This window comes from Burkholderia guangdongensis, assembly GCF_013403875.1.
Classification (GTDB): domain Bacteria; phylum Pseudomonadota; class Gammaproteobacteria; order Burkholderiales; family Burkholderiaceae; genus Burkholderia; species Burkholderia guangdongensis.
Map to the genome: position 1 here is coordinate 1 of NZ_JACBNX010000015.1, position 113,190 is coordinate 113,190.

Annotated in this window: 105 protein-coding genes, 1 tRNA gene, 1 pseudogene and 1 riboswitch (1 of these 108 only partly in view); of the genes and pseudogenes, 51 read left to right on the forward strand and 56 right to left on the reverse strand. The window is 67.4% G+C overall.

The annotated features are described in order from the left end of the window. Positions 1 to 110: 110 nt before the first annotated feature. From HZI36_RS15115 to HZI36_RS27535, 3 genes and pseudogenes are all read right to left on the reverse strand, one after another. The gene (locus tag HZI36_RS15115) at positions 111 to 293 is read right to left on the reverse strand and encodes a BrnA antitoxin family protein (RefSeq protein ID WP_246327093.1); all 183 of its coding nucleotides are present in this window, start codon (positions 291 to 293) and stop codon (positions 111 to 113) included. Beyond that, positions 271 to 471 (reverse strand): BrnT family toxin, encoded by a 201-nt coding sequence (locus HZI36_RS15120; protein ID WP_343050199.1) that lies wholly within the window; start codon positions 469 to 471, stop codon positions 271 to 273. The genes HZI36_RS15115 and HZI36_RS15120 overlap by 23 nt, the downstream gene beginning before the upstream one ends. A gap of 81 nt (positions 472 to 552) precedes the next feature. Continuing rightward, positions 553 to 663 (reverse strand): annotated as a pseudogene (locus HZI36_RS27535) (sugar ABC transporter permease); the annotation flags it as partial. Between the two features lie 121 nt (positions 664 to 784). Here HZI36_RS27535 and HZI36_RS15130 point away from each other — a divergent pair. Genes HZI36_RS15130 through HZI36_RS15145 form a run of 4 tightly spaced genes read left to right on the forward strand, consistent with a single transcriptional unit; the run spans position 785 to position 3,884 of the window. Further along, positions 785 to 1,246: a Fur family transcriptional regulator gene (locus tag HZI36_RS15130; RefSeq protein ID WP_179403461.1), complete on the forward strand. Its 462-nt coding sequence runs from the start codon at positions 785 to 787 to the stop codon at positions 1,244 to 1,246. A gap of 52 nt (positions 1,247 to 1,298) precedes the next feature. Beyond that, positions 1,299 to 2,207, forward strand: coding sequence for a metal ABC transporter solute-binding protein (locus HZI36_RS15135; RefSeq protein ID WP_179403462.1), 909 nt, complete (start codon positions 1,299 to 1,301; stop codon positions 2,205 to 2,207). After that, positions 2,207 to 3,103: an ABC transporter ATP-binding protein gene (locus tag HZI36_RS15140; protein ID WP_179403463.1), complete on the forward strand. Its 897-nt coding sequence runs from the start codon at positions 2,207 to 2,209 to the stop codon at positions 3,101 to 3,103. The genes HZI36_RS15135 and HZI36_RS15140 overlap by 1 nt, the downstream gene beginning before the upstream one ends. Next, a complete protein-coding gene (locus HZI36_RS15145; protein ID WP_179403464.1) occupies positions 3,096 to 3,884 on the forward strand; it encodes a metal ABC transporter permease in 789 nt (262 codons plus the stop codon). The genes HZI36_RS15140 and HZI36_RS15145 overlap by 8 nt, the downstream gene beginning before the upstream one ends. 95 nt (positions 3,885 to 3,979) lie before the next feature. Here the strand turns inward: HZI36_RS15145 and fghA are convergent, their stop codons facing one another. Further along, complete coding sequence (fghA, locus tag HZI36_RS15150) at positions 3,980 to 4,828, reverse strand: S-formylglutathione hydrolase (RefSeq protein WP_179403465.1); 849 nt, start codon at positions 4,826 to 4,828, stop codon at positions 3,980 to 3,982. A gap of 10 nt (positions 4,829 to 4,838) precedes the next feature. Continuing rightward, positions 4,839 to 5,945, reverse strand: coding sequence for an S-(hydroxymethyl)glutathione dehydrogenase/class III alcohol dehydrogenase (locus HZI36_RS15155; RefSeq protein ID WP_179403466.1), 1,107 nt, complete (start codon positions 5,943 to 5,945; stop codon positions 4,839 to 4,841). Positions 5,946 to 6,539: 594 nt separating this feature from the next. Here HZI36_RS15155 and HZI36_RS15160 point away from each other — a divergent pair. Next, positions 6,540 to 7,898, forward strand: coding sequence for a solute carrier family 23 protein (locus HZI36_RS15160; RefSeq protein WP_179403467.1), 1,359 nt, complete (start codon positions 6,540 to 6,542; stop codon positions 7,896 to 7,898). Positions 7,899 to 8,013: 115 nt separating this feature from the next. Here the strand turns inward: HZI36_RS15160 and HZI36_RS15165 are convergent, their stop codons facing one another. From HZI36_RS15165 to HZI36_RS15175, 3 genes are read right to left on the reverse strand one after another with little or no spacing between them, the layout of a single operon-like run. Then, positions 8,014 to 9,534 (reverse strand): efflux transporter outer membrane subunit, encoded by a 1,521-nt coding sequence (locus tag HZI36_RS15165; protein WP_179403468.1) that lies wholly within the window; start codon positions 9,532 to 9,534, stop codon positions 8,014 to 8,016. Next, positions 9,534 to 12,728 (reverse strand): efflux RND transporter permease subunit, encoded by a 3,195-nt coding sequence (locus HZI36_RS15170; RefSeq protein WP_179403469.1) that lies wholly within the window; start codon positions 12,726 to 12,728, stop codon positions 9,534 to 9,536. The genes HZI36_RS15165 and HZI36_RS15170 overlap by 1 nt, the downstream gene beginning before the upstream one ends. Before the next feature lie 15 nt (positions 12,729 to 12,743). Further along, on the reverse strand, positions 12,744 to 14,015 hold the full coding sequence (locus HZI36_RS15175; protein ID WP_179403470.1) for an efflux RND transporter periplasmic adaptor subunit: 1,272 nt from the start codon (positions 14,013 to 14,015) through the stop codon (positions 12,744 to 12,746). A gap of 399 nt (positions 14,016 to 14,414) precedes the next feature. On the opposite strand from HZI36_RS15175, the gene HZI36_RS15180 reads away from it, so the two are divergent. After that, positions 14,415 to 15,056: a TetR family transcriptional regulator gene (locus tag HZI36_RS15180; protein WP_179403471.1), complete on the forward strand. Its 642-nt coding sequence runs from the start codon at positions 14,415 to 14,417 to the stop codon at positions 15,054 to 15,056. 9 nt (positions 15,057 to 15,065) lie between these two features. Here the strand turns inward: HZI36_RS15180 and HZI36_RS15185 are convergent, their stop codons facing one another. The 6 genes from HZI36_RS15185 to HZI36_RS15210 form a co-directional block, all read right to left on the reverse strand. Further along, positions 15,066 to 15,782 (reverse strand): SRPBCC family protein, encoded by a 717-nt coding sequence (locus HZI36_RS15185; protein WP_179403472.1) that lies wholly within the window; start codon positions 15,780 to 15,782, stop codon positions 15,066 to 15,068. A 72-nt stretch (positions 15,783 to 15,854) separates the two neighbouring features. Further along, positions 15,855 to 16,214, reverse strand: a complete 360-nt coding sequence (locus HZI36_RS15190; RefSeq protein ID WP_179403473.1) for a DUF427 domain-containing protein — start codon at positions 16,212 to 16,214, stop codon at positions 15,855 to 15,857. A gap of 192 nt (positions 16,215 to 16,406) precedes the next feature. After that, positions 16,407 to 16,844, reverse strand: a complete 438-nt coding sequence (locus HZI36_RS15195; RefSeq protein ID WP_179403474.1) for a carboxypeptidase-like regulatory domain-containing protein — start codon at positions 16,842 to 16,844, stop codon at positions 16,407 to 16,409. A 69-nt stretch (positions 16,845 to 16,913) separates the two neighbouring features. Further along, positions 16,914 to 18,389 carry a DegQ family serine endoprotease gene (locus HZI36_RS15200; RefSeq protein ID WP_179403475.1) on the reverse strand — a complete coding sequence of 492 codons (1,476 nt, stop codon included), beginning with the start codon at positions 18,387 to 18,389 and terminating at the stop codon, positions 16,914 to 16,916. A gap of 100 nt (positions 18,390 to 18,489) precedes the next feature. Continuing rightward, complete coding sequence (locus HZI36_RS15205) at positions 18,490 to 19,815, reverse strand: ATP-binding protein (protein ID WP_179403476.1); 1,326 nt, start codon at positions 19,813 to 19,815, stop codon at positions 18,490 to 18,492. Between the two features lie 3 nt (positions 19,816 to 19,818). After that, positions 19,819 to 20,481 (reverse strand): response regulator, encoded by a 663-nt coding sequence (locus tag HZI36_RS15210; protein WP_179403583.1) that lies wholly within the window; start codon positions 20,479 to 20,481, stop codon positions 19,819 to 19,821. 189 nt (positions 20,482 to 20,670) lie between these two features. On the opposite strand from HZI36_RS15210, the gene dacB reads away from it, so the two are divergent. The 3 genes from dacB to HZI36_RS15225 all read left to right on the forward strand — a co-directional run bounded on the left by dacB (position 20,671) and on the right by HZI36_RS15225 (position 24,582). Next, on the forward strand, positions 20,671 to 22,278 hold the full coding sequence (dacB, locus tag HZI36_RS15215) for a D-alanyl-D-alanine carboxypeptidase/D-alanyl-D-alanine endopeptidase (RefSeq protein ID WP_179403477.1): 1,608 nt from the start codon (positions 20,671 to 20,673) through the stop codon (positions 22,276 to 22,278). A gap of 129 nt (positions 22,279 to 22,407) precedes the next feature. Then, positions 22,408 to 23,352 (forward strand): sterol desaturase family protein, encoded by a 945-nt coding sequence (locus HZI36_RS15220; RefSeq protein ID WP_179403478.1) that lies wholly within the window; start codon positions 22,408 to 22,410, stop codon positions 23,350 to 23,352. A gap of 93 nt (positions 23,353 to 23,445) precedes the next feature. After that, on the forward strand, positions 23,446 to 24,582 hold the full coding sequence (locus HZI36_RS15225) for an SGNH/GDSL hydrolase family protein (RefSeq protein WP_179403479.1): 1,137 nt from the start codon (positions 23,446 to 23,448) through the stop codon (positions 24,580 to 24,582). An 8-nt stretch (positions 24,583 to 24,590) separates the two neighbouring features. On the opposite strand, the gene HZI36_RS15230 is transcribed toward HZI36_RS15225, so the two are convergent. The 7 genes from HZI36_RS15230 to HZI36_RS15260 all read right to left on the reverse strand — a co-directional run bounded on the left by HZI36_RS15230 (position 24,591) and on the right by HZI36_RS15260 (position 32,870). Continuing rightward, complete coding sequence (locus tag HZI36_RS15230; protein ID WP_179403480.1) at positions 24,591 to 25,619, reverse strand: L-threonylcarbamoyladenylate synthase; 1,029 nt, start codon at positions 25,617 to 25,619, stop codon at positions 24,591 to 24,593. A gap of 11 nt (positions 25,620 to 25,630) precedes the next feature. Then, positions 25,631 to 26,827 (reverse strand): 5-(carboxyamino)imidazole ribonucleotide synthase, encoded by a 1,197-nt coding sequence (locus HZI36_RS15235; protein ID WP_179403481.1) that lies wholly within the window; start codon positions 26,825 to 26,827, stop codon positions 25,631 to 25,633. Between the two features lie 166 nt (positions 26,828 to 26,993). Beyond that, a complete protein-coding gene (purE, locus tag HZI36_RS15240) occupies positions 26,994 to 27,512 on the reverse strand; it encodes a 5-(carboxyamino)imidazole ribonucleotide mutase (RefSeq protein WP_179403482.1) in 519 nt (172 codons plus the stop codon). A gap of 25 nt (positions 27,513 to 27,537) precedes the next feature. Further along, positions 27,538 to 28,428 carry a phosphoribosylaminoimidazolesuccinocarboxamide synthase gene (locus HZI36_RS15245; protein WP_179403483.1) on the reverse strand — a complete coding sequence of 297 codons (891 nt, stop codon included), beginning with the start codon at positions 28,426 to 28,428 and terminating at the stop codon, positions 27,538 to 27,540. A 183-nt stretch (positions 28,429 to 28,611) separates the two neighbouring features. After that, positions 28,612 to 29,676: a class II fructose-bisphosphate aldolase gene (gene fba / locus HZI36_RS15250; RefSeq protein ID WP_179403484.1), complete on the reverse strand. Its 1,065-nt coding sequence runs from the start codon at positions 29,674 to 29,676 to the stop codon at positions 28,612 to 28,614. Positions 29,677 to 29,952: 276 nt separating this feature from the next. Beyond that, a complete protein-coding gene (gene pyk / locus HZI36_RS15255; RefSeq protein ID WP_179403485.1) occupies positions 29,953 to 31,389 on the reverse strand; it encodes a pyruvate kinase in 1,437 nt (478 codons plus the stop codon). A 284-nt stretch (positions 31,390 to 31,673) separates the two neighbouring features. Beyond that, complete coding sequence (locus tag HZI36_RS15260) at positions 31,674 to 32,870, reverse strand: phosphoglycerate kinase (RefSeq protein WP_179403486.1); 1,197 nt, start codon at positions 32,868 to 32,870, stop codon at positions 31,674 to 31,676. Between the two features lie 371 nt (positions 32,871 to 33,241). On the opposite strand from HZI36_RS15260, the gene HZI36_RS15265 reads away from it, so the two are divergent. From HZI36_RS15265 to HZI36_RS15290, 6 genes are all read left to right on the forward strand, one after another. Then, entirely contained in the window at positions 33,242 to 34,165 is a 924-nt protein-coding gene (locus HZI36_RS15265; protein WP_179403487.1) for a branched-chain amino acid transaminase, read from the forward strand. A 47-nt stretch (positions 34,166 to 34,212) separates the two neighbouring features. Continuing rightward, complete coding sequence (locus HZI36_RS15270; RefSeq protein ID WP_179403488.1) at positions 34,213 to 34,407, forward strand: zinc-finger domain-containing protein; 195 nt, start codon at positions 34,213 to 34,215, stop codon at positions 34,405 to 34,407. 118 nt (positions 34,408 to 34,525) lie between these two features. Further along, the gene (gene waaF / locus HZI36_RS15275; RefSeq protein ID WP_179403489.1) at positions 34,526 to 35,566 is read left to right on the forward strand and encodes a lipopolysaccharide heptosyltransferase II; all 1,041 of its coding nucleotides are present in this window, start codon (positions 34,526 to 34,528) and stop codon (positions 35,564 to 35,566) included. 109 nt (positions 35,567 to 35,675) lie between these two features. After that, positions 35,676 to 36,122: a nuclear transport factor 2 family protein gene (locus tag HZI36_RS15280; RefSeq protein WP_179403490.1), complete on the forward strand. Its 447-nt coding sequence runs from the start codon at positions 35,676 to 35,678 to the stop codon at positions 36,120 to 36,122. A gap of 18 nt (positions 36,123 to 36,140) precedes the next feature. Beyond that, a complete protein-coding gene (locus HZI36_RS15285) occupies positions 36,141 to 37,172 on the forward strand; it encodes a hydrolase (RefSeq protein ID WP_179403491.1) in 1,032 nt (343 codons plus the stop codon). Further along, complete coding sequence (locus HZI36_RS15290; RefSeq protein ID WP_179403492.1) at positions 37,165 to 37,755, forward strand: DUF2946 family protein; 591 nt, start codon at positions 37,165 to 37,167, stop codon at positions 37,753 to 37,755. The genes HZI36_RS15285 and HZI36_RS15290 overlap by 8 nt, the downstream gene beginning before the upstream one ends. An 11-nt stretch (positions 37,756 to 37,766) precedes the next feature. On the opposite strand, the gene HZI36_RS15295 is transcribed toward HZI36_RS15290, so the two are convergent. Further along, positions 37,767 to 39,521: a M48 family metalloprotease gene (locus tag HZI36_RS15295; protein ID WP_179403493.1), complete on the reverse strand. Its 1,755-nt coding sequence runs from the start codon at positions 39,519 to 39,521 to the stop codon at positions 37,767 to 37,769. Between the two features lie 218 nt (positions 39,522 to 39,739). On the opposite strand from HZI36_RS15295, the gene moaC reads away from it, so the two are divergent. Continuing rightward, complete coding sequence (gene moaC, locus HZI36_RS15300) at positions 39,740 to 40,234, forward strand: cyclic pyranopterin monophosphate synthase MoaC (RefSeq protein WP_179403494.1); 495 nt, start codon at positions 39,740 to 39,742, stop codon at positions 40,232 to 40,234. Between the two features lie 157 nt (positions 40,235 to 40,391). Here moaC and HZI36_RS15305 read toward each other — a convergent pair whose 3' ends face one another. The 9 genes from HZI36_RS15305 to recA all read right to left on the reverse strand — a co-directional run bounded on the left by HZI36_RS15305 (position 40,392) and on the right by recA (position 49,703). Continuing rightward, positions 40,392 to 40,754: a lysozyme inhibitor LprI family protein gene (locus tag HZI36_RS15305; RefSeq protein WP_179403495.1), complete on the reverse strand. Its 363-nt coding sequence runs from the start codon at positions 40,752 to 40,754 to the stop codon at positions 40,392 to 40,394. Positions 40,755 to 41,243: 489 nt separating this feature from the next. Then, complete coding sequence (locus HZI36_RS15310; RefSeq protein ID WP_179403496.1) at positions 41,244 to 43,031, reverse strand: PglL family O-oligosaccharyltransferase; 1,788 nt, start codon at positions 43,029 to 43,031, stop codon at positions 41,244 to 41,246. 76 nt (positions 43,032 to 43,107) lie between these two features. Continuing rightward, complete coding sequence (locus tag HZI36_RS15315; RefSeq protein ID WP_179403497.1) at positions 43,108 to 43,758, reverse strand: pilin; 651 nt, start codon at positions 43,756 to 43,758, stop codon at positions 43,108 to 43,110. 99 nt (positions 43,759 to 43,857) lie between these two features. After that, entirely contained in the window at positions 43,858 to 44,568 is a 711-nt protein-coding gene (locus HZI36_RS15320) for a TerC family protein (protein WP_179403498.1), read from the reverse strand. 142 nt (positions 44,569 to 44,710) lie between these two features. After that, entirely contained in the window at positions 44,711 to 45,592 is an 882-nt protein-coding gene (sucD, locus tag HZI36_RS15325) for a succinate--CoA ligase subunit alpha (RefSeq protein WP_038713009.1), read from the reverse strand. Positions 45,593 to 45,652: 60 nt separating this feature from the next. Then, the gene (sucC, locus tag HZI36_RS15330; RefSeq protein ID WP_343050213.1) at positions 45,653 to 46,834 is read right to left on the reverse strand and encodes an ADP-forming succinate--CoA ligase subunit beta; all 1,182 of its coding nucleotides are present in this window, start codon (positions 46,832 to 46,834) and stop codon (positions 45,653 to 45,655) included. A 75-nt stretch (positions 46,835 to 46,909) separates the two neighbouring features. After that, entirely contained in the window at positions 46,910 to 47,509 is a 600-nt protein-coding gene (locus HZI36_RS15335) for a DUF2889 domain-containing protein (protein WP_179403584.1), read from the reverse strand. A 218-nt stretch (positions 47,510 to 47,727) separates the two neighbouring features. Next, positions 47,728 to 48,627, reverse strand: a complete 900-nt coding sequence (gene recX / locus HZI36_RS15340; protein WP_179403500.1) for a recombination regulator RecX — start codon at positions 48,625 to 48,627, stop codon at positions 47,728 to 47,730. Further along, positions 48,627 to 49,703: a recombinase RecA gene (recA, locus tag HZI36_RS15345; protein WP_179403501.1), complete on the reverse strand. Its 1,077-nt coding sequence runs from the start codon at positions 49,701 to 49,703 to the stop codon at positions 48,627 to 48,629. Before recA ends, recX begins: the two co-directional genes overlap by 1 nt. 202 nt (positions 49,704 to 49,905) lie before the next feature. Between recA and HZI36_RS15350 the strand changes: the two genes are divergently transcribed. The 6 genes from HZI36_RS15350 (at position 49,906) to HZI36_RS15375 (ending at position 56,474) form a co-directional block, all read left to right on the forward strand. Beyond that, positions 49,906 to 50,625 carry a response regulator transcription factor gene (locus HZI36_RS15350; RefSeq protein WP_179403502.1) on the forward strand — a complete coding sequence of 240 codons (720 nt, stop codon included), beginning with the start codon at positions 49,906 to 49,908 and terminating at the stop codon, positions 50,623 to 50,625. A 12-nt stretch (positions 50,626 to 50,637) separates the two neighbouring features. Then, positions 50,638 to 52,185, forward strand: coding sequence for a sensor histidine kinase (locus HZI36_RS15355; protein ID WP_179403503.1), 1,548 nt, complete (start codon positions 50,638 to 50,640; stop codon positions 52,183 to 52,185). Between the two features lie 178 nt (positions 52,186 to 52,363). After that, a complete protein-coding gene (locus tag HZI36_RS15360; protein WP_179403504.1) occupies positions 52,364 to 54,022 on the forward strand; it encodes an MFS transporter in 1,659 nt (552 codons plus the stop codon). A gap of 105 nt (positions 54,023 to 54,127) precedes the next feature. Next, positions 54,128 to 54,204, forward strand: a tRNA-Met gene (locus tag HZI36_RS15365). 93 nt (positions 54,205 to 54,297) lie between these two features. Next, a complete protein-coding gene (locus HZI36_RS15370) occupies positions 54,298 to 55,698 on the forward strand; it encodes a DUF6538 domain-containing protein (RefSeq protein ID WP_179403505.1) in 1,401 nt (466 codons plus the stop codon). 44 nt (positions 55,699 to 55,742) lie between these two features. Beyond that, positions 55,743 to 56,474: a hypothetical protein gene (locus tag HZI36_RS15375; protein WP_179403506.1), complete on the forward strand. Its 732-nt coding sequence runs from the start codon at positions 55,743 to 55,745 to the stop codon at positions 56,472 to 56,474. 71 nt (positions 56,475 to 56,545) lie between these two features. On the opposite strand, the gene HZI36_RS15380 is transcribed toward HZI36_RS15375, so the two are convergent. Next, positions 56,546 to 57,178, reverse strand: coding sequence for a recombinase family protein (locus tag HZI36_RS15380; protein WP_179403507.1), 633 nt, complete (start codon positions 57,176 to 57,178; stop codon positions 56,546 to 56,548). A 223-nt stretch (positions 57,179 to 57,401) separates the two neighbouring features. Here HZI36_RS15380 and HZI36_RS15385 point away from each other — a divergent pair, with 223 nt between their 5' ends. The 4 genes from HZI36_RS15385 (at position 57,402) to HZI36_RS27025 (ending at position 59,980) form a co-directional block, all read left to right on the forward strand. Further along, positions 57,402 to 57,833 (forward strand): hypothetical protein, encoded by a 432-nt coding sequence (locus HZI36_RS15385; protein WP_179403508.1) that lies wholly within the window; start codon positions 57,402 to 57,404, stop codon positions 57,831 to 57,833. Then, positions 57,830 to 58,168 (forward strand): hypothetical protein, encoded by a 339-nt coding sequence (locus HZI36_RS15390; RefSeq protein ID WP_179403509.1) that lies wholly within the window; start codon positions 57,830 to 57,832, stop codon positions 58,166 to 58,168. The genes HZI36_RS15385 and HZI36_RS15390 overlap by 4 nt, the downstream gene beginning before the upstream one ends. Before the next feature lie 3 nt (positions 58,169 to 58,171). After that, on the forward strand, positions 58,172 to 59,236 hold the full coding sequence (locus HZI36_RS15395) for a hypothetical protein (RefSeq protein WP_179403510.1): 1,065 nt from the start codon (positions 58,172 to 58,174) through the stop codon (positions 59,234 to 59,236). Between the two features lie 381 nt (positions 59,237 to 59,617). Then, positions 59,618 to 59,980 (forward strand): hypothetical protein, encoded by a 363-nt coding sequence (locus HZI36_RS27025; RefSeq protein WP_246327094.1) that lies wholly within the window; start codon positions 59,618 to 59,620, stop codon positions 59,978 to 59,980. A gap of 521 nt (positions 59,981 to 60,501) precedes the next feature. Here HZI36_RS27025 and HZI36_RS15405 read toward each other — a convergent pair. The 3 genes from HZI36_RS15405 to HZI36_RS27030 all read right to left on the reverse strand — a co-directional run bounded on the left by HZI36_RS15405 (position 60,502) and on the right by HZI36_RS27030 (position 62,058). Beyond that, a complete protein-coding gene (locus tag HZI36_RS15405; protein WP_179403511.1) occupies positions 60,502 to 60,954 on the reverse strand; it encodes a hypothetical protein in 453 nt (150 codons plus the stop codon). Positions 60,955 to 61,384: 430 nt separating this feature from the next. Beyond that, positions 61,385 to 61,807 carry a type II toxin-antitoxin system VapC family toxin gene (locus tag HZI36_RS15410; RefSeq protein ID WP_179403512.1) on the reverse strand — a complete coding sequence of 141 codons (423 nt, stop codon included), beginning with the start codon at positions 61,805 to 61,807 and terminating at the stop codon, positions 61,385 to 61,387. Then, positions 61,804 to 62,058 carry a FitA-like ribbon-helix-helix domain-containing protein gene (locus HZI36_RS27030; RefSeq protein WP_246327095.1) on the reverse strand — a complete coding sequence of 85 codons (255 nt, stop codon included), beginning with the start codon at positions 62,056 to 62,058 and terminating at the stop codon, positions 61,804 to 61,806. Before HZI36_RS27030 ends, HZI36_RS15410 begins: the two co-directional genes overlap by 4 nt. Before the next feature lie 355 nt (positions 62,059 to 62,413). Between HZI36_RS27030 and HZI36_RS15415 the strand changes: the two genes are divergently transcribed. Next, the gene (locus HZI36_RS15415; protein WP_179403513.1) at positions 62,414 to 63,421 is read left to right on the forward strand and encodes an XAC2610-related protein; all 1,008 of its coding nucleotides are present in this window, start codon (positions 62,414 to 62,416) and stop codon (positions 63,419 to 63,421) included. A 29-nt stretch (positions 63,422 to 63,450) separates the two neighbouring features. On the opposite strand, the gene HZI36_RS15420 is transcribed toward HZI36_RS15415, so the two are convergent. The 5 genes from HZI36_RS15420 to HZI36_RS15440 all read right to left on the reverse strand — a co-directional run bounded on the left by HZI36_RS15420 (position 63,451) and on the right by HZI36_RS15440 (position 69,256). Then, complete coding sequence (locus HZI36_RS15420; protein WP_179403514.1) at positions 63,451 to 65,028, reverse strand: mannosyltransferase family protein; 1,578 nt, start codon at positions 65,026 to 65,028, stop codon at positions 63,451 to 63,453. A gap of 17 nt (positions 65,029 to 65,045) precedes the next feature. Next, entirely contained in the window at positions 65,046 to 65,435 is a 390-nt protein-coding gene (locus tag HZI36_RS15425) for a GtrA family protein (RefSeq protein ID WP_179403515.1), read from the reverse strand. A 35-nt stretch (positions 65,436 to 65,470) separates the two neighbouring features. Next, positions 65,471 to 66,532 carry a glycosyltransferase family 2 protein gene (locus HZI36_RS15430; protein WP_179403516.1) on the reverse strand — a complete coding sequence of 354 codons (1,062 nt, stop codon included), beginning with the start codon at positions 66,530 to 66,532 and terminating at the stop codon, positions 65,471 to 65,473. Between the two features lie 175 nt (positions 66,533 to 66,707). Further along, a complete protein-coding gene (locus tag HZI36_RS15435) occupies positions 66,708 to 68,147 on the reverse strand; it encodes an amidase family protein (RefSeq protein ID WP_179403517.1) in 1,440 nt (479 codons plus the stop codon). Positions 68,148 to 68,221: 74 nt separating this feature from the next. After that, positions 68,222 to 69,256 (reverse strand): AraC family transcriptional regulator, encoded by a 1,035-nt coding sequence (locus HZI36_RS15440; protein ID WP_218883959.1) that lies wholly within the window; start codon positions 69,254 to 69,256, stop codon positions 68,222 to 68,224. Positions 69,257 to 69,674: 418 nt separating this feature from the next. Between HZI36_RS15440 and HZI36_RS15445 the strand changes: the two genes are divergently transcribed. Continuing rightward, entirely contained in the window at positions 69,675 to 70,499 is an 825-nt protein-coding gene (locus HZI36_RS15445) for an alpha/beta fold hydrolase (protein WP_246327096.1), read from the forward strand. Positions 70,500 to 70,626: 127 nt separating this feature from the next. Here the strand turns inward: HZI36_RS15445 and HZI36_RS15450 are convergent, their stop codons facing one another. The 4 genes from HZI36_RS15450 to HZI36_RS15465 all read right to left on the reverse strand — a co-directional run bounded on the left by HZI36_RS15450 (position 70,627) and on the right by HZI36_RS15465 (position 74,455). Continuing rightward, complete coding sequence (locus tag HZI36_RS15450) at positions 70,627 to 71,220, reverse strand: GNAT family N-acetyltransferase (RefSeq protein ID WP_179403518.1); 594 nt, start codon at positions 71,218 to 71,220, stop codon at positions 70,627 to 70,629. Further along, a complete protein-coding gene (locus tag HZI36_RS15455; RefSeq protein ID WP_179403519.1) occupies positions 71,217 to 72,326 on the reverse strand; it encodes a PHA/PHB synthase family protein in 1,110 nt (369 codons plus the stop codon). The genes HZI36_RS15450 and HZI36_RS15455 overlap by 4 nt, the downstream gene beginning before the upstream one ends. A 3-nt stretch (positions 72,327 to 72,329) precedes the next feature. After that, the gene (locus HZI36_RS15460) at positions 72,330 to 72,791 is read right to left on the reverse strand and encodes a hypothetical protein (RefSeq protein ID WP_179403520.1); all 462 of its coding nucleotides are present in this window, start codon (positions 72,789 to 72,791) and stop codon (positions 72,330 to 72,332) included. Between the two features lie 338 nt (positions 72,792 to 73,129). Further along, the gene (locus HZI36_RS15465; RefSeq protein ID WP_179403521.1) at positions 73,130 to 74,455 is read right to left on the reverse strand and encodes a dicarboxylate/amino acid:cation symporter; all 1,326 of its coding nucleotides are present in this window, start codon (positions 74,453 to 74,455) and stop codon (positions 73,130 to 73,132) included. A 360-nt stretch (positions 74,456 to 74,815) separates the two neighbouring features. Here HZI36_RS15465 and HZI36_RS15470 point away from each other — a divergent pair, with 360 nt between their 5' ends. Then, entirely contained in the window at positions 74,816 to 77,914 is a 3,099-nt protein-coding gene (locus HZI36_RS15470; RefSeq protein ID WP_179403522.1) for a transglycosylase domain-containing protein, read from the forward strand. Between the two features lie 26 nt (positions 77,915 to 77,940). Here HZI36_RS15470 and HZI36_RS15475 read toward each other — a convergent pair whose 3' ends face one another. Further along, positions 77,941 to 78,867, reverse strand: a complete 927-nt coding sequence (locus HZI36_RS15475) for a CopD family protein (protein ID WP_179403523.1) — start codon at positions 78,865 to 78,867, stop codon at positions 77,941 to 77,943. A 120-nt stretch (positions 78,868 to 78,987) separates the two neighbouring features. On the opposite strand from HZI36_RS15475, the gene HZI36_RS15480 reads away from it, so the two are divergent. The 4 genes from HZI36_RS15480 (at position 78,988) to HZI36_RS15495 (ending at position 83,004) form a co-directional block, all read left to right on the forward strand. After that, complete coding sequence (locus HZI36_RS15480) at positions 78,988 to 79,230, forward strand: hypothetical protein (protein ID WP_179403524.1); 243 nt, start codon at positions 78,988 to 78,990, stop codon at positions 79,228 to 79,230. Between the two features lie 93 nt (positions 79,231 to 79,323). Next, positions 79,324 to 80,082 carry a c-type cytochrome gene (locus HZI36_RS15485; protein ID WP_179403588.1) on the forward strand — a complete coding sequence of 253 codons (759 nt, stop codon included), beginning with the start codon at positions 79,324 to 79,326 and terminating at the stop codon, positions 80,080 to 80,082. Between the two features lie 19 nt (positions 80,083 to 80,101). Continuing rightward, the gene (locus HZI36_RS15490) at positions 80,102 to 81,400 is read left to right on the forward strand and encodes a c-type cytochrome (protein ID WP_179403525.1); all 1,299 of its coding nucleotides are present in this window, start codon (positions 80,102 to 80,104) and stop codon (positions 81,398 to 81,400) included. A 116-nt stretch (positions 81,401 to 81,516) separates the two neighbouring features. Continuing rightward, the gene (locus tag HZI36_RS15495) at positions 81,517 to 83,004 is read left to right on the forward strand and encodes a DEAD/DEAH box helicase (RefSeq protein WP_179403526.1); all 1,488 of its coding nucleotides are present in this window, start codon (positions 81,517 to 81,519) and stop codon (positions 83,002 to 83,004) included. Here the strand turns inward: HZI36_RS15495 and HZI36_RS15500 are convergent. From HZI36_RS15500 to HZI36_RS15510, 3 genes are all read right to left on the reverse strand, one after another. Further along, a complete protein-coding gene (locus HZI36_RS15500; protein ID WP_179403527.1) occupies positions 83,001 to 83,519 on the reverse strand; it encodes a hypothetical protein in 519 nt (172 codons plus the stop codon). The two genes, HZI36_RS15495 and HZI36_RS15500, sit on opposite strands and share 4 nt — an antisense overlap. A 36-nt stretch (positions 83,520 to 83,555) precedes the next feature. Beyond that, positions 83,556 to 84,383, reverse strand: a complete 828-nt coding sequence (locus tag HZI36_RS15505; RefSeq protein ID WP_179403528.1) for a ferritin-like domain-containing protein — start codon at positions 84,381 to 84,383, stop codon at positions 83,556 to 83,558. A 265-nt stretch (positions 84,384 to 84,648) separates the two neighbouring features. Beyond that, a complete protein-coding gene (locus HZI36_RS15510; RefSeq protein ID WP_179403529.1) occupies positions 84,649 to 86,289 on the reverse strand; it encodes a gamma-glutamyltransferase family protein in 1,641 nt (546 codons plus the stop codon). Between the two features lie 205 nt (positions 86,290 to 86,494). Here HZI36_RS15510 and HZI36_RS15515 point away from each other — a divergent pair, with 205 nt between their 5' ends. After that, on the forward strand, positions 86,495 to 87,274 hold the full coding sequence (locus tag HZI36_RS15515) for a DeoR/GlpR family DNA-binding transcription regulator (protein WP_179403530.1): 780 nt from the start codon (positions 86,495 to 86,497) through the stop codon (positions 87,272 to 87,274). A gap of 300 nt (positions 87,275 to 87,574) precedes the next feature. Continuing rightward, a complete protein-coding gene (locus tag HZI36_RS15520; RefSeq protein WP_179403531.1) occupies positions 87,575 to 87,772 on the forward strand; it encodes a hypothetical protein in 198 nt (65 codons plus the stop codon). 188 nt (positions 87,773 to 87,960) lie between these two features. Here HZI36_RS15520 and HZI36_RS15525 read toward each other — a convergent pair whose 3' ends face one another. Next, positions 87,961 to 88,323: a hypothetical protein gene (locus HZI36_RS15525; RefSeq protein ID WP_179403532.1), complete on the reverse strand. Its 363-nt coding sequence runs from the start codon at positions 88,321 to 88,323 to the stop codon at positions 87,961 to 87,963. Between the two features lie 141 nt (positions 88,324 to 88,464). Here HZI36_RS15525 and glpD point away from each other — a divergent pair, with 141 nt between their 5' ends. The 3 genes from glpD (at position 88,465) to HZI36_RS15540 (ending at position 92,400) form a co-directional block, all read left to right on the forward strand. Beyond that, on the forward strand, positions 88,465 to 90,042 hold the full coding sequence (gene glpD, locus HZI36_RS15530; RefSeq protein WP_179403533.1) for a glycerol-3-phosphate dehydrogenase: 1,578 nt from the start codon (positions 88,465 to 88,467) through the stop codon (positions 90,040 to 90,042). 100 nt (positions 90,043 to 90,142) lie between these two features. Next, positions 90,143 to 91,648, forward strand: coding sequence for a glycerol kinase GlpK (gene glpK / locus HZI36_RS15535; RefSeq protein WP_179403534.1), 1,506 nt, complete (start codon positions 90,143 to 90,145; stop codon positions 91,646 to 91,648). A 65-nt stretch (positions 91,649 to 91,713) separates the two neighbouring features. Continuing rightward, positions 91,714 to 92,400: an HAD family hydrolase gene (locus tag HZI36_RS15540; RefSeq protein ID WP_179403535.1), complete on the forward strand. Its 687-nt coding sequence runs from the start codon at positions 91,714 to 91,716 to the stop codon at positions 92,398 to 92,400. A 45-nt stretch (positions 92,401 to 92,445) separates the two neighbouring features. On the opposite strand, the gene ribB is transcribed toward HZI36_RS15540, so the two are convergent. Continuing rightward, positions 92,446 to 93,177 carry a 3,4-dihydroxy-2-butanone-4-phosphate synthase gene (gene ribB, locus HZI36_RS15545; protein WP_179403536.1) on the reverse strand — a complete coding sequence of 244 codons (732 nt, stop codon included), beginning with the start codon at positions 93,175 to 93,177 and terminating at the stop codon, positions 92,446 to 92,448. A gap of 116 nt (positions 93,178 to 93,293) precedes the next feature. Then, positions 93,294 to 93,443, reverse strand: a riboswitch (FMN riboswitch). Positions 93,444 to 93,654: 211 nt separating this feature from the next. On the opposite strand from ribB, the gene miaB reads away from it, so the two are divergent. The 13 genes from miaB to HZI36_RS15610 all read left to right on the forward strand — a co-directional run bounded on the left by miaB (position 93,655) and on the right by HZI36_RS15610 (position 107,206). Continuing rightward, a complete protein-coding gene (miaB, locus tag HZI36_RS15550; RefSeq protein ID WP_179403537.1) occupies positions 93,655 to 95,040 on the forward strand; it encodes a tRNA (N6-isopentenyl adenosine(37)-C2)-methylthiotransferase MiaB in 1,386 nt (461 codons plus the stop codon). Positions 95,041 to 95,070: 30 nt separating this feature from the next. Beyond that, the gene (locus HZI36_RS15555) at positions 95,071 to 96,114 is read left to right on the forward strand and encodes a PhoH family protein (RefSeq protein ID WP_179403538.1); all 1,044 of its coding nucleotides are present in this window, start codon (positions 95,071 to 95,073) and stop codon (positions 96,112 to 96,114) included. Between the two features lie 171 nt (positions 96,115 to 96,285). Beyond that, on the forward strand, positions 96,286 to 97,074 hold the full coding sequence (gene ybeY / locus HZI36_RS15560) for an rRNA maturation RNase YbeY (RefSeq protein ID WP_179403539.1): 789 nt from the start codon (positions 96,286 to 96,288) through the stop codon (positions 97,072 to 97,074). A gap of 19 nt (positions 97,075 to 97,093) precedes the next feature. Further along, positions 97,094 to 97,726, forward strand: coding sequence for a gamma-glutamylcyclotransferase (locus HZI36_RS15565; protein WP_179403540.1), 633 nt, complete (start codon positions 97,094 to 97,096; stop codon positions 97,724 to 97,726). A gap of 348 nt (positions 97,727 to 98,074) precedes the next feature. Further along, positions 98,075 to 98,962 (forward strand): CorC family transporter, encoded by an 888-nt coding sequence (locus tag HZI36_RS15570; protein ID WP_179403541.1) that lies wholly within the window; start codon positions 98,075 to 98,077, stop codon positions 98,960 to 98,962. Between the two features lie 44 nt (positions 98,963 to 99,006). Continuing rightward, a complete protein-coding gene (gene lnt, locus HZI36_RS15575) occupies positions 99,007 to 100,716 on the forward strand; it encodes an apolipoprotein N-acyltransferase (protein ID WP_179403542.1) in 1,710 nt (569 codons plus the stop codon). Positions 100,717 to 100,946: 230 nt separating this feature from the next. Beyond that, the gene (locus HZI36_RS15580) at positions 100,947 to 101,252 is read left to right on the forward strand and encodes a hypothetical protein (protein ID WP_179403543.1); all 306 of its coding nucleotides are present in this window, start codon (positions 100,947 to 100,949) and stop codon (positions 101,250 to 101,252) included. Positions 101,253 to 101,305: 53 nt separating this feature from the next. Further along, complete coding sequence (locus tag HZI36_RS15585) at positions 101,306 to 101,584, forward strand: hypothetical protein (protein ID WP_179403544.1); 279 nt, start codon at positions 101,306 to 101,308, stop codon at positions 101,582 to 101,584. A gap of 195 nt (positions 101,585 to 101,779) precedes the next feature. Further along, complete coding sequence (glyQ, locus tag HZI36_RS15590; RefSeq protein ID WP_179403545.1) at positions 101,780 to 102,784, forward strand: glycine--tRNA ligase subunit alpha; 1,005 nt, start codon at positions 101,780 to 101,782, stop codon at positions 102,782 to 102,784. Positions 102,785 to 102,802: 18 nt separating this feature from the next. Further along, on the forward strand, positions 102,803 to 104,902 hold the full coding sequence (gene glyS, locus HZI36_RS15595) for a glycine--tRNA ligase subunit beta (protein ID WP_179403546.1): 2,100 nt from the start codon (positions 102,803 to 102,805) through the stop codon (positions 104,900 to 104,902). Positions 104,903 to 104,917: 15 nt separating this feature from the next. Continuing rightward, positions 104,918 to 105,481: a D-glycero-beta-D-manno-heptose 1,7-bisphosphate 7-phosphatase gene (gene gmhB / locus HZI36_RS15600; RefSeq protein ID WP_179403547.1), complete on the forward strand. Its 564-nt coding sequence runs from the start codon at positions 104,918 to 104,920 to the stop codon at positions 105,479 to 105,481. A gap of 43 nt (positions 105,482 to 105,524) precedes the next feature. After that, entirely contained in the window at positions 105,525 to 106,292 is a 768-nt protein-coding gene (locus HZI36_RS15605) for a lysophospholipid acyltransferase family protein (RefSeq protein ID WP_179403548.1), read from the forward strand. 71 nt (positions 106,293 to 106,363) lie between these two features. Further along, entirely contained in the window at positions 106,364 to 107,206 is an 843-nt protein-coding gene (locus HZI36_RS15610) for a M48 family metallopeptidase (protein WP_179403549.1), read from the forward strand. 13 nt (positions 107,207 to 107,219) lie between these two features. Here HZI36_RS15610 and gloA read toward each other — a convergent pair whose 3' ends face one another. The 6 genes from gloA to HZI36_RS15640 all read right to left on the reverse strand — a co-directional run. Further along, the gene (gene gloA / locus HZI36_RS15615) at positions 107,220 to 107,609 is read right to left on the reverse strand and encodes a lactoylglutathione lyase (protein WP_179403550.1); all 390 of its coding nucleotides are present in this window, start codon (positions 107,607 to 107,609) and stop codon (positions 107,220 to 107,222) included. Positions 107,610 to 107,706: 97 nt separating this feature from the next. Further along, on the reverse strand, positions 107,707 to 108,396 hold the full coding sequence (locus HZI36_RS15620) for a hypothetical protein (protein ID WP_179403551.1): 690 nt from the start codon (positions 108,394 to 108,396) through the stop codon (positions 107,707 to 107,709). Between the two features lie 200 nt (positions 108,397 to 108,596). Next, a complete protein-coding gene (rsmA, locus tag HZI36_RS15625) occupies positions 108,597 to 109,424 on the reverse strand; it encodes a 16S rRNA (adenine(1518)-N(6)/adenine(1519)-N(6))-dimethyltransferase RsmA (RefSeq protein WP_179403552.1) in 828 nt (275 codons plus the stop codon). A 34-nt stretch (positions 109,425 to 109,458) separates the two neighbouring features. Beyond that, complete coding sequence (gene pdxA / locus HZI36_RS15630; RefSeq protein WP_179403553.1) at positions 109,459 to 110,457, reverse strand: 4-hydroxythreonine-4-phosphate dehydrogenase PdxA; 999 nt, start codon at positions 110,455 to 110,457, stop codon at positions 109,459 to 109,461. A gap of 11 nt (positions 110,458 to 110,468) precedes the next feature. Beyond that, positions 110,469 to 111,836 (reverse strand): peptidylprolyl isomerase, encoded by a 1,368-nt coding sequence (locus HZI36_RS15635; RefSeq protein WP_179403554.1) that lies wholly within the window; start codon positions 111,834 to 111,836, stop codon positions 110,469 to 110,471. Between the two features lie 78 nt (positions 111,837 to 111,914). Beyond that, positions 111,915 to 113,190 carry the 3' portion of an LPS-assembly protein LptD gene (locus tag HZI36_RS15640; RefSeq protein WP_179403555.1) on the reverse strand. The gene runs 1,091 nt beyond the window's last position, so only the last 1,276 of its 2,367 coding nucleotides appear in the window; the start codon falls outside the window, past its right edge; it ends in the stop codon at positions 111,915 to 111,917.

Genomic DNA, 113,190 nt, shown 5'->3' on the forward strand with positions numbered 1-113,190 from the left:
AGTTGCTTGATCAGCTCCGGGTCAAGGTTCAAGCCCTTGCCCGGTTCAATCGTCACTTCTTCCTTGCGTTTGCGTGGCATAAAGTGGCTCCTTGGCCATCAGTTTATGCCTCACACACAAGGTTCCGGATAGGCTCCGGCATCCAGTCGCATCGTCACCGCCTGCTTCGGCGGCACGTGCAGCTCGGCACGCGCGAAGAACTCGTCATCGAGTTCCGGGATGTCGCTCGTGTCGATCTGCTCATCCTTGAGCTTGGCCAGCCGCTTCCAGTCAGTTTTTGATGCTTTGCTCATAACGCCTCGCTTCGTACTTCGTCGCCTTGCGAGCCGAGACAATCCGAATCACCGGCCCGTCACGCTCGACGTAAACCACCACCGCCATCATCGCCTTCATCCAGCCTAGCGCCGTCCAACGTTCTTCGCCGTAATCCTCCCGTCCGAATGCGTGGCGACACACTGACGCCCATTTCACTTCTCGCCTCCCCGCCTACTGCAGCAACCGCTCCGTGCTTCGGCAAATGGCCACGCTAGCGGGTTCAATCCCGCAAATCCATCAGACTCGGCTGATTTTTCTCGTCAAAAATCGGAACGCCGACGCGAGCCCGACGTCGAACTGCTGCAGGCCGCGCGCGTAGATCAGGTACGACAGATTCGTCGGCGATGTGGGACAAGGTTCCGTGGCCGCGCGTGCGGCGCACGCGGGAGGGGCGGGACGCGAAGAGAACGTGCGCGACGGGACGATACGTTATATCATCTCCTCACGATCCGTTTCATCGCACCATGCCATGAATGCCCCCCTGTCAATCGCCGAGCGCCTCGCGCGCGCCGACGCATTCGCCGCCGAGCACGGTCTCGCGTGGACGCCGCTGCGCCGCCAGGTCTACGAACACGTGCTCGCGGCCCAGAAGCCGATCGGCGCGTACGACCTGCTCGCCGCGCTCGAGCCGCAACGCGGCCGCGTGCCGCCGACGACCGTCTACCGCGCGCTCGACTTCCTCGTCGAGCACGGCCTGATCCACCGGATCGAATCGAAGAACGCGTTCTTCGCGTGCTGCGAGATCGGCCAGCCGCACGAAGGCCAGTTCCTGATCTGCGAATCGTGCGGCGACACGGTCGAGATCCCCGGCGCGGACCTCGCGAAGAAGTTGTCCGAGAGCGAGCCCGCGCACGGCTTCGAGGTGCATCACCAGGTCGTCGAGCTGAGCGGCATCTGCGGGCACTGCAAGACTCATCCGGGGCGCGGCTGATCCCGGCCGCGCCCTTTCTCGCTTCCCTCATCACAACGACACGAGGAGATTCATGTCCATCGCCCTGTCGCGCACGCCGCTGCGCGCCGTTTCGCGTCCGTTCCGCTGGCTCGTGGCCGGCCTCGCCGCGCTGTCGGTCGCGGGCCATGCGTTCGCCGCGCCGGTGAACGTCGTCGCCGCGGAAAACTTCTACGGCGACGTCGCCACGCAGATCGGCGGCAGCCACGTCGCGGTGACGAGCATCCTCAGCAATCCGGACGAGGATCCGCACCTGTTCGAAGCGAGCCCGAAGACCGCGCGCGCGCTGCAGCAGGCGCAGGTCGTGATCTACAACGGCGCCGATTACGATCCGTGGATGGCGAAGCTGCTGTCCGTGTCGAAGCAGCCGAGTCGCGTGACGATCGTCGTCGCCGATCTGATCGGCAAGAAGGCCGGCGACAACCCGCATCTGTGGTACGACCCGGCGACGATGCCCGCCGCCGCGCGCGCGATCGCGGCCGAGCTCGGCCGCGCCGATCCCGCGCACAAGGCCGAATACGACGCGAACCTCGACAAGTTCGTCGCGTCGCTGAAGCCGATCGCCGACAAGGTCGCCGCGCTGCGCGCGAAATACAAGGGCGTGCCGGTGACCGCGACCGAGCCGGTATTCGGCTATGCCGCCGCCGCGGTCGGGCTCGACATGCGCAACCAGCGCTTCCAGCTCGCGACGATGAACAACACCGAGCCGACCCCGTCGGACGTCGCCGCGTTCGAGAACGATCTGCGCAAGAAACAGGTGCGCGTGCTGATCTACAACGGCCAGACCGAAGATCCGACGACGAAGCGGATGCGCAAGATCGCGCACGATTCGGGCGTGCCGACGGTCAGCGTCACCGAGACCGAGCCGCGCGGCAAGACCTTCCAGCAATGGCAGCTCGGTCAGTTCGACGCGCTCGGCCGCGCACTCGCCACCACCAAATAATGAACCGTTCACCGCATGCGCTCGAGCTCGAGCGCGTCACGCTCGAGCTCGCCGGACGCACGATCCTGCGCGACGTGAGCTTCTCGATCGAGCCCGGCGAGTTCGTCGGCGTGCTCGGCCCGAACGGCGCCGGCAAGACGACGCTGATGCGCGCGATCCTCGGCCTCGTGCCGACGGCCGGCGGCTCGCTGCGGGTCGGCGGCACGCCGGTCGCGCGCGGTAACGCGTCGATCGGCTACATGCCGCAGATCCGCAGCGCGCTGTCGGGCCGGCGCGTACGCGGCTACGACTTCGTCGCGATGGCGGCCGACGGGCATCGCTGGGGGCTGCCGCACGCGAGCGCCGCGACGCGGCACGAAGTCGACCGCGTGCTCGAGCTCGTCGGCGCCGCGCAGCTCGCGCGCCGGCCGCTGTCCGAGCTGTCGGGCGGCGAGCGCCAGCGCCTGCTGCTCGCGCAGTGCCTGCTCGGCGGCCCGAAGCTGCTGCTGCTCGACGAGCCGCTGATCAGCCTCGATCCGAACCACCAGCGCGGCGTCGTCGAGCTCGTGCGCCGCGTGCAGCGCGAGCTCGGCATCACCGTGCTGTTCTCCGCGCACGAGCTGAATCCGCTGTTGAACGCGCTCGATCGCGTGCTGTATCTCGGCAACGGCGTCGCGGCGCTCGGCACCGTCGACGAGGTGATCACGAAGCCGGTGCTGTCGCGGCTGTACGGCTCGCCGATCGACGTGATGCGCGTGAACGGCCGGATTTTCGTGATGTCGGGCGACGTCGAGGTCGAGAAGCACGACCACGAGCACGAAGACGAGGACGGCAACGGCCATTCGCACGGCGGCGGCCATCATCACGGCCACGGCCACGCGCATCCTCACGACAGCGGACACTCACACGATGTTTGAATACGACTTCATGATCAACGCGTTCGCGGCCGCGGGGATCGTCGCGGTGCTCGCGGGCATCGTCGGCTACTTCCTCGTGCTGCGCGGGCAGACGTTCGCGGGCCACGCGCTGTCGCACGTCGGCTTCACCGGCGCGACGGGCGCGGTGCTGCTCGGCATCCCGCCGATCTGGGGCATGGTCGGCTTCACGCTCGCGGCCGGCGTCGGGATGGGCGCGCTCGGCGAGCGGCTCGCGGGGCGCGACGTCGCGATCGGCGTGGTGCTGTCCGGCGCGCTCGGCTTCGGCCTGTTGTTCCTGCACTTCTTCACGTCGTTCGCGACGCAAGTGACGGCGCTGTTGTTCGGCAACGTGCTCGCGGTCAGCCAGTCGACGCTCGGCACGCTCGCCGGCATCGCCGTCGTGAGCCTCGCCGCGCTCGCGGCGATCGCGCGGCCGCTGCTGTTCGCGTCGCTGCAGCCGGAGCTCGCGGAAGCGAAGGGGGTGTCGCTGCGCGCGGTGTCGACGCTGTTCCTCGCCGTCTGCGCGCTAACGGTCGCCGCGTGCACGCAGATCGTCGGCGTGCTGCTCGTGTTCACGCTGCTCGTCGGGCCCGCGGCGGCCGCGCAGAATCTCGCGACGCGGCTGTCGAACGGCGTGTGGCTCGCGGCGATCTTCGCACTCGGCGAGGCATGGCTCGGCATCACGCTGTCGTACTACACGGACTGGCCGACGAGCTTCTGGATCACGACGCTGTCGGCGGCGGTGTATGCGGTGAGTTTGTTGGGGAAGTTGAGAAGTTGAAGGCGACGGATGTCGCGTGACGCATGCGCCCCCAAAGAACAACACCCCGCTCGAATCGAGCGGGGTGTTTGCGTTTCATCGCTGGTCGCTTTCGTCTACCGCCCCAGCACCCGCGCATGATGCGCGAGATGATCCTCGACGAAGCTCTGGATGAAGTAGTACCCGTGGTCGTAGCGCGGATGCCGCCGCAGCGTCAGCGGCTGCCCCGCCGCCAGGCACGCGGCCTCGAACACGTCCGGGTTCAGCTGGTTCGCGAGGAACTGATCCGCGAGCCCCTGATCGATCAGGATCCCGTCCGCGAACTTCCGCGCATCCGCGCGCGCGACGAGCTCGCTCGCGTCGTACCGCTTCCACGCTTCGCGATCCGCGCCGAGATAGCCGGAGAACGCCTTCTCGCCCCACGGGCAGCGCATCGGCGCGGCGATCGGCGCGAACGCCGACACCGACCGGTACACGTCCGGATTGCGCAGCGCGAGCACGAGCGCGCCGTGCCCGCCCATCGAATGCCCGAAGATCCCGAGCCGCGCGCCGTCGATCGGCAACTCGGCCAGCACCGTCTCGCGCAATTCGTCGACGACGTACGAATACATCCGGTAATGCGCGGACCACGGCGCCTCGGTCGCGTCGACGTAGAAGCCCGCGCCGACGCCGAAATCCCACGCGCTGGCATCATCGGGCACGCCGTCGCCGCGCGGGCTCGTGTCCGGCGCGACCAGCGCGAGGCCGTGCCGCGCCGCATACTGCTGCGCGCCGGCCTTCATCGCGAACGTCTCCTCGGTGCAGGTCAGCCCCGCGAGATAGAACAGCGCCGGCACGCGGCCGTGCGCGGCCTGCGGCGGCAAGTACACCGAGAACTTCATCGGCAGGCCGATCGTCGCCGAGTCATGACGATAGAAGCGCTGCTCGCCGGCGTGGCACGCGTGCGACGAAACGAGTTCGAGCATCGCCGCGCCCTCAGTAGAGCACGACCGAACGGATCGACTCGCCCTTCTTCATCAGGTCGAAGCCGTCGTTGATCCGCTCGAGCGGCAGCGTGTGCGTGATCAGGTCGTCGATGTTGAGCTTGCCTTCCATGTACCAGTCAACGATCTTCGGCACGTCGGTGCGCCCGCGCGCGCCGCCGAACGCGGAGCCCTTCCATTCGCGGCCCGTCACCAGTTGGAACGGCCGCGTGCTGATCTCCTCGCCCGCCGCCGCGACGCCGATGATGAACGACTGGCCCCAGCCCTTGTGCGTGCATTCGAGCGCCTGGCGCATCGTCGTCACGTTGCCGATGCATTCGAACGAGTAGTCGGCGCCGCCGTCGGTCAGCTGCACGATGTGATCGACGACGTTCGGCACCTCCTTCGGATTCACGAAGTGCGTCATCCCGAACTTCTTCGCGAGCTCGACGCGCGCCGGGTTGATGTCGACGCCGATGATCTTGTCCGCGCCGACCATCTTCGCGCCCTGGATCACGTTCAGGCCGATCCCGCCGAGCCCGAACACGACGACGTTCGCGCCCGCCTCGACCTTCGCCGAGTACACGACCGCGCCGACGCCCGTCGTCACGCCGCAGCCGATGTAGCAGACCTTGTCGAACGGCGCGTCCTCGCGGATCTTCGCGACCGCGATCTCCGGCACGACGATGTAGTTCGAGAACGTCGACGTCCCCATGTAGTGGAAGATCGGCTTGCCGTCGAGCGAGAAGCGCGACGTCGCGTCCGGCATCAGGCCCTTGCCCTGCGTCGCGCGAATCTTCTGGCACAGGTTCGTCTTGCGCGACAGGCAGAACTTGCACTCGCGGCATTCGGGCGTGTAGAGCGGAATCACGTGGTCGCCTTTGCGCACGGTGCCGACGCCCGGCCCGACGTCGACGACGACGCCCGCGCCCTCGTGTCCGAGAATCGCCGGGAAGATCCCTTCGGGGTCCGCACCCGACAGCGTGTAGTAGTCGGTGTGGCAGATGCCCGTCGCCTTCACCTCGATCAGCACTTCGCCCGCGCGCGGCCCGTCGAGATCGACTTCCTCGATCGTCAGCGGCGCGCCGGCCTTCCATGCAATTGCGGCTTTCGTCTTCATCGTGTGTGACTCCTGTCTGTCGTGTCGATCCGGGCGAGCGCTTGAGCGCTTGCCCGACTTCATGCAAAGCGGGACGTGGCCGCGCGCCGCGCGCATCGAACGCGCGCCGCGCGGGGCAATGAAATCGTGCTCGCCATGATCGCCGTTTCACGCGCGCGCCGCGTGCGCAAAACAGCCTACGGCTTGCCGGAATACGTCATCGATGACGCTTCTCGACAAGCGCCCGAGTGTAAACGGACGCCGCAGAGCGTGCATCGGCCAGCACGCGCGAGAGCGTCGATCGGCATGCGTACAAAGGGGTTTCGCGGGTTAACCCGCTCCCGTTTTCGGACAACCCGAATCGCCATTATTCGAATCCTCCCATACACACCATAAAGCAACCGATATCCGATAACCGGCCGACCGGCATTTTGCACGGGTATAAATCAGGAAACCACACCGCCAGGCAGGCCCCGCCATGTAATCTCCGGAAACCGACGCCACCCCCGCATATCGAACCTGCAAAGCACGGAATAGAACCACGTACTCTTGTTGCGCGAAGACATTCCGCATACCTTGCTGCTATCCCGAATACAAGATGATGGAGTGAGACAGATGCAAACGAACACGGTCCATCCGTGCGATGAAGTGCTGCCGGCAGGCAAGCTCGTCACGCTCGGCCTGCAGCACGTTCTCGTCATGTACGCCGGCGCGGTCGCCGTCCCGCTGATCATCGGCGGGGCCCTGAAACTGCCGAAAGATCAAATCGCGTTCCTGATCAGCGCCGATCTTTTCTCGTGCGGCATCGCCACCCTGATTCAGACGCTCGGCATCTGGATCTTCGGCATCCGGCTGCCCGTGATCATGGGTTGCACGTTCGCGGCGGTCGGCCCGATGATCGCGATCGGCACCGATCCGAACCTCGGCCTGCTCGACATCTACGGCTCGACGATCGCCGCCGGCATCATCGGCACCTTGCTCGCGCCGCTGGTCGGCCGATTGCTTCGATTCTTCCCGCCCGTCGTCGTCGGCACCGTGATCGCGGTGATCGGCCTGTCGCTGATGGAGGTCGGGATCAACTGGGCCGCGGGCGGCGTCGGCAATCCCGAGTACGGCAGCCCGATCTTCCTCGGCCTGTCCCTGTTCGTGCTGATGCTGATCCTGCTGATCAACAAGTTCGGCAAGGGCTTCGTCTCGAACATCTCGGTGCTGCTCGGCATCGTGGTCGGCTTCATCATCGCGCTGGCGATCGGCCGCGTGAACATGGCGGGTGTCGCCGCCGCGCCGTGGGTCGGCCTGATCCTGCCGTTCCACTTCGGGATGCCGCACTTCGACCCGCTCGCGATCACGACGATGGTCATCGTGATGTTCGTCACGTTCATCGAATCGACCGGGATGTTCCTCGCGATCGGCGACCTCGTCGACCGTCCGGTCGACCGCGAAACGCTGGTGCGCGGCCTGCGCGTCGATGGTCTCGCGACCGTGATCGGCGGCATCTTCAATACGTTCCCGCACACGTCGTTCTCGCAGAACGTCGGCCTGATCGGCATTACCGGCGTGAAGAGCCGCTTCGTCTGCACGACGTCGGGCGTGATCCTCGTGATCCTCGGGCTGTTCCCGAAGATGGCGCAGGTCGTCGCGTCGGTGCCGCCGTTCGTGCTCGGCGGCGCGGGCATCGTGATGTTCGGGATGGTCGCGGCGAGCGGGATCAAGGTGCTGACGAAGGTCGACTTCGTGAAGAACCACCACAACCTGTTCATCGTCGCGGTCAGCATCGGCATGGGCCTCGTGCCGGTCGTGTCGCCGCACTTCTTCTCGAAGATGCCCGGCGCGCTCGCCCCGATCCTGCACAGCGGGATCCTGCTCGCGGCCGTGTCGGCCGTGATCCTGAACATCGTGTTCAACGGCGCGAAGGCCGTGAACACGGACGCCGACGCGCATTCCGCCAGCGAGTTCTCCGCCGACCTGCACTGACGAAAAGCGCGCGCACCGTGACCGGTTGCGCGCGACACATGAAAAAAACGCCACGAAGCGCTGCGCTTCGTGGCGTTTTTGTTTGCGGATTTTGTTTGCGGATTGGCCGCCCGGCTCAGCCCGCGCTCGCGCCCGACGCCGGCGCGGCCGCCTTGTCGTAGTCGACCGGTTGATCCGCCGGACGCGGCGTCTCGCCGGCCCGCTCGATCCAGCCGCCGCCGAGCGCGCGGTACAGGTCGACGAGGTTCGTCCAGCGCGCGAGACGCGCGTTGATCAGCGACTGCTGCGCCGCATACAGATCGGTCTGCGCGGTCAGCACCGACAGATAGCTGTCGACGCCGTTCTTGTAGCGCAGGTCCGACAGTTCGAAGCGACGCTGCTGCGCGTGCTCGTTGCGTTCGAGCGCGGCGATCTGCTGATCGTACGTGCCGCGCGCGGCGAGCCCGTCCGACACGTCGCGGAACGCGCTCTGGATCGCCTTCTCGTAGTCCGCGATCTCGATGCGCTTCTGCACGTGCGCGAGATCGAGGTTCGCCATGTTCGCGCCGCCCTCGAAGATCGGCGCCGCGATCTGCGGCGCGAACGACCACGCGGCCGAGCCGGCCTTGAACAGCCCGCCGAGCGTCGGGCTCGCGGTGCCGAACGCGGCCGTCAGCGAGATGCGCGGGAAGAACGCCGCGCGCGCCGCGCCGATGTTCGCGTTCGCGGCCAGCAGTTGCTCCTCCGCCTGCATCACGTCCGGGCGCCGCGTCAGCAGATCCGACGGCAGCCCCGCCGGCACGTCGGTCAGCAGATTCTGCGCATCGAGCGGCAGCCCGGCGGGCAGATCGTCCGGCAGCGGCTCGCCAACCAGCAGCACCAGCGCGTTCACCGCCTGCGCGCGCAGACGCGCCTGCGCCTGCTGGTTCGCCTGCGCGGTCTCGACGACCGTCTGCGCCTGCCGCAGATCGAGCTCCGAGCTCGTGCCGTTGCTGAACGTCAGCTTCGTCAGATCGTACGACGCCTGCGCGGTCTTCAGCGTGTCGTCGGTCACCTTCAGCAGATCGTCGTACGCGAGCACCGTCAGGTACTGGTCCGCGACCTGCGACACAAGCGAGATCTCCGCGGCCTTGCGCGCCTGCGCGGTCGCCAGATACTCTGCGAGCGCCTGGTCCTTCAGGCTCTGCACCCGGCCGAACAGGTCGATCTCCCACGACGCCTGCAGCCCGACGTTGTACGTCGTCGAGATGTTCAGGCCCCGCGCGTAGCCCGGCAGCAGCGAGTTCGGCGTGCGCGTGCGGCTCTCGGAGCCGACCGCCTGAATCGTCGGCAGCAGCTGCGCGCGCGTGATCTGGTACTGCGCGCGCGCGGCCTCGACGTTCAGCACCGACACCCGCAGATCGCGGTTGTTCTTCAGCGCGATCTCGATCAACCGCTGCAGCCGCGGATCGACGAAGAACTCGCGCCAGCCGATGTCGACGGCCGCCTGCCCGTTCGCGCTGCGCGCGCCGGCTGCGCCCGGCTGCGTCGCGTAGACGCCGCCCGACGGGAACGTCTGCGCGACCGGCGCCGCCGGCCGCTCGTAGTGCGGCGCGAGCGTGCAGCCGGTGGCGAGAAGCGCGACCGCCATCGCGGTCAAAGCGTGTTTATGCATCATCACTGGTCCTTCTTGTCGTCGTCGCCGTGCTGCTCCGACTGGTGGAAGTGCGCCTGCGCGAGACGCAGCGCATCGTCGACGTCTTCCTTCTCTCCGCTGAAGATCGAGCGCACCTTCACGAAGAACATCGGGATCATGAAGATCGCGAGGAACGTCGCGGTCAGCATCCCGCCGATCACGCCGGTGCCGATCGCATGCTGGCTCGCCGAGCCCGCGCCGTTGCTGATCGCGAGCGGCAACACGCCGAGAATGAACGCGAGCGACGTCATCAGGATCGGCCGCAGCCGCAGCCGCGCCGCCTCGAGCGCGGCCTCGATCGGGCCCATCTTCTCACTCTGCTGCAGATCGCGCGCGAACTCGACGATCAGAATCGCGTTCTTCGCGGAGAGGCCCACCGTCGTCAGCAGGCCGACCTGGAAGAACACGTCGTTCTCGAGCCCGCGCAGCGTCGCCGCTAGCAGCGCGCCGATCACGCCGAGCGGCACGACCATGATCACCGAGAACGGGATCGACCAGCTCTCATACAGCGCCGCGAGACACAGGAACACGACGAGGATCGAGATCGCGTACAGGATCGGCGCCTGCGAGCCCGACTGGATTTCCTGGAACGACAGGCCCGTCCACGAATAGCCGATGCCCTGCGGCAGTTTCGCCGCGATCTTTTCCATCGCCGTCATCGCCTGGCCGGTACTCTTGCCCGGCGCGGCCTGGCCCTGGATCTCCATCGACGAGACGCCGTTGTAGCGCTCGAGCTTCGGCGATCCGTACGTCCAGTGGCCGGTCGCGAACGCGCTGAACGGCACCATCCCGCCCGAACCGTTGCGCACGTACCAGATGTTCAGATCCTCCGGCGTCATCCGGAACGGCGCGTCCGACTGCACGTACACCTTCTTGATCCGGCCGTCGATATCGAGGAAGTTGTCGACGTACTGCGACGCCCACGCGATCGAGAACGTCTGGTCGATCGCCGCCGGCGTCACGCCGAGCGCGTTCGCCTTCTCGCGATCGATGTCGACCTTGTACTGCGGCGTGTCGTTGAGCCCGTTCGGACGCACGCCCTGCAGCGTCGGATCCTTCGCGGCCATCATCAGCAGCTGGTTGCGCGCGGCCATCAGCGCGTCGTGGCCAAGGCCGGCGCTGTCCGTCAGCTCGAAGTCGAAACCGGCGGCGGTGCCGAGTTCCGGAATCGACGGCGGGTTGAACGGGATCACGAGCGCATCCTTGTACCGCCCGTAGCGCGCGAACATCCGGCCGATCAGCGCCTGCACCTTCTCGTTCGCGTGCTGACGCTGCGCATAGTCCTTCAGCTTCACGAACACGAGGCCCGAGTTCTGGCCACGGCCCGCGAAGCTGAAGCCGTTCACCGTGAACGCGGATTCGACGATGTTCTTCTCGTCGGTCAGCAGGTAGTGCGAGATGTTCTCGAGCGTGCGCTCGGTCGTTTCCTGCGTCGAGCCGGACGGCGTCTGCACGATCACGAACATCAGGCCCTGGTCCTCATCCGGCAGGAACGACTTCGGCAGCCGCACGAACAGCAGGCCGACCGCGACGATCACGGCCAGATAGATGATGAGCCAGCGGCCCGAGCGCTTGATCACGTGGTGCACGCCGACGTGATACTTCTCGCGGCTCGCGTTGAACGTACGGTTGAACCAGCCGAAGAAGCCGGTCTTCGCCTCGTGATGACCCTGCGGGATCGGCTTCAGGATCGTCGCGCACAGTGCGGGCGTCAGAATCAACGCGACCATCACCGACAGCACCATCGCCGACACGATCGTCAGCGAGAACTGCCGGTAGATCGCGCCGACCGAACCGCCGGAGAACGCGACCGGCACGAACACCGCCGACAGCACGAGCGCGACGCCGACGAGCGCGCCGGTGATCTGGCCCATCGCCTTGCGGGTCGCGTCTCTTGGCGACAGTCCCTCCTCGGCCATCACGCGCTCGACGTTCTCGACGACGACGATCGCATCGTCGACCAATAGACCGATCGCGAGCACGAGGCCGAACATCGACAGCACGTTGATCGAGAAGCCGACGAGCGACATGATCGCGAACGTGCCGAGCAGCACGACCGGCACCGCGATCGTCGGGATGATCGTCGCCCGCAGGTTCTGCAGGAACAGATACATCACGAGGAACACGAGCACGACCCCCTCGAGCAGCGTCTTGACCACTTCCTCGATCGACAGCCGCACGAACGGCGTCGTGTCGTACGGATACTTGACGACGAGGCCGTGCGGGAAGTACTTCGACAGCTCGTCGATCTTCGCGCGCACCGCCTTCGCGGTCGCGAGCGCGTTCGCGTTCGTCGCGAGCTGGATGCCGAGCGCGGCGGTCGGCTGACCGTTGTACTTCGTGTCGAAGCTGTAGTTCTCGCCGCCGAGCTCGATCTTCGCGACGTCCTTCAGGCGCACCTGCGAGCCGTCCGGATTGACCTTCAGCAGCACGTCGCCGAACTGTTCCGGCGTTTGCAGCAGCGTCGCCTCGGTGATCGTCGCCTGCAGCACCGTGCCGGGCACGGCCGGCGTGCCGCCGAGCTGGCCGCCCGCGACCTGCACGTTCTGCGCGGCGATCGCGTTCGTCACGTCGGTCGGCGTGAGGCCGTAGTTCGTGAGGCGGTTCGGGTCGAGCCAGATCCGCATCGCGTACTGCGAGCCGAACAGCGTGACGGTGCCGACGCCGTTGATCCGGCTGATCGGATCCTGCACGTGCGACGCGACGTAGTTCGCGAGGTCGTACTTGTTCATGCTGCCGTCTTCGGAGTTGAAGGCAAGCACGAGCAGGAAGCTGCTGGACGATTTCGTCACGCGCAAGCCGAGCTGCTGGACGACCTGCGGCAGAATCGGCGTCGCGAGCGCGAGCTTGTTCTGCACCTGGACCTGCGCGATGTCGGCGTTCGTGCCCGGCGCGAACGTGATCGTGATCGTCGCGTTACCCGAGTCGTCACTCGTCGAGGACATGTACAGCATCCCGTCGAGGCCGCTCATCTGCTGCTCGACCACCTGCGTGACGGTGTTTTCCACTGTCTTCGCGGAGGCGCCCGGATAGTTCGCGGTGATCTGGATCGAAGGCGGCGCGATCGTCGGATACTGCGAGATCGGCAGCGTGAAGATCGCCGCGACCCCGGACAGCATCAGGATGATCGCGATCACCCACGCGAAGATCGGGCGATCGATAAAAAACTTAGCCATGTAGCCGGCTCCCGGTTATTGCGCGGACGAAGCCGCGGCGGACGATGCCGCGGCGGCGCCGGACGCGGGCGCTGACGTGGACCCTGACGCGGCGACGGCCGGCGCGGTGCCCGACGCGGCAGCGGCACCGGAAGCGGCGCCCGGCGCCGGCGGGAGCTGCGCCGGCGACGCATGGACAGGCGTGCCCGGCCGGGCCTTGTCGATACCCTGCACGATCACGCGGTCGCCCGCCTGCAGGCCGCTGTCGACGATCCAGTCCTGGCCCCGCATCCCGGTCGTGACGAGCGGGCGCGGCTCGACCTTGCCCTTCGCATTGACGATCATCGCGATCGCCTGCCCCTTCTGGTCGTGCGTGACGCCGATCTGCGGGATGAGGAACGCGTGGTCGTTCATCCCCTCCTCGATGCGCGCGCGCACGAACATGCCGGGCAGCAGCGTGCCGTTCGGGTTCGGGAACTGCGCGCGGATCGTCACGGAGCCGGTCGACTGGTCGACGGTCACGTCGGAGAACTGCAGCTTGCCGGGTTCCGGATACGGCTTGCCGTCCTCGAGAATCAGCGTGACCTTCGCCGCGCCGGGGCCGCTCGTCGTCAGCTTGCCGCTCTGGATCGCCTGACGGAGCTTGAGGCCGTCGAGGCTCGACTGCGTGAGGTCGACATAGACCTTGTCGAGCTGCTGGACCGTCGACATCAGCGTGGCCTGGCTCGCCTGCACGTACGCGCCCGGCGTGACCTGCGAGATGCCGACGCGGCCGGAGATCGGCGAGCTCACGTCGGTGTAGCCGAGGTTGATCTGCGCGGTGTCGACCGCGGCCTTGCCCGACGCGACGTCGGCGGCCGCCTGGCCTTGCGCGGCGACCGCGTTGTCATAGTCCTGCTTGCTGATCGCGTTCGCGGCGACGAGCACCTTGTAGCGCGCGACGAGCGCGTTCTGCGTCGCGAGATTCGCCTGCGCCTTCGCGAGCGCGGCCTTCGCGCTGTTCAGCTGCGCGACGTACGGCGCGGGATCGATCTTGTACAGGCGCTGGCCGGCCTTCACGTCGGCGCCTTCGGTGAACTCGCGGCGCAGCACGATGCCGTCGACGCGCGCGCGCACCTGCGCGACCAGATAGGCGCTCGTGCGGCCCGGCAGTTCAGTGTAGACCGGCACGGAAGTCGGCTCGGCGGTGATGACGCCGACTTCCGGCGTTTGCGACGGCGGCGCCGTTTCTTTTTTCCCGCACGCGGCCAGGAAAACGGCGGCCGTCGCGACAGTGATTAAGCGGTATGGAACCCGTTCGACGCGCATGGAGCGACCTCTTGTTAACCATTGGAATGAGTGCGGCGCTCGGCCCGAGCGCTGCACGGATGCGCCTCGCGGCGCTGATCGAACACCAGAATTGCCGGACTGCCGGGTACAGCTATGAGCACTCGACCGCTGTGCTGACGAGATGCCACCCAAAGGGGCAGATTGTTACTAGGGCGGGAATCAGCAGAGTGGGATATTAACTGATTGCAACTAGAGTCATTCGATCGTAGGGTGGCATTGTACATACATTCATGAATGTATGTATGATTCGCCATCGCAACGTTCCGTCCCGCCGATCTTACGAATGGTTGCCCAACGCAAGCATGTCGGTTGGGGGACGACGGCGACAGGTATCCGCCCCTATCATCCGGTTACACCGATCGATCACCCGAGCCCGCCATGGTCAGACGCACGAAAGAGGAAGCGCTCGCGACACGCGACCGCATCCTCGACGCCGCAGAGCACGTCTTCTTCGAGAAGGGCGTGTCGCACACGTCACTCGCGGACATCGCCCAGCACGCGGGCGTCACGCGCGGCGCGATCTACTGGCATTTCACGAACAAGGCGGATCTGTTCGACGCGATGTTCGGCCGCGTGATGCTGCCGATCGACGCGCTGAAGAACGACCCGGCGGGCGCCGCCTGCCCGGACCCGCTCGGCAAGGTGCGCAAGATCCTGACCTGGTGCCTGCTCGGCGTCGCGCGCGATCCGCAACTGCGCCGCGTGTTCGAGATCCTGTTCATGAAGTGCGAGTACGTCGCCGACCTCGAGCCGCTGCTGCAGCGCAATCGCGCGGGGATGAGCGACGCGCTGAGCAAGATCGAGGTCGACCTGAAGGCTGCCGTCGCGCGCGGGCAACTGCCCGCGCGGCTCGACACGCGGCGCGCGACGCTGATGCTGCATACGCTCGCCAGCGGCTTCGTGCGCGACCTGCTGATGCTGCCCGACGAGATCGACGCGGAGCGGCATGCGGAAAAGCTCGTCGACGGCTGCTTCGACATGCTGCGGCTGAGCCCGGCGATGCTTCGGGACGAGGACTGACGGGGACGCTCAGCCGCCGTTGAACCAGCGCGCCGCGTAGAGCAGCGCGGCGACGAACACGATGATCGCGGCCCACGCCCAGATCGGCACCGGGTTCGATGTACGGTGATGCAGCAAGCTCGCCGCGCGCCCGGTCAGCGCGCCGGCGAGATCGTGCGCGGGCGCGGCACCGCGCCGCATCGCGCCGGCGAGCGCCGCCGGCCGCAGAAACACGTGATGGCGTCGCACACCCGCGCTGCGCGCGCGGTTCGGCGCAAGGCCGTGCTTCGCCTGCACGACCGCGCAGAACTCGCTGAAGAAGTCGTCCGCCCATTCGCCGAGCGCATTCTCGATCTGGCGCGCGGGCAGCTCGGCGAGCGGGCCCGTCGCGGTCGCCCAGACCGAATACTCGATGCGGGTCGCGTCGGCGGCCGCGCCGTCGGGCACGAGCGCGAGCCGGATCTGGCCGCGCAGCGCGCCGAGCCCGTCCGCGCGCGCCTTGAAGTTCAGCGCCCGGACCGTCCGGCCGGACGCTTCGTGTTCCTGGCCCGCGACGTGCGCGCGCACGTCGTAGCGCGCGCGCAGCGGGCCGAGCGGCACGGTCAGCGTCAGCGCATACTCGCCGCGCGACAGCGCCGCGAACGATTCGCAATGATCGAAGCTCGCGCGCAGCAGCGCGAGATCGTCCAGCGCGTCCCGGACGATCGACGGCGCCAGCGGCACGTGCAACGCGTCGTTCAGTTCCATGTTGCCTCCCCGATGAATCGAGCCGCGCCAGGCCGGGCCACGTGAGGTCGGGCTGCGTCAGGCCGGACCGCGTCAGGACGTCTCGGCGATCCGGTCGACCCGCGCGGCATCGAACGCCACATAGCGCGCGAGCGCGCCGGCCGCCTCCGTCGGTTCCTCATAGCTCCAGGCGGCGTTTTCGATCACGCCGTCTTCTGTCTGCAAGTCGAAATAGGTCGCCCGCCCCTTGAGCGTGCAGACGGTCGTATGCGTGGACGGCAGGAGCCGCCGCATGTTCACGTCCGCGCGGGGCAGGTAGTGGACGTCCGGCAAGCCCGCTTCGCGCACCGTCAGCGCGCCGAGCGTATCGGCGTATGTGATCCCCTGGTGGATCACGCGCACGCGATGCCGGTTCGGCACGATTTCGAGGCGAGAACGGACGGCGTCGGACATCGTCACCCCCATTTGTTCGCGCGGCCCGACCCGCCGGCCCGATCGCGCACCCAAAAACAAAGCCACAGCACGTGGGCCGTGGCTTTCATTATCGACGAAACTCGCGCGGAATGCCCACTGCGGCGCACTGCGGCGCAACGTGGCGCAGCCCGGCCGGCCGCACGCGGGCGGTCAGCCCGGCGCCTGTTGGCGCTACTGCGCGGTCCAGGTGAACGCCGCCTTCACGCCGCCCTTCGCGGGCACCGTGACCGTGCGCGCGTCCTCCTTGCCCTGATACGACGCATGCACCGTGTAGTGCCCCGCCGGCAGCTTCACGAGCATGTACGGTCCGCGCGCGTCGGTCTTCAGCACGTCGGTGCCGTTCGTATCGGTGATGTGCACGTGAACGTCCGCGAGAAACTCGCCGCCCGCGCCGGTGAAGCGCAGCGCCAGCGGCCACGCGGACTCGCTGCGCTGGAACGCGGTGGATTCGTCCTGCCCGACGCCGCCGGACGTGAAGCTGACGGCACCCTGCTGATGCACGGGGGGCAGGCCGTTCGACTGCGCATATGCGCCGCCCGCGACACCCACGATGCCGATGGCCAGCGCCGCCGCGATTGCGAATCGTGAAACGATGCGTTGCTGTTGCATGGCTCTCTCCTTGAATCGGAAGGGACAGCCGGACGCCGCGGCGCCCGGCACGTCACTCCGGCCGCCGGATCAGCTCAGGTCGACCGGAACGAAGATCTGCGCGTTGTCGCGCTGGATCAGCAGCGCGAGGCTGTTGCCCGCGCCCTTCACCGCGCTGAGCAATTGATCGGGGCTCGTCACCGGGCGGCCGTTCACCGCGAGGATCACGTCGCCGGGCTGGATGCCCGCGTTCGCCGCCGGGCCGCTCACCTGCTGGACGATCAGCCCGTGCGACAGCGACGTCGCGCTGCGCTCCTGCGGCGTCAGCGCCCGCACCGCGACGCCGAGGCGCCCCTGCTCGACCGGCGAGCCGTCGTTCGACGCCACCTTCGCGTCGGACAACGCGCCGAGCGTCACCGCGACCGTCTTCTTCGACTTGTCGCGCCAGATCTGCAGTTCGGCCTTCGAGCCCGGCTTCAGCCCGGCGATCTGCGACGGCAGCGACGTCGAATCGACCACCGGCGTGCCGTTCACCGACAGGATCACGTCGCCCGGCTGCAGCCCCGCCTTCGCGGCCGGGCCGCTCGGATCGACCGAGCTGACGAGCGCGCCGTCGGGCTTCGGCAGGCCGAACGAGCTCGCGAGCGTCTGGTTGAGCCCCTGCACCGCGACGCCGAGGCGGCCGCGGCTCACGTGGCCGGTCTTCACGAGTTCATCCTTGACCTTGATCGCCTCGTTGATCGGAATCGCGAACGACAGGCCCTGGAAGCCGCCCGTCTGCGAGTAGATCATCGAGTTGATGCCGATCACCTCGCCGTTCAGGTTGAACAGCGGGCCGCCCGAGTTGCCCGGGTTGACCGGCACGTCGGTCTGGATGAACGGCGTGTAGTTCTCGTCGGGCAGCGAGCGCGACTTCGCGCTGATGATGCCGGACGTCACCGTGTTGTCGAAGCCGTACGGCGAGCCGATCGCGACGACCCACTGGCCGACCTTGCTCTGGCTCGGATCGCCGATCTTCACGGTCGGCAGGCCGGATGCGCTGATCTTCAGCACCGCGACGTCGGACTGCTTGTCGGCGCCGACGACCTTCGCCTTGTACTCGCGCTTGTCGGTCAGCTTCACGGTGACGACGTTCGCGCCGTCGATCACGTGCGCATTGGTCAGGATATACCCGTCCGTGCTGATGATGAACCCGGAGCCGAGGCTCGCGCTCGGCTGGTCGTCCGGCTGCCCGTCGCCGCCCATCCCCGGCATCTGGCCGTAGAAGTGCTTGAAGAACTGGTAGAACGGATCGCTCGGATCGACCGGCAGCTGCTGCATGCCGCGCTGCGCGGCCTGCTTCACGACGTGCTTCGCGCTGATGTTGACGACGGCCGGGCCGTACGTCTCGACGAGCCCCGAGAAATCCGGGATGCCCGTCTTCGCCGCCGCCTCGGCCGGCATCAGCGCGGCCGCCGCGGCCGGCGTGATCGGCTGCACGTGGCGCGTGCCCGCGACGTAGCCGGCGGACAGCGCGGCCGCCACCGCGACCGCTACGACACCACGCGAAAGGAATCGGGTATTCATCGCTTGACCTCCTCTTTGTTACCCCGGAGCGTAAAGGCGCTGACTTAAAGCACGCTTAACCGACCTTAAACGGGGCTTAAACGCGGACTTAAACGCGGACTTAAACGGGGGCGCGCACGTCGGCATCGCGGAACACGACGCTGACGAGCAGCCCGCCCGCCTTCGCCTCGCCGAGCGACACGCTCGCGCCCTGCTGCGTCGCGACGCGCTTCACGATCGCGAGCCCGAGCCCGCTGCCGGACACGTCGGTGCGCGCGCGCGCCGAACTGTCGCGATAGAAGCGGTCGAACACGTGCTCGCGCTCGCCGGGGGCAATCCCCGGCCCGCTGTCGCCGATCTGCACGCACGCGCGGCCGGCCGCGTCGCGTACCAGCGACACGTCGATCCGGCCGCCGTCCGGCGTGTACTTGACCGCGTTGTCGAGCAGATTGCCGAACATCACGCGCAGCGCGGCGACGTCGGCGACGACGGCCGCCGATTCGCTCTCCTCGAAGCCGAGATCGATGTCGCGCCGCTGCGCGAGCGGCGCGTGCGCGGCCACGCATTCGGCGACGAGCGCCTGCAGGTCGACGGGCTCGCGCACCGTGTGGCCGTCCGGCTCCGCGCGCGCGAGCGCGAGCAGTTGCTCGGCGAGGCGCGTCGCGCGCGTGACGCCGCTCTGCAGGTCGACGAGCGCTTCGCGGCGCGCGTCGTCGTCCTTCGCGCGCGCGACGAGCTGCGCCTGGATCTGCACGGCCGCGAGCGGCGTGCGCAGCTCGTGCGCGGCATCGGCGACGAACGCCTTCTGCGTGTCCAGCGCCGACGACAGGCGCGCGAGCAGCCCGTTCAGCGCGCGCACGAGCGGCTGCACCTCGAGCGGCAGCCGCGCGTCGGGCAGCGGGTCGAGCGCGTCCGGGCGGCGCGCCTCGACCGCGCGCGTCACGCGGCCGAGCGGCGCGAGCCCGCGCCCGACGATCATCCAGACCGCCGCGCCGAGGAACGGCAGCAGCACGATCAGCGGCCACAGCGTGCGCAGCGCGACGTTCGCCGCGAGCCGGTTGCGCACCGACAGCGGCTGCGCGAGCTGCACGACGTTGTCGCCGACGATCGCGCCGTACACGCGCCAGTCGCCGCGATCGGTGTGCTCGGTCGAGAAGCCGAGTTCCGCGCGCGGCGCGATCGGCGCGCGCGGATGCGAGAAGTACATCAGCATCCCGTTGCGGTTCCAGATCTGGATCACGATCCCCTCGTCGCCGTTCGTGCGCGAGCTGAACACCTGCGAGAACGGCTCGGACGGCAGCGCGGCGGCGATTTCCTGGAGCTGGTAGTCGAACAGCTCGTTCGCCTCGGCGAGCGCCTGCCGGTAGATCAGCCAGCCGGCCGCGCCGACGCCGGACACGACGATCGCGAGCAGCCAGATCAGCAGTTGATGACGGATCGACCTCACGCGTCAGCTTTCCTTCACGACCATGTAGCCGAGGCCGCGCACGTTGCGGATCAGGTCGGCGCCGAGCTTCTTGCGCAGCGCGTGGATGTAGACCTCGACGGTGTTGCTGCCGATCTCCTCGCCCCAGCCGTACATCTTCTCCTCGAGCTGGCTCTTCGACAGCACCGCGCCGGGGCGCGCGAGCAGCGCCTCGAGCAGCGCGAACTCGCGCGCGGACAGCGCGACCGGCGCGCCGTCGAGCGTCACCTGGTGCGACGCCGGATCGAGCGTCAGCGCGCCGTGGCGGATCAGCGATTCGCTGCGGCCCGCCTGGCGGCGGATCAGCGCGCGCATCCGCGCACCGAGCTCGTCGAGATCGAACGGCTTCACGAGATAATCGTCGGCGCCCGCGTCGAGCCCCTTCACGCGATCGGCCACCGCGTCGCGCGCGGTCACGATCAGCACCGGCAGCACGAGCCCGCGCGCGCGCAGCGTGCGCAGCACGTCGATCCCGTCGCGCTTCGGCAGCCCGAGATCGAGCAGCAGCAGGTCGTACGCGTCGCCGCCGAGCGCGGTGAGCGCCGCGTCGCCGTCCTGCACCCAGTCGACCGCGAAGCCGTCCGTGCGTAGCGCCTTGCGCACGCCCTCGGCGATCATCCGGTCGTCTTCGACAAGCAATATCCGCATCGTGATCGACGTGAAGTCGAGCGAGTCCAACATGCGGCCATTGTAGCGCCGCCTCCCGCGACGACGCCGGGCGCCGCGCCCGAATTCATCGGTTTTTTGCGCGCTTGTCTCTACAATGTGCGCTTTCGCGCCGCGTGCGCCGCCCGCGCGACCGTTATTCACGACTGCCCACGTTTGCCGATTTAGTCCATGCCGATCCTCTGTCCCGCCGCCCGCCCGACGCCTCGCGCCCGTATGCACGGCGCCCGCCTCTGCGCGCGCGCGGCCGCCATCGCCGCCATCGTCACCGCCTGCGCCGCGCTCGCGTTCGCGCCGCCCGCGCTCGCCGCCAAGAAGAAGCACCAGCGCCTGCACCCGCACACGGCCGCCGCGGCCGTCGCCGTCTCGCGCGCGCCGCTGCCCGCGTCCGTGCTCGTCGCGCTCGCGCGCGCGAAGGTGCCGGCGTCGGACATCAGCGTGGTCGTCGAGCGCGTCGGCGATCCGACGCCGCTCGTCGCGTGGAACGCGGACCGCCCGATGCTGCCCGCGTCGACGATGAAGCTCGTCACGACGTTCGCCGGCCTGTCGATCCTCGGCCCCGACTACCGCTGGCGCACGAGCGCGTATGCGGACGGCACCGTCGACCCGGACGGCACGCTGCACGGCAGTCTGTACATCAAGGGCACCGGCGATCCGAAGCTCGTGCCCGAGGAGCTGATCGACCTCGTCGACAAGATCCGCAAGGCCGGCATCCGCAAGATCGACGGTGGCCTCGTGCTCGACAAGAGCTATTTCGCCGCGTCGACGCGCGACTTGCCGCCGTTCGACGACGACGCGTCCGCGCCGTACAACGTCGGCCCCGATCCGCTGCTCTACGCGTTCAAGGCGCTGACGTTCACGGTGACGCCGAACGACAACGGCACGGTCGCCGTCGACGTGCTGCCGCCGCTCGACAAGCTGTCGATCAGCAACCAGCTCGTCGAGAGCGGCGGCTCGTGCGGCGCGGCGGCCAGCGCCGCGCACCCCGCGCTGACGACGGGCGCCGACGGGATCGTCACCGCGTCGTTCGCCGGCGACTATCCGCTGCGCTGCGGGCCGTCCACGACGAACATCGCGATCCTCGACCACTCGACGTTCTTCGCGCGCGGCTTCCTCGCGCTGTGGAAACAGCAGGGCGGCACGTTCGACGGGCAGATCACTGAGGGCAAGGTGCCGACGGCCGCGCGCCTCGTCGCCGTGCATCACGGGCCGGTGCTCGGCAGCATCGTCTACGACATCAACAAGTTCAGCAACAACGTGATGGCGCGCAACCTGTTCCTGACGATCGGCGCAGCCGGCACAGGCGCGGCCGGCACAGGCGCGGCCAGTGCCGGTGCGGTCGCCGGCAAGCCGCCCGCGACGACCGAGCAGTCGAGCCGCGTGATCCACGCGTTCCTGCAGAAGAGCGGGATTCCGATGCCCGATCTCGCGCTCGACAACGGCTCGGGCCTGTCGCGCGAAGAGCACGTGAGCGCGCGCTCGCTCGCGGCGCTGCTGCAGGCCGCGAACGCGAGCCCGGTCGGGCAGTCGTTCATCGATTCGCTGCCGATCGCCGGCATCGACGGCACGATGAGGAACCGGCTGACGAACGCCGACGTGCTCGGCAACGCGCACATCAAGACCGGCACGCTGCGCGACGTGCGCGCGATCGCCGGCTACGTCGCCGCCGCGGACGGCACGAGCTACGTCGTCGTCAGCTTCATCAACGACGAGCACGCGGAAGGCGCGCGCGCCGCGCACGACAGCCTGCTCGAGTGGGTCTACGCGAACGCGCACTGACCGCCGAGGGAACCCTCTACGCTCCCCTCTCGCCTATCGCATAACGATTGCGTAGGCTTGTCGCCTGACCCGACGCGCCCCGGCCTGGCGCCGCGCCGCGTCGCCAGGAGAAAAAGAGGAGACACGCTGATGCGGTTCGACGTCGAATGGCTGCTGCTCGCGCTCGCGCCGGTATTCCTGCTGTGCATTGGCTGGGAAGCCTGGCACGTCGCGCGCACGCGCCCGGACGAGCGGCTGTACGCATGGCGCGACACGCTGTGCAACGCCGCGCTCGCGCTGATGCACCAGGGCGCCGACAAGCTCGCGTGGCTCGCCGTGATCCCCGTCTACGCCTACTGCTACGCGCATTGGCGCGTGTTCACGTGGCCGGCCGGATGGCTGTCGTTCGTCGTGCTGTTCATCGGGCAGGACCTGCTCTACTACGTGTTCCATCGCTGCAGCCATCGCGTACGCTGGCTGTGGGCCGCGCACGTCGTCCACCACTCGTCCGAGCGGCTGAACCTGTCGACCGCGTTTCGCCAGAGCCTGATGTACCCGGTCGCCGGCATGTGGGCGTTCTGGCTGCCGCTCGCATTGCTCGGCTTTCCGCCGCAGCAGATCGTCGGCATCGTGCTGATCAATCTCGCGTTCCAGTTCTTCGTGCACACGCAGACGATCGGCAAGCTCGGCTGGCTCGAATACGTGCTGAACACGCCGTCGATCCATCGCGCGCATCACGCGCGCAATCCGCGCTACATCGACCGCAACTACGCGGGCGTGCTCGTGATCTGGGATCGGCTGTTCGGCAGCTACGTCGAGGAGTCGCCCGACGACCCGCCGCAATACGGCATCGTCGAGCCGCTGAACTCGAACAATCCGCTCGTCGCGACCTTCCACGAATGGGGCGCGATGGCGGCGGCCGCGTGGCGCGTCGAAGGCTGGCGCAACAAGCTGCGCGCGATTTTCGGGCCGCCCGAATGGGCGAGCGCCTATCATGCGCAGATCGATGCGCAAATCGATGCGCGGATCGCGAGCGGCGATGCCGCCGGGCGCGCGGCGGCACCGCTCGCCGCCGCCGCGCGCGGCAAGCGCTGACTTTCCGACGCGCCGCGCCGCCGCGTGCCCGTGCGGGCATCCGGCACGCGTGGCGCCACAATCAAGGCCAACTATCTACGAGGAGACCCAACGATGGCACGACAAACCGCCCCGACCCACCCGACCCACCCGACCCTTCGCCGCACCGCGCGGACCGCGATCGCGGCCGCCGCGTTCGCGCTGCTCGCCGCATGCGGCGGCGGCGGCGACAGCAACACCGCGAGCAGCACGCCGTCCGCCGGCGTGAACATGCAGGTGGTGTCGTTCGGCGACAGCCTGTCGGACGCCGGCACCTATTCGCCGCAGATCCTGATCGGCTTCGGCGGCGGGCGCTTCACGACGAACCCGGGGCAGGTCTGGACGCAGGACGTCTCCGCCTACTACGGCAACCCGCTGACGCCCGCGAACGAAGGCGGCTTCGGCGTGCCGCTGAAGGCGACGGGCGGCCTCGGCTACGCGCAGGGCGGCTCGCGCGTCACGCAGCAGCCGGGCATCGGCCACGCGGCCGCCGGCACCCCGAACTCGGACTACTCGCAGGCGACGACGACGCCGATCGCCACGCAGGTCCAGCAGTACCTGTCGCAGCACGGCAGCTTCAACGCGAACCAGATCGTGCTGATCAACGGCGGCGCGAACGACATCTTCTATCAGGCCGAGGCCGCGCAGGCCGCGGGCAACACGCTGCCCGCGCAGGCTGCCGCCGCGGCCGGCATCCAGCTCGCCGCGCAGCAGCTCGCGGGGATCGTCCAGCAGATCGTCGCGTCGGGCGCGACGCATGTGTTCGTCTCGAACGTGCCCGACATCGGCGGCACGCCGTTCGCTGTGTCCGGCGGCACGCAGACGACGTTCACGCAACTGACGCTGCTGTTCAACGGCACGCTCGCCGCGGCGCTGCAGGCGCTGAACGTCGACACGACGAAGTACACGCTGATCGACGCGTTCAAGTGGCAGGACGGCATCACGGCCGCGTATCAGGCGAACGGCTTCACAGTGTCGAACACCGGCACCGCGTGCAACCTGCAGGCGATGGTCGCGGCCGCCACCCAGTTCGGCGAGCCGGTGCCGTCGGCGTTCGGGTCGTCGCTGTTCTGCTCGCCGCAGACCTACACGACGCCGAACGCGGATCAGACCTACATGTTCGCCGACACCGTGCATCCGACCACGCACCTGCATGCGCTGTTCGCGCAGTACGTCGAGCAGCAGATCGCGGCGACCGGCGTCGGCAAGTAAGCGGCGCGCTATCCCTGCGCGTCGAACGCGGCGGCCGCGCGGCCGAGCCGGTCGTTGACCGCGATCCACTCGACGGTGTCCGGCAGCTTCTCGACGAGAATCCGCGCGACCTGCGCGCGATCGAGCGCGCGCAGCATGCCGTACAGCTCGCGCGCATAGGCCTGCGGATCCTCGGGCGCCGCGATGAAATGCACGTCGCCCGCCTGCGCCCAGCGGCCCGCGCGCGACGCGCGCGCGACGAGCGCGACCCGCTCGCCCGCCGCGTGCGCCGCCGCGAGCAGCGGCTCGAGCGCGTCGAACGGCAGCAGCGCGAGCGGCGTGCGCGGCGCGTAGTGCGCCTTCAGCGTGCCCGATGCACGCGGCGCGGTCGCGTCGCTGCCGTCCGGCAGGCGCGGCGCGCGGCCGAGCACGTCGGCAATCTGCCGAGGCGTGACGTGCCCGGGGCGCAGCAATGCCGGAAAGCCGCGCGACAGATCGAGAATCGTCGACTCGATCCCGACCTCGGACGCCCCGCCGTCGAGCACGTGCACCGCGTCGCCGAACTCGTCGCGCACATGCTGCGCGGTCGTCGGGCTCACGTGGCCGAAGCGGTTCGCGGACGGCGCCGCGACGCCGCCATACCCGCCGCGCCGCGCGCTGAACGCCGCCAGCAGCGCCTGCGCGACCGGATGCGACGGGCAGCGCAGCCCGACCGAGTCCTGCCCGCCGCTGACCGCGTCCGGAATCCGCGCGGCGCGCTTCAGGATCAGCGTCAGCGGGCCGGGCCAGAACGCGGCGATCAGCTTCAGCGCATCGTCCGGCAGCGTGTCGACCCAGTAGCCGGGGTCGCCCCCCGGCGGCAGATGCACGATCACCGGATGGTTCGCGGGACGGCCCTTCGCCGCGTAGATCCGCGCGACCGCGTCCGGATTCGCCGCGTCGCCGCCGAGCCCGTAGACCGTCTCGGTCGGAAACGCGACGAGCTCGCCCGCATCGAGCAGCCCGGCGGCTTCGTCGATCTGCTCGGACGTCACGGGCTTCGGAAGTTCGATCGGCATCGGCGCGCGCCTCAGTCGAGCGGCACGCGCAGCAGGCGCGCGCACGCGGTGGCCGCGTCGACCGCTTCGTCGAGCGTCGCGGCGGTGAAGTTCACGTGGCCCATCTTGCGGCCGACGCGCGCCTCTTCCTTGCCGTACAGATGCAGGCGCGCGGCCGGCATCGCGGCGACCTCGTCCCACGGCGGCGTGACGGCGTCGCCGCTTGCGCCGTCGGGGAACCAGACGTCGCCGAGAATGTTCAGCATCGCGGCCGCCGAATGCAGCGCCGGATTGCCGAGCGGCATGCGCGTCATCGCGCGCACCTGCTGCTCGAACTGGCTCGCGGCACACGCATCGACCGTGTAGTGGCCGGAGTTGTGCGGGCGCGGCGCCATCTCGTTCGCGACGAGCGAGCCGTCCTCCAGCACGAAGAACTCGACGCACAGCACGCCGACGTAGTCGAGCGTCGCGGCGATCCGCATCGCGGCCTGCTGCGCGTCGCCGACGAGCGCGTCGTCGGCCGCGGGCGCCGGCACGACGGTCAGCGACAGGATGCCGCCGTGATGCGTGTTCTGCGCGAGCGGGAACACCGCGCACCGGCCGTCGACGCCGCGCGCGATCAGCGCGGACACCTCGTACGCGAGCGGCAGCATCTTCTCGAGCACGCACGGCACGCCGCCGAGCGCCGCGTGCGCGTCGCGCGCTTCCCGCGCGGTGCGCACGCGCACCTGGCCCTTGCCGTCGTAGCCGAGGCGCGCGGTCTTCAGGATGCCGGGCAGCACCGCGTCGAGCGCCGCGTCGTCGAGCGCGGCCATCGTCGCCGCGGATTCGATCACGACGTGCGGCGCGACCGGCACGCCGGAGGCTTCGATGAAGCGCTTCTCCGCGATCCGGTCCTGCGCGATCGCGACGCAGCGGCCGGCCGGCGCGACGAACGTCGTCCGCGCGAGCAGATCGAGGCTCGCGGCCGGCACGTTCTCGAACTCGGTCGACACCGCATCGCACAGCTCGGCGAGCTCGGCGAGCGCCGCCTCGTCGTCGTACGCGGCGCGCAGATGGCGGTCCGCGACCGCGCCGGCAGGGCTCGTCGGATCGGGATCGAGCACCGCGACGCGATAGCCCATCGATTGCGCGGCGAAGCAGAACATGCGGCCGAGCTGGCCGCCGCCGACCATGCCCAGCCACGCGCCGGGCAGGATCGGGGATTTTGGGGAAGCAGTGGTGGTCATGTCAGCCTCCGCCGGGCCGCCCCAAGGAGGCTGACCGCCCCCTCGGGGGGCAGCGAACAAAGTGAGCGTGGGGGTCGTTTCATGTCAGTAATCGGTCGCGGCGGGGGGCGCCCACCGCTGTGGGGATGTGTCGGCGGCCATCACCGTGGCCGCCATCGGGCCGTCGTTACAGCGGCGGCAGCACCATCGCGTGCGCGGCCTCGTTCTGGCGCACGCGGAACGCGGCGAGCTTGTCCGCGTAGTCCGCCGACGTGCCGGACAGGATCGACACCGCGAACAGCGCCGCGTTCGCCGCGCCGGCCTCGCCGATCGCGAACGTCGCGACCGGCACGCCCTTCGGCATCTGCACGATCGAGTGCAGCGAATCGACGCCCTTCAGATACTTGCTCGCGACCGGCACGCCGAGCACCGGCACCGTCGTCTTCGCGGCAAGCATGCCGGGCAGGTGCGCGGCGCCGCCCGCCCCCGCGATGATCGCGCGGATGCCGCGCGCGCGCGCGCTTTCCGCGTACATAAACATCTCGTCGGGCATCCGGTGCGCGGACACGACCTTCGCCTCGTAAGGCACGCCGAACTCCTGCAGCACCGCGACCGCGTGCTTCATCACGTCCCAGTCGGAACTCGACCCCATCAGCACGCCGACGACGGGCGCGTCATGCGTGTGGACTGTCTGGACTTCGCTCATCTCTTCGCCTCCCCGTCGTCGTGGCTCAGGCGAGCGTCTGCCCGGTGATGCGCTCGAGCGCTTCCTGGTACTTCGCGCTCGTCTTCGCGACCACGTCGTCGGGCAGCGCCGGCGCGGGCGCGGTCTTGCCCCACGGCTGCGCCTCGAGCCAGTCGCGCACGAACTGCTTGTCGAACGACGGCGGATTCGTGCCGACCTGATACTCGTCGGCCGGCCAGAAGCGCGACGAATCGGCGGTCAGCACTTCGTCCATCAGATACAGCTTGCCGTGGTTGTCGAGGCCGAACTCGAACTTCGTGTCGGCGATGATGATGCCGCGCGTCGCCGCGTAGTCGGCCGCTTCCTTGTACAGCTTGATCGAGATGTCGCGGATCGTCGCCGCGAGCTCGGTGCCGATCCGGCGCTCGGTTTCCTCGAACGTGATGTTCTCGTCGTGCTCGCCCATCTCGGCCTTCGCGGCCGGCGTGAAGATCGGCTCGGGCAGCTTCTGCGCATTCTGCAGGCCCGCCGGCAGCGCGACGCCGCACACGGCGCCCGTCGCCTGGTATTCCTTCCAGCCGCTGCCGGCCAGATAGCCGCGCACGACCGCCTCGACGAGAATCGGCTCGAGGCGCTTCACGACGACCGCGCGGCCGTTCACCTGTTCGACCTCGTCGGCCGCGACGACCGCTTCCGGCGCGTCGCCGGTCAGATGGTTCGGGACGATGTGCTTGAGCTTGTCGAACCAGAAGTTCGCCATCTGGTTCAGCACGCGGCCCTTGTTCGGAATCGGCTCGCCCATCACGACGTCGAACGCCGACAGCCGGTCGGTCGTGACGATCAGGAGCTTGTCGTTGCCGACCGCGTAGTTGTCGCGGACCTTGCCGCGACCGAGGAGCGGCAGCGAGCGGAGCGTGGATTCGTAAAGGGTAGACATCGTCTTTTCGCAGATTGAGAGCCAAACAAAAAGGGAAACGCCGTTCCCCGCGGCAGGCGGGAACGGCGGCCTTGCAATGCGTCGGAGCCGGTCGGGCGGCAGCGCGGCACACGCCGCGCCGGCCGCCGCGACCCGCCGTCAGCGACGGATCGTACTACAACCGGCCTTATACAACCGGCTCAGTCAGCGCACGACCTGCGCGAGCTCGCCGGCCTTGTACTTGTCGGCGATCTTGTCGAGCGAGACCGGCTTGATCTTCGCGGCCTGGCCTTCGCAGCCGAACGCGAGGTAGCGGTCGACGCAGACCTTCTTCGCCGCTTCGCGCGCGGGCTTCAGGTAGTCGCGCGGGTCGAACTTGCCCGGGTTCTCGAACATGTAGCGGCGGATCGCGCCGGTGATCGCGAGACGCAGGTCGGTGTCGATGTTGACCTTGCGCACGCCGTGCTTGATCCCTTCCTGGATCTCCTCGACCGGCACGCCGTAGGTTTCCTTCATGTCGCCGCCGAACTCGCGGATCTCCGCGAGCAGTTCCTGCGGCACCGACGACGAGCCGTGCATCACGAGGTGCGTGTTCGGGATGCGCGCATGGATTTCCTTGATGCGCTGGATCGACAGGATGTCGCCCGTCGGCTTCTTCGAGAACTTGTACGCGCCGTGCGACGTGCCGATCGCGATCGCGAGCGCGTCGCACTGCGTGAGCTTCACGAAGTCGGCGGCCTGCTCCGGATCGGTCAGCAGCTGCTCGCGCGTCATCGTGCCCTCGGCGCCGTGGCCGTCTTCCTTGTCGCCCTTCATCGTCTCGAGCGAGCCGAGCACGCCGAGCTCGGCCTCGACCGTCACGCCGATCGAGTGCGCCATCTCGACGACCTTGCGCGACACGTCGACGTTGTACTCGTACGACGCGACCGTCTTGCCGTCGGCCTCCAGCGAACCGTCCATCATCACGCTCGAGAAGCCGCTGCGGATCGCGTTCAGGCAGATCGCCGGCGACTGGCCGTGATCCTGGTGCATCACGACCGGGATGTGCGGATACGACTCGATCGCCGCTTCGATCAGGTGACGCAGGAACGGCTCGCCCGCGTATTTGCGCGCACCGGCCGACGCCTGCATGATCACGGGTGCGCCGACCTGGTCCGCCGCCGCCATGATCGCCTGAACCTGCTCCAGGTTGTTCACGTTGAAGGCGGGCAGGCCGTAGCCGTTTTCCGCCGCGTGGTCCAGCAGTTGACGCATAGAAACGAGAGGCATTGCGATACTCCTTCGAATGAAAACCGGTGCGCGCCTCGCGCCGGCGCGGTGCGGCCCGGATAATTCGGGCCCGATCGCCGGGCTAAGCGTCGAATAGCGGTATTTTATCGCGAAGCGCTCCGGATTCAGCCCGATCGGACGCCCCACTCGCAATTTGTTACGTTCCGGCGGGCCGGACCGGGCCCGGCCGCGTCGGCGCAGCCGGCCCGAAACGAAAAAGGCCACGCGGGGTCGAATGCCCCGCGCGGCCTTGCGTCACCGGTCCCGATACCGCGCTCAGTAATGCTCGCCGACCCGCACGATCTTCAGCGTGTTCGTGCCGCCCGCCTGCCCCATCGGCTCGCCGACCGTCAGCACGACCATGTCGCCGTGCGACAGGTAGCCGCCGCGCACGACGATTTCGAGCGCCTGCTGCAACGCCGTGTCGCGATCGCTGTTGAAGTCGACGTGCAGCGGCGTCACGTTGCGGTACAGCGCCATCGTCCGCTCGCTGCCGACGCGCGGCGTCAGCGCGAAAATCGGCACGTGGATGTAGTGACGCGACATCCACAGCGCGGTCGCGCCCGATTCGGTCAGCGCGATGATCGCCTTCGCGCCGAGGTGGTAAGCGGTGAAGAGCGCGCCCATCGCGATCGACTGGTCGATCCGCGTGAACGTGCGGTCGAGGAAATCCTTGTCGAGCTCGACGTGCTCGGACTTCTCCGCCTCGACGCATACCGCCGCCATCGTCTCGATCGTGACGACCGGATACTTGCCCGCCGCGGTCTCGGCCGACAGCATCACCGCGTCGGTGCCGTCGAGCACCGCGTTCGCGACGTCCGACACCTCGGCGCGGGTCGGCACCGGCGCCTGGATCATCGACTCCATCATCTGCGTCGCGGTGATCACGAGCTTGTTCGAATCGCGCGCCATCCGGATCATCCGCTTCTGCAGCGCGGGCACCGCCGCGTTGCCGACCTCGACCGCGAGGTCGCCGCGTGCGACCATGATCCCGTCCGACGCGTCGAGAATGCTCTGCAGCGCCGGAATCGCCTCCGCGCGCTCGATCTTCGCGATCATCTTCGGCTTCAGGCCATACGGCGCGCCCGCGATGTTCGCGAGCTGGCGCGCCATTTCCATGTCGGTCGCGTTCTTCGGGAACGACACCGCGACCAGGTCCGCGCCGAGCGACATCGCGGTACGGATGTCCTCCATGTCCTTCGCGGTCAGCGCAGGCGCCGACAGCCCGCCGCCCTGCCGGTTGATCCCCTTGTTGTTCGACAGATCGCCGCCGACCTTCACCGTCGTGTGGATCTCGTCGCCGAGCACGCGCTCGACGGTCAGCACGATCAGCCCGTCGTTCAGCAGCAGTACGTCGCCCGAGCGCAGGTCGCGCGGCAGATCCTTGTAATCGAGGCCGACGCGCTCGTCGTTGCCGAGCTCGCACGCGGCGTCGAGGATGAACGGCTGCCCCGGCGTCAGCGTGGTCTTGCCGTTCTCGAATTTCCCGACGCGGATCTTCGGGCCCTGGAGATCCGCCATGATCGCGATCTCGCGACCGACCTTGCGGGCGGCCTCGCGCACCATCTCGGCGCGCTGGCGGTGATCATCGGCGGTGCCGTGCGAAAAATTGAGACGCACGACGTCAAGGCCCGCCTGGATCATCTGCAGCAGAATCTCCGGCGAACTGGAGGCCGGGCCGATCGTGGCGACTATCTTGGTGGCGCGATGCATGAAACTCCTCTTCTGAGTCTGGGTGGATCCGCTGGGGGAAACGCTGCGAGAGCCGGATGCGGCAGGCCCAGCGGCGGCCGCTCCGGGAGGCGTGCCGGTGCGCTCGCCCGGCATCGCTTTGTTCTGAATGTTTTCCGTGCCGGCCGCGCGGCCGGCCTCACCCGGCTTCGCGCGCGGGGCCGAGTTCGCCCGCGCGGGCGCGCGTTTGCGCTTGCCCGCACTGGCCGCCGGCTCCGCTTTCGCGGAACGTGCGGCCTTCGTCACCCCAGCGCGCGCCGCCACGCTCAGGCCGCCCGCGTTTCGAGCACTTCCACCGCCGGCAGCGTCTTCCCCTCGAGGAACTCGAGGAACGCGCCGCCGCCCGTCGAGATGTAGCTGACCTGGTCGTGGATGCCGTACTTCGCGATCGCGGCGAGCGTATCGCCGCCGCCCGCGATCGAGAACGCGGACGATTTCGCGATCGCGTCCGCGAGCGTCTTCGTGCCGTTGCCGAACTGGTCGAACTCGAACACGCCGACCGGGCCGTTCCAGACGATCGTGCCCGCGGCGCCGAGCTGCGCGGCGAGCGCGGCGGCCGTTTCCGGCCCGATGTCGAGGATCATGTCGTCCGCTTCGACGTCGGTGGCCTTCTTCACGGTCGCGGCCGCCGTCGGCGAGAATTCCTTCGCGCACACGACGTCGGTCGGGATCGGCACCGATGCGCCGCGCTTGTTCGCTTCGTCGATGATCGCCTTCGCGTCGGCGACGAGATCGGTCTCGGCGAGCGACTTGCCGATCGGCAAACCGGCCGCGAGCATGAACGTGTTCGCGATGCCGCCGCCGACGATCAGCTGATCGACCTTTTCCGCGAGCGACTTCAGGATCGTCAGCTTCGTCGACACCTTCGAGCCCGCGACGATCGCGACGAGCGGGCGCTTCGGGTCGCCAAGCGCGCGCCCGAGCGCGTCCAGCTCGGCCGCGAGCAGCGGGCCCGCGCACGCGATGGGCGCGTACTTCGCGATCCCGTGCGTGGTCGCCTCCGCGCGGTGCGCGGTGCCGAACGCGTCGTTCACGTAGACGTCGCAGAGCGCGGCCATCTTCCGCGCGAGCGCGTCGTCGTTCTTCTTCTCGCCCTGGTTCACGCGGCAGTTCTCGAGCAGCGCGACCTGGCCCGGCGCGACATTGACGCCGTTCTCGACCCAGTTCGCGACGAGCGGCACGTCGCGGCCGAGCAGCTCGGCGAGGCGCTTCGCGACCGGCGCGAGCGAATCCTCGGGCTTGAACGCGCCTTCGGTCGGACGGCCGAGGTGCGACGTGACCATCACGGCCGCACCCGCATCGAGCGCCGCGCGGATCGCGGGCACGGACGCGCGGATCCGGGTGTCTTCGGTGATGTTGCCGGCGTCGTCCTGCGGAACGTTCAGGTCGGCGCGGATGAACACGCGCTTGCCGGCGAGCTGGCCGGCGGCGATCAGGTCGGTAAGACGCTTGACTTGACTCATGGGACTGGTGAGGTAGTGGATGGGAAGCGGTTGCTAGGACATGCGCGGGCGGCCTGGAACAGGCGCCGGATGCGGCCGTGGCTGGCGGATCCACATCGCGCGCACACCTATAAATCCGGGAGCGGCCATTCTAGCCGATCCATCCGGCCATCTGACCCATGCGGCGCCGAATTCCGCCTATTCGAGGAACCGCGAAAAACGATCGATCGTGCTATGCCAGCAGCCGCAACGCACTCCCCTGCCCGGGCGTCGTCACCGGCCGGCTCACCGCGCGCCGGTGACGAGCCGACCGTCGCCACGGCAAATGACGCTAAAATAGGCGTCTTTCCGGCGCATCGCCGCATACACAACCGCACCCCCAGGAGATTCCTATGTCAATGGCCGACCGCGACGGCAAGATCTGGATGGACGGCAAGCTGATCGACTGGCGCGACGCCAAGATCCACGTCCTGACCCACACGCTGCATTACGGCATGGGCGTCTTCGAAGGCGTGCGCGCGTACCAGACGGCCGACGGCAGCACCGCGATCTTCCGCCTGCACGAACACACGAAGCGCCTGCTGAACTCCGCGAAGATCTTCCAGATGGACGTGCCGTTCGACCAGGAAACGCTCGAATCCGCGCAGCGCGACGTCGTGCGCGAGAACAAGCTCGAATCGTGCTACCTGCGCCCGATCATCTGGGTCGGCTCGGAGAAGCTCGGCGTATCCGCGAAGGGCAACACGATCCACGTCGCGATCGCCGCGTGGCCGTGGGGCGCGTACCTCGGCGAGGACGGCCTCGCGAAGGGGATCCGCGTGAAGACGTCGTCGTTTACGCGCCATCACGTGAACGTGTCGATGGTGCGCGCGAAGGCGTCCGGCTGGTACGTGAACTCGATCCTCGCGAACCAGGAAGCGACCGCCGACGGCTACGACGAGGCGCTGCTGCTCGACGTCGACGGTTACGTGTCCGAAGGCTCCGGCGAGAACTTCTTCCTCGTGAACCGCGGCAAGGTGTACACGCCGGATCTCGCGTCGTGCCTCGACGGCATCACGCGCGACACGGTGATCACGCTCGCGAAGGATCTCGGCATCGAAGTGATCGAGAAGCGCATCACGCGCGACGAGGTCTACACGGCCGACGAGGCGTTCTTCACCGGCACCGCGGCCGAAGTCACGCCGATCCGCGAGCTCGACAACCGCACGATCGGCAGCGGCGCGCGCGGCCCGATCACCGAGAAGCTGCAGTCGGCGTTCTTCGACGTCGTGTCCGGCAAGAGCGCGCAGTACGCGAACTGGCTGACGAAGGTCTGAGTCCGGACACTTCGACACCCCATCCGCTGAAACAACGAGATCACCCCATGAGTGAAACCAAGGAAATGCCGCTCGTCGAACTGTCGGCGAAGGATCTGCCCGCCTACTGCCCGAACCCGGCGATGACGCGCTGGAGCGCGCATCCGCGCGTGTTCATCGACGTGTCGCACGGCGAGGCGCGCTGCCCGTACTGCGGCACGCGCTACAAGCTGCGCGACGGCGAGGTCGTGAAGGGCCATTGAGCCCCGGCGGCCCGCCCGCGTCACGCGGCGGCGTTCGCGCCGCCCCGCTTCCCCTTTCCTGCAACCCGGACACGGCGCCCGCGCGCCGTGTTTCATTACGACATCGGAAACCGACCTGATGCGTCGCGCGCTCGTTATCGCACCGAACTGGATCGGTGACGCATTGATGGCCCAGCCGCTCCTTGCGCTGCTGAAGAAACTCCATCCGCGCATCGCGATCGATGCCGTCGCACCCACGTGGGTCGCGCCGGTGCTCGAGCGGATGCCGGAGGTTCACGATGTCTACGCAACCGACCTCGCGCACGGCAAGCTGCAGATGCTGCGCCGCTGGCAGCTCGCGAGCGACCTGCGCGAGAACGGCTACGACGCCGCGTACGTGCTGCCGAACTCGCTGAAATCCGCGCTGATCCCGTGGCTCGCGGGCATTCCGCTGCGCATCGGCTACACCGGCGAGCACCGCTACGGCCTGCTGAACGTGCGCCACGCGAACCCGCCGAAGGCGCACGGCGAGCGGCCGCCGATGGCCGGCCACTACGCGGCGCTCGCGTACGCGCCGGGCGCGAAGCTGCCCGAGTCGATGAAGACGCTGGCGCCGCCGCGCCTCGACGCGGACCTGAACGAAACGGCGCGCGTGTCCGCACGTTTCAATCTTGATACGCGGATGCCGCTCGTCGTGTTCTGCCCCGGCGCGGAGTACGGCCCCGCGAAGCGCTGGCCGCCCGAGCACTTCGCGTCGCTCGCGCAGATCGTCCACCAGTCGTTCCCGTATACGCAGATCGTCGCGCTCGGCTCGCCGAAGGACTCGGCCGCCGCGCAGGCGATCGCCGAGCGCGCGCCGCACGTGCGCAACCTGTGCGGGCAGACGTCGCTGTCGGAGGCCTGCGCGCTGATCGCGCGCGCGAACGCGGTCGTCACGAACGATTCGGGGCTGATGCACGTCGCGGCGGCGCTGCGCAGGCCGCTCGTCGCGCTCTACGGCTCGACGGACCCGCGCCATACTCCTCCGCTGTCGGAGCTGGCAAAGGTACAATGGTTGCATCTCGAATGCAGTCCCTGCTTCGAACGCGAGTGCCCGCTCGGCCATCTGAAGTGCCTGCGCGAACTCGGCCCGGAGCAGGTATTCGGCGACCTGCGCGGCATGCTCGTCGGGCAGCGCTGACCTCTCACGGCGGCGCGGCGCGACGCGCGGCCGGGCGATCCGATTCACCGGTATGCGGCGGCCCTCCGGCCGCCGCGCTGATACGCGCGACGCGCAAGAGATAGACCCGATGCCACGTTTTGCCCGCCTGTTCGAAGCCGCCGCCGATACGCTGAACGCCTACTACCAGTGCGTCGCGGACGCGAACCTCGACGCGCTGATGGCGCTGTGGATCGACGAGGATTTCGCCAGCTGCATCTGGGCAGACGGCGCGCATCTGCACGGCCTCGAGCAGATCAGGAGCGGCCTCGGCGCGCGCCTCGCGACGCAGCCGGTGACGATCGAGCCACTCGACATCCGCGTGTATGACAGCCTCGGCACCGTCGTCTACACGATCGCCGAAGCGCATCAGCAAGCCGACCTCACAGCCGAGCCCACGATGGTGTTCGCGACGTACGTGATGATTCACGAACGTGGCGAATGGCGCATTGCGCACATCCACGCGAGCCCGATTCCCGACAAGGCGGCCGGGCAATTCGCCGCCAAGATCCGCCACGGGCAAGGCCCGCTGCATTGATGAAGACGCGGGGCGATCATGAGCACCTTTTCGCCGCCTACACCGCTATCCGGGGCGCGCGCCCCGGATAACGCCGAGCGCTACCACGCACCGCGCTGGCTGCCGACCAGCCACGCGCAGACGATCGTTCCCGCGCTGTTCGCGCGCCGCCCGGCGATCGCCTACCGACGACAGCGCTGGGAAACCCCCGACGACGACTTCATCGACCTCGACTGGCTCGCGCATCCGGTCGGCATGGCGCCGCGCCCCGACGCGCCGCTGCTCGTGTTGTTCCACGGCCTCGAAGGCAGCTCCGGCTCGCACTACGCGCTCGTGCTGATGGCCGCGGCGCGCGCGCGAGGCTGGCACGGCGTGGTCCCGCACTTCCGCAGTTGCAGCGGCGAGATGAACCGTCTGCCGCGCTTCTACCATCTCGCGGACAGCGCCGAAGTCGACTGGATCCTGCGCCGCCTCGCCGTGCAGCATCGCGGGCCGCTCGTCGTCGCGGGCGTGTCGCTCGGCGGCAACGTGCTGCTGCGCTGGCTCGGCGAGCATCGCAGCGACACGTCGATCGTGCGCGCGGCCGCCGCGATCTCGACGCCGCTCGACGTGCACGCGGGCGGCCGCGCGCTGTCGCAGGGCTTCGCGCGGGTTTACACGCGCAGCTTCCTGAAAACGCTGAAGAAGAAAGCGCTGTTCAAGCTCGACCAGTTTCCGGGGCTGTTCGACCGCGACGCAATGCTCGCGTCCGTCACGATGCACGACTTCGACGACATCGTCACCGCGCCGCTGCACGGCTTCGCGAACGCGAACGACTACTGGACCCAGGCGACCACGCGGCCGCTGCTGCCCGCGATCGACGTGCCGACGCTGATCCTCAACGCCCGCAACGATCCGTTCCTGCCCGCGTCGGCGCTGCCCGGCCCGGCGGACGTGTCGAAGGCGGTCGAGCTCGACCAGCCCGAGGACGGCGGCCACGCGGGATTCATGACCGGGCCGTTCCCCGGGCGGCTCGACTGGCTGTCGGCGCGCGTGTTCGGCTATTGCTCCCGATTCGTCGATCATGGATGACATCGTCAGGCAGGCGCTCGCGAAATGGCCGAACGTGCCGCACTGCACCGGCTGGCTGCTGCTCGACCGGCGCGGCGACTGGCGCCTGCGCGACGACGACGCGCAAGCGGCCGGCGCGCTCGGCTCGCCGATCCGCCATGCGGCGCTGATCGGGTTCATCGCGCGCAACTACGCGTGCGACGAGCACGGCCAGTGGTTCTTCCAGAACGGCCCGCAGCGCGTGTACGTCGAGCTCGCGTATACGCCGTGGATCGTCCGGCTCGCGGCGACCGACGGCCGGCTCGCGCTGACCGACCACACGGGTCGCGCGTTCGAGCCGGGTGAAGCGTGGCTCGACGACGCGGGCGGCGTGCTGTTCAGCGATGCGGCGTCGCCCGCGCGCGTCGCCGCGCTGCACGACCACGATCTCGATCTGTTCGCCGATCACGCGGACTTCGACGCGACGCCGCCGGTGCTGCGCTGGCGCGCGGATGCCGCGCTGCCGCTCGCGACGATCGCGTGCGCCGACGTGCCCGCGCAGTTCGGCTTCGTCGCGAGCCCGGCCGAACGCGCGCGCGACGCGGCGGCCGACGGGCACGACTGACGCGGCGTGCGTCAGCTTTTGTCGTCGTCGAGTTCTTCCTTGTAGCGCGCCTCGAACTCCAGCAGGCGCGCGTTCACCATCGACTGCTCGTAGAACGTCGCGTTCTTCGCGTCGCGCGCCTCTTTCAACTGGCGGATCGCGGCCGGCCATGCGCCGTCGAGCGCGAGCTTCTCCGCGAGCGCGCGGCGCCGCGCGAGCACATCGCCCGCGCCGTCGCTCGCCTGCGCGAGATAGTTCCACCAGTCCGGCTCGCGCGGATCGGCATCGGCTTGCGTGCGCGCGAGCGCCTGCGCGTCAGCGAAGCGGCGCGCGCCGAGCAGCGCGCGCAGATGCGCGACGACCGCCGCGTGCGACGCCGGCCAGCGCCGCCGCGCGAGCGCCGCGAGCCGCACCGCGTCGTCCGTACGCCCCGCGCGGCGCGCGAGATCCGACTCGAGCACGTCGAGGCTCGCCGAGTTCGCCGAGTTCGCCGAGTTCGCCGAGTTCGCCGAGTTCGCCGAGTTCGCCGAGTTCGCCGCTGGATCGCCGGCGCGCTTGCGTGCCGCTTCGAACGCGGCCCGCGACGCGGCAAGCGCGTCGCGCGCCGCGTCGTAGCGGCCAAGCAGCGTATCCGCGAGCGCGATCCCGTACCAGTTCGCGGCGACGTTCGCGGCCGTGCGATCGTCGATCTCGAACTGCAGCCGGCGCGCGTCGGCCGCGATGTCGGCCTGAGCACGGTCCTGCAGGATCCGCAGCCGCGCGCGCACGAAACCGTACTCGGGCGACTGGCGCGGCTGCCGGTACGGCGCGCGCCGCGCGCGATCTTCCATGTCCGCGATCCGCTCGCCGGTCAGCGGGTGCGTGCGCGCATACTCGGGCACGCCGGTGTCGTTCATCGACGCGCGGTCGAGCCGCTCGAAGAAGCCCGGCATCCCGTACGGATCGTAGCCCGCGCCCGCCAGAAGCTGGAAGCCGACGCGGTCCGCCTCGCGCTCGGCGGTTCGCGAGAAGCGGAGCTGATTGTCGACCGCATACGCCTGCCCGCCGAGCGCAATCGCGCTGCCGAGATCGCCGCTGCGCGCGACGACGCCGGCCAGCACGCCGAGCAGCATCGTCGCGAGCGCGGTGTAGCCGGTCTTCTTGTTCGCGCCGAGCATCCGCGCGATGTGGCGCTGGAGCACGTGGCCCATCTCGTGGCCGACGACCGACGCGAGTTCCGATTCCGTCTGCGTCGAGATGACGAGCCCACTGTTGATCCCGATGAAGCCGCCCGGCATCGAGAACGCGTTGACCTGCGGGTCGCGCACCGGGAACAGCTCGAAGTCGGGCACGTAGCCGCCGATGAAGTTTGCGCGAGCCGCGGCCGACAGCCGCGCGGCGATCCCGTTCAGGTAGTCGCGCGCGAGCCAGTCGTCGAGATAGTCGGGGTCGCGCCGCACCTCGCGCATCGCGCGCTCGCCGATCTTCCGCTCGGCCTGCGGCGTCAGCGCGCCGCCGGAGCCGTCGCCGAGATCGGGGAGCTGCAGCGTCTTCAGCGGCGCGCGCAGGCTCGTTTCGGCGCGTGGCGCACCATCGGGACCGTCGGCACCGCCCACGCCGGACAGGCGGCTGTCGGCGCCGCCGTAGGTGCCGAACACGCCCGGCGCGATGTCGGGCGGGACGGTCGAGATCGACCGCGCATCGAGCGACGACGCGACCGGCGGCGGGTTCGTGCGCTGCGCGAAACCGTCGGGCGGCAATGCGAGCGCGATTGACAGCGACGCGGCGAGCAACGGTTTGGCACGCATGGCAGGATATCGCAGTGCCCAGGCGCGGAACTGGCGCGCGCGGCGGCAATGGGTATGAAGATCCCGGCCATTGTACCGACGGCGCGGCGCGCGCCGGGTGGACGGATGGTCGCAGCGGCCGCCGCTGCTATGATAGGCGCCCTCTGAAGCTATGCATGGAAGCGGAGTGAGCGCGGCGTGACCGTTCGAGCGCTCGCCCCGATCGACAGGAGCACGACATGTCAGGACTCACGCATTTCGACGCCGCCGGCCACGCGCACATGGTCGACGTCGGCGGCAAGCAGGAAACGCAGCGGATCGCGATCGCGCGCGGCTCGATCCGGATGCTGCCGGAGACGTTCGAGCTGATCCGTGACGGCCGCGCGAAGAAGGGCGACGTGCTCGGCGTCGCGCGCATCGCGGCGATCCAGGGCGCGAAGCGGACCGCCGACCTGATTCCGCTGTGCCATCCGCTCGCGCTGACGCGCGTCGCGGTCGATCTCGAACTCGACGACGCGTTGCCGGGCGTGCATTGCACCGCGCAGGTCGAGACGTTCGGCCGCACCGGTGTCGAGATGGAAGCGCTGACCGCGGTGCAGGTCGGGCTGCTGACCGTCTACGACATGTGCAAGGCCGTCGATCGCGGGATGGTGATCACCGACGTCAGCGTGCGCGAAAAGCGCGGCGGGAAGTCGGGGGACTGGAAGGCGGACCAACCGAGCGCATCGGACTGATTGCCTCTGCGTCGTTCGTCGTCACCTGGCGGAATCGCTACAAATCTGACTTCTGACATACGAAAAATCGATCCTGTCCCACTCCTGTCCCACCGGAGACCGGAATGGCATCGATACGCCAACGAGACGGCAAATGTGGTATTGGTCCGACATCCGGTTACTGAATATCGCTTGACTGCACGCACGCTGCATGAACGCCGCTTACAACAGGTGCGTCACAGACATCGTCCACGCGTTTGCGGTAAAGATCGACGAGACACTTTTCAGTCGTACACTTGTTGCGTTGCGCGATCCATGCCCGCTGTTCCTTCTTCAGAGACTTGTTATCAGGACCGTCGCCCAAATTGGTAGCCAGCATGTCGCGGTAGTTGTCCGCCAGCGCGTCGTCCAACTTCCCAAGCAATGGACTGGAACAGATCGTCTTCTCGACGTAGGTCGATGCCTTCTTGCAATCGAAGGACGTTGCGTGTGCCAGCGGCGACACGATCAGCAAGGCAGCAAGCAGATGTCGAAATTTCATAGGCTTCCCCGGTTGTCAGTGGTCCAATCATGAAAAACCGCCGATGAACGGCGGTCGTGGAATGATTTTTGTGCCGCGCAAATCCTACCAGCGTCACATCGCAGACAGGACTTGGATGCGCGCTTCCGTCGTTTCGATGAGACAGGCCGCATCGTCACAGGCATTCCGCTCCTTCAGCCACTTTCGTAGCTGCTGTTTCAGTGCTGTGGGGGTCGCTTGATTTCACGGCAGCCGCGTGATGGTCTGTCGGCTGTCCTTCATGTGCCGCGCGACTTCTGGCGATCCGACCAGTCGATCAGTGCGCACGGCACGCCATCGGGTCCAAGGCCGTCGATCGCGGGATGGTGATCACCGACGTCAGCGTACGCGAAAAGCGCGGCGGGAAGTCGGGAGACTGGGAGGCGGACCAGCCGAGCGCATCGGACTGATTGCCGCCGCACCATTCGCCATCACTCGCCATCACTCGCCATCACTCGCCATCACTCGCCATCACTCGTCGTCATCGTCACCCGAGTCGTCGGTCGCATCGCTCGGCACTTCGCCGTACTTCGCGACCACGGCCGCCTTGAACGCCTTCAGCGACGGCTGCGCGTCGCAGAGCTTGTACAGCGCGGCCAGCTGCTGCGGCCAGTCTTTCAGTTCCACCGAGAACACGTGCAGACGCGCGACCGTATCGAGCGCCGCGGCGTCGCGGCCGTCCAGCGCCTGCAGCACCGCATAGCGGCGCAGCACCGTCTCGCCCGGCAGCAGCGCAATCGCGCGCTCGTGCGCCGCGAGCTTCTGCGGCAGGTCGTCGCGCGAAATCGGCAGCAGCGTCGCCGCGCCGTACTCGCCCCATGCGCGGAACAGCCAGGACGGCGCCGCGCTGTACTGCTCGGCCGGATTGCTGCCGTAATAGAGCACTTCCGCGCGCCGATAGTCGCTCAGCACCGGATACGCGGCGAGCAGCCCGCCGATCGACAGCAGCGCGAAGAGCCCGAACGCCGCGCGCCCCGGCAGCACGCGCAGCGGCTGCGTGTCGAGCAACCCGATCACGAACATCACCGGCAGCAGGAAGAACATGTACTGCTGCGGATACTCGACGAGCGCGTGCATCAGCAGAATGCCGATCAGCGCGAACCCGAACACACGCTCGCTGGTGTGCGCAACGCGCAGCGCGCGCACGAACCACAGCACGAGCGCGACGACCGGCACGCCGAGCCCGAGCACGCCGGACTTCGCGAGCAGATCGATGAAGATGTCGTGCGCGTTGTTCGCGATCTCGACGCCGCCGAGCGCGCGCACGAGCTCGAACTGATGCACCGGGAACTCGCCCCAGCCGACGCCGAGCACCGGATGCGCATGGAACATCGCGAGCCCGTACTTCCACAGCGCGAGGCGCGGCGCGATCTGGCCGGCGTCGCGCATCCGGTCCGCCGCCGACTCCGCGAGATCCAGATGGAAATGCACGTTCGCCCAACGCACCGCGACGTTGACCGCGACGAACGCGATCGCGAGCAGCGCCGGCAGCAGCCAGGCGCGCGCGCCGCGCGCCGGGTCCGAGCCGCGGCGCGCGGCGGCCAGCGCGATCCAGAAACCGGCGACCACGATCACGCCGACCTGCAGCCACGGCCCGCGCGACACCGTCAGCGCGAGCCCGGCCGACAGCACGACCGACAGCGCGAGCCATGCCCAGACCGCGAGCCGGCGCGTCTGAGCGAGATAGAGCGCGCCGGCGAGCGCGAACGCGATGTAGGTCGCCAGGTGGTTCGCCTGCGCCATGTTGCCGTATGGCCGGCGCTCGGTCGCGACGCCGTACACGACGACGAACGGCGACACCGCCGCCTCGAGATGGAACAGCTGCACGATCTGGCAGAGCACCGCGATCACGCCGCCGACGATCAGCGCGCTCGCCATCATCCGCGCGACCATCTCGCCCTGGTCCGCGCGCGCGAGCGCATAGCCCGCCTGCATCGCGACCAGCGCTGCGCCGAGATAGCCGAGCGCGAGCCACGCCATCGACGGCTGCTGCAGCGGCAGCACCGCGATCTGCGCGAGCAGCACCGCGGCGAAGCCGAGCGGCGCGACGAGCGCGGCAGGCGCCGCGAACGGCACCGCGGGGCGGCTCGCGCGCACCATCAGGATGACCGCCGCGCCGAGCAGCAGATACAGCACGAGCGCGGCGAACTCGGAGTAGAACGTCGGAATCGGGTAGGTGTGATTCGTGATCGAGTACGGCACCATCAGCGCGACGGCGAGCACAACCAGCGGCAACGAACGGAAAAATGAGGAGGGCATGAGCGAACCGGGTGTCAGCAACCGGCGCACTATACAAAAAAAACATTCCCCTGTGCGGAGCCGATGCGGCCCGACGCTACGCGCGGCATTCGGCCGGCGCGAACTTGCCGGGCAGCGACGGCGCATCGGCCGGCAGCGGTCCCGCGCCCGGCGCCGGCAGCGACGACGCCTGCTTGCCCGCCGCAAAGCATTCCCACGCGATCGACCCCGCCTGCATCGCGCCTTTCGCGAGCGGCACGCGCGCGGTCGGCACATCGGCCCGGTCCGGCGCCGACGGCACGAGTACGAGCGTGTTCTCGCCGGCAGGCGCGACGCGCGCGGTGTAGACGATCGAGATCTGCCCCGTTTCGTCGTCGATCCGGATCGACTCGACGTTGCGCGTGGCAACCGGCGCGTCGTAACCGCCCGCGAGGTCCGCGCCGCCCGCCGCGTTCTCGGCGACCGCGAGCCGCGCGGACGCGGCGAGCGCGAGCCCCTCCCCGACCCGCGAGCGCGCGAGATAGTCCTGATACGCGGGAATCGCATACGCGGCGACGACGCCGACGATCGCGAGCACGATCATCAGCTCGATCAGCGTGAACCCGGCTAACCCCACACGCGACACATGCGGCACATGCGGCACATGCGGCACATGCGGCGCACGCGACACACGCGACACACACCACGCGTTCCGCGGCTCGTCGGCGACGCGGCGGATCGGAAACGAAACGAAAAGAACATCGAACATCGCACACTCCGGAAACGAAAAACGCCTGCCGATGGTGGCAGGCGTTTCGATCGTAGCGAGCGGGCCGCGGCGCCGGCAGTCGGCCGGACGGCCAACGCGTCAGGAACTGGACGCGCTCATCGCCTCCCGGCGCCTCTTCAGCCCATAGCCGGCCGCGACGACGAACAGCGCGCCCGCGATATGCGCGCCGTAGACCACGGCGGGCGTATCGAGAATCGGCCAGCGCTCCGCGACCGGATCACCGACGATCAGGCCGCCCGCGATCCAGCCGAGCAGCGCCGCGCCGAGCGCGACGATCACCGGATAGCGGTCGAGCAGCTTCAGCACCAGCGTGCTGCCCCAGACGATGATCGGAACGCTGACGACGAGACCGAAGATCACGAGCGCGATCCGGTGTTGCGGATCGGCCTGCTCTGCCGCGCCGGCGATCGCGATCACGTTGTCGAGACTCATCACCGCGTCCGCGATCACGATCGTCTTCACGGCCGACCAGAGCTGGTCCGCCGGCTTGATGTGATCGTGCGCATCCTCGGCGGGCGCCATCAGCTTGACGCCGATCCACAGCAGCAGCAGGCCGCCCGCGAACTTCAGGAACGGCACGTCGAGCAGCACGACCGCGAACGCGATCAGCGCGACCCGCAGCACGATCGCGCCGGCCGTCCCCCACAGCACGCCGCGCATGCGCTGCGCCGGCGCCAGGTTGCGGCACGCGAGCGCGATCACAACCGCGTTGTCACCGCCGAGCAGGATGTCGATGACGACGATCTGAATCACAGCGCCCCAGTGGAGCGACGTCAGGAATTCGAGCATGGATCGGAACGGAAAAGGAAATCGAACAGGCCGGCGCGCGCGCACATTCCCGCCGCGCCCTCACCTTACAAAACAATTTCGCAAGCATAACAAAAAACGCCGGCTGGGCCGGCGTTTTTCGAAGGACTTCCGTAGAGGAACCTTACAGTGCAGCCTTCAGCAGGCGGCCCATTTCCGACGGATTGCGCGTGACCGTGATCCCGCACGCTTCCATGATTTCCAGCTTCGCTTCGGCCGTGTCCGCGCCGCCCGAGATCAGCGCGCCGGCGTGGCCCATGCGCTTGCCCGGAGGCGCGGTGACGCCCGCGATGAAGCCGACGACCGGCTTCTTCATGTTGTCCTTGATCCACTGCGCGGCGTTCGCCTCGTCCGGGCCGCCGATCTCGCCGATCATCACGACCGCATCCGTGTCCGGATCGTCGTTGAACATCTTCATCACGTCGATGTGCTTGAGACCGTTGATCGGATCGCCACCGATGCCGACCGCCGACGACTGGCCGAGGCCGAGCGCGGTCAGCTGCGCGACGGCTTCATACGTCAGCGTGCCCGAGCGCGACACGACGCCGATGCGGCCCTTGCGGTGGATGTGGCCCGGCATGATGCCGATCTTCAGTTCGTCCGGCGTGATCGTGCCCGGGCAGTTCGGCCCGAGCAGCAGCGTCTTGCGGCCTTCGCGACGCATGCGGTCCTTCACTTCGATCATGTCGCGCACCGGAATGCCTTCCGTGATGCAGATCGCGAGATCGAGATCGGCCTCGACCGCTTCCCAGATCGCCGCGGCGGCGCCCGCCGGCGGCACGTAGATGACCGACACGGTCGCGCCGGTCTCTTCCTTCGCTTCCTTCACGCTCGCGTAGATCGGAATGCCTTCGAAATCTTCGCCGGCCTTCTTCGGGTTCACGCCCGCGACGAACGCCTCGCGGCCGTTCGCGTACTCGCGGCACGCGCGCGTATGGAACTGACCGGTCTTGCCGGTGATGCCCTGCGTGATGACCTTCGTGTCTTTATTGATCAGAATCGACATGTATTGACCTCTGTTCGAGTGGCGTCGCGTGTCAACCGCGCCGCCATGCGTGTTCAATGCTTACTTGCCTTCGGCAGCCGCGACGACCTTCTGCGCCGCTTCTTCCATGCTGTCGGCCGCGATGATCGGCAGGCCCGATTCGGCGAGCATCTTCTTGCCGAGGTCCTCGTTCGTGCCCTTCATGCGCACGACGAGCGGCACGCCCAGGTTCACGGCCTTCGAACCGGCGATCACGCCTTCCGCGATCACGTCGCAGCGCATGATGCCGCCGAAGATGTTCACGAGGATCGCCTTCAGGCCCGGGTTCTTCAGCATCAGCTTGAACGCTTCGGTGACCTTCTCGGTCGTCGCACCGCCGCCGACGTCGAGGAAGTTCGCCGGCTCGCCGCCGAACAGCTTGATCGTGTCCATCGTCGCCATCGCGAGGCCCGCGCCGTTCACGAGGCAGCCGATGTTGCCGTCGAGCGAGATGTACGCGAGGTCGAACTTCGACGCTTCGATTTCGGCCGGATCTTCTTCATCCAGATCGCGGTACGCGACGATGTCCGGATGACGGAACAGCGCGTTCGAGTCGAAGTTGAACTTCGCGTCGAGCGCGATCACCTTGCCGTCGCCCGTCAGCACGAGCGGGTTGATTTCGGCGAGCGACGCGTCGGTTTCCCAGAACGACTTGTACAGACCTTGCAGGATCGCGCGCGCTTGCGGGATCGATGCGTCCGGCACGCCGATCTTCTTCGCGAGATCGTCGGCTTCGGCGTCCAGCAGGCCCTTCGACGGCTCGACCGCGACCTTGTGGATCGCTTCCGGCGTCTTCGCGGCGACTTCCTCGATGTCCATCCCGCCTTCGCTCGACGCCATCACGACGACCTTCTGCGACACGCGGTCGATCACGATGCCGACGTACAGTTCCTTCTTGATGTCCGCGCCTTCCTCGATCAGCAGGCGGTTCACCTTCTGGCCTTCCGCGCCGGTCTGGTGCGTGATGAGCTGCATGCCGAGGATCTGGCTCGCGTATTCGCGCACCTGGTCGATCGACTTCGCGACCTTCACGCCGCCACCCTTGCCGCGGCCGCCCGCATGGATCTGAGCCTTGACGACCCACACCGGGCCGCCGAGCTCTTCCGCCGCCTTGACGGCCTCGTCCACCGAGAACGCCGGTTTGCCGCGCGGGACCGCGACTCCGAATTTCCGCAGGATTTCCTTACCCTGGTACTCGTGAATCTTCATGCGTGATTCCTTCAGTCTGAGAGTTGGATGAAAAGTCGCTTAAAGCCACTCAAAATCGCTTAAGACGCTTCTTTCTTTGTGTTATTCCGTTCATTCCTTCGCGCCGCTCCGCTCGGGCCTGCTCGCACCATACCAGCGCGGATAGAACTGCCGCACCGCGTCGCCGTCGAACCGCAGCGCGTGGCAGCGGCCGAGCTGGAACGGCGGCGCGTCCTGCTCGCCGGCCCGCCCGGTTCCGTCGTCGCCCTGCCCGTTCACGCTCCATACGTCGCCCGCGAATGCCTGAATCGCCGCGGTCGGCAGCACCGCGCACAGCTCGGTCAAGTGGGAACAGCCGGCGGTGCCGCTCAGAAGGCGGTTCGCGTCGCGGCGGAAGTTGCGGAAGAGATTGAGCCCGATCAGGGCCCGATAGGCGGGGTTGGCGGCTTGGCACTGACCGGGGTAAGGCACCCATTCCGACGATGCCTCGGCATCGACGACGTTCAGGTCGAGATCGATCGTCACGCGCAGCCAGAGTTCATGAATCGGCAGGCCGTTCGGCCGGATGCCCGACGCCAGATCGACATCGCGCGACTTGTGGTCGGTCAGGCGGGCTTCGATGTCCCACAAGCCGTCGTCGCGCTCGTAGGCTTCCGCTTGGATTGCGCGTCGATGTCGCAACTGACGGGGCACGGGCTCGGATAGCGGCATGCTGGAGATTGAAGCCGAAGAGGAAAACCTGCGGATTTTAACATACTGGGTATTTGTGACAGGCCGACGCGACGGCGGGTATTCCCGTCTGTCGGGAACATACCGCATCGCAGCAATATCGCGCGCCGCGCGCGGGTGCGACAGCGGTGCGGTTAAGCCACCGTACGCGCGATGCCCTGCACAAAAATCGTGCGATTCCGATCGTCGCCGAAAGGCGGTCAATCGTCGCCGAACAACTCGTCGCCGCCCTTCAGCAACTTCACGATCGTGCCGCGCGAGAAGCCGCGCGCCGCCAGAAAACGCGCCTGCTTCGCGCGCTCGGCGGGCGTTTGCGGCACGACGCCGAATTTCTTGCGCCACACCGCCTGCGCGCGCGCCCATTCGGTCTCGCGCAGCTGCGCGCTCACCTCCTCGACGAGCGCGTCGCCGACCGCGTGGCGCTTGAGCTCGCTGACGATCCGCGCCGCGCCGACGCGCGACGCGCGGCGGTGCACGACGCTCTCGGCGAAACGCGCATCGGACAGCCAGCCTTCCTGCTCGAGCGCGTCGAGCACCGGCTCGAGCGCGTCGCCTTCGTTCACGTACGGCGCGAGTTTGCGCGCGAGCTCGGCCCGGCTGTATTCGCGCCGGGACAGATAGCCGAGCGCGCGGCCCTTCAGCGAGCGCGCGGGCTTCGACGGCGATGGCTCGCGGGCCGACGCTTCGCCGCCTTCGCTACCTGCGCCGGCGGGCGCGGACTGCCGGCGCGCGCGGCGCGGCGTCTGGCTCGTGCGGGTGTATACGTCCGGGGTTGCGCGCGGTGAATCGGCTGAATCGGCTGAATCGGCTGAATCGGCTGAATCGGCCGCGTGCGCGAACCCGATGCCGGCGCCCGATACGCGACGGCGCGCGCGATCGTGCGCGTCGAACGATTCGGGATCGTCGAATGGATCCGCCGCCCCAAACGCAACGAGGGCATCATCCGATGCCCTCGTCACGGCGCGGCGCGTGGGCCGCCGACCGGCGCCGGGGGACGCGGCGTGCCGCTCGGAAGAACCGCCCGACGTATCGACGCCCGACACCTCGTCGTGCGCGTCGCGGTTCTCCGGCTCGCCTGTGTCGCCCCGGCGCCCGATCATCACTCTTCTTCGTCCACCGCCTCGGCTTCGGCACGGGCACCGGCGCCTTGCGGCATCGCGACCACGCCGAGCGATTCACGGATGCGGTTCTCGATCTCGCGCGCGATCTCCGGATTCTCGCGCAGGAATTCCCGCGCGTTGTCCTTGCCCTGGCCGATCTTCTCGCCGCTGTAGCTATACCAGGCGCCCGCCTTGTCGACGATCTTCGCCTGCACGCCCAGATCGATGATCTCGCCCTGACGCGAGATGCCCTCGCCGTACAGAATGTCGAAGATCGCTTCGCGGAACGGCGGCGACACCTTGTTCTTCACGACCTTCACGCGGGTTTCGTTGCCGATCACCTCGTCGTTCTTCTTGATCGAGCCGATCCGGCGGATGTCGAGTCGCACCGACGAGTAGAACTTCAGCGCGTTGCCGCCCGTCGTCGTTTCCGGGTTGCCGAACATCACGCCGATCTTCATCCGGATCTGGTTGATGAAGATCACGAGGCAGTTCGTCCGCTTGATCGTGCCCGTCAGCTTGCGCAGCGCCTGCGACATCAGCCGCGCCTGCAGGCCCGGCAGCGAATCGCCCATCTCGCCCTCGATTTCGGCCTTCGGCACCAGCGCCGCGACCGAGTCGATCACGATCATGTCGATCGAGCCCGAGCGCACGAGCGCGTCGGTGATCTCGAGCGCCTGCTCGCCGGTGTCCGGCTGCGAGATCAGCAGCTCCGGCACGTTCACGCCGAGCTTCGCCGCGTACTGGACGTCGAGCGCGTGCTCCGCGTCGATGAACGCCGCGGTGCCGCCGAGCTTCTGCATCTCGGCGATCACCTGCAGCGTCAGCGTGGTCTTGCCGGACGATTCCGGCCCGTAGATCTCGACCACCCGGCCGCGCGGCAGCCCGCCGACGCCGAGCGCGATATCGAGGCCCAGCGAGCCCGTCGACACCACCTGGATGTCTTCCATCGCCTCGCCATCGCCCATCCGCATGATCGACCCTTTGCCGAACTGCTTCTCGATCTGCGCGAGCGCGGCGGCCAGCGCCTTGCTCTTCTCCGCAGTCAGCCCGGAGCCTTTCTTGCTATCTTCCATGAATCGTCCTTTGCTATGATGAGCAGCGTCTGATACGGGTGCGCCGGGTTGGACACCCCACGCGCACGGCGAATGCAGACACTGTATAAAAAAACAGTATTTTATGCAAGCCCGCGATGTGGGCCCGCGCATACACCCGCACAAGACCCACTTCGGAGACAGCCGCCGGCCGCCTCGCCTGAGCCGGCTCCCGGCCAGCAACATGCGAATTCTCATCGCCGAAGACGACAGCATACTCGCGGACGGCCTCACCCGGTCACTCCGCCAATCGGGCTATGCGGTCGACCACGTGAAGAGCGGCGTCGAGGCCGACACCGCGCTGTCGATGCAGACGTTCGATCTGCTGATCCTCGATCTCGGCCTGCCGAAAATGCCCGGCCTCGACGTGCTGAAGCGCCTGCGCGCGCGCAATTCCAACCTGCCCGTGCTGATCCTGACCGCCGCCGACAGCGTCGACGAGCGCGTGAAGGGTCTCGACCTCGGCGCCGACGACTACATGGCGAAGCCGTTCGCGCTGAACGAACTCGAGGCGCGCGTGCGCGCGCTCACGCGCCGCGGCGCCGGCGGCGGCCCGACCGTCGTGCGGCACGGCTCGCTCGCGTTCGACCAGGTCGGCCGCATCGCGTACGCGAACGATCGCGTGCTCGACCTGTCCGCGCGCGAGCTCGGCCTGCTCGAAGTGCTGCTGCAGCGGATCGGCCGCCTCGTGTCGAAGGAGCAGCTCGTCGACCATCTGTGCGAATGGGGCGAGGAAGTCAGCAACAACGCGATCGAAGTCTACGTGCACCGGCTGCGCAAGAAGATCGAGCCGAGCGGCGTGCGCATCGTCACCGTGCGCGGCCTCGGCTACAGCCTCGAGAAGACCGCGCCCGCGGGCGAGAGCGCGCCGCCGCAGACGGCGACCGGCGCGACGCCGCGCTGAGCGCCGGCCGTCATGGCCACGCCGGCCCATCCCCGTCATCCGGCCGACGCGGCCGAAGCCGACGCCGAACGCGACGCGCGCTACGAGAACCCGTTCGCGCCGCCCGACGAGATCGACGCGCCCGAACCCGCGCGCCCCCGCTCGCTGTTCGGCGAGATCCTCGACTGGATGCTCGCGCCGCTGCTGCTGCTGTGGCCGATGAGCATCGCGGTCACCTACCTCGTCGCGAAGGCGATCGCGAACGGCCCGTTCGACCGCGCGCTCGAGACCAACGCATACGTGCTCGCGCGGCAGATCCACCCGGTCAACGGCGTCGCCGAGCTCACGCTGCCGTCAGCGACGCAGGACTTCCTGCGCGCGGACAACGTCGACAGTGTCTACTTCCAGGTGCTCGGCACACGCGGCGAACTCGTCGCCGGCGAGGCCGACCTGCCGCTGCCGCACGACGAGGATCGCCCGCCCCCCGGGGTCGTGACGTTCCGCGACGAGGTGCTGCGCGGCAACGACATCCGCGTCGCGTACACGACCGTCGCGCTGCCGCAGGCGAGCGGCACGCAGCCGGTGCTCGTGCAGGTCGGCGAGACGCTCGACAAGCGCAACGCGCTCGCGAACGACATCATCAAGGGCGTGATCCTGCCGCAGTTCGTGATCCTGCCGCTCGCGATCGTGCTCGTCTGGTTCGGGCTGTCGCGCGGGCTCGCGCCGCTCAACGCGCTGCAGGCGCACATCCGCGGGCGCCGCCCGGACGACCTGTCGCCCGTCGACGCGCAGCGCGCGCCGCCCGAGATCGAGCCGCTCGTCACGTCGTTCAACGATCTGCTGTCGCGGCTCGAGCAGAACATGGCGCTGCAGAAGCGCTTCATCGCCGACGCCGCGCACCAGATGAAGACACCGCTCGCCGGCCTGCGCACCCAGGCCGAGTTCGCGCTGCGCCACGACGTGCCCGACGAGGTCCAGCGCTCGCTCGAGCAGATCGCGACGAGTTCCGCGCAGGCCGCGCGGCTCGTCACGCAACTGCTCGCGCTCGCGCGGGCGGAGAACCGCGCGGGCGGGCTGACGTTCGAGCCGGTCGAGCTCGCGTCGCTCGCGCGGCTCGCGGTGCGCGACTGGGTGCAGGCCGCGCTCGCGAAGCGGATGGATCTCGGCTACGAAGGCCCCGACGACGATGACGACGGCGCGCTCCACGTCGACGGCAATCCGCTGATGCTGCGCGAGATGCTCGGCAATCTGATCGACAACGCGATCCGCTACACGCCGGAGGGCGGACGCATCACCGTGCGCGTGCGCGCGGACCGGCTCGCCCGGCTCGCGCACGTCGAGGTCGAGGACACCGGGCCCGGGATTCCGGCCGGCGAGCGTGCGCGCGTCGTCGAGCGTTTCTACCGGATCCTCGGCCGCGAAGGCGACGGCAGCGGCCTCGGGCTCGCGATCGTGCGCGAGATCGCCGCGCAGCACGGCGGCACGCTGACGCTCGACGATCACGTGTATCAGGACGCGCCGCGGCTCGCGGGCACGCTCGTGCGCGTGAGCCTGCCGCTGCACGACTGGTCCGCGCGATGAGCGGGCCGAAGCCGGTTAAATCTGGGTTCTGGCCGGGTTAAAGCCGCGTTAAAGCCGGGTTAACGTGTAATCGAATGGCCGCGCCGAGTCAGTGCGCCGTAAGTTTGCCCTCCAATAATCGTCGACAGGCCCGCCGCACGGGCGGCCGCACATGTATACGAAGAACGGGAGACGATCCATGGCAACGCTGGGCGGGCAAATTGCGCACGCACCGATGACGGGCGAGGAAAGGAAGGTGATCTTCGCGTCGTCGCTCGGCACCGTGTTCGAGTGGTACGACTTCTATCTGGCCGGCTCGCTCGCGGCCTACATCAGCAAGAGCTTCTTCTCCGGCGTCAATCCGACCGCCGGGTTCATCTTCACGCTGCTCGGCTTCGCGGCCGGCTTCGCGGTGCGGCCGTTCGGCGCGATCGTGTTCGGCCGGCTCGGCGACCTCGTCGGCCGCAAGCACACGTTCCTCATGACGATCATCATCATGGGGATCTCGACGTTCGTCGTCGGCTTTTTGCCCGGCTACGCGTCGATCGGCATCGCGGCGCCGGTGATCTTCATCGGCATGCGGCTGCTGCAGGGCCTCGCGCTCGGCGGCGAATACGGCGGCGCGGCGACCTACGTCGCCGAGCACGCACCGGCGCACCGGCGCGGCTACTACACCGCGTGGATCCAGACGACCGCGACGCTCGGCCTGTTCCTGTCGCTGCTCGTGATCCTCGGCGTGCGCACGTTCATCGGCGAGGAGTCGTTCGCGTCGTGGGGCTGGCGCGTGCCGTTCGTCGCGTCGCTGCTGCTGCTCGCGGTGTCGGTGTGGATCCGGATGCAACTGAACGAATCGCCGGTGTTCCTGCGCATCAAGTCGGAGGGCAAGACGTCGAAGGCGCCGCTCACCGAGGCGTTCGGCCAGTGGAAGAACCTGAAGATCGTGATCCTCGCGCTCATCGGGCTGACCGCGGGCCAGGCGGTCGTCTGGTACACCGGCCAGTTCTACGCGCTGTTCTTCCTCACGCAGACGCTGAAGGTCGACGGCGCGAGCGCGAACATCCTGATCGCGATCGCGCTCCTGATCGGCACGCCGTTCTTCCTGTTCTTCGGCTCGCTGTCGGACCGGATCGGCCGCAAGCCGATCATCATGGCCGGCTGCCTGATCGCCGCGCTGACCTACTTCCCGCTGTTCAAGGCGCTCACGCACTACGCGAACCCGGCGCTCGAAATCGCGACGCAGAAGGCGCCGATCACGGTCGTCGCCGATCCGGCGACGTGCTCGTTCCAGTTCAACCCGGTCGGCACGTCGAAGTTCACGAGTTCGTGTGACATCGCGAAGGGTGCGCTCGCGAAGGCGGGGCTGAACTACGAGAACGTCGCGGCGCCGGCGGGCACGACCGCGCAGATCAAGGTCGGCGACACCGCGGTCGACGCGTACGACGGCAAGACGGCCGACGCGAAAGCGAAGGGCGCGGCGTTCGACAAGACGCTCGCGTCGACGCTGAAGGCGGCCGGCTATCCGCCGAAGGCCGATCCGGCGCAGCTCAACTGGCCGATGTCGATCGTCGTGCTGACGATCCTCGTGATCTACGTGACGATGGTCTACGGGCCGATCGCGGCGATGCTCGTCGAGATGTTCCCGACGCGCATCCGGTATACGTCGATGTCGCTGCCGTATCACATCGGCAACGGCTGGTTCGGCGGCTTCCTGCCGGCGACCGCGTTCGCGATCGTCGCGGCGAAGGGGAACATCTATTCGGGGCTCTGGTATCCGATCGTGATCGCGCTGGCCACGTTCGTCATCGGGGTGCTGTTCGTCAAGGAAACGAAGGACTCGAACATCTATGCGCAGGATTGACGGGTGATGGATTGACGGCTGCCGGGCCGGCGGGGCGACTTTTTTGCGGAAAGATGGAGAAAGTGGTTGACACGCCAGGTCCGGATCAGCATAATTCTCTTCTTCGGCGAATTAGCTCAGTCGGTTAGAGCGACGGAATCATAATCCGCAGGTCCGGGGTTCGAATCCCTGATTCGCCACCAAATCTACGAAAGCCCTTGATCTAACGGTCAAGGGCTTTTGTTTTGGTGCCGTCGGGTGGCAGGTGCAGCACAAACGTGCAGCACAGGCCCATCATGGCGGCAAACTTCCTGCAAAGATCGCGGCACGATTCCGTGTTCTACTTTCGGCGGCGCGTGCCTGCCGATCTCTTCGACTCCATCCGCAAGCGCCAGATTTACAAGTCGCTCGACACGAGCGACCGGCGAGAGGCGATAATTCGTGCCCGCGCCCTCGCGGCACAAACAGACCGCCTCTTTGCCTCACTCCGCGCCATGCCGAAGAGCAGCACCATCCAGACCGATTACGTGGTCGAAATCAAACTCGACCTGAGCGGACTTCCGCAAGCCTTCAGAATCGAAGCAGAGCCAGGAGAACACGAAGCCGCCCAGAAAGCCCTTGAAACGGCTGTAGCGGGCTTGGCGGCGCTTCGACAACCTGCACCACCGCAGCAAGCCCAAACGGCAAAAGAGAACCCCGGCCCGACCCTGGCCGAAGGCGTCGCGGAATACATGAGCAAGGCGGACATCAAGCCGACCACACGGGCCGCCTACAAGACCAAGCTTGCCTATCTGGTGGAACAAGCGGGCGGCACAACTCCGCTCTTCGATATTGACCAAGCCAGATTCGTGAACCTGGCGGAGACGATCCTTGCCGACAACACCTGGCACGACAAAACGAAGATCAGCTACATCACGACAATCGGCGGATTCCTGAACTGGCATCGCATCCGAAAGGGTTTGCCGCAGATCACCGCCGCGAAGTTGAAGCCGAAGCGCACCGCGCCCTCGGCGCTGGACCGCGACGCGCACTCGCTCGACCAACTGCGCACAATCTTCAATCACGCGGCAGGCTACCGCCCCACCGAACCCCACAAGTATTGGGTGACAGTGGCGACGGCGTTTCTCGGCTGTCGCGTCGAAGAGCTTGCCCAGGTCAACCTGCACACGGACCTGAAGCACGACGCGGAGACCGGGGTTTGGTATCTGGTGTTCGCGGAGACCCCGGACGCTGACGGCGTGCTGCGAAAATCACTGAAGAAGCTATCAAGCTGGCGGAACATCCCAATTCATAGCGCCCTCGTGCGACATGGCTTCATTGATTACCTGACGAAGCAGCGCGACGCCGGATATATGCGCCCCTTCGAATCGGGATGGGGGCCGCATATCGGCAAGACGGCAGGCGACGGCATCAAGTGGAGTCACAAGATCACCAAATGGGGCGGCGACACGATGAAGGGACTCAGGGACGCCGGGCGGCTCCCTGACGGCACTCAAACCTACTTCCACAGTATGCGGCACACGTTCGCGAATACGCTGGCGGTCGCCAAGGTGACAGAGGAATATCGCTCTACCCTGCAAGGGCAGGCGTTTGGAGGCATGAACTCGCAGACATACGCGAAGCTTCGATACAACCATAACGCCCTGTCGGAGACAGTGGAATCCGCGCTTGCGCCCTACGTTAGTCTGCTCGCGTAAGGACTTGTGCCAACTCATCTCACATTCGCAACGGAATCTCGCCCATGACCAATTCGATGCCGGAAATCGACGTTATCAAACTCTTCTATGATGGGATTTGGGGTTCCGAACACCAGAAGCGATTAAGCGAGATTGGAAATGAGTTAGCAAAGGTCAGGCACTACGCTAACGAGATGGTAGTTGACGACCTGTTTTCCCAGACTATCGTTTATTTAACCGGAAGCGCCTACTATGCGGGACTCGCGCCGATCATTCAAATAGAGAGCGCATTATTTGTCGAAAAGGAATTTCGAAACGAGTATGCGTATGCCCTCTCCGTCCGAGCCTACATCGAGGTTGCAGGTAGGCTCCACAAGGGCATGCGCCTGTGGCGCCAATACAGATCGAAGACGACGACACTCGAAGGCCTGAGAGCCGGAGTCGAGCGTTTAATGGCGAAATATCGACCGAACGATAAATCACCGCAAGGCATGTTTAAGGGAGATGGGTTCAACGTAATGACCCTCGTTAAGTCACTAGACGATAAAATCCCAAGAATCACGGACACCTACGAAAATCTTTCCGGCTATGTTCACGGCGGGTTTGAAGAGCAAATGCTTATAAGAAAGATGTCTTGGCTTTCTGACCTTAAGCGCGACCCGAATCCCGTCATCGAATCATACGAAATTATTGCAAAGCAGCTCCGGGACATTGTCTTCGACGATTTTGCAGATCTGCTCCAAATTACGAAGCCGCTGCGCGAACGATACGACGAGCGCCACAAGGATGACGAGTAAGCGCGGTTCAGCGCTTACTCTCTTCACGCCACCGCGAACACCGTCCAGCCCGGTCAGCCGTTCGTTCGCGGCTACCGCCAGGCCCGGACGGCTGCAACCGCTTCGTCAGGGCTTCGTTGAATCCGATAGATGGTCTGGCGCGAGAGATTCAGGCGCTTCGCAATCTCGCTGATGCCCACCCCATCGCCGCCAAGCGCGATGACTTCGGAGACGTGCGCTTCAGTGTAGGTCGGCTTGCGCCCAAGATACTTCTTATCCGGGCTTGCCTTCGCGTGCGCAATGCCCGCACGCTGCGCCTCCTTCGTGGCTTCAGCCTGAGCCTGCGAGAGCGCCGCCATGAAGCCAATCAGCGCATCCCGGACACTCTTCTGCATCGGGTCATCCGTCGCACCGTCGAACGTCATGCCATTGATGATCGTCTTCACGATCACGCCCCGGCGCATGAATTCCCTCATGTTGTCCGACACGTCTTCGTAGTTACGCCCGAGCCGGTCAACCCAACGCACGACCAACGTGTCACCACGCCGGAGAAGGTCGAATAGGCGACGCCCGCCTGGACGCTCCGCGAGTTTCGTCGTGACGCCGCTCACGCCGTCATCGTGAACAACTTCATCGAAGACGAACCCAACCGATTGAGCTTGCGTGTGCTGGTGAGCGATTGTCTGTTCGCTCGTGCTGACCCGTGCATAAAGAATGACCGCCATATCTTCCCCCCGTTGTCCTTTAGGTTTCCGTCCGTTGAAAACCTGTCCGTAGATTGAAAACCCACTCTAGCGGACGGTGTTCGCCCCCTGCCCGCGTATGTCCGCAGAGGCATACCCATACGAACGATTGAGCGCATGATATCATATTGCCTATACAGGCAATATTGCCTTATATGGCAATATGTAGTATAGTTGCAACAATTCTTATCCAAGAGGGAATTTGATGGAAATCGCTGTAGAACCGAAGGCCCGCGCGCTGGAACTGGACGGGCAGAAAGTATTCGTCCGTCTCGATGCGCCAACATGGCAAGCAATCGAAATGCTGGCGATGGCGAATGGATGCGACTGGGGTGATTGGATACGCGACGCATGGGAAGGCGTGAAAGCGGCTGTTGGAATCGAACAAGCCACATCAGTCAACCGTGCCGCCGCATTCCGAATGATCGCGACAATGGGCCTGATGAACGTCATCAAGAACAAGGCCGCAATGGAACAGCTCTACCGGGACGAACACGACGAGACGCCAGAACCAATGCGTCGAATCGAAATTGAGGTCAGTGACGGTGTGTTCATGAAGTTCACACGCGAACAGGCCCGCGTCATGATGGACAAACTGCGCCAAGCGCTGACCTTCGGCACGGAATCGGAACAATGAAAGCCAACATCGTAAGCAGCGGAGATGTCGCCTATCTTCTTCGTGCGAAGCTCGGGCCGGTTCGTCATTGGGACGACACGCTGACGGACATGAGGCGCGGTAGAGCGAACTACTGCGGCGAAGTCCTTTTGCCGTTTTGCCGCGTGCATGACGGGCGTGCAAAGCGCCCCTACTACCGACTCTCGGACGTTCAAGACTTCATTGAGCGCGTCTCGGCCATCGAGCCGCCGAAAGCGGACGCGCACAAGTTGCAGCTCGTCTCTGTTGATGCCGATCCCGCTGAGGGACTGTTCGCGCTCGCGTGGCGTGGGCGCACTCTAAAAGCTTGCGCGTAAGGTATGGCGGCAGATGCGGACCTGACCGCCTTCAAGTTCTCTGCGTGCGTCGATTGGATCGAGCTTCGCGTTCGCACGCTTCCGGACGCTGACGGTAGGGCGACGCGAGGCGACGTCCTGCGTGGCAGACTGAAGAAGTTCGGCGTCTCGTATGTCAAAGCCGTTGACAGGGGAGCTGGCGGCGCGGCCACGCACTTCTTGGTTCGCGTCCAGGCTCCGGAGACAGTTCGTGACGTGCTAGCGGTTGTAGACCGTCTGGCGGCGCATCGTGAACTTGCCGCTGCCCCGACCATTGCGGCAATCGAGATCGCGTTCGACGCCCGCCCGAAGACGGCGGACCGTGCCGCGCTCGACGCGATGACGCTGCGATTGATGCGTGGCATATTGCCGCCGACACGCGAACTCCGGACGCCGCAGCAGTGGGCCGGATTCGCGCTTGGGCTAGAGAGCGCGCTATCGGCACACCATCGCCCACTCGACCCGTCCAGAACGCTCTACATCGGCACGCCGAAGGTCGCCGATGCCGGTCGAGCTGGTTACGCTCACGGCCGACTCACAACGTCGTATGAGGCCGAGAAAGGCGCATCCGCACGCGCCGACCACGAACGGGCATTCGATCACGCGCAGTGGCGCGTCTACAGGAAAGAGACCGACGAGCAGTTCACGAGCGACGGCGAGCGCCGAGATACCGATGCGCTGCAACCTGGCGAGCATCGCGCTCGTGCCGAAGTCACGCTGACCGGCCAGATGTTGCGCATCCTGAAGCTCGAAACGCTCGACGACCTCGCGACATTCGATTTCTCCACGATCGCGACGAAGAAGCTATTGAGGTTCGTCCGCGTGTCGGGGCATCCGTTCTTCGCGGATGCGTCCAGGCAAGGCTTGATCGTGAACGCACTAGGCATCGATAAGCGGACGCCGGCTCACATCGTTGCGGCATTCTGGCACCGCGACGAGCGAGGACGCGAAAACGATCTGGGGCAGTTCCTCGTCGCGGACACAGATTTGAATCGACGGTTGAAGGAGCAGCTTGCACGGCTCTCGCGACGGTTCCGAGCGATCGGATAGCGCAACGGCAACCAGAAATTTCCAGCTATTCGGTCACGCGAGAATGTCGAAAGCGCCCGGAAACCCTTGTCACACCTGGTGGTCGTCCTGAGACCGCCCCTGCAATTCTAATAACACCAAGAGCAGAACTACATCTCTTCGACACGAACATGATGGACACGAGCACGACTGACACGCCGATCTATCACGAAGCCGAAGGCATCGGCCCGATCATCTACTGCCTCCCCATTGGGACCGCAGATGCTATCCTTGGCGCCGCCTGCGCACGCGTATCCGCTGATATAACTTGAACAGCGCGAATCGGCAAGCCGTGCCGGGTTCTGGTGGCTCAGTTCCACCGGCTGCGGTTGATACACAAAGACAAAAAACAAAGGGGACCAAATGTCATTGATTCAATGCGGGGAATGTTCGAAAGAAATCAGCAGTCTGGCATCGACGTGCCCAAGCTGTGGCGCACCGAATCAAGTATCGGCACACGTCACCACGACTGGCGGCATGGGTCGCGGCACCAAAATTCTCCTGTGGATAGTCGGCATTCCGGTCGTGGTCTTCGGGGCAATGCTGATCATAGGGGCGAACATCAGCCCTGAGGAAAAGGAGAGACAGGCGGCCGGCATCGCAATCGATGAATGCGACAAGCAAGTCAACGACGAACTCTCGTCCATCAACGTTCGACGGTTTGTTCGGGGAGCATGTGACAAATTGCGATCCGATTACCGGTTGAAATACGGCCATGACTATTAGGCGCAGGAAACGGTAGGCAAACTTGGTCACATAGGCCGTAGCGGTGCGCAGCAGCCTCGCATCGCTGCTGCCGGGCTGCTCTGGCACTGTGTCCGGAGTGCCGAACTGCGCGTTTAGATCGTCCGTCCATATCCTGGTCGAACGCAGCCACGCCAACGACGGGTTTCCCGCTCGTCGAACGACTGGTTCTGGGCCGACAGGGGAGTTCACGGCGACAGTTAATCATCGCCACGCCGCACGTAACATCGAGTCAGCCGGGTTCATTTTCTGCCTCACGTCGAAGCGTGACACCACGCGCCCGCATACCCACGCATACCAATGCCGACAAGGGTTCCCGGCACGCGAGCGCAAAGAAGCGCGAAACTCAAATGAGTCCGCCAAGATACCAGAAAGGTCAATAAGGACTGGTCCCGGCTTGCGTGAAAAACGAAAGTCCTAGAAAAAACGGCCCCGCGTGGTGGGGTCCGTTTAATCAATTGTCGTGATTTTTCACCGAATCCTTATAGCACTCGCGCTTTCGATCAATCAGTCGCGGTTGGCGCAAACGACATTTCGTTGTTGTCGTCCGTCGAAAAGCGGAAGCGGTTCAGGCCATGCTGATCGACTGCCATTGGAAACTCGCGCGGCGACCGGTGACAGGACATCACTCCCGGCATCAGGGTATCGGTGGACACCGGCTCGACAGTGATAACGTGCTGGCCCGGTGACAGAAACAGAGTCGTCTTCTCGGCTGGCCCAATAAAGAGCGATTTCGTGCCATCGATGCTCACCTGAAACCTACAGACTGTTGCGGTTCCGGCGTCACGCTTTAGGAGGATCGGTATCGCATCCGTCGCTGTAGGTTTCTGAAACGCGACGACCATTGACGCCGGAACGGCTTTCGACTCCGCGAACGATACTGGCGTCGACGACAGCGCGCAGCCGGATAGCAGAGCGGCAAAACCGAACGTCGCCGCGATAGCGATTCGCTTCATCCCCTTCCCCGTCTTGTTCTTCTGGTGGCAATGGTTGACTGCGCACCCGTCCGCCGTTGTCGCGCGCGCTAAGCCAGCATACCGGCTGATAGACGGCGGTTCAATAGGGCCGGATGCGCGCTATGCCGCTCGCCCATACTTGACGGAACATCTTCGTGCCGGGGTATGATGCCGTGTCGACAATCACATAGGTGCAGCACATTCGCCACCGTCGCCCGTAACAAGCGCTCAAAATACCGTTACAAATCAATCGCCTACTCAGATTCCGGGTGTCGAATCTTTTGAGTCCCTGATTCGCCACCAGTATTATCAAGGGCCTAGCGTTCGCGCTAGGCCCTTGTCCATTTCAGAGCGTCAACAAAGCGTCAACGCGTTCTGAAACGATCAAAACAGCCTCGCTTCATCTCACCGCCGTGACGTCAACACGTGCTCACGCCTTCCACGCCCAAGGATCGATAGTAGCCACGCCGGCCGCTTCGAAAGGGCTGATATCGCGCGTAGCAACAACGAAGCCGTGAGCCACCGCAATCGACGCAATATATCCGTCAGGCGTCGGAAACCCCTTGCCAGCCTGCCTTGCCTTCACGGCTAAATCAGCATAGTGTCGCGCCGCTCTTGTATCGAACGCCAAAATACGTTCGCCGAAAAGCTCCAGCAAACCGTCAAGCGTTTCACTCAACGCATTTCTACGTTTCCCGACCGGCAACGATCCGATGCCGAACAATAATTCGGCAAGCGTTACGCTGGACAGATACAAGGTTTCGGCGACTTGCTCATCGAGCCATGCTTGCACCGCCGAGTGAGGAACTGACTTCAGCGCCTCCGAAACGACATTGGTATTCAGGACGATCATTCAAACCCCATCGGCTCAGCCGGCATCCTGTCACGCCCCCGCTCAAAGATAGCGAACTCCTCATCCGTAAGCCCAACACGCCGACCAAGCTCTGCCAACGCAGTGCCCATGCGGATACGTTGCTGCGGACGAACCACGCTTTCAAGAATTGCCCGAATTTCAGCCTCAGTACTACGACCATGCGTAGCAGCACGCACACGCAGAGCTCGGTACGTTTCCTCCGGTAGATTACGAACAGTGACAGATGCCATTGCTATCACCTCAAAAAAATGGAGTCAGTGATTTCATTTCAACCACAATGATGGCACCCGAACACGCAACCTGCAAAGCATCGCCACGGCTCCAATCCACTAAAAAATCTCAGAAAACTGTCCGAACGAGCGAGGCCACCTCTTGGCGTACGCGCCAAGCCCTTTTTCTTTGCGCCGCCGCCCTCTCGTCCACCGTTGGCAACCGCCATCGGAAGCCCCATACTCCGCACACCATCGCTACATTAGACGAATTGCGATGAACGTCGTCCGTGCGGCTGTCCGCACTGAATCGCCACCGCCGTACACCGCATTCACCAACCGCCGCGAAAACATACGAGTTCAAAGGGCACTCATCGTGACGCCATTCCACTTCCCCGCCGCCGTTCGAGCGTGCCTGACGCTCGCGGTCACGTTGTCGCTGCCCACCTTCGCATACGCGGCCAGTTTCGACTGTCACGCCGCCCGCAGTCCGATCGAGCACGCAATCTGCGACGACGCGCAACTGTCCGCGCTCGACAGCGAACTGGCCGACGCCTACCGAACCGCACTGAAAGGACAGGGCGACGCCGCCGACCAGTTGAAGGCCGGGCAGCGCGAATGGCTGAAGTCGCGCGCGCCCGACGGCAAGATCGATCCGGCTGCGCTGGAGAACGCGTATCGCGAGCGCATCGCCGCGCTGAAGGCGCTGCCTGCGTTTCCGAGCCCGGGCGCGCTGGTCGACGGTCCGACGTTCCGCCTGACGACGGTCGCGAAGCAGCACGATTTCGCGCTGCGAATGCTCGAAGCGTGCTCGACGGAAAAAAGCGACGACGACTCGACCTGCGAGGGGCCGGGCCAGTTGCTCATCTTCGGCAAGGGCCAGCCGAAGCTGCTGCAGACGATCAACCTGCCGAACGTGTTCGTCACGCTGCCGAAGGGCGGCAACGGACCGCTCACCAACTCGGCGCGGCTCTACGACTACCAGGGTGTGATCAACGTCGGCGACTTCAACTTCGACGGCTATGAGGACTTCGGCATCCAGACCGGCAACGAAGGCAGCTACGGCGGCCCGAGCTACGACGTCTATCTGTTCGATCCGAAAGCGGAACGCTTCGTCCACAATGACGCGATGACCCAGTTGATCGCCGAGACGCTCGGCTTCTTCGGCGTCGATGCCGCGCACAAGCGCCTCCACACGTTCGCCAAAAGCGGCTGCTGCTATCACGAGGACACCACGTATCGCGTCGACCACGACATGCCCGTGGCCGTCGCGCGTCACATCGAGGATGGGCAAGGCGCCGGCGACAAGATGGAAGTCATCGACGAAGAACTCGTGAACGGCAAGTGGCATCGCAAGGTTCACCACGAGCCGATGCCGAACTGAACGACAGGTCGGCGACAAGCGCCCCCCCTCTAATACGGCGGCAACCCCATCGCGATTCGCTCGACGATCAGCGGCATGAACGCGCCGCCCGCCGCCGTCATCGCCAGCATCACCGGCATTGCGCGCGACCGTTGCGATGCGATGCCCAGCAGGCCGACCACGGCCGGCACCAAAGGCAGGCAATACCTTCCCGCCGAATGAAGCTCGGGGTTCAGAACCAGCGTCGCCGCCACCACCGACACCCCTGCCCCGATCAACAGACATGCGCGCGCGTCGCCCTCCCGCCTGAGCCCGCGAATCAGCACATAGGCCGCCCACCCCACGAGCGCGAAAGGCAGCATCAAAATCGGCAAATATTCGCCGTCGAACACCCCGCCAGGATGCAGCATGCCGGCGAGCTCACGCAGCGGCGTCACCTCCCAACCTTTGCGCACCATGAACGCGGCCAGCGGATAACCGGTCTGCGCCCCCTTGATCGCCATGTCCGCCACGATCCCGAGCCCGCCTGCCACGCCTGCGAACGCCACGCGCAGCAATCGTCCCCGAATGGAAACCGCCGCGTCACCCCAAACACTGAACGCGAGCCACGCCACGCCGATCAAGCCGACGAACCGCGTCGCGGTCAACAAGGCCACCACTGCCCCCGCCAGCCAGTATTTCCGCCGCAACAGCAGCAACACGATCAGCAGTTCGAGCATCAGAAACAGCGGCTCCGAAAATCCGCCGACGACAAAGAACGCAAACGGATTGAAACTCAGCCACACCGGCGCGATCAGCGCGTGACCGCGCGTGAGCCCGATCGCCCGCCCGAGCGCAAAAAGCAGCAACAGCGCGGCCAGCAGCAGCGCCGCATTCAACCCGACCATCGCCGACGACACCGGGACGCGACCGGTCACGGCAACCGCCTTGACCAGCATCGGAAACAGAAACGGCCACGCCACGTTCTGCTGCACCCGGCCGTCGCCATTGAATCGATACCCGCGCAGAACGATGTTGCGATACCAGCTGGCGTCCCATCGCTCCGTCAATATACCTTCGGGATCCGAACTAATCTCGAGCGGCTCGATTCCGTACAATCCGGCGCCGTTTGAAATCACTTCGGTCAACGGCACCGTGTCGACCCCGAACCGCACCGACAACAGTTGCCAGGACAACGAGCGCCTATCGTTGGACCCGACTTGGTCGGCCGGCACCATCGTCCACCCGGAATGAATCGCGATCCCGCGGCTCGCGCACGCAGTCGGAACCGGCAGCAATTGCTGGAACAATCCGGCATGGATATCGACGCGCATCGGCTCCACGCCATCGCAACCGATCGTCCATTGCTGATCGTGCGAGGCTTGCCCGACGACGGTCAGCGACGCTCGACGCCCCGCCGCCGGCACCTTCAGCGTGACGTCCGGTGCGGCCCAGCTGAATGCGTGAGCGTCGAAGTGCCCGGTCAGACGCTCATGGTTGGCGAGCGTACCGATGACGATGCCGCGACCGAAAAACCAGACGACGACCAGCGCGAACAGCGCGGCCGCGGTCGACACACGCGGCCAGCCGCGCACGCGCACGGCCGGTTTCTCGCACGATTGAGGAACAGCGTCGGAAAGGTGCACCATGTTTTGACCCAACAGATTCAATCGGACGCGTTCGCCGACGGGCGAGCCGTCGCCCCGCCGAACACCCAGCGCTTGAACAGCACGAACATCACGACGGGCGTCACGAACGTCATGCCGCCCACCGCCCAGCGCGGGTCCAGGCCGTGACGGCCGACCACGGCCACGATGCCCGCATTGCACGCGAACCCGGTCGCCGATGTAACGAAGAAACGAAGCAACGCCTCGGAACCGGCACGGCCGCCGCGGAACGTCCAGAATCGATTGCCGCAATACGTGACGGACACCGCGCAGAGAAACCCGGATACGTTCGCCCATTGCGGCGCGAGCCAGTGCAACGCGCTCAGATAGCAGGCCGAATGAACCAGCGTCGCGATCGCGCCCACGACCGCGAACTTCGCGGATTCCACGAGCAACCGCCGCCCACGGGAAGCGACCGGTCGCGTCAACGTGCGGAACGCCACGTATCGGCCAGGGCGCCGTCGGGTCGCGCGCCGCACACCAGCACCGACTCGACGTTTGCCCGCGGAATCCGGGCTTGCGCCGTGCGCAGGCCGTCATCCCCGGCAGGCCAGTAATCCTGAAGGAAATACAGCGGACGCCGCTTCGCTTCGTTGAACATCCGCCCCAGATATTCGCCGACGATGCCGAGCCCGATGAGCTGCACGCCCGACAGGAACAGCAGCGTCACCATCAGCGACGGATACCCGGCCACCGGATTCCCGTGGATCAACGTCCGGTAAACGATCGCAATCGCGCCCCCGAACGCCGCCAGCGCGACGCAGACACCGACCCACGACGCGAGCCGCAGCGGCGCGATCGAAAACGACGTGATCCCTTCGATCGCGAAATGCCACAGCCGCGCATAGTTGAATTTGGAGGTGCCCGCCGCACGCGCTTCGCGCTCGTACGGCAGCGCGGTCTGCGGATAGCCGATCCACGCGAACAGCCCTTTCATGTAGCGATGCTGTTCGGGCAGCTGCCGCAATGCTTCGACCGCACGCCGGCTGAGCAACCGGAAATCTCCGGTATCCTGAGGAATCGACACGCGGCTCAATGCGTGGATGACGCGATAGAACGCATACGCCGATGCCCGCTTCAGCATCGTTTCGCCGGCCCGCGACATGCGCCGCCCGTAGACGACGTCGAAGCCCTGTCGCCAGATGCGGATGAATTCGGGAATCAGCTCGGGCGGATCCTGCAAGTCGGCATCGATGACGATGGTCGCATCCGCGTTCGCGTAATCCAGCCCCGCGGACAGCGCGATTTCCTTCCCGTAATTCCGGCTGAGATTCACGATGCTGACGTCGCGATCGCCGGCCTGCAGCGCGCGCAGCACCGGGAGCGTGCCGTCGGTGCTGCCATCGTTGACGTAGATGATTTCCGCCCGCACGTCGCCGAGCATCGCGAGCGCCGCGCATAGCCGCTCGTGGAACGCGGCGAGCAGTCGGTCCTCATTGTAGACAGGCACCACGACGGCGAGCGTGGTCATCACGGATTCAGTCATGGTGAATATCTCGCCGGCACACCGCGTGCCGGGTTCAATGAATTCTGCCCACCTGAATCGCCATCGCTGCGCGATGGCCAACGTCGATCCATGAGCGCGGCCAGTTTAGGCTGGCGAGCCCCCGGCGGATGTGACGACGATCACATTTCACCGGCGCGTGCCGCGCGGCAATCGATCACGCCGCGCGTCCCGCGTCGCGCGACACCGGATCGACCGGCGTATGCACGCCCGCGCGCGCCTCGATCGCCTCCCCCGCCTTCAGGCACAGCGCCTCCTGAAACCGCCCCGCGACGATCTGCACGCCCATCGGCACGCCGTCGCACAGCCCCGTCGGCACCGACAGCCCCGGCAATCCGAGCAGCGCGGTCGCGAGCAGCGGGCTCTGCGCATCGACGATGCGCCGCACCGCGTCGTCGCCGCGCTGATCCTCGTCGATCGCGAACGGACGCCGGCACGACACCGGCATCAGCAGCAGCGGATAGCGCTGAAAGAACGCCTGCCACGCGCGCAGCAACGCGGTCCGTTCCGCGAGCGCGTCCATGTAGCCGACCAGATCGAGCACCGGCGCGAGACGCCGCTGGCTGCCGAACGCCGTGCGTATCGCATCGTCGCCGTGCGTCATGATGACGTCCGCCAGCCCGCTTCGCGCCTCGTTCGTGACGAGCTTCAGCCACAGCGCGCTCGCGTCGCCGACACGCGGCGGCACTGCCTCCTCGACGACGCACCCGGCATCCTCCAGCCATCGCGCCGCCTGGCGCACCGCATCCGACACCGCATCGTCGGCCGGCGTGCCGGGCAGGCTCGCGCAGATCGCCACACGCGCGGGAAACCGCGTATCGTCGCCGAAGGGCGCGTCGGGCGCGACGGGCATCCACCACGCGTCACGCGCATCGGGCGCCGCCATCGCCGCCAGCGCGATCCGCAGATCGCCGACCGTCCGCGCGAGCGGCCCCTGCACCGACGCGAGCTGAACGGCGAGCGTCCGGTCTCGCGTCTGCGTCGGGTTGTACGCGGGCACGCGGCCCGCCGTCGGGCGCAGCCCGGCCACGCCGCACGCGTAGGCCGGATAACGAATCGATCCGCCGAGATCGTTGCCGTGCGCGATCGCGCCGATGCCGGTCGCGACGGCGGCCGCCGCGCCGCCGCTGGAGCCGCCGGGCGTCAGTCCGGCATCCCACGGATTCAGCGTGCGCCCGTACAGATCGTTGTCGGTGAACCAGCGATACGAGAACGCCGGCGCGTTGCTGCGCCCGATGACGATCGCGCCGGCCTTGCGCAGGTTCGCGACCACCGGGCTGTCTTCGCGCGCGACGAGATCCTTGAACGCGACGACGCCGTTCGTCGTCGCGAGGCCGGCCATGTCGACGTTCACCTTGACCGTCACCGGCACGCCGTGCAGCGGCCCGACCGGCTCGCGCCGCGCGATCGCCGCGTCGGCCGCCGCCGCGGCCTCGAGCGCGCTGTCGGCCAGCACGTCGACGATCGCGTTGATCCGCGGATTGACTTCGTCCAGCCGCAGCAGGCAGCTTCGAACCAGCTCCGTCGACGACACGTCGCGCCGCGCGACGCGGGCCGCCATGTCGGTTGCGCTCAGGCGCCACAATTCCTGCGTCATGCCTCGTCCTCCTTCGTTCTCGATGATCGTCATTCGCGATGCGGGAAGACTAGCCGAAATGGGCGACGCGCGCGTCACCCCACCCGATACTCGCTCGGGCTCTTCCCGGTCCACCGCGCGAACGCGTGCCGGAAATTCGCCGCATCGCTGTAGCCGAGCCGGCTCGCGATCTCCTCGGTCGTCATCCGCGTCTTGCGCAGATACTCGACAGCGAGCCTGCGGCGCACGTCCGCGAGAATGTCGCGATAGGTCGTGCCCTCGGCCTCGAGCTTGCGCCTGAGCGTGCGCGGATGCATCGACAGCTTGCTCGCCATCGATTCGATGTCCGGATACCGCCACGGCATCTGCTCGATCAGCGCGCGCCGCACGGTCGTCGCCATGCCGGCCGTCTCCTCGAGCTCCGACAGCACGCTCTGGCACATCTCGCCGACCACCGCGTGCGTGATCGGATCGGGCATCGAGCCGCTGCCTTCGGCCCACTGCGCGCCGACCACGATCTCGTTGTTCGGGCGGCCGAATTCGATCGGGCATTCGAAGAAATCCGCGTAGACGTCCGCGTGCGCGGGTGCCGGATATGACATATGCAACGACTCGAACGCGAATGCGTCGCCCCACAGATCACGGCTCATCGTCAGATGCGCGGAAAAGGCGAACTCGAGTGCGAAGCGGAACAGCGCGTCGCGCGGATCGTGCGACAGCAGCACCTCGTAGCGGTAGACTCCGACATGCCCGTCGCGGTTGAACGAGATCGGGCTCGCGACCGGGCCCATCACACTGTTGTACTTGACCAGGAATGCGTTCATCTGCTCACGCGTCGGACTGCTCAGGAGTCCGTATCCATACATCCCGTACGCGGTCAGATGCATCCGCGTGCCCGCGCGCAGCGCGGCCGTCGGATCGGGCGCGAGACGCACCGCATTGCCGAACACGGCCGCCACCTGGCGGTATGAAATCCGTGCATCCGTCGACCGCAGCGCCGCCGCGTCGAGACCACTGCCCGCGAGCACATCGGCCGGCGCAACGCCGTCGTCGGCCAGCGTGTCGACGATCGCGGCGATTCTTTGCGGTGTATAGATGCGCTGCTCGAAATCCGGTAACGAGCGGTACACGATTCTGCTTCTCCCTTACGTCGTACATTACACCGAGCGGATCAGCGTGGCATGAGAACCGCGCCCGCGCAAGTGTCGAAACTCCGGAATGTCCCGAAGTCACCGCAAAACCGCCCCAAACTCACCTTTCGCCGATGGCCCGCGTGCCAAAGAATGTGCTGCGATTCAGACGAAACGCGCCACACTCGACGAAGGCGCCCGCTGAAACGCGTGCCGCCGGCGTCCAACCGGCCGCGCCTCATCGACGCAACCAGGAAGGAGACCTGACGACTGCACGGCAATCCGCCAGCCGCACCCGGCTGACGCCGTCGCCCCACTTGCCGCCCCGCTCGCCACGCACCCGACGACGTCCGACGACGTCCCGCGCATGCGAGCGTCATTCGCTGCACTCCTCTAGCTCAGACGAGGTGAATAACACATGCTTGCCACGTTTCCCCGCTTGTTCCCGATGCCGCGCGACCTCGCCGGCACCGACCCGTCCGCCGCACCGTCCCTGCCGCTGTGGCTGCTGGAAGCACGCGCGTTCGTCGAGCTATCCGCGTTCTATTCGATGTCGCCGTGGCTGCGCCTCGCGCCAGCCGGCGACGGCCATCCGGTGCTCGTGCTGCCGGGCCTGTCCGCGAACGATCTGTCGACGCGGCCGCTGCGCCAATTCCTCGCGCGGCGCGGCTATCGCGCGCACGGCTGGAAGCTCGGCCGCAACTTCGGCCCGCGCCCCGGCGTCGAGGACGCGATGCAGGCGCGGCTCGCCGAGCTGCACGAGCGCTACGGCCGCAAGGTCAGCATCATCGGCTGGAGCCTCGGCGGGATGTTCGCGCGCGAACTCGCGCGGCGCGCGCCGGAGCACGTGCGCAGCGTGATCACGCTCGGCAGCCCGTTCGCGGGCGCGCCGCACGCGAGCAACGCGTGGCAGCTCTATGAGTTGGTCAGCGGGCAGCGCGCCGACCGCTGGGCCGATCGCGAGCACGCGCAGACGCCGCCGCCGGTGCCGGCGACCGCGATCTACAGCCGCAGCGACGGCATCGTCGCGTGGCAGGGCTGCCTCGAGCGCGAAGGCCCGCAGTCGGAGAACATCGAGGTCGAAGGCAGCCACTGCGGGCTCGGCGTCAACCCGGCCGTGCTGTTCGCGGTCGCCGACCGGCTCGCGCAGCCCGAAGGCGAATGGCGTCCGTTCGAGCGCAGCGGCCTGCGTAGCCTCGTGTATCCGGATCCGCATCGCGATTCGAAGGCCGCGGCCGCATGACCAGCGCGCCCGGCGACGGGCGCGCATAAGCGACTAAGCGACTAGGAAGCGACAAAACGACGAAGGGACGGCGCGAGCCGTCCCTTTCTCTTTTCACATCGGCGCCGCCGCGCGCCGGCCGAGCGCGCTACGCGGTCACGTCGCCGAGCCCGTACATCGCGTGACGCGCGGCCACTTCGTCGACGTCGTGACTGAGCAACACGAGATCATGCATCCCGCCGTCGCGATCGATCACGTGATTGTGCAGCAGCGCCTCCGCGCGGAAGCTCAGCTCCTCGAACACCGCGATCGCCGCCGGCTGCTGCGTCGTCATCTGCGCGACGAGCTTCTTGAGGCCGCGCTCGAGCGCCTGCGCGAAGCACTCCTGGATCAGCGCGCGGCCGAGCCCCTTGCCGCGCCCCGCCGGCGCCACGAGCACGCGCAGTTCGCCGACGTGCCGCGACCAGCCGAGCGGATCGGTCGCGATCGCGGTGCAGCCGACCATCGTGCCGCCGTCGCGCGCGACGAGGCTCACCACGTCGCCGCGGTCGAGCGCGCGCATCCACGCATCGACGACCTTCGGATGGCGCAGGTCGCGCGGCACGAACACGAGATCCTCGTCGGGCAGCGACGCGATGAACGCGACGAACGCATCGCGGTCGGCGCTCGTCATGCGCGCGATGTCGATCTGAGAATCGCCGCATGCGATGCGACGCGGATAACTGCGTGATGTATCAGTCATGTCGAACGTCCTTCGAGCCAGGAATCCAGTTTCGGCCACATGCGCTTGACCGCATTCGGGCCGGCGGCGAGGCTCACGTGGCCGCCCGGCAGCACGACTTCCTCCTTGTCGCTCGACCCGGCGCGCTCGATGAGCGGATGCGCGCAGGCGGGCGGCACGATGTGGTCGTACTGCGCGATCACGTGAAGCAGCGGCACAGTGATCTTGTCGAGCTCGACGAGCCGGCCGCCGATCTTCAGCGTGCCTTCGTAGAGCGCATTCTTTTGCATCAGGTCCTTCGTCATCTGCCGGAAGTAGCCGCCGGGCACCGGCAGCGTCTCGTTGCCCCAGCGCTCCATCATCCGGTAACCCTTCACGAACTGGTCGTTCCACAGGTTGTCCCAGAGCCGGATCTGCCCGGCCATGCGGCTCGCGGGGCGCAGCGCGTCGAAGCCGGCGACGACGAAGTTGGCCGGCACGACGCCGACGCTATCGACGAAGCGGTCGACGTCGAAATGCCGTTCGTCCGACAGCGACCGGAACAGCTCCATCTTCGAGAAGTCGATCGGCGTCGTGAAACAGACGAAATTCTTCACCGGGCCGTCCGGATGCAGCGCCTGATAGATCGACGACAGCAACCCGCCCGCGCAGTAGCCGATCAGCGTCACGTCCTCTTCGCCCGAGTCCTGCTGCACGCGGCGGATGCAGTCGGGGATGAAGTCGAGCACGTAGTTCTCGATCTTCAGGTCGCGCTCGTCGTCGCCCGGCGTGTTCCAGTCGATCAGGTATATGTCGTAGCCGCGTTTCAGCAGGAACTCGATCAGGCTCTGACCGGGCGCGAGATCGAGCACGTACGCCTTGTTCGTCGGCGCCATCACGAACAGCACCGGCACGCGGTAGACCTCGTCGGTCATCGCGTGGTAATGGACGAGCTCGAGCGTGCCGCGCCGATGCAGCACGGTCTTCTGCGTACGGCCGACCACGGGCGGCGGCGCGCCGAACAGCTCGACCGCCTTCAGGCCGCGCTGCACCGCGCGCTCGACCTCCTGGCGCAGACGCTCGGTCAGCGCCGGATCGGCGCGCTTGTCCGGAGATTTGCCCGAGGGCTTGTCGGGGGCTTGGGCCATCGTTTATCCCTTGTCGGCATGCGCGCGGCGGCGCGCCGGCTTCGCGTCGGGCGCGGACCCGGACGCCGGTGCGGAGGAGTCGGATGCGGACGCGGGCGCCACGTCGGCCTGCGCCGGCGCGGACGCGGCGCTCGACGGCTTGCGCGTGCGCGCCGGCCGCGGCTTCGGCAGGCCCTGCGCGTCCGGCGGCAGCAGCCGGTCGAGCTTGTCCTCGATGCGCCGCAGCGCGTCGGCGAGCTCGGCGACCTCCTTGCGGCTCGGCAGGTTCGCCCTGTACAGGTAGGCCTCCATCGCCTTCTCGAACATCTGCTGCATGCCGAGCGAGACGTTCGACACCTGATGCAGCGAACGCACGACCTCCTGCGATTTCAGGCTGCCCGTCGCGTACGTGTTGAGGTCGTTCTCGAATTTCGTGATCGCGTCGCGCCACATCTGCAGCGGATCGGGAAAGAGCGGCGTGGTCATCGGCCGCTCCGGGCGTCGATCGGCGTCGCGCGCGGCGCGCAACCGTGCGCGGCGCCCGGATAACTCCGAGGGTCGAGATGATCGTCTCGTATCACGATGTGTCTCCGTTGTCGTGCGCCGCGCGGGTTCGGGCCGAACCGGTGGCGACAGTCGATGGCTGTCAGTGAGTGTGACGGGAATCTTCACGCACCGGCGACACGCAAGAAAAGGTTCATTTCGTCCACCGGTCCGGTGAATTCCGGACGTCCGCGACAGTGTCACCGCCCGGCGCGCGAAACGCAAGCGGGCGGCGGCCCGTCCGGACACGCGGCCGAGCCGTCCCGCCCGCGCGCCCGGCGCTACGCGCGCGCGTCGATCCGCTGCGGCTCGAGCGACGCGGCGCCGCCATCGCCCTCGCTGCCGCCGCCCTCGCTGCCGTCGCCCTCTTCGCGCGGCTCGCCGAGCTGCCCTTCCCACTTCGCGACCACCGCCGCCGCGATCGAGTTGCCGACGGCGTTCGTCGCCGAGCGTCCCATGTCGAGGAACGTGTCGACGCCGATGATCAGCAGCAGCCCCGCTTCCGGCAGATGGAACTGGTTCAGCGTCGCGGCGATCACCACGAGCGACGCGCGCGGCACGCCCGCCATCCCCTTGGACGTCAGCATCAGCAACAGCAGCATCGTGATCTGCGTGCCGAGCGGCAGATCGATCCCGTACGCCTGCGCGATGAACAGCACCGCGAACGTGCAGTACATCATCGAGCCGTCGAGGTTGAACGAATAGCCCATCGGCAGCACGAAGCTCGAGATCCTGCGGTTCACGCCGAAGCGGTCGAGCGCGTCGAGCAGCTTCGGATACGCGGCCTCCGAGCTCGCGGTCGCGAACGACAGCAGGAACGGCTCGCGGATCAGCCGGATCAGCGTGAATGCGCGGCGCCCGAGGAACGCGACGCCCGCGAGCGTCAGCAGCCCCCACAGCAGCGCGAGCGCGAGATAGAAGCCGCCCATGAACTTCGCGAACGTAAGCAGGATGCCGAGCCCCTGCGTCGCGACCGTCGACGCGAGCGCCGCGAACACCGCGACCGGCGCGAACCACATCACCGCGCCGGTGATCTTCAGCATCACCTTTGCGAGCGCGTCGATCACCTCGGTCAGCCGGCGGCCGGCTTCGCCGAGCGCCGACAGCGCGGTGCCGAAGAAGATCGAGAACACGACGATCTGCAGGATCTCGTTGTTCGCCATCGCGTCGGCGATCGACTTCGGCACCAGATGCACGACGAAGTCCTTCAGCGTGAACGCGCCTGTCTTCAGATGCGTGTCGGCGCCGAGCGCGGGCAGCTGCAGGCTCAGATGGCTGCCGGGCTGCAGCAGCGTCGCCATCACGAGGCCGAACAGCAGCGACACGAACGACGCGACGACGAACCAGCCGAGCGCCTTCGCGCCGACGCGCCCGACGGCGCCCGCGTCGCCCATGTGCGCGATGCCGACCGTCAGCGTCGCGAACACGAGCGGCGCGATGATCATCTTGATGAGCCGCAGGAACACATCGGACAGCAGCGAGATGTGCGCGGCGATCTCCTTCGTGACCGCCGGATCGGGAAATGCCGCATGGCACGCATAGCCGGCCGCGATGCCGGCGATCATCGCGATCACGATGTAGAAAGTGAGATTGCGTTGCTTCTTCATGACGAATTCCAGTGTCCAACCAGTGTCCAACGGGCGTTGCGGATGACGGTGCTCGCCTGCGCGCGGGCGTCGGGGCCGGAACCCACATCGTCCGCGCGCCGACCGGCGCGGCGCCAACCCGGCAATTTCTACCGAATCGGCGCGGCGCCACCCGGCCGGCTCGCGCAAAGCCGTCGATTCTACCTCGATCGACCGGAATTCTTTCAATTTTGAAAGGAAATTGAACTGGGCAGCTGCCGGGCGCGCCGGCGTTGTGTTCCTGCATCCGGACGCGAACGCTCCTTGGCAGGCTGCTGGAGAAGACTAAACTAACCCTTAATGGGAGCGGTCGGGAGCCCGTTCCCGCAGGGAGATGCCGCCATGAATCGGCCGCTGATTCGTCGAGTTCCGCTACGCGCGACCGGTGCTGCCTCGGTCTGGAAGTGGGTCAAATGGTCGCTGCTCGCGACGGTGCTCGTCACCGCCGCGATCGTCGCGCGACTCTGCCAGATCGAGATCGAAACGTCCCGGATGCAGGCGCACTATTTGTCCGAGCTGACGCGCGACGTCGGCTACACGGTCGAGGGCGGCGCGAGCGACGACATCCGCTATCCCGTCGACGGCCCGTACGACGTGCGCCTCGGCTACGCGCTGCTGCCGGCGTTCCAGCAGCGCCTGCTCGCGCGCGGCTTCGTCGTCGACGCGCAGGCGCGCGACTCCGAGCGCATGCGCTCGCTCGCCGACGACGGCCTCTTTCTGCCGTACGACGAAAAGGATCAGGCCGGGCTGCTGCTGTTCGACTCGTCCGGCGCGCCGCTGTTCAGCGCCGCGTTCCCGCAACGCGTGTATCGCGATTTCGACGCGGTGCCGCGCGTCGTCGTCGATGCGCTGCTGTTCATCGAGGACCGCTACCTGCTCGACGCGCACCAGCCGAACCGCAACCCGGCGATCGACTGGGGGCGCTTTGGCCGCGCCATCGTCGACCAGGGCCTGCACGTCGTGAACCGCCATCAGGCGCGCCCCGGCGGCAGCACGCTCGCGACGCAGATCGAGAAGTTCCGCCACTCGCCCGGCGGCCGCACCGCGACGCCGCGCGAGAAGCTGCGGCAGATCGCGTCCGCGTCGGTTCGCGCGTATCTGAACGGCCCGCAGACGATGGACGCGCGCCGCGACATCGTCGTCCGCTACCTGAACTCGGTGCCGCTCGCCGCGCGGCCGCGCATCGGCGAGATCACCGGGATCGGCGACGGCCTCGCCGCGTGGTACGGCCGCGATTTCAACGACGTGAACCGCATCCTCGCCGCGCCGACGACGCCCGCGAACGTCGATGCGCAGGGCGTCGCGTTCCGCGAGGTGCTGTCGCTGATGATCGCGCAGCGCGCACCGTCGTACTTCCTGAACAGCGGCTACCCGGCGCTGCAGCGGCTGACCGACAGCTACCTGCGCCTGCTCGGGAGCGGCGGCGCGATCTCGCCGGCGCTGCGCGACGCCGCGCTCGACGCGCGGATCACGCGCGCCGCGCCGCCGGCGCCGCGCGTCGTGCAGTCGTTCGTGTCGCGCAAGGCGATGTCGGCCGCGCGCGCGTCGCTGCTGTCCGCGCTCGGCCTGCACGATCTGTATCAGCTCGACCAGCTCGACATGCAGGCGACGAGCACGCTCGACAACGCGGTTCAGCAGGCGGTCGCCGAGCGGCTCGCGCAGGCCGCGACGCGCGACGGCGCGCAGGCCGCGGGCCTGTTCGGCTTCGAGATGCTGCGCCCCGGCGACGACCCGTCGCACCTCACGTACAGCTTCACGCTGTACGAGCGGCGCAACGGCGCGAACCTGCTGCGCGTGCAGACCGACAGCGTGAACGAGCCGTTCGACATCAACCGCGGCGCGCGCCTGAACCTCGGTTCGACCGCGAAGCTGCGCACGCTCGTCACGTATCTGCAGATCGTGTCCGACCTGCACACGCGCTACGCGGCGATGACGCCGGCCGAGCTCGCGCGCGTGCAGCCCGATCCGCTCGACGGCCTCACGCGCTGGGCGCTCGACTATCTCGCGCATACGCGCGACCGCTCGCTGCCGTCGATGCTCGACGCGGCCGTCGAGCGCAAGTATTCGGCGAGCCCCGGCGAGCTGTTCTACACCGGCGGCGGCGCGCAGGCGTTCACGAACTTCGACAAGTCCGACAACGGCCGCATCATGACCGTGCACGCGGCGTTCGAGCATTCGGTGAACCTCGTGTTCGTGCGGCTGATGCGCGACATCGTTCACTATCAGATGATCCAGACGTCCGGACCGACGTCGGCATGGCTCGGCGATCCGGCGGAACGCGCGAAGTATCTGCAGCAGTTCGTCGACGGTGAGAGCCGCGTGTACGTGAAGCGCTTCTACGCGCGCTACGCGGGCAAGCCCGCCGACGACGCGCTCGCGCTGATGCTCGGAAACGTGCGCAAGTCGCCGCCGAAGATCGCGACCGTGCTGCGTAGCGTCGCGCCCGACGCGCCGCGCGCGTGGTTCGACGCGCAGATGCGCGCGCAACTCAAGGGCACGCCGGCCGCGACGCTGTCCGACGACGATCTCGCGAAGCTCTACGCGAAGTACGCGATCGAGCGCTTCAACCTGAACGATCGCGGCTACATCGCGAGCGTGCATCCGCTCGCGCTGTGGACGCTCAACTATCTGCGCAAGCACCCGGGCGCATCGCTCGACGACGTCGAGCGCGCGAGCCGCGACGCGCGGTTCTATACGTATTCGTGGCTGTACAAGACGCGCTATCACGGCACGCAGGACCGCCGCATCCGCCGGATGGTCGAGCTGCGCGCGTATGCGGCGATCGGCCGGTCGTGGCAGGCGCTCGGCTATCCGTTCGCCGATCTGACGCCGTCGTACGCGGCCGCGATCGGCGCGTCGGGCGACCAGCCGGATGCGCTCGCGAAGCTGATCGGCATCATCGTCGACGGCGGCGCGAAGGTGCCGACCGAGACGATCTCGCGGCTCGACTTCGCGAAGGGCACGCCGTACGAGACGCACTTCGTGCGCGCGCCGGCGGACGCGCAAGCCAGGCCGATGTTGTCGCCAGAGATCGTCGGCGTCGTGCACCGGCTGCTCGGCGACGTCGTGCAGAACGGCACCGCGAAGCGGCTCGCGGGCGGGATGACGCTGCCCGACGGCAAGACGCTCGACGTGGTCGGCAAGACCGGCACCGGGGACCAGCGCTTCAACGTGTACGCGCGCGGCGCGCGCCTCATCGAGTCGCGCAAGGTGAATCGCAGCGGCACGTTCGTGTTCGCGCTCGGCGACCGCTTCTTCGGCGTGCTGACCGCGACGGTCCACGAGCCGTACGCGGCGCGCTACGACTTCACGAGCGCGATGGCGGTGCAGTTGCTGAAAACGATGGCGCCGGCGCTCGCGCCGCTGCTCGAGGCGCGGCCCGATGCGGCCACGCCGGACAACGCGCGCACCGATGCCGCGCAGCGCACCGACGCGTCGTGACGCGCGTTAGCGAGCCGTTCCCGATCTCAGCCGGCGAACCCCGGCACGCAGACCGCGAGCACCGCGGCCGCGACGAACACGCCGATCATCGTCAGCGCTTCGAGATGGAGCATGTTGCGGAACGTGTGCGCGTCCTCGGTCGACGCGGTGCGGCGCAGGCGCGGCAGCGCGGACAGGCGGTTGAGCGCGCCGAGCACGATCGCGAACGCGACGAGCACGAGCTTCAGCAGCAGCACGTGCCCCCATACGCTGGCGGCGAGCGGCGCGAGCGAGCCGCCGAGGCCGCGCACCGCATTCAGCGCGCCGGTCGCGGCGACGAACGCGACCGCGACGATCGAGAAGCGCGACACGCGCTGCGCGATCCGGATCAGCGCGCCGCGCGCGACCGACGAGCCGAGCGCCGGCAGCACCGCGAGCCCGCCCGCGAGCACGAGGCCGCCCCAGACGGCGGTCGCGAGCAGATGCAGCGTATGCACGCCGGCCGCGGCCGAGAACGTGCCCGCGTCGGCCACGTGCCCGATCGACGCCTTGCCGGCCGCGATCGCGACGACCGCGAGCCACAGCACCGCATACGGCACCGTGCCGTCCGGCCGCATCAGCGCGACCGCGAACAGCAGCACCGCGCCGGCGAACGCGACGCACCACGCGGCGCCGACGTGCGTCTGCCCGAGCACGGCCGGCAGCGCGCCGAACGCGCCGTCGAGCCCGGCGCCGCTCATCGACGCCGCCTGATAGAGCAGCCAGCCGAGATCCGCAAGCACGAGCGCGGCGGCCGCGGCGACGAGCGAATGCTGCGCGCGCACCCACGCGGGATGCGACGGCGCGACGACCGGCCGCGCACCGTCGTTGCCGAGCCACGCCTTCAGCAGCGCCGAGCCGACCGCGGTCGCGAAAGCGGCGTTCATCAGCGCGGCGAGCGCGACCTGGCCGATCCACAGGCTGTCGATCTTCATCGCGCGCGCCCTCCGTGTCGGCGGGCGCCGTGCATCGGCACGGCGGCGGATCGGGGCGGGCGCGAATCGCGGAAGTCAGGCAACGGCACGAAGAAAAGCGTCATCGATGAAATCTGAGGGATGGAAACGGAGCATGCGGGTTGCGACGCGCTGGTCGACGAACCGAACGCCGCGCGACCCGCGAGTGTACGGTCTTCGATGGACAAAACGCACGCCGGTTCACCGGACGCGTATCGATCGCTCGGCGAACGCGCGCGACTGAACGCAAGCGCGCGGCAAAAACTGCGCGGCAAATTGTCGCAAGCCGGCAGCAGACAGGAACTACCGTTCGAATGTCAAATAGCCGTCATCACCCATCGATGATAGAATGCCGCGTCGCAGCAGCCCGGCTGCCGTCCCGCCGAGCGCCGTCAGCCGAGCCGATCGTAGCCCGGACAGGTTCCCTACGAATAAACACTGGAGTCTCTTGTGTCTTCAAGACGCCTCTTCCGTCCGCTCCTCGCCGTTCTGTTGTTCGGCGCAGCGGGCCTTATGAGTGCTGCCCAAGCGCAGACCAAGCCCGCAGAGCCTGCCCAGGCGCAGCCGCTGAAGGCGCCCGACAACATCGCGGAACGCGTGCGCGGTTGCACGGCCTGTCACGGCGTGCACGGCCAGGGCACGGACAACGATTACTTCCCGCGTCTCGCGGGCAAGCCGGCCGAGTACCTGTACAACCAGCTCACGAACTTCCGTGACGGTCGCCGCAAGTACCCGCCGATGAACTATCTGCTCACGTACCTGAGCGACGACTACCTGCACGAGATCGCCGTGCACTTCTCGGGCGAACGTCCGCCGTACCCGGCGCCGGCGAAGCCGACGGTGCCGGCCGACACGCTCGCGCTCGGCAAGCAGCTCGTCACGCGCGGCGATCCGTCGCGCAAGCTGCCCGCGTGCGTCGCCTGCCACGGTGCCGCGCTGACCGGCATGCAGCCGGCCATCCCGGGCCTCGTCGGCCTGCACCAGGACTACCTGAGCGCACAGCTCGGCGCATGGCGCTCCGGCAACCGTCACGCGAAGGAACCGGATTGCATGCACCTGATCGCGCTGAAGCTGTCCGACGACGACGTGACCGCCGTGACGGCGTGGCTCGCCGCGCAGCCGGCGCCCGCCAACCCGGTGCCGATTGCGGCCCGCTCGTTGAAGACTCCGCTCGCCTGCGGCAGCGAACCGCAATAAGGCAAGGGAGACCGACTAAATGAAAAGCAAGTCCCTGTTTGCACTCTCGGCCGCCGCGATCGTCGCGGCAGCCGCCCTCGTGCCGGTTCTGTGGCCGGGCAACGACACGCTGCACGGCAACGCCGCCGTCGCGGCCACGCCGTCCGATCAGGCCGCGCTGATCAAGAAGGGCGAATACCTCGCGCGCGTCGGCGACTGTATCGCGTGCCACACCGTGCGCGGCGGCAAGCCGTTCGCGGGCGGCCTACCGATGGCGACGCCGTTCGGCACGATGTACACGCCGAATATCACGCCGGACGATCAGTTCGGGATCGGCCGCTGGTCGTCCGACGATTTCTATCGCGCGGTGCACACCGGCCGCTCGAAGGACGGCAGCCTGCTGTATCCGGGCTTCCCGTTCGCGAGCTACACGAAGGTCACGCGCGCGGATTCGGACGCGATCTACGCGTACCTTCGCTCGGTCGATCCGGTCAGCATCCCGAGCCGGCCGCACGAGCTGAAGTTCCCGTTCAACAACCGCAATCTGCTGATCGGCTGGCGCACGCTGTTCTTCAAGGAAGGCGAGTACAAGCCGGATCCGACGAAGTCGGTCGAATGGAACCGCGGCGCGTATCTGGTCGAAGGCCTCGGCCACTGCACGATGTGCCATACGTCGATCAACCTGATGGGCGGCCCGGTCAGCTCGTCGGCGTTCGCCGGCGGCCTGATTCCGCTGCAGAACTGGTATGCGCCGTCGCTGACGAACGACAAGGAACTCGGCCTCGGCGACTGGCATGTCGAGGAACTGTCGAACCTGTTGCAGACCGGCGTGTCAAACAAGGGTGCGGTGTTCGGCCCGATGGCGGACGTGGTCCACAACAGCCTGCAGTACATGAACGACGAAGATACGCGCGCGATGTCGACGTACCTGAAGTCGATTCCGCAGAAGGCCGAAGCGCCGTCGCATCTGCAGTACGAGACGTCGAAGCAGTTCGGCAACGCGCTGTTCGACCAGGGCCAGAAGATCTTCAAGGACAACTGCGCGACCTGCCACGCGGCAACCGGTCAGGGCAAGCCGCCTGCGTATCCGCCGCTCGCGCAGAACCGTTCGATCATGATGGAATCGGCGGTGAACCCGATCCGCATGGTGCTGAACGGCGGCTATCCGCCGAGCACGATGAAGAATCCGCGTCCGTACGGGATGCCGCCGTTCGCGCAAGCGCTGTCGAACCAGGAAGTCGCTGCGGTCGTCACGTACATCCGGATGTCGTGGGGCAACAACGGTTCGCCGGTCTCGCCGCAACAGGTGAGCGACCTCCGTTCCGCGCCGCTCGACTGACCATCGGGTGACGCTCACGGGGCGCGGCTGCGGGAAACCGCGGCCGCGCCCTTTGTTTTTTGGCGATGCATGCCGCGCCGGCCGCGCGACGCATCGCCGCTGATAAAAGGTTGTCTATGTCATTCGAATCTCTCGGCCTCGCCGAACCGCTCGTGAAAGCAGTCAACGAGCTGGGCTACACCTCGCCGACGCCGATCCAGTCGCAGGCGATTCCCGCCGTGCTCGGCGGCGGCGACCTGCTCGCCGGCGCGCAAACCGGCACCGGCAAGACCGCCGGCTTCACGCTGCCGATCCTGCAGCGTCTTCATACGTTCTACGCCGAGCATCGCCAGGCGAAGCGCGCGGTGCGCGCACTGATCCTCACGCCGACGCGCGAGCTCGCCGCGCAGGTCGAGGAGAGCGTGCGCGCGTACAGCAAGTATCTGAAGCTGCGCTCGACCGTGATGTTCGGCGGCGTCAGCATCAATCCGCAGATCGATGCGCTCAAGCGCGGCGTCGACATCGTCGTCGCCACGCCCGGGCGGCTGCTCGACCACATGCAGCAGAAGACGATCGACGTGTCCGAGCTCGACATTCTCGTGCTCGACGAAGCCGACCGCATGCTCGACATGGGCTTCATCCACGACATCAAGCGCGTGCTCGCGAAGCTGCCGCCGCGCCGGCAGAACCTGCTGTTCTCCGCGACGTTCTCCGACGAGATCAAGGCGCTTGCGGACAACCTGCTCGATTCGCCGGCGCTGATCGAAGTCGCGCGCCGCAACACGACCGCCGAGTCGGTCGCGCAGAAGATCCATCCGGTCGACCGCGACCGCAAGCGCGAGTTGCTCACGCATCTGATCCGCGAGCACAACTGGTTCCAGGTGCTCGTGTTCACGCGCACGAAGCACGGCGCGAACCGGCTCGCCGAGCAGTTGACGAAGGACGGCATCAGCGCGATGGCGATCCACGGCAACAAGAGCCAGTCGGCGCGCACGCGCGCGCTCGCGGAATTCAAGAGCAGCACGCTGCAGGTGCTCGTCGCGACCGACATCGCCGCGCGCGGGATCGACATCGATCAACTGCCGCACGTCGTCAACTTCGATCTGCCGAACGTGCCCGAGGACTACGTGCACCGGATCGGCCGCACCGGCCGCGCGGGGGCGACGGGCGAAGCGGTGTCGCTCGTCTGCGTCGACGAGAAGCAGTTGCTGCGCGACATCGAGCGACTGATCAAGCGCGAGATTCCGCAGGAAGTGATCGCGGGCTTCGAGCCCGATCCGACCGCGAAACCCGAGCCGATCCAGATGCGCGGCCAGCAGCGGCAGGGGCAGCGTGCCGGTGGTGGAAACGGCGGCGGGAATCGGGGTGGAAATGGCGGCGGGAGCGGCGGCGGAAGTGGCGGGAACAGCGGCGGAAATCGCGCGCCGCGCGCGGCGGCCGGGTCGGCCCAGCCGGGCCGGATCAGTCCAACCGGGCGCGAAGCGCATGCGCAGCCGAAGACCGAGAAGCCGAAGGCCGCGAAGCCGCGCAGTGCGCCCAGCGGCAACGGCCCGCGCGCAGCGAACGGCAACGCCGCGCACCCGAACCGCAACCGCTCGTCGCGCAGCGGCCAGCGCGGGCACTAAAGCTGTGCGGCGGCGCGGCGCAGGTGCTCGATCTGGCGTTGCCAGCGCGCGAGCACCCCGTCGCGCTCATCCTGCAGCGCGAACGTGATGCCGGTCGCGAGGCGCGCATAGCCGACGCGCTGCGCATCGCCATGCGCGATCGTCGCGCTGAAACCCGCGAGGCCGCCGAAATCGCCGTCGAGCGGCGTCACGTCCAGTTGCGCCTGCAGAAACGCGCCATCGACGACGAGCGTCAGCGCGGCCGCGCGCCGCTGCGCGAGCGTGACGCTCGCGCGCGACTTCGGCCATAGCGCGAAGAGCAGCAGGCGTTCGTCGCGCGCGTAGAGTTCGCCGACGCTGAGCAGCGTCGTGCGCAACTGCCCTTCCCCGGTCGCGACGATCAGCGCCGCCGCGACGTCCGCCTTGCGCGCGACGTCGGTGCCGTCGAACAGCGACACCACCTCAGGCGGCCACGCGTCGAACGTCCATTGCTCGAGCGCGGCGCGAGGCAGGCCGGCGGTCGGGCCGGCGGTCATCGCGTCACCCCGCGGCGACGGCGCGCGGCGCGCTTTTCAACGAAAGAACACATGCTGCGTGATCTTCGCGAGCGGATAGTGGACGCTCGGCTGAAGCTTCGCGGGCAGATCGAGCGGCTTCAGCAGCATCTTCACGCACATGTCGGCGGACAGATTGCGCCGCACGAGCGCACTCACGCGCGCCGTGCGCGCACGGTTGTAGTCGCTGTCGCCGACGCGCTCCGGATAGCGGATCGCGAACACGTGGCGCAACGCGATCTCCGAGTCCTCGTTCTTGATTTCCATCACGCGACGCATCAGCGCGCCGAGCACCGCGAGCCGGCCGTTGCCCTCGAGCGCGTTGTACTTCTTGAAATATTTGAAGAAGTGCTTGTAGTGGCGCACCTCGTCGGTGCGGATGTTGTCGGTGATCTCCTTCAGCACCGGCTCGTCCGAGCATTCGTTGATCGCCCGGTACAGCGTGGCGGTGCCGGTCTCGACGACGCAGCGCGCGACCATCTCGAGCGCGCGCGTCTTCTCGAACGCGTCGATCGAGCAGGTTTTCGAGTACTCGTCGAAGAAGTTCGCGAATGCGGTGTCCCAGTCGAATTCCGGCCACACGTACGCGATGTAGGCCTTCAGTGCCCTGCCGTGCTGCAGTTCCTCGTGCTCCCACGCGTTGTTCAGCCACGCGGAAACTTCCGGATCGTCGTTGAAGAATTCGCTGAGGTTGCTCGTGTACAGATCCGAGCCGCTCTCGATGAACGACGCTGCGCACAGCAGCAGCAGCAGATCCTCGTTCGCCGCGGCGCGTTGACGATCGATCCGCGTGAGATCGATGTCCTCGATTCGCCACGGCATGACATGCGTGGTTTCAGTCTGCATGGTGTCGCGCTCCAAACGCCGCCTCGGCAAGCGGCCCGCGCAATGCGGGCGACACGTGTCGAAGCGGCACATACCAACCGTGTTCGAGACATTCCAGAATGGTATCCGGACTTGTATGATCCTGCTCCCAACCACTGACCATACCCGACAGACGCAGTTCCACTTCAGCGCTTCAGTAATATTAGATGCGTAATTCGAATGATGCCCGTGAAACGACAAGCGGCCCCACGGGCCGCGCTTTCGACAGCAGGCTGGAAGCGATCCGTCAGAAACCGGCCGCGAGACCGTCGCGCCGGCTGTCGCTCGCGGCCACGTAGCCGCGCTCGCGATCGTCGCGGTCGAGCCGCCAGATGAACTGCCCCGAACCGAAATCCATGTACGGATCGTCGATCGACTGAATCGCGTGGCCGCGCGCGACGAGCGCATCGACGAGCGTGTGGTCCATGCTCGACTCGACGTCGAGCGTGAAGTCGCGATTGACCTTCCAGCGCGGCGCATCGCACGCGGCCTGCGGCTGCTGGCCGTAGCCGACCATCCGCACGAGCGTCTGCAGATGCCCCTGCGGCTGCATGTCGCCGCCCATCACGCCGAAGCTCATCACCGCCTCGGTGCGGCCGTTCACCTGCTCGGTCAGGAACGCCGGGATGATCGTATGGAACGGACGCTTGCCGCCATCGACCACGTTCGGCGACGCCGGGTCCATCGAGAAGCCGCAGCCGCGATTCTGCAGCGCGATCCCCGCGCCCGGCACGACGAGCCCCGAGCCGAAGCCCATGTAGTTCGACTGGATGAAGCTGACCATCATCCCGCGCTCGTCGGCCGCCGACAGATAGATCGTGCCGCCCGCGCGCGGCATTCCGAAGCCGAAGTGCGTCGCGCGCGTGCGGTCGATCAGCTTCGCGCGCGACGCGAGATACGCGTCGTCGAGCATCTGCGCGGGCGTCACGTCCATCGCGCGCGGATCGGCGACGTAACGATAGACGTCCGCGAACGCGAGCTTCATCGCCTCGATCAGCACGTGCTGCGTGTCTGGCGAATCGATGCCCGCGTCGCCGATGCCGACATGCTCGACGATGCCGAGCGCGATCAGCGCGGCGATCCCCTGCCCGTTTGGCGGAATCTCGTGGACCGTGTAATCGCGAAAGCGCTTGCCGATCGGCTCGACCCATTCGGGCCGGTAAGCGCGCAGATCCGCGCCGGTCAGCGCGCCGCCGCCTTCGCGCGCGAACGCCGCGATCCGCTCGGCGATCTCGCCTTCGTAGAACGCACGCGCGCCGTCGCGCGCGAGCGCGCGCAGCGTCGTCGCGTGGCCGGGCAGGCGCACGCGCTCGCCGACTTCCGGCGCGCGGCCGTTCGGCATGAACGTGTCCGCGAAGCCCGGCAGCGATTTCAGCGCGGGCACCGCGGCCGCCCACTTGTGCGCGACGATCGGCGGCACCGCATAGCCGCGCTCCGCGATCTCGATCGCCGGTTCGAGCAAATCCGCGAACGGCAGCGAGCCGAACTTCGCGTGCAGCGCCTCCCAGCCCGCGACCACGCCCGGCACCGTCACCGTGTCCCAGCCGCGCGTCGGCTGCCGCGCGATGCCAGGCGCGGCCTCGCCGTGGCGGCGCTTGAAGTAGTCGACGTTCCACGCGGCCGGCGCGACGCCCGATGCATTGAGCCCGGAGAGCCGCTCGCCGTCCCACACGAGCGCGAACGCATCGCCGCCGAGCCCGCACGACACCGGCTCGACGACCGTGATCGCGGCCGCGGCCGCGAGCGCCGCGTCGACCGCGTTGCCGCCTTTCCACAGCATCCGCAGGCCCGCCTGCGCGGCGAGCGGATGCGACGTCGACACCACGTTGCGCGCGAACACCGGAATGCGCGTCGTCGGATACGGGTTCTGCCAGTTGAAGCCAGTCATCGGATACACCTCGTCGGAAGCCAGCGCGGAATCGCGCGAGCCGACATTCCAGCGTGATCGGCCGGATCGCGCAAATTCATTTATTTAATGAATTGATGCACAAACCGTATCAATCCCCATGAAGCGCGATCGCGGCCCGCGCGCCCGGCGCATCGGCCGAACGCCCTTACAATAGCCGCTTCGCCTTCCCGCCCGTGTCGCCGCCATGCCCCGAGATCCCCGCCTCACCCTGAACGCGCGCCAGCAGGCGCTACTCGACTGGGTGCAGCGCGACGGCTTCGTGACCGTCGACGATCTCGCCGCGCATTTCGCGGTCACGCCGCAGACGATCCGCCGCGACGTGAACTGGCTTGCCGACCTGAACCTGCTGCGCCGCTATCACGGCGGCGCAAGCCTGCCGACGAGCGCCGAGAACGTGTCGTACAGCGCGCGCCAGCGGATGTTCCACGACGAGAAGCGGCGCATCGCGGCGCTCGCCGCGTCGCACATCCCGGATCAGGCGTCGCTGTTCATCAACCTCGGCACGACGACCGAGGAAGTCGCGCGTGCGTTGAACCGCCATCACGGGCTGCGCGTGATCACGAACAACCTGAACGTCGCGTCGATGATGAGCGGCTATCCGGACTGCGAGGTGCTGATCACCGGCGGCATCGTGCGGCCGTGGGACAAGGGCATCGTCGGCGAGCTCGCGATCGAGTTCATCCGGCAGTTCAAGGTCGACTACGCGATCGTCGGCACGTCCGCGATCGAGCCGGACGGCACGCTGCGCGACTTCGACACGCGGGAGGTGCGCGTGGCCGAGGCGATCATCGCGCATGCGCGCACCGCGTATCTGGTCGCCGACCACTCGAAGGTCGGCCGCCCGGCGCTCGTGCGCCAGGGGCATCTGTCGCAGATCCACGCGCTCTTCACCGACAAGCCGCTGCCGCCCGAGATGGCCGACGCGGTCGCGGCGGCCGGCACGCAAGTCTTCGTCGCCGACTGACCGGCGATGCTGCGCCGCACCCAAAACTTCAAGTGAAATCAAGAAGTTGGCCGTCAGCGCAAACCGCTTCCGGCGGGCGCGACTGTCAATCTGAAAATTAACAGGGCACGATTTGGCGTTGCCCGTCCGCTCGACTAGACTCCAGTTCCCTGGCCCGGTGCCCGCGTCATTCGCGCGTCCGAAAGCGGTCCCCACCGAGCAGGCGCAAACAGCTTTTCCCCCCACGCCACCTTGCTGGGTATCTCGCACCGGACATCGAACCGGATGCGAGGGCAATCCGGTTGTCATGGAGAGAACGCAATGCTGAGTCCGCATGAATTCGCCACGCTACTGCTAGTGAAAGACGCCCCCGACCACCACGACATGGAGCGCGAGGAACTCGACGCACTGCTCGAACAGCAGCTCGTCCGCCTCGAAGGCCTTGGATCGGGCCGCCGATACTGCGTCACCGAGACCGGCGACGCGACGCTGCGCTCGATCAAATACCGATTTTCCTGACCGCGGCGGCCGCCGGACAGCCGCCGCGCGCATCATTGCCGGCCACGTACCCGCCACGGGACGCAGCCGGTTCGCCACGCATATCGACGCAGGGCGCCCGAACCGGGCGCCCGGGATGCGGTCGTTCGTGCATGCCGTCCGCGCTTGCCGTCCGCTGCTGCCGTGCGTTCTTGCCGTCCGTTTCTACCTTAGCCGCCGCGCAGCGTCGGATCGACGGCCGCGCGCCAGCTCAGCGCCTGCGCACGCGCGTCGTTGAAGTAGCTCACCCACGCGGCGCGGCCGGGCGAGCCCGGCGCCGCGTAGTGCGCCGAAAGTTCGTTTACGAACGCGCAGTAGCGCGCATCCGGCACGCCGCCGTGACGTTTCGCGACGTACGCGTCGTAGAGCGCCGAATAGGCCGGCCGCGCATCCACGCCCCAGTCGCGTGCCGCGCCGCCGCACGACGTCTGCAGCGCGTCGAACGACGGCGCCCGCCAGCCTCCGCCGAGCGGCAAATCGGCCGCGCAGCCCGCGAGCGCGGTTAGCGCGCCCGCGATGATCCAGATACGCATGACATCCCCCTGCGTCGACACGACGATACGGCAAGTATCGTCCGGGAACGCGCGCCGTGCCATCGTGCGCGTCTTTCGAACTTTACATCTTCGAATTTGTTCGTTAAATTTCGAATTCGAACATCATCAACGAGATCGCAGGTGACCGAACGCACTCTCCTCGACCTGCTCGTCATCGGCGGCGGCATCAACGGCGCGGGGATCGCGCGCGACGCGGCCGGCCGCGGCCTGTCGGTCGTGCTCTGCGAGCAGGACGATCTCGCGTCGCACACGTCGTCGGCGAGCACGAAGCTGATCCATGGCGGGCTGCGCTATCTCGAGTACAACGAGTTCGGGCTCGTCCGCAAGGCGCTGATGGAGCGCGAGACCTTGATGCGCGCGGCGCCGCAGATCATCCGGCCGCTGCGCTTCGTGATGCCGCACGTGCCGAACCTGCGTCCCGCGTGGCTGATCCGCCTCGGCCTCGTCCTCTACGATCACCTCGCGAAGCGCGAGTTGCTGCCCGGCTCGCGCGGCATCGACATGCGCCGCCATCCGGCCGGCGCGCCCCTCGTCGCGTCGATCCGGCGCGGCTTCGTTTATTCGGACGGCTGGGTCGACGATGCGCGCCTCGTCGTGCTGAACGCGATCGACGCGAACGAGCGCGGCGCCGAGATCCTGACACGCACGAAGCTCGTGTCGGCCGAGCGCGTCGGCCGCGAGTGGCACGCGCGGCTCGCGCTCGCCGACGGCACGACGCGCGTCGTGCGCGCCCGCGCGATCGCGAACGCGGCCGGCCCGTGGGTCGGCGACGTGCTGCACGGCGCGCTCGGCCGCGACGCGCGGCACAGCGTGCGGCTCGTGAAGGGCAGCCACATCGTCGTGCCGCGGCTGTTCGAGCACGATCACGCCTATATCTTCCAGAACCCGGACAAGCGGATCGTCTTTGCGATCCCGTACGAGCGCGACTTCACGCTGATCGGCACGACCGACGTCGAATACACGGCCGATCCGGCGAAAGTGTCGATCGACCGCGACGAGACGCGCTATCTGTGCGACTCGATCAACCGCTACTTCACGCGCAAGATCGCGCCGGCCGACGTGCGCTGGACGTACTCGGGCGTGCGCCCGCTGCTCGAGGACGAGCATGCGGACAATCCGTCGGCCGTCACGCGCGACTACAAGCTCGAGCTCGACGACGGCGACGGCGCGCCGCTGCTCTCGGTGTTCGGCGGCAAGATCACGACGTTCCGCAAGCTCGCGGAGGAAGCGGCCGACCTGCTGTGCGGCGCGCTCGGCCGCGACGCGCGCGCGTGGACGGCAGGCGTGCCGCTGCCGGGCGGCGATATCGCGAACGCGGCGTTCGACGCGTTCGCCGCCGGGTTCAGCGAGCGGCATCCGTGGCTGCCGGCCGCGCTCGCGCGCCGCTACGCGCACGCGTACGGCACGCGCGCGGCGCGCGTGATCGGCGGCGCGGCGTCGCTCGCCGGCCTCGGCGCGGAAATCGCGCCCGGGCTGTACGAGGCGGAGCTGCGCTACCTGCGCGACGCCGAATGGGCGACGCGCGCGGACGACGTGCTGTGGCGCCGCTCGAAGCTCGGGCTGCACGTCGAGCCGGGTACGCTCGACGCGGTGACGGCGGCCGTCGACGCGTGGTTCGCGGGCACGCCCGCAGGCGTGCCCGCTCCCGCTCCCGCGCCCACACTCACGCCCACATCCACGCCAGCGACGCACGGCTGACGCGCGGCCCGGATCCCGCATGCCGAATGCCCGCTCGGCGCAACACCCTTCCCGAATCGCGCATTCCAAGGCACGCTACGCGAAACACGGAGACACCACCATGCAGGACCAGTACATCCTCGCACTCGACCAGGGGACGACGAGCTCGCGCGCGATGCTGTTCGACCGCCACGGCAACGTCGTATCGTCCGCGCAGAAGGAGTTCGCGCAGATCTATCCGCGGCCGGGCTGGGTCGAGCACGATCCGCACGAAATCTGGTCGACGCAGGCGGGCGTCGCGGCCGAGGCGGTCACGCGCACCGGCCTCACCGGCGCGTCGATCGCCGCGATCGGCATCACGAATCAGCGCGAGACGACGATCGTCTGGAATCGCGACACCGGCCAGCCGGTCTACAACGCGATCGTCTGGCAGGACCGCCGCACCGCCGACTTCTGCGACACGCTGAAGGCGCAGGGCCACGAAGCGGCGGTCCGCGCGAAGACGGGCCTGCCGATCGACGCGTACTTCTCCGCGACGAAGATCCGCTGGATCCTCGACAACGTCCCCGGCGCGCGCGACGACGCACGCCAGGGCAAGCTCGCGTTCGGCACCGTCGACAGCTGGCTCGTGTGGAACTTCACGCAACACGCGCTGCACGTGACCGACGTGACGAACGCGTCGCGCACGATGCTGTTCAACATCCACACGCGGCAGTGGGACGACGACCTGCTCGCGCTGTTCGACATCCCGCGCGCGATGCTGCCGGACGTGAAGGCGTCGTCCGACATCTACGGGCCGACGAAGACGACCGTGTTCGCATCGAAGATTCCGCTCGCGGGGATCGCGGGCGATCAGCATGCGGCACTGTTCGGCCAGATGTGCACGACGTCCGGGATGGTGAAGAACACATACGGCACCGGCTGCTTCCTGATGATGAACACCGGCGCGACGCCGATCGAATCGAAGAACCATCTCGTCACGACGATCGCGTGGCAGATCGGCGACGACGTGCGGTACGCGCTCGAGGGCAGCATCTTCATCGCGGGCGCGGTCGTGCAGTGGCTGCGCGACGGGCTCGGAATCATCCGGCACGCGGCGGACGTCGAAGCGCTCGCCGCGCGCGTGCCGCACAGCGACGGCGTGTATCTCGTTCCCGCGTTCGCGGGCCTCGGCGCGCCGCACTGGAACGCGCGCGCGCGCGGCTCGCTGTTCGGGCTCACGCGCGGCACGACGTCCGCGCATCTCGCGCGCGCGGCGCTCGACGCGATCGCCTACCAGTCGCTCGACGTGCTCGCCGCGATGGAGGCCGATTCCGGCATCCGCATCGGCGAGCTGCGCGTCGACGGCGGCGCGAGCGCGAACGATCTGCTGATGCAGTTCCAGGCCGACCTGCTCGGCGTCGATGCGGTGCGTCCGCGGATCACCGAGACGACCGCGCTCGGCGCCGCGTATCTCGCGGGCCTCGCGGTCGGTTACTGGCAAGGCGTCGACGAGCTGCACAGCCAGTGGCGGCTCGACCGGCGCTTCGCGCCGTCGATGCCGGCCGCGCAGGTCGACGCGTGCCGCGCCGGCTGGCAGCGCGCGGTGCGCGCGGCGAAGGCGTGGGCCGACGACGCCGCGCAATAGCGGTCGCGCGAAAACACGTATCATGGCGCATGACCGCGTCGCCGACGCACGATTCATCCCTCACCATGCTCGATCACCTCATCTGCGACTGCGACGGCGTGCTCGTCGACAGCGAAGTCGTCGCCGACCGCGTACTGCTCGAAACGCTTTCCGCCACGTTTGCTCACCTCGACTTCCGAGACGTCGCCAAAACCGCGTTCGGCCAGCAGACGTCGCGCTTCCTCGCCGGGATCGAGACCCGTTTCGGGATCAAGATGCCCGAGAACTTCATCGAGACGATCGAGCGCAACATCGAGGTCGGGCTCGCGCAGTCGCTGCTGCCGATCACCGGTGTGCGCGATGCGCTGCTGAAGGTCGGCCTGCCGGCGGCCGTCGTGTCGAACAGCCGGCTCAAGCGCGTGCGCAATTCGCTGAAGCGCGCGGGGCTCGCCGAGATTTTCGGCGAGCGCGTGTTCAGCTCCGAGCAGGTCGCGCGGCCGAAACCCTATCCGGACGTCTATCTGCACGCGGCGTGCACGCTCGGCGTCGAGCCCGAGCGCTGCCTCGTCGTCGAGGACAGCGTGTCGGGCCTGAACGCCGCGCGCGCGGCCGGCATGAAGACGATCGCGTTCGTCGGCGCGAGCCACATCCCGGACAACTACGCGGACGCGCTGCGCGCGATGGGCATTACGCGGATCATGCGCTCGATGGACGAGCTGCCCGCGCTCGTCGACGCGGGCCGGCGCGGCGAGTTCGGCGACGTGCAGTCGTAATACGTCCCCCTCCCTTTTTTCGCGCGGCCCGCGCCCGCTTCGAGATCAGGCCGGCTCCGCGCAGCGCTCGCGCACGGCCGCGAGCGCCTCGCGGAACGCAACGAGCTCCGCGATCGTCAGCATCGGCAGCCCATGGCGCGCGGCGAAGCGCTCGACGTCCGCGCCGCGCGTCATCGAGCCGTCCGGGTTCATCAGCTCGCACAACACGCCGGCGGGCTTCAACCCCGCGAGGATCGTCAGGTCGACCGTGCCCTCGGTGTGGCCGCGCCGCGCGAGCACGCCGCCCGGCTGCGCGCGCAGCGGGAACACGTGGCCGGGACGAACGATGTCGTGCGGCGTCGCGCCGTTCGCGATCGCCGCGCGGATCGTCGTCACGCGGTCGGCCGCCGACACGCCGGTCGACACGCCGTCGCGCGCCTCGATCGACACCGTGAACGCGGTGCCGTTGCGGCTCTCGTTCTGCCCGACCATCGGCGGCAGCGCGAGCGCGCGCACCTTGTCGTCGGTCAGGCACAGGCACACGATCCCGCTGCATTCGCGGATCAGGAGCGCCATCGTTTCGGGTGTGAGCCGCTCGGCGGCGACGATCAGGTCGGCCTCGTTCTCGCGGTCGTGATCGTCCTGCAACACGACCGCGCGCCCGGCGCGCAGCGCGTCGAGCGCGGCCGCGATGCGCGGCGGCACCGGCTCGGTGTCGAGCAGCGGGAGATCGGCGAATGCGTCGGCGGGCGCCGACGGGGAAGGCAACGGAAAGGATTGAACAGACGGGTAGGACATGTGAAACGCTCCTCGCGAATCGATTGGGCGAAAAACGTTTCAGGGCTTTTTGCAAACAGACAGCACGGCAGCCGCTTCGCGCACGCGCGAAACGGCCCTGACGGACATGACCATCTGCACATCTTCTCTCATCCGGACTGTGACCGTCGGCTCTGGCATTGAACCAGATCTGCTGACCCCACGCACGATGCGCGGGCGCTCGCGGGCTTGCCGGCTGACGCCGGCCTACCGCCGGTGGGGAATTTCGCCCCGCCCTGAAGACGCACTGATGCCGGTAAAACCGGCCGAGGAAGAATACAACAACCGGCCGGGCACCGCACAAGACCCGGCCGGCGAATAAGGGCCGCAACACGCGCCCGTCCCGGCCGTCGAGCCGAACCGAAAAGCTATAATAGAAAGCTTTCCCGACGGTCTTGCGGCCGTCCCGATCCACCATTGACGACGCCCCCAGGTCAACCACTGCGAACGGCGAACCCCATGACCAAGAAAGTTTACGTAAAAACCTTCGGCTGCCAGATGAACGAGTACGACTCCGACAAGATGGTCGACGTGCTCCATGCGGCCGAAGGTCTCGAGAAGACTGACTCCCCCGAGGACGCGGACATCATCCTGTTCAACACCTGCTCGGTGCGCGAAAAGGCGCAGGAGAAGGTGTTCTCCGACCTCGGCCGCGTGCGCGAGCTGAAGGAGGCGAAGCCGGATCTGCTGATCGGCGTCGGCGGCTGCGTCGCGAGCCAGGAAGGCGCGTCGATCGTGTCGCGCGCGCCGTACGTCGACCTCGTGTTCGGCCCGCAGACGCTGCACCGCCTGCCGCAGATGATCGACCAGCGCCGCGCAAGCGGCCGCGCGCAGGTCGACATCTCGTTCCCCGAAATCGAGAAGTTCGATCATCTGCCGCCCGCGCGCGTCGAAGGCCCGAGCGCGTTCGTGTCGATCATGGAAGGCTGCAGCAAGTACTGCAGCTACTGCGTGGTGCCGTACACGCGCGGCGACGAGGTGTCGCGCCCGCTCGACGACGTGCTCGCCGAAATCGCCGGCCTCGCCGACCAGGGCGTGCGCGAAGTCACGCTGCTCGGGCAGAACGTCAACGCCTATCGTGGAAAATTCGGTGGCGCGCTCGCTCAGGGTGCGCAAGAGATCGCCGATTTCGCGACGCTGATCGAATACGTCGCCGACATCCCGGGCATCGAGCGGATCCGCTACACGACGTCGCATCCGAAGGAATTCACGCAGCGGCTGATCGACGTGTACGCGAAGGTGCCGAAGCTCGTGAGCCATTTGCATCTGCCGGTGCAGCACGGCTCCGACCGCATCCTGATGGCGATGAAGCGCGGCTACACGGTGCTCGAATACAAATCGGTGATCCGCAAGCTGCGCGCGATCCGGCCGGACCTGTCGCTGTCGACCGACATCATCGTCGGCTTCCCGGGCGAGACCGAGGCCGACTTCGACAAGACGATGGCGCTCGTCGCCGACATGCGCTACGACACGAGCTTCTCGTTCATCTACAGCCCGCGCCCCGGCACGCCGGCCGCGAACCTGCACGACGACACGCCGCGCGAGGTCAAGCTCAAACGCCTGCAACATCTGCAGGCGACGATCGAGGAGAACGTCGCGAAAATCAGCGCGTCGATGGTCGGCAAGGTCGAACGGATTCTCGTCGAAGGGCCGTCGCGCAAGGATCCGAACGAGCTCGCGGGCCGCACCGAGAACAACCGCGTCGTGAACTTCCCGGCGCCGCTCGCCGCGCATCCGCGCCTGATCGGCCAGATGATCGACGTGAAGATCAACCACGCGTATCCGCATTCGCTGCGCGGCGAACTCGTGCTCGCGCACGACGACGCGAGCAACGCAACGCACTGACGACCGCTCAACGAGGAGCCCGACGCCACCTTGAAACCTGTACAAGCACTGGAATTCACCGCGCCGCACGACGACAACGCGCGCCTCGCGAACCTCTGCGGCCCGCTCGACGAGAATCTGCGGCAGATCGAACAGGCGCTCGACGTAACGCTGTCGCGACGCGGCCACCGGATCGCGATCCGCGGCCGCGGCGCGAAACTCGCGCTCACCGCGCTCGAGAACTTCTACAACCGCTCCGGCGATCCGCTGTCGGTCGACGACATCCAGCTCGCGCTCGTCGAGGTGCGCCATCGCGGCGGCAACGGCAGCCAGGACACGCTCGACGTGCGCTTTCGCGGCGATCCGGACCATCCGTTCGACGAGCCGGTCGTGAGCCTCGACGACGAGGCGCTCGACGAAGCCGGGCCGAAGCTGTACACGCGCCGCGCGGACCTGCGTGGCCGCACGCCCGCGCAGCGCGAGTATCTGAAGCAGATCCTGTCGCACGACGTCACGTTCGGGATCGGCCCGGCCGGCACCGGCAAGACCTATCTCGCGGTCGCGTGCGCGGTCGACGCACTCGAGCGCGATCAGGTGAAGCGGATCGTGCTCACGCGGCCGGCCGTCGAGGCGGGCGAGCGGCTCGGCTTCCTGCCCGGCGATCTCGCGCAGAAGGTCGATCCGTATCTGCGGCCGCTGTACGACGCGCTCTATGATCTGCTCGGCTTCGACAAGACCGCGAAGATGTTCGAGCGGCAGATGATCGAGATCGCGCCGCTCGCGTACATGCGCGGACGCACGCTGAACCACGCGTTCATCATCCTCGACGAGGCGCAGAACACGACGCCCGAGCAGATGAAGATGTTCCTCACGCGGATCGGCTTCGGCTCGAAGGCGGTCGTGACCGGCGACACGAGCCAGGTCGACCTGCCGCGCGGGCACAAGAGCGGGCTCGTCGAGGCGCAGCAGGTGCTCGGCGGCGTGCGCGGGATCGCGCTCACGCGCTTCACGAGCGCGGACGTGGTCCGGCATCCGCTCGTCGCGCGGATCGTCGAGGCATACGACGAGTTCCACGCGCAGCGCAAGGACGAGTGACGCGCGTCGCGCCGGCGACGACACCCGCGGCCCGGCTGCCTTCGGCAGGCCGGGCCGCTTTTTTGGCGGGTGGCCCCACCGTCCGAAAACCGGTCGGTTTATCGCCCGGCAAATCGGGGAACGACGGGCCGTTTGGTGTATCCTCAGCGCGTCCCATTTGCTGCTCGCGTCATGAAATCTTCCCGCTCCCGCAAGTCCGCCCGCGCCGCCCAGACGGTGCCCCCGATTCCCCGCCTGTCGCTGTTCGACGCGAAGGGCAAGGTCAAGACCGTCGATGCGCAGGCGCTTCGGATCGACTTCAGCGACGGCCGCGCGCTGATGTTCGACCTGTCGGGCAGCGCCGGCGACGCCGCGGTCGCGATCGTCGCGCAGCACGCGGACCCGGCGATGCGCGCGACGCTCGCGCTGCGCCCCGAGCATTACGACAGCCTGACGCTGCACGTCGGCGCCGAAATCGCGCCGCCCGATGTCGGACATGCACTCGGGCACGAGCACGGCGCGCGCGAGCCCGAGCTCGATCTCGTCGTGCAGTACGGCGACGAGATCACCGATGCGCAGCGCAAGGCGCTGCCCAAGCGCAAGCTGATCGCCGAATGGCTCGCGCCCGCGCTGTTCGCCGACGCCGAGCTGACCGTGCGCTTCGTCGGCGAAGCGGAAGGCCGCACGCTCAACGACAGCTATCGCCACAAGGACTACCCGACGAACGTGCTGACGTTCGCGTACGACGACTCGCCGGCCGACAAGGTCGTCGGCGATCTCGTGCTGTGCTGCCCGGTCGTCGAGCAGGAAGCCGGCGACCAGAAGAAGGCGCTCACCGCGCACTATGCGCATCTGCTCGTGCACGGCGCGCTGCACGCGCAGGGCTACGACCACGAGACGAGCGAAGAGGACGCCGCCGAAATGGAGGCGCTCGAAGTCGACATCCTCGCGAAACTGGGCTTCCCGAACCCGTACATGTAAATAAAACGCGCCTGCCGCCATGCGTCCCGCCGCCTTGCTTGCTTCCGGGTATCCGCCGCTGCTCGACCACGAGCCGCTGCTGACGGACGACGAGATGGCCGCTTCGCTCACGCAGGCGCTGAGCGGCTGGGACGGCCGGCGGGATCTGTGGCTGTTCGGCTATGGCTCGCTGATCTGGAACCCCGGGATGCCGACCGTCGACGCGGTGCGCGGCAAGGTGCACGGCTATCACCGCGGCCTCTATCTGTGGTCGCGCGTGAACCGCGGCACGCCCGAGCGCCCGGGCCTCGTGCTCGCGCTCGACCGCGGCGGCTCGTGCCCCGGCATCGCGTTCCGGGTCGACGGGCCGACCGCGATGCCGCATCTCGAGACGCTGTGGAAGCGCGAGATGACGGGCGGCTCGTACCGGCCCGCGTGGCTGCCGTGCTCGCTCGCGAACGGCGAACGCGTGAGCGCGCTCGCGTTCGTGATGCGCCGCGACGCGCCGACCTACGCGGGCAAGCTGCCCGACCATGTGATGAAGACCGTGTTCGACTGCGCGGAGGGCCGCTACGGGACGACGCTCGACTACGTGCGCCGCACCGTCGACGCGCTGCGCGCGAGCGGCATTCCGGACCGCACGCTCGAAGCGCTGCTCGCGCGGTGCCGGTGATCGCATGGATACGGCGGCGGCTGCGGCTGCTGCTGCGGCGGCGTCAATCGTCCGATCAACGCGCCCCCGACAAGAATCCAATGTGCGCCCCCCGGAATGCGACAGCCATTCGTAAGCCTCGACGCGGCCTGCCCCGCGGCGTCGTTCTGCGCTACGATGGATGCCACGGACGGCGCGCGTGTTGCACGAAATGCACGAAACGCACGAAGCGCGCGGTCCGAGCGAGCGGAGCGCGTGGGCTCGCCGCACCGGCCGGCCCGGTCCGCGGCGACACGGCCGCGCCATACCGTTGGTGTATCCTTGCCGATTCGATGACCGCGCGCCCCGATGTGAGCCGGGCGCCCCACCATGAACGATTCCTATCCCAGTCGAAAATCCAGCGACAAACCGCATGAGAAGCGCTCGCTGCTCGAGCGCCTGACCGACTTCATCTCGCCCGAGCCCGAATCCCGCGCCGAGCTGCTCGAAATCCTGCAGGACGCGCACGAACGCAACCTGATCGACGCCGATTCGCTGTCGATGATCGAGGGCGTGTTCCAGGTCTCCGATCTGTGCGCGCGCGACATCATGGTCCCCCGCGCGCAGATGGACGCGATCAACATCGTCGACAAGCCCGAGGATTTCATCCCGTTCGTGCTCGAGAAGGCGCACTCGCGCTATCCGGTCTACGAGGAGAACCGCGACAACGTGATCGGCGTGCTGCTCGCGAAGGATCTGCTGCGCTTTTACGCGGAAGATGAATTCGACGTGCGCGGGATGCTGCGCCCCGCCGTGTTCATTCCGGAATCGAAGCGGCTGAACGTGCTGCTGCACGACTTCCGCGTGAACCGCAACCATCTCGCGATCGTCGTCGACGAATACGGCGGCGTCGCGGGCCTGATCACGATCGAGGACGTGCTCGAGCAGATCGTCGGCGACATCGAGGACGAATACGACTTCGACGAGGAAGCCGGCAACATCATCTCGGCGCCGGACGGGCGCTTCCGCGTGCGCGCGCTGACCGAGATCGAGCAGTTCAACGACGCGTTCGGCACCGATTTCCCCGACGACGAGGTCGACACGATCGGCGGCCTCATCACCCATCACTTCGGGCGCGTCCCGCACCGCGGCGAGAAGCTGCGGCTCGGCAATCTCGTGTTCGAGATCCAGCGCGGCGACGCGCGCCAGGTCCACGTGCTGCTCGTGCGCCGCGACCCGCTCGCGAGCCGCCGCGCCGAGGCCGCGCACGAGGACTGATCGCCTTTCCGACAGCAACCGCCCTTTTTTGCTTTTCAACCCGCATGGCCGATCCGATCTCGTCCCGCCGCCCGCCGGGCGGCCTTAGCGTGCCCGCCGTCGGCCGCGCGCTGCCGCGCTGGCACTATCCGGCGGCGCTGCTGGCCGGCGCCGCCAACACGCTGAGCTTCGCGCCGACGCCGCACGGCGGCTGGCTGCAACTGCTCGTGTTCGCCTGGTTCTTCGCGCAGCTCACGCGCACCGCGAGCTGGCGCAGCGCGGCGGCGACCGGCGGCGCGTTCGGCTTCGGCAACTTCATCACCGGCATCTGGTGGCTCTTCATCAGCATGCACGTGTACGGCGAGATGGCCGCGCCGCTCGCCGGCGCCGCGCTCGTGCTGTTCGCGCTGTACCTGTCGCTGTACCCGGCGTTCTCGGCCGGGCTGTGGTCGTTCTGCGCGGGGCATGCGTGGCATCGCCGCGAACCCGATCCGCGCCCGTTCACGCCGACCTGGCACGGCGCGTTCGCGTTCGCGAGCGCGTGGGCGCTCGGCGAATGGCTGCGCGGCACCGTGTTCACCGGCTTTCCGTGGCTCGCGAGCGGCTATCCGCAGGTCGACGGGCCGCTCGCCGGCTTCGCGCCGGTCGTCGGCGTGTACGGGATCGGCTGGGTGCTCGCGCTGGTTGCCGCACTCGCCGTCCAGGCGCTCGCGGCCGCGCGACGCGCGAACGGTGGGGCATCCAACGGCGTGTCGAATGGATCGTCGCCGAACGGACCGCGCGGCGCGGCGGCGGCCGGTAACACACGTACGCGGATCGCGGCGCCGGCCGGTGTCGCGATCGCGCTCGTCGCGGCGGGGCTCGGGCTGTCGCAGGTCGCGTGGACCGTGCCCGCGAACGCGCCGCTCACGGTGCGGCTGCTGCAGGGCAACGTGAAGCAGGACGTCAAGTTCGAGCAGGCCGGCATCGACGCGGCGATCGCGATGTATCAGCAGATGATCACGTCGAAGCCGGCGGACCTGATCGTCACGCCCGAAACCGCGATCGCGGTGATGATCCAGGAATTGCCGGAGCCGTTCGCGCGCGCGGTGCGCGCGTTCAGCGACCGCACCGGAACGGCGCTGCTGTTCGGCGCGATCGGCGCGACCGTCACGCAGGACGGTCAATATACCGACTACACGAACAGCCTCTACGGCGTCACGCCGGGCTCGACCGACATCTACCACTACGACAAGCACCACCTCGTCCCGTTCGGCGAGTTCATCCCGTGGGGGTTCCGCTGGTTCGTGAACCTGATGAAGATGCCGCTCGGCGACTTCGCGCGCGGCGCGCTCGTGCAGAAGCCGTTCCTCGTGCGCAACCAGCCGGTGATGGCCGACATCTGCTACGAGGACTTGTTCGGCGAGGAGATTGCCGCGTCGATCCGCGACAACCCGCTGACGCCGGGCGTGCTCGTGAACACGACGAACCTCGCATGGTTCGGCGACACGATCGCGCTCGACCAGCATCTGCAGATCGCGCGGATGCGTGCGCTCGAGACCGGCCGGCCGATGCTGCGCGCGACGAACACCGGGATGACCGCCGCGATCGACGCGCGCGGCCGCGTGATCGGCCGGCTCAAGCCGTTCACGATCGGCTCGCTCGACGTGCGGATCGAAGGCACGACCGGCCTCACGCCGTACGTGACGAGCGGCAACAACGCGGTGCTCGCGGCGGCGCTCGTGCTGCTCGCGTTCGGCTTCACGTTCGGGCCGGGGTTGCGGCGGCGGGGGTGATCTCGGGCGCCACGCCCGATCGCGCCCGCTTACGCATGCCTGCCTACACGAACGAACTGCGAGCAACGCACATCGTCGCGATAAAAGCTCGCAATGGCAGACCTATCTCGATTTGATCTAGTCATGAACAAGCATTGCCACCCAATGTAATATTTTCGAAAGAAAACGGCGCCTGTTCCGGGCTGCGTATCGGACGCGATGCGCAGCCAACTTTTTTCGAGGATCGGTGAATGACGATGCAAGTGCTGTCGGAAAACGAAATTCGTGAGGTTTCTGGAGGATTGGGACCGGTCGGTGCACTTTCGGGTGGGATCGGCGGGCTGGCAATGTACGCCGGCAGTCATTATTTCTTCAACCAACCCATGACGTGGCAAGGAGCAGCCTGGGCTGCAGGCACGGGCGCCGCGATCGGCGCGACGGGCGGTGCCCTGATGGCAGCATCTGGCGGCGGACTCGCCGCGAACCTCGCATGGCGCCCCGGCATGATGAGCGCCAACTTTGGTCTTGGTCAGTATTCCAACCACAAGGACTGGTAACGGTTCGCATCGCCTCGCCGTTGCGCGAGGCGATGCGAATTGCGAGAAAAGACATGCTCGAGTCTCTGGTCAGCTTTGTCGCCGGCGCGATGGAAGCCTACTTTCAGCAGCGGCGCACGAAACCGCTGAACGTGTTCCTGGTTACCTTTTCTCTCTTCACGGTGATCCCGGCCATTGGTCTGCCGCTGTCGGCTCCCGCCGGCGCGCCGGAGCGAAGCTGGGTATTCATCATCGTGCTGTCGGCAGGTTCGGGATTGTTCATGGGACTGCTGATGATCACCCTCCTGCACATTCATCGGCGCAAATCGAAAACGGCCCAACTCGATCAATGATCGACGCCGCGCAAAACCTCGCCCGCCAGTCTCACCATCCCGCCTTCCTCCATTCCAGCCGCACCCGCCCGCCGATCCGGTAAAATTACGCGTTTTCGCACACCAATAAAACCGCGCAGCCGCGCGGGCAGCCTTGCGAGCCGTCCGGCCCGAAGCACCGCCCGCAACGAAGCGCCAGCGCCACGAAGGCTCTACATGCTTACGTTTCAGCAAATCATCCTGACACTGCAGTCCTACTGGGACAAGCAGGGTTGCGCGCTGCTCCAGCCGATCGACATGGAAGTCGGCGCCGGCACGTCGCACGTCCACACGTTCCTGCGCGCGGTCGGCCCCGAGCCGTGGCGCGCCGCGTACGTCCAGCCGTCGCGCCGCCCGAAGGACGGCCGCTACGGCGAGAACCCGAACCGCCTGCAGCACTACTACCAGTATCAGGTCGTGCTGAAGCCGGCGCCCGAGAACATCCTCGACCTGTACCTCGGCTCGCTCGAGGCGCTCGGCTTCGACCTGCAGCAGAACGACGTGCGCTTCGTCGAGGACGACTGGGAGAACCCGACGCTCGGCGCGTGGGGCCTCGGCTGGGAAGTCTGGCTGAACGGGATGGAAGTCACGCAGTTCACGTACTTCCAGCAGGTCGGCGGCCTCGACTGCAAGCCGGTGCTCGGCGAGATCACGTACGGCCTCGAGCGCCTCGCGATGTATCTGCAGAAAGTCGAGAACGTGTACGACCTCGTGTGGACCGAGTGGGAAGAGATGGGCCCGAACGGCCCCGAGCTGCGCCGCCTCACGTACGGCGACGTGTACCACCAGAACGAGGTCGAGCAGTCGACGTACAACTTCGAGCACGCGAACGTCGACCTGCTGTTCACGTTCTTCAACAGTTACGAAGCGGAAGCGAAGCGGATGATCGACGCGCAGCTCGCGCTGCCCGCGTATGAGCTCGTGCTGAAGGCCGGCCACACGTTCAACCTGCTCGACGCGCGCGGCGCGATCTCGGTGACCGAGCGCGCGGCGTATATCGGCCGCATCCGCGCGCTGTCGCGCCTCGTCGCGCAGGGTTATTACGACTCGCGCGAGAAGCTCGGCTTCCCGATGCTCGGCAATCCGCCGGGCGTGCCGGGCCTCACCACCGACGAGCAAGACGCCGCGCAGCCGGCCTGGGCGCCGCCGCTCAAGGTCGAACGCAAGATCGATCAGGACTGACGAGATTTCTCCCACATCATGACGCACAACCATCCCGCCCCCCTGCTCGTCGAGCTGCTGACCGAAGAGCTGCCGCCGAAGGCGCTCGCGCGCCTCGGCGACGCGTTCGCCGAAGGCCTCGCGCAACGCCTCGCCGCGCGCGACCTGATCGAAGGCGAGCTGACGTTCGAACGCTATGCGACGCCGCGCCGTCTCGCGGTCGTCGTGCAGAACGTGCGCGCGGTCGCGCCCGAGAAGCAGGTCCGCGAAAAAGTGCTGCCGGTGTCGGTCGCGCTCGACGCCGAAGGCAAGCCGACCGCGCCGCTCGCGAAGAAGCTCGCCGCGCTCGGCTTCCCGAACCTGTCGATCGCCGATCTCGAACGCGCGCAGGACGGCAAGGCCGAAGCGTTCTTCGTCAACTACTCGGCGGCCGGCGCCGCGCTCGCGGACGGCCTGCAGGCCGCGCTCGACGAGACGCTCGCGAAGCTGCCGATCCCGAAGGTGATGACGTACCAGCGCCCGGACGGCTCCGACGTGCAGTTCGTGCGCCCCGTGCACCGGCTGACCGCGCTGCACGACGACCGTGTGGTGCCCGTCACCGCGTTCGGCGTCGACGCCGGCGACACGACGCTCGGCCACCGCTTCCTGTCCGACGGCCTCGTCGCGATTCCGCATGCAAGCACGTACGCGGACACGCTGCGCGACAAGGGCCACGTGATCGCGCATTTCGAGGGCCGCAAGGACACGATCCGCGCGCAGCTGAACGCGCACGCGGACGGCGATGAAGTCGTGATGCCCGAGTCGCTGCTCGACGAGGTGACGTCGCTCGTCGAATGGCCGGTCGTCTATCCGTGCCGCTTCGAGGACGAGTTCCTGCAGGTGCCGCAGGAATGCCTGATCCTGACGATGCAGACGAACCAGAAGTATTTCGCGCTGACCGACGCGGCCGGCAAGCTGCGCTCGCGCTTCCTGATCGTGTCGAACATCGCGACGAAGACGCCCGGCGAAATCGTCGAAGGCAACGAACGCGTCGTGCGCCCGCGCCTCGCGGACGCGAAGTTCTTCTTCGAGCAGGACAAGAAGAAGACGCTGGCGGACCGCGTGCCGCTGCTCGCGAACGTCGTCTATCACAACAAGCTCGGCTCGCAGCTCGCGCGCGTCGAGCGCGTCGAGACGCTGGCCGGCGAGATCGCGCCCGCGATCGGCGCCGACGCGGCGCTCGCGAAGCGCGCCGCGCGCCTCGCGAAGGCGGACCTGCTGACCGACATGGTCGGCGAGTTCCCGGAGCTGCAGGGCACGATGGGCACGTACTACGCGCGCCACGACGGCGAGCCGGACGACGTCGCGATCGCGTGCACCGAGCACTACCAGCCGCGCTTCTCCGGCGACGCGCTGCCGGGCGCGCCGGTGTCGACCGCGGTCGCGCTCGCGGACAAGCTCGAGACGATCGTCGGCATCTGGGGAATCGGCCTCGCGCCGACCGGCGAGAAGGATCCGTTCGCGCTGCGCCGCCATGCGCTCGGCGTGCTGCGCCTGCTGCTCGAAAAACAGCTGCCGCTCGACATCGTGTCGCTGCTGCGCACCGCACACGCGCGCTTCGCGACCGTGCCGGGCGTCGCCGAAGCGACGGACGCAATCTATGCATTCTTCATCGACCGCCTGCGCGGCCTGCTGCGCGAGCGCGGCTACACGGCCGGCGAAGTCGACGCGGTGCTGAGCCTGAACCCGACGCGCATCGACGATCTCGTCGCGCGCCTCGACGCGGTGCGCGAGTTCACGCGCCTCGATGAAAGCGAAGCGCTCGCGGCCGCGAACAAGCGGATCTCGAACATCCTGAAGAAATCGGAGAGCGGCGCGAACGGCGCGGTACAGCCGGCGCTGCTCGTCGAGGCGGCCGAGAAGGCACTGGCCGACCAGCTCGCCGAAGTGACGCCGCGCGTGCAGTCGCAGCTCGAGGCGCGCGCGTACACGGGCGCGCTGTCGGCGCTCGCCGCGCTGCGCGCGCCGGTCGACACGTTCTTCAACGACGTGATGGTCAACGCGGACGATCCGGCGCTGCGCGCGAACCGGCTCGCGCTGCTGTCCGCGCTGCATCAGCAGATGAACTGCGTCGCGGACATCTCGAAGCTCGCCGCTTAAGAAGGACCGCCCGAGATGCCGATCAGCGCCATCAAGAAGCTCGTCGTCCTCGACCGGGACGGCGTGATCAACGTCGATTCGGACGCGTTCATCAAGACGCCCGACGAGTGGATCCCGCTGCCCGGCAGCCTCGAGGCGATCGCGCGGCTCAACCACGCGGGCTACCGCGTCGTCGTCGCGACGAACCAGTCCGGCATCGGCCGCGGCCTGTTCGACATGGCCACGCTGAACGAGATGCATCTGAAGATGCATCGCGCGGCCGCGGCGGTCGGCGCGCGGATCGACGCGGTGTTCTTCTGCCCGCACACCGAGGCCGATCACTGCGACTGCCGCAAGCCGAAGCCCGGCATGATGCAGATGATCGCCGAGCGCTTCGAGATCGAGCCCGAGCACACGCCGGTCGTCGGCGATTCGCTGCGCGACCTGCAGGCGGGCGTCGCGTTGCGCTTCCAGCCGCATCTGGTGCTGACCGGCAAGGGCAAGAAGACGCTCGCCGCCGGCGGGCTGCCGCCGGGCACGAAGGTCCACGACGACCTGCGCGCGTTCGCGCACGATTTTCTTTCACACGAACAGGAGTGACGCGGCCGCCGCGCGCATCCTCCATCACGATCCGGTCACGCCGATGCGCTTCGTCCGCTCCCTGCTGCTTTTCATCTACTTCATCGTCTATACGGCGCCTTACGCGACCGCGTGCTTCATCGCGTTCCCGTTCCTGCGCCCCGACGCGCGCTACTGGATGGCGGCCGGCTGGTGCCGCTCGACGCTGTGGGTCGTCCGCTGGCTGAACGGGATCCGCTACCGGATCGAGGGCCTCGAGAACCTGCCCGACGGCCCGGCCGTGCTGCTGTCGAAGCATCAGTCCGCGTGGGAGACGCTCGCGTTCCCCGCGATCATGCCGCGCCCGCTCTGCTACGTGTTCAAGCGCGAGCTGCTGTACGTGCCGTTCTTCGGCTGGGCGCTCGGGATGCTGCACATGGTCCACATCAACCGCAAGGAAGGCCTGCGCGCGTTCGACTCGGTGATCCGCCAGGGCAAGAAGCGGCTCGCCGAGGGCGCGTGGGTGATCATGTTCCCGGAAGGCACGCGCACGCCGGTCGGCCGCCAGGGCAAGTACAAGACGGGCGGCGCGCGCTTCGCGCTCGCGGCCGGCGCGCCGGTCGTGCCGATCGCGCACAACGCCGGCCACGTATGGCCGCGCAACTCGTTCATGAAATATCCGGGCACCGTTACCGTGTCGATCGGCAAGCCGATCGACGTGACGGGGCTCACGCCGGATGCACTGAACTCGCGGGTCGAAGACTGGATCGAAGCGGAAATGCGCCGCATCGATCCGGATGCGTATCCGTCGTCGTCGGACGACGCCGCGCGACGCGACGCCGCGCGTGCCTGATGTGTGCCTGATGTGTGCCTGAAGCATTGCGCCGGCCCACGCCGTCGCGCACGACAACACGAAGCGAATTGATGACGAAACGTTCGCGCCCGCGGCCCGCCGTCGTGGCGCTCGACCACCAGCAGCTCGATCTGCCGCTCTTCGACGGGCCGGCCGCCGCGCCGTCGCCCACCGAACCCGCGCCCGACCGCACGCGCGTGCGCACGATCGCGCTCGACAGCCGCGTGCTCGAATACCGGCTGAAGCGCTCCGCGCGCCGCACGATCGGCTTCTCGATCGACGGCAGCGGTCTCACGATCACCGCGCCGCGCTGGGTCACGCTCGCCGACATCGAAGCGGCGATCGCGGAAAAGCAGCGCTGGATCTTCGCGAAGCTCGCGGAATGGAAACTGCGCACCGAGCAGCGCGCGCTGCCGCAAATCGTGTGGCGCGACGGCACGCAGCTTCCGTACCTGGGCCGGCCTGTCGCGGTCGCGCTCGCGGGCAATGCGGGTGCGGTCGCGTTCGACCCGGACGCGCGGCAGCTCGCGCTGCCGCTGCCCGCGCACGCGGACGCGCAGCAGATCAAGGACCGCGTGCAGGGCTGGCTGCAGGGCGAAGCGAAGCGGATCTTCGGCGAGCGCCTCGCGGTCTACGCGGACAAGCTCGGCGTCGCGTATTCCGCGTATGCGCTATCGTCGGCCGCGACGCGCTGGGGAAGCTGTTCGAGCGACGGCAAGATCCGGCTGAACTGGCGGCTGATCCACTTCCCGATGTCGATCATCGATTACGTCGTCGCGCACGAACTCGCGCATCTGCGCGAGATGAACCACAGCCCGCGCTTCTGGCAGACCGTCGAGTCGATCTTCCCGGAATTCCGCGAGGCGCGGCACACGCTGAAGCACCATCCGCCCGAGCTGATGCCGACGCTCTGACGAACGCGCGCGGTCAGTGCGCCTTCTTCTGGATGAATTCGATCTTGTAGCCGTCCGGATCCTCGACGAACGCGATCACGGTCGTGCCGTGCTTCATCGGCCCCGCTTCGCGCGTGACCTTGCCGCCTTGCGCCTTGATCCGCTCGCACGCCTGATACGCGTCGTCGACCTCGACCGCGAGATGGCCGAAGCCCGCGCCGAGATCGTAGGACGCCGTGTCCCAGTTGTGGGTCAGCTCAATCACCGCGCTGCGGCTCTCGTCGTCGTAGCCGACGAACGCGAGCGTGAACCGGCCTTCCGGAAAGTCGTCGCGGCGCAGCAGCTTCATCCCGAGCAATTCGGTATAGAACTGGATCGAGCGGTCGAGATCGCCGACTCGCAGCATCGTGTGCAGCAAACGCATGGATGAACTCCTGGGGACTGGCGGGAAAGGCCGAATGTACCAGAGTCGCGCCGGTTCCGCCGCCGCGCGGAACCGGCGATGCGTGTGCCGCCCGCCGCTACGCGACGCAGCTCGGATACGGCGCCTTCTCCTTTTTCTTGATCGGACAAAGCTTGAACGGCATCAGCGTCTTGATCCGGCTCGCCCACAGCGCGTCGTCGATCTGCGGCGCCTGCGTCGGATTCCCGCGCTCGGCCCACTGCAACGTGTAGAAATCCTTCGCCCCCTTGATCACGGTGATCGCGGTCGTCTCGCTGTGTCCGCCGCTCGCCGCCGCGGAGCCGCAGCCGACGACCATCACGAACGCGTCGTGCGAGAACAACTGGCCTTCGTAAAAGCTCTTCGCGACGAACGACGTCGGGCACGCACGCTGAAAGCCTGCGGCGATGTTGGTCGCAAGCGCCTTGGGCGTCGCGTCCCGATGTTTGGCCGCGAGGCTCTCGAAGCCGGTCGCGGAGACCATCTGCGTCCAGTTCGCCGTCGTCTCGCCCGGCGGCAGCCACTCATGCACATAGCCCGCACCTTGCCGCTTCTCATAGACGGACACGAATCTCGTCGGCACATGGAAATACACCAGCTGGCTGAAGATCGGCGCGGCGGTTCCGGCAGTGGGTTCGGGCGGCGGCGGCGGCGCGACGACCGGTGCGGAGGCGGCGGCGGCGTCCGCCTGGGACGGCGGCTGCGTCGGCGCGCACGCGGCAAGCGCAAGCACGGCGACCAGGCCCGGGATCATCGAAGATTGGCGCATATTTTTTACTCCTTGTTGTCGGAACGGCCCTCAAAAAGACGACAAACCGGCCCATCGTGCCACCGCCAGAAGCAAACGTTTGCCTCTGGCGGCGCAAGACAATCCGATCTCATCACCTCGTCGTCAAGCAACAGGGCAAACGTATCACGTATGCGCCGAAAGGCGGCGTAAGAAAGTTTCCGCGCCGCTCGTCCGCCCGCTCACCCGGCCGCGCGCTTCGCGGCGAGCGTCTGCGCGACGGCGACGTATTCGGCGACGGAAACGTCCTCCGCGCGGCGCGCGAGATCGAAGTCGAGCGCGTCGAAATCGACGATCTCGCGATAGTCGCCGAGCGTGTTGCGCAGCATCTTGCGGCGCTGCGAGAACGCGGCCGTCGCGACTTCGCCGAGCACGGCCGGATCGACGTCGGGCAGCTCGTGCGGCGCGTACGGAATCATCCGCACGATCGCCGAATCGACCTTCGGCGGCGGCTGGAACGACTCGGGCGGCACGTCGATCAGCTTGTCCATCACGTAGCGGTACTGCAGCATCACCGACAGCCGCGAGAACGCCTTCGAGCCCGGCTCGGCGATCATCCGCTCGACGACCTCGTTCTGCAGCATGAAGTGCTGGTCGACGACGACCTCCGCGCACGTCATCAGATGGAACAGCAGCGGGCTCGAGATGTTATACGGCAGGTTGCCGACGATCCGCAGCGACGGCGCGTCGCCGGCCACCGCGAGCGAGCGGAAGTCGAACGCGAGCGCGTCGCCCGCGTGTAGTTCGAGCAGCGGGCCGAAGCGCTTCTCGAGCCGGCCGATCAGGTCGCGGTCGAGCTCGACCGCATGCAGCGGCGATTCCGGCGTCGCGAGCCGCGCGATCAGCGGCTCGGTCAGCGCGCCGAGCCCGGGGCCGATCTCGACCATCCGCTGCCCGCGCGCGGGGCCGATCGCGTCGACGATCGAGTGGATCACGCCGTGATCGACGAGGAAGTTCTGCCCAAAGCGCTTGCGCGCGAAATGGCCTTGATGCTGTCTGCTGTTCGACATCGGCGATGGAAGGTGAAGTGAGGTCGGGGCCGCGTCAGGCCGACGCGCGGCGGTGACGCGCCATCGTGACCGCGGTATCGAGCGCGGCGATCATGCTGCCCGGATCCGCGCGGCCGGTGCCCGCGAGATCGAGCGCGGTGCCGTGATCGACCGACGTGCGAATGATCGGCAGCCCGAGCGTCACGTTGATGCCCTCGCCGAACGTCGCGTACTTGAGAACCGGCAGCCCCTGATCGTGGAACATCGCGAGCACGCAATCCGCGTCGGCCAGATAGCGCGGCTGGAACAGCGTGTCGGCCGGATACGGGCCGCGCGCGTCGATTCCCTGCGCACTCGCGCGCGCGAGCGCCGGCGAAATCACGTCGATCTCCTCGCGGCCGAGGTAGCCGTTCTCGCCCGCGTGCGGGTTGAGCCCCGTCACGAGAATGCGCGGCGCGGCCAGGCCGAAATCGCGGCGCAAGTCGCGGTCGATGATCCGCAGCGTATCGACGAGCCCGTCGACGCTCAGCGCGGCTGACACGTCCTTCAGCGGCAGGTGCGTGGTCGCGAGCGCGACGCGCAGCGGCTTCGCGCCGGTGCCCGCGAGCATCATCACGACGCGCGGCGTGTGCGTGCGCTCGGCCAGATATTCGGTGTGACCGGTGAACGGCACGCCGGCATCATTGATCGTGCTTTTCTGCAGCGGCGCGGTGACGATCGCGTCGAACTCGCCGGCGAGCGCACCATCGATCGCCGCATCGAGCAGCGCGAGCACGTAGCGGCCGTTCGCGGCGTCGAGCCGGCCGGCCTGCGCGGGCGCGGCGAGCGCGCGCTCGGCGAGCACGACCTGCCCGCTTGCGACGAGCCGCGCCCAGTCGGCGCCGACCGCGGCCGCGCGTTGCTCGACGAGCCGCGCGTCGCCGAGCACCGTGAAGCGCGCGTCCGGCCAGCGCGTCGCCGCATCGGCGAGCGCCTGCACGGTCAGCTCCGGGCCGACGCCGGCCGGCTCGCCGGTCGTGATCGCGATCTGCAACGCGCGCGCGGACGAGGTCATCGCCGCGCCGTTCAGTTCGCGCCCGACTGCTGGTCCAGGCCGCCGAGCTTGTACTGCACATACGACGAATCGCGCAGCTCGCGCAGCCAGTCCGCATAGGCCTGCTCGGCCTTGCGCTGGCCGATCGCCTGACGCGCGATGTCCATCTGCTGCTGGACCGAGCCTTGCGCGTCGCGGCGGCCGATCACCTGGATCAGGTGATAGCCGTATTCGGTACGAATCGGCTGGCTGATCTGGCCGTCCTGCAGGTTGTTCATCGCGCGCTCGAATTCCGGCACGGTCTCGCCCGGGCTGATCCAGCCGAGATCGCCGCCCTGCGACGCGGAGCCGTCCTGCGAGTACGTACGCGCGAACTTCGCGAAATCGCCGCCCGCCTCGATCTGGTTGCGGATGTCGGCGAGCTGCTGGCGCGCCTGCCCTTCGGACTTGCCTTCGCCGACGCGCAGCAGGATGTGTCGCACGTGCGTCTGCACGATCTTCGGCGCGGCGGCCGACGTGCCCTGGCTCGCGCGGCGGTCGACGAGACGCACGATCTCGAAGCCGTCCGGCACGCGGATCAGCGTCGGGTTGACCTGGCCCGGGCGCAGCTTCGCGGCGGCGTCGACGACGTCCGGCGGCAGCGCGTCCGGCGATTTGTAGCCGAGATCGCCGCCCTTCTTCGCGTCGTCGGCTTCGGAGTTCTCCTTCGCGAGCCGCTCGAAGTTCGCGCCGCCGAGCGCCTGCTTCAACAGCGCGTCGGCCTTCTTCTGCGCGGCCTCGATGTCGGTCTCCGACGCGTTCGTCAGCGCCTTCAGGAAGATGTGCTCGAAGTGCAGATCCTGCTGCTGCGACGCGTTCGGCCCGCGCTGGCTCGCGATGTAGCTCGCGACCTCGGCGTCCGACACGGTGATCTTGCTGTCGACCTCGCGCTCGCGCAGCTTCGACAGCGTGAGCTCGGTACGCGCATCGCTCTTGAACACGCTCCACGGCACCCCTTCGGCCTCGAGCCGCGCGCGGTACTGGTCGAGCGTCATGTTGTTCGCCTGCGCGAGGCGCTGCAGCGTCGTCTGCACGGCCGCGTCGTCGACCGTGATCCCGTCGTCCTTGGCCTTCTGCACCTGGATGCGCTCCAGCACCATCTGGTTCAGCACCTGCGCGCGGAGCTGGTCCATCGGCGGCACCGGCGCCTTCTGCTGCTGCAGGCGGCGCGCGATCAGGCCGACGCGCTCGTCGAGCTCGCGGCCCGTGATCACGTCGTTGTTCACGACGGCGACGACCTGGTCGGCGAGCGACGCGCCCTGCGAGCCGAGCGCCTGCGCGGCGGCGGGCGTGGCGGCGAGCAGCACGGCGGACGCGGCGATACTGGACGCGATCGCCGCGAAGCGAAGGGTTTTCTTCATTGCCACTGATACTCCATTGAAATCGGGCTGATCCGGTGCCGGCGCCGCCTGCCACCGCTCGGGCAGACGTCTTGGGCGTTACTCGTAGTTACTGAAGCGCGACAGCGGCGGCGACGCGGGCGGCAGCGGCGTGTAGCCCGGCACCCCGGCGCGGAACGCCGCCACGAGGCCGTTATCGACGCTCGACAGGCCCTTGAGCGTCAGCTGCGCCATGAACCGGGTCGACGAAGTCTGCTGCCCCGACGTGTTCACGCCGTTCGCGTATCGCTGGATACCGACCCCGAGCGCCCAGCAGTCAGCGTCGTATTGTAAGCCGAGCAGGCCGTCGACCACGCGATTGCCGGCGAGATCGTAGTTGAAGCGGCCGACCGCGTACAGGCGCCGCGACAGCGGCCACTGCGCGGACACGAGGAACTGGTTGATCGGCAGGCCGTCGGGCGTCGCGGTCGCGCGCGTGTAGCGGTACGCGACGTTGATCACCTGGCGCGCGCCCGGACTATAGCCGAAACCGACGCTCGACTTCACGAGCTGGTTGTTGTCCATGTTGTACTGGAACGCCGTCTCGGACGCGAAGCCCGGGCCGAGCTTCACCGACGCGCCGAGGATCAGGTCCGAGTGCTGCGCCTGCGACACCGCCTCGCCGGGCTGCAGCGTCACGCGCTGATCGCTGAAATAGTACTGTTGCGCGATCAGGAAGCGCGCGCGCTCGTCGCCCGTCTCCGGGTTGATGAAGCGCGTCGTCAGCGCGGCGGTCAGGCGGTTCGCGTCGGCGATCCGGTCATTGCCGACGAACGTGTTCGGCTGGAAGATCTCCGCCATCCCGAAGTCGGACTGGGCGGTGTCGAACAGCGGCGCGGCCGACTGGTTCCGGTACGGCGTGTACACGTAGTACAGCCGCGGCTCGAGCGTCTGGATGAAGTCCTGGCCGAACAGGCGCACCGAGCGGTCGAAGATCAGGCCCGTGTCGAGGCTCGCGGTCGGCACCGACTCGGTGAAGTTCTTCGGATTGTTCGGCGTGCTCGACGACAGCGTGCTCAGGTCGTACGCGCCCAGGTGGTACTGCAGCTTCGGCACGATGAAGTAACCGGGGCCGTACACGCCGTACGACACGTACGGGTTGAACAGGACGCGGTCGCCCTGCGTCATGTCGGACGACGTGACGCGGAAGCGCGAGTAGTCGGCTTCCGCGCCGAAGTCGAAGCCGCCGACGTCATACTTCGTGTACTTCACGTTCAGCTGCGGCTCGCGGCCGTACGGCGCGACCGACGGCGGCAGCGTCTGCCAGTGCTGGTAGCGCGCGAGCACCGACCACGGGCCGTTGTTGTACGTGAGGCCGGCTTCCTGCTGATAGAGC

Bases quoted from the DNA above. Each gene is read 5' to 3' on its own strand.
- HZI36_RS15465 (WP_179403521.1), bottom strand. From the start codon at position 74,455: ATGAAGAAGCAACGCAATCTCACTTTCTACATCGTGATCGCGATGATC.
- HZI36_RS15260 (WP_179403486.1), bottom strand. From the start codon at position 32,870: ATGAGTCAAGTCAAGCGTCTTACCGACCTGATCGCCGCCGGCCAGCTC.
- fghA (WP_179403465.1), bottom strand. From the start codon at position 4,828: ATGCTCGAACTCGTTTCGTCGCACGCGTGCCACGCCGGCGAGCAGCGC.
- pyk (WP_179403485.1), bottom strand. From the start codon at position 31,389: ATGCATCGCGCCACCAAGATAGTCGCCACGATCGGCCCGGCCTCCAGT.
- HZI36_RS15315 (WP_179403497.1), bottom strand. From the start codon at position 43,758: ATGTTCGATGTTCTTTTCGTTTCGTTTCCGATCCGCCGCGTCGCCGAC.
- HZI36_RS15525 (WP_179403532.1), bottom strand. From the start codon at position 88,323: ATGCGTATCTGGATCATCGCGGGCGCGCTAACCGCGCTCGCGGGCTGC.
- HZI36_RS15220 (WP_179403478.1), top strand. From the start codon at position 22,408: ATGCGGTTCGACGTCGAATGGCTGCTGCTCGCGCTCGCGCCGGTATTC.
- HZI36_RS15445 (WP_246327096.1), top strand. From the start codon at position 69,675: ATGCTTGCCACGTTTCCCCGCTTGTTCCCGATGCCGCGCGACCTCGCC.
- moaC (WP_179403494.1), top strand. From the start codon at position 39,740: ATGTCAGGACTCACGCATTTCGACGCCGCCGGCCACGCGCACATGGTC.
- HZI36_RS15305 (WP_179403495.1), bottom strand. From the start codon at position 40,754: ATGAAATTTCGACATCTGCTTGCTGCCTTGCTGATCGTGTCGCCGCTG.
- HZI36_RS15520 (WP_179403531.1), top strand. From the start codon at position 87,575: ATGCTGAGTCCGCATGAATTCGCCACGCTACTGCTAGTGAAAGACGCC.
- HZI36_RS15515 (WP_179403530.1), top strand. From the start codon at position 86,495: ATGCCCCGAGATCCCCGCCTCACCCTGAACGCGCGCCAGCAGGCGCTA.
- HZI36_RS15505 (WP_179403528.1), bottom strand. From the start codon at position 84,383: ATGCAGACTGAAACCACGCATGTCATGCCGTGGCGAATCGAGGACATC.
- HZI36_RS15175 (WP_179403470.1), bottom strand. From the start codon at position 14,015: ATGCGCGTCGAACGGGTTCCATACCGCTTAATCACTGTCGCGACGGCC.
- HZI36_RS15320 (WP_179403498.1), bottom strand. From the start codon at position 44,568: ATGCTCGAATTCCTGACGTCGCTCCACTGGGGCGCTGTGATTCAGATC.
- HZI36_RS27030 (WP_246327095.1), bottom strand. From the start codon at position 62,058: ATGGCATCTGTCACTGTTCGTAATCTACCGGAGGAAACGTACCGAGCT.
- HZI36_RS15265 (WP_179403487.1), top strand. From the start codon at position 33,242: ATGTCAATGGCCGACCGCGACGGCAAGATCTGGATGGACGGCAAGCTG.
- HZI36_RS15195 (WP_179403474.1), bottom strand. From the start codon at position 16,844: ATGCAACAGCAACGCATCGTTTCACGATTCGCAATCGCGGCGGCGCTG.
- HZI36_RS15435 (WP_179403517.1), bottom strand. From the start codon at position 68,147: ATGACGCAGGAATTGTGGCGCCTGAGCGCAACCGACATGGCGGCCCGC.
- HZI36_RS15410 (WP_179403512.1), bottom strand. From the start codon at position 61,807: ATGATCGTCCTGAATACCAATGTCGTTTCGGAGGCGCTGAAGTCAGTT.
- HZI36_RS15170 (WP_179403469.1), bottom strand. From the start codon at position 12,728: ATGGCTAAGTTTTTTATCGATCGCCCGATCTTCGCGTGGGTGATCGCG.
- HZI36_RS15635 (WP_179403554.1), bottom strand. From the start codon at position 111,836: ATGAAGAAAACCCTTCGCTTCGCGGCGATCGCGTCCAGTATCGCCGCG.
- HZI36_RS15290 (WP_179403492.1), top strand. From the start codon at position 37,165: ATGGATGACATCGTCAGGCAGGCGCTCGCGAAATGGCCGAACGTGCCG.
- HZI36_RS15605 (WP_179403548.1), top strand. From the start codon at position 105,525: ATGCGCTTCGTCCGCTCCCTGCTGCTTTTCATCTACTTCATCGTCTAT.
- HZI36_RS15145 (WP_179403464.1), top strand. From the start codon at position 3,096: ATGTTTGAATACGACTTCATGATCAACGCGTTCGCGGCCGCGGGGATC.
- glyQ (WP_179403545.1), top strand. From the start codon at position 101,780: ATGCTTACGTTTCAGCAAATCATCCTGACACTGCAGTCCTACTGGGAC.
- HZI36_RS15200 (WP_179403475.1), bottom strand. From the start codon at position 18,389: ATGAATACCCGATTCCTTTCGCGTGGTGTCGTAGCGGTCGCGGTGGCG.
- rsmA (WP_179403552.1), bottom strand. From the start codon at position 109,424: ATGTCGAACAGCAGACAGCATCAAGGCCATTTCGCGCGCAAGCGCTTT.
- HZI36_RS15450 (WP_179403518.1), bottom strand. From the start codon at position 71,220: ATGACTGATACATCACGCAGTTATCCGCGTCGCATCGCATGCGGCGAT.
- ybeY (WP_179403539.1), top strand. From the start codon at position 96,286: ATGAAATCTTCCCGCTCCCGCAAGTCCGCCCGCGCCGCCCAGACGGTG.
- HZI36_RS15470 (WP_179403522.1), top strand. From the start codon at position 74,816: ATGAATCGGCCGCTGATTCGTCGAGTTCCGCTACGCGCGACCGGTGCT.
- HZI36_RS15455 (WP_179403519.1), bottom strand. From the start codon at position 72,326: ATGGCCCAAGCCCCCGACAAGCCCTCGGGCAAATCTCCGGACAAGCGC.
- ribB (WP_179403536.1), bottom strand. From the start codon at position 93,177: ATGTCCTACCCGTCTGTTCAATCCTTTCCGTTGCCTTCCCCGTCGGCG.
- HZI36_RS15475 (WP_179403523.1), bottom strand. From the start codon at position 78,867: ATGAAGATCGACAGCCTGTGGATCGGCCAGGTCGCGCTCGCCGCGCTG.
- HZI36_RS15390 (WP_179403509.1), top strand. From the start codon at position 57,830: ATGAAAGCCAACATCGTAAGCAGCGGAGATGTCGCCTATCTTCTTCGT.
- HZI36_RS15565 (WP_179403540.1), top strand. From the start codon at position 97,094: ATGCGTCCCGCCGCCTTGCTTGCTTCCGGGTATCCGCCGCTGCTCGAC.
- HZI36_RS15380 (WP_179403507.1), bottom strand. From the start codon at position 57,178: ATGGCGGTCATTCTTTATGCACGGGTCAGCACGAGCGAACAGACAATC.
- HZI36_RS15405 (WP_179403511.1), bottom strand. From the start codon at position 60,954: ATGAAGCGAATCGCTATCGCGGCGACGTTCGGTTTTGCCGCTCTGCTA.
- pdxA (WP_179403553.1), bottom strand. From the start codon at position 110,457: ATGACCTCGTCCGCGCGCGCGTTGCAGATCGCGATCACGACCGGCGAG.
- HZI36_RS15160 (WP_179403467.1), top strand. From the start codon at position 6,540: ATGCAAACGAACACGGTCCATCCGTGCGATGAAGTGCTGCCGGCAGGC.
- HZI36_RS15155 (WP_179403466.1), bottom strand. From the start codon at position 5,945: ATGAAGACGAAAGCCGCAATTGCATGGAAGGCCGGCGCGCCGCTGACG.
- HZI36_RS15285 (WP_179403491.1), top strand. From the start codon at position 36,141: ATGAGCACCTTTTCGCCGCCTACACCGCTATCCGGGGCGCGCGCCCCG.
- recX (WP_179403500.1), bottom strand. From the start codon at position 48,627: ATGATCGGGCGCCGGGGCGACACAGGCGAGCCGGAGAACCGCGACGCG.
- HZI36_RS15370 (WP_179403505.1), top strand. From the start codon at position 54,298: ATGGCGGCAAACTTCCTGCAAAGATCGCGGCACGATTCCGTGTTCTAC.
- HZI36_RS15620 (WP_179403551.1), bottom strand. From the start codon at position 108,396: ATGCGCCAATCTTCGATGATCCCGGGCCTGGTCGCCGTGCTTGCGCTT.
- dacB (WP_179403477.1), top strand. From the start codon at position 20,671: ATGCCGATCCTCTGTCCCGCCGCCCGCCCGACGCCTCGCGCCCGTATG.
- HZI36_RS15245 (WP_179403483.1), bottom strand. From the start codon at position 28,428: ATGTCTACCCTTTACGAATCCACGCTCCGCTCGCTGCCGCTCCTCGGT.
- HZI36_RS15165 (WP_179403468.1), bottom strand. From the start codon at position 9,534: ATGATGCATAAACACGCTTTGACCGCGATGGCGGTCGCGCTTCTCGCC.
- HZI36_RS15420 (WP_179403514.1), bottom strand. From the start codon at position 65,028: ATGGTGCACCTTTCCGACGCTGTTCCTCAATCGTGCGAGAAACCGGCC.
- purE (WP_179403482.1), bottom strand. From the start codon at position 27,512: ATGAGCGAAGTCCAGACAGTCCACACGCATGACGCGCCCGTCGTCGGC.
- lnt (WP_179403542.1), top strand. From the start codon at position 99,007: ATGGCCGATCCGATCTCGTCCCGCCGCCCGCCGGGCGGCCTTAGCGTG.
- glyS (WP_179403546.1), top strand. From the start codon at position 102,803: ATGACGCACAACCATCCCGCCCCCCTGCTCGTCGAGCTGCTGACCGAA.
- HZI36_RS27025 (WP_246327094.1), top strand. From the start codon at position 59,618: ATGTCATTGATTCAATGCGGGGAATGTTCGAAAGAAATCAGCAGTCTG.
- HZI36_RS15385 (WP_179403508.1), top strand. From the start codon at position 57,402: ATGGAAATCGCTGTAGAACCGAAGGCCCGCGCGCTGGAACTGGACGGG.
- HZI36_RS15375 (WP_179403506.1), top strand. From the start codon at position 55,743: ATGACCAATTCGATGCCGGAAATCGACGTTATCAAACTCTTCTATGAT.
- HZI36_RS15310 (WP_179403496.1), bottom strand. From the start codon at position 43,031: ATGCCCTCCTCATTTTTCCGTTCGTTGCCGCTGGTTGTGCTCGCCGTC.
- recA (WP_179403501.1), bottom strand. From the start codon at position 49,703: ATGGAAGATAGCAAGAAAGGCTCCGGGCTGACTGCGGAGAAGAGCAAG.
- gmhB (WP_179403547.1), top strand. From the start codon at position 104,918: ATGCCGATCAGCGCCATCAAGAAGCTCGTCGTCCTCGACCGGGACGGC.
- HZI36_RS15190 (WP_179403473.1), bottom strand. From the start codon at position 16,214: ATGTCCGACGCCGTCCGTTCTCGCCTCGAAATCGTGCCGAACCGGCAT.
- HZI36_RS15280 (WP_179403490.1), top strand. From the start codon at position 35,676: ATGCCACGTTTTGCCCGCCTGTTCGAAGCCGCCGCCGATACGCTGAAC.
- HZI36_RS15210 (WP_179403583.1), bottom strand. From the start codon at position 20,481: ATGCGGATATTGCTTGTCGAAGACGACCGGATGATCGCCGAGGGCGTG.
- HZI36_RS15235 (WP_179403481.1), bottom strand. From the start codon at position 26,827: ATGACCACCACTGCTTCCCCAAAATCCCCGATCCTGCCCGGCGCGTGG.
- waaF (WP_179403489.1), top strand. From the start codon at position 34,526: ATGCGTCGCGCGCTCGTTATCGCACCGAACTGGATCGGTGACGCATTG.
- HZI36_RS15185 (WP_179403472.1), bottom strand. From the start codon at position 15,782: ATGGAACTGAACGACGCGTTGCACGTGCCGCTGGCGCCGTCGATCGTC.
- HZI36_RS15430 (WP_179403516.1), bottom strand. From the start codon at position 66,532: ATGACTGAATCCGTGATGACCACGCTCGCCGTCGTGGTGCCTGTCTAC.
- HZI36_RS15350 (WP_179403502.1), top strand. From the start codon at position 49,906: ATGCGAATTCTCATCGCCGAAGACGACAGCATACTCGCGGACGGCCTC.
- HZI36_RS15295 (WP_179403493.1), bottom strand. From the start codon at position 39,521: ATGCGTGCCAAACCGTTGCTCGCCGCGTCGCTGTCAATCGCGCTCGCA.
- HZI36_RS15135 (WP_179403462.1), top strand. From the start codon at position 1,299: ATGTCCATCGCCCTGTCGCGCACGCCGCTGCGCGCCGTTTCGCGTCCG.
- miaB (WP_179403537.1), top strand. From the start codon at position 93,655: ATGACCAAGAAAGTTTACGTAAAAACCTTCGGCTGCCAGATGAACGAG.
- HZI36_RS15480 (WP_179403524.1), top strand. From the start codon at position 78,988: ATGGAAACGGAGCATGCGGGTTGCGACGCGCTGGTCGACGAACCGAAC.
- fba (WP_179403484.1), bottom strand. From the start codon at position 29,676: ATGCCTCTCGTTTCTATGCGTCAACTGCTGGACCACGCGGCGGAAAAC.
- HZI36_RS15500 (WP_179403527.1), bottom strand. From the start codon at position 83,519: ATGACCGCCGGCCCGACCGCCGGCCTGCCTCGCGCCGCGCTCGAGCAA.
- HZI36_RS15115 (WP_246327093.1), bottom strand. From the start codon at position 293: ATGAGCAAAGCATCAAAAACTGACTGGAAGCGGCTGGCCAAGCTCAAG.
- glpK (WP_179403534.1), top strand. From the start codon at position 90,143: ATGCAGGACCAGTACATCCTCGCACTCGACCAGGGGACGACGAGCTCG.
- HZI36_RS15130 (WP_179403461.1), top strand. From the start codon at position 785: ATGAATGCCCCCCTGTCAATCGCCGAGCGCCTCGCGCGCGCCGACGCA.
- HZI36_RS15585 (WP_179403544.1), top strand. From the start codon at position 101,306: ATGCTCGAGTCTCTGGTCAGCTTTGTCGCCGGCGCGATGGAAGCCTAC.
- HZI36_RS15395 (WP_179403510.1), top strand. From the start codon at position 58,172: ATGGCGGCAGATGCGGACCTGACCGCCTTCAAGTTCTCTGCGTGCGTC.
- HZI36_RS15610 (WP_179403549.1), top strand. From the start codon at position 106,364: ATGACGAAACGTTCGCGCCCGCGGCCCGCCGTCGTGGCGCTCGACCAC.
- gloA (WP_179403550.1), bottom strand. From the start codon at position 107,609: ATGCGTTTGCTGCACACGATGCTGCGAGTCGGCGATCTCGACCGCTCG.
- sucD (WP_038713009.1), bottom strand. From the start codon at position 45,592: ATGTCGATTCTGATCAATAAAGACACGAAGGTCATCACGCAGGGCATC.
- HZI36_RS15540 (WP_179403535.1), top strand. From the start codon at position 91,714: ATGCTCGATCACCTCATCTGCGACTGCGACGGCGTGCTCGTCGACAGC.
- HZI36_RS15270 (WP_179403488.1), top strand. From the start codon at position 34,213: ATGAGTGAAACCAAGGAAATGCCGCTCGTCGAACTGTCGGCGAAGGAT.
- HZI36_RS15495 (WP_179403526.1), top strand. From the start codon at position 81,517: ATGTCATTCGAATCTCTCGGCCTCGCCGAACCGCTCGTGAAAGCAGTC.
- HZI36_RS15225 (WP_179403479.1), top strand. From the start codon at position 23,446: ATGGCACGACAAACCGCCCCGACCCACCCGACCCACCCGACCCTTCGC.
- HZI36_RS15355 (WP_179403503.1), top strand. From the start codon at position 50,638: ATGGCCACGCCGGCCCATCCCCGTCATCCGGCCGACGCGGCCGAAGCC.
- HZI36_RS15460 (WP_179403520.1), bottom strand. From the start codon at position 72,791: ATGACCACGCCGCTCTTTCCCGATCCGCTGCAGATGTGGCGCGACGCG.
- HZI36_RS15180 (WP_179403471.1), top strand. From the start codon at position 14,415: ATGGTCAGACGCACGAAAGAGGAAGCGCTCGCGACACGCGACCGCATC.
- HZI36_RS15230 (WP_179403480.1), bottom strand. From the start codon at position 25,619: ATGCCGATCGAACTTCCGAAGCCCGTGACGTCCGAGCAGATCGACGAA.
- HZI36_RS15360 (WP_179403504.1), top strand. From the start codon at position 52,364: ATGGCAACGCTGGGCGGGCAAATTGCGCACGCACCGATGACGGGCGAG.
- HZI36_RS15570 (WP_179403541.1), top strand. From the start codon at position 98,075: ATGAACGATTCCTATCCCAGTCGAAAATCCAGCGACAAACCGCATGAG.
- HZI36_RS15580 (WP_179403543.1), top strand. From the start codon at position 100,947: ATGACGATGCAAGTGCTGTCGGAAAACGAAATTCGTGAGGTTTCTGGA.
- HZI36_RS15490 (WP_179403525.1), top strand. From the start codon at position 80,102: ATGAAAAGCAAGTCCCTGTTTGCACTCTCGGCCGCCGCGATCGTCGCG.
- HZI36_RS15335 (WP_179403584.1), bottom strand. From the start codon at position 47,509: ATGCCGCTATCCGAGCCCGTGCCCCGTCAGTTGCGACATCGACGCGCA.
- HZI36_RS15140 (WP_179403463.1), top strand. From the start codon at position 2,207: ATGAACCGTTCACCGCATGCGCTCGAGCTCGAGCGCGTCACGCTCGAG.
- HZI36_RS15510 (WP_179403529.1), bottom strand. From the start codon at position 86,289: ATGACTGGCTTCAACTGGCAGAACCCGTATCCGACGACGCGCATTCCG.